At 63.3% G+C, this 110794-nt stretch carries 114 protein-coding genes, 1 tRNA gene and 1 riboswitch (2 of these 116 only partly in view); of the genes, 36 read left to right on the forward strand and 79 right to left on the reverse strand.

Going from position 1 to position 110794, the window contains the following annotated elements; all coding sequences use genetic code 11:
• The 5 genes from WJ542_RS07325 to WJ542_RS07345 all read right to left on the reverse strand — a co-directional run.
• Nucleotides 1-782 carry the 5' portion of a tyrosine-type recombinase/integrase gene (locus WJ542_RS07325; protein WP_411188632.1) on the reverse strand. It extends 286 nt beyond the left edge of the window, so only the first 782 of its 1068 coding nucleotides appear in the window; its start codon is at nt 780-782; its stop codon lies off the left edge, out of view.
• The gene (locus WJ542_RS07330; RefSeq protein WP_411188633.1) at nt 745-1074 is read right to left on the reverse strand and encodes a DUF4224 domain-containing protein; all 330 of its coding nucleotides are present in this window, start codon (nt 1072-1074) and stop codon (nt 745-747) included. The genes WJ542_RS07325 and WJ542_RS07330 overlap by 38 nt, the downstream gene beginning before the upstream one ends.
• A gap of 90 nt (nt 1075-1164) precedes the next feature.
• Entirely contained in the window at nt 1165-3828 is a 2664-nt protein-coding gene (locus tag WJ542_RS07335; RefSeq protein ID WP_411188634.1) for a toprim domain-containing protein, read from the reverse strand.
• 89 nt (nt 3829-3917) lie between these two features.
• Complete coding sequence (locus tag WJ542_RS07340; protein WP_411188635.1) at nt 3918-4334, reverse strand: hypothetical protein; 417 nt, start codon at nt 4332-4334, stop codon at nt 3918-3920.
• 22 nt (nt 4335-4356) lie between these two features.
• Nucleotides 4357-4605 carry an Ogr/Delta-like zinc finger protein gene (locus WJ542_RS07345; RefSeq protein WP_411188636.1) on the reverse strand — a complete coding sequence of 83 codons (249 nt, stop codon included), beginning with the start codon at nt 4603-4605 and terminating at the stop codon, nt 4357-4359.
• A 200-nt stretch (nt 4606-4805) separates the two neighbouring features.
• Between WJ542_RS07345 and WJ542_RS07350 the strand changes: the two genes are divergently transcribed.
• The gene (locus WJ542_RS07350; protein WP_411188637.1) at nt 4806-5117 is read left to right on the forward strand and encodes a helix-turn-helix domain-containing protein; all 312 of its coding nucleotides are present in this window, start codon (nt 4806-4808) and stop codon (nt 5115-5117) included.
• A 7-nt stretch (nt 5118-5124) separates the two neighbouring features.
• Here the strand turns inward: WJ542_RS07350 and WJ542_RS07355 are convergent, their stop codons facing one another.
• The 25 genes from WJ542_RS07355 to WJ542_RS07475 form a co-directional block, all read right to left on the reverse strand.
• Entirely contained in the window at nt 5125-6162 is a 1038-nt protein-coding gene (locus WJ542_RS07355; RefSeq protein ID WP_411188638.1) for a phage late control D family protein, read from the reverse strand.
• A complete protein-coding gene (locus WJ542_RS07360) occupies nt 6159-6584 on the reverse strand; it encodes a phage tail protein (protein WP_411188639.1) in 426 nt (141 codons plus the stop codon). Before WJ542_RS07360 ends, WJ542_RS07355 begins: the two co-directional genes overlap by 4 nt.
• A 15-nt stretch (nt 6585-6599) precedes the next feature.
• Entirely contained in the window at nt 6600-9254 is a 2655-nt protein-coding gene (locus WJ542_RS07365; protein ID WP_411188640.1) for a phage tail tape measure protein, read from the reverse strand.
• 2 nt (nt 9255-9256) lie between these two features.
• Nucleotides 9257-9370 (reverse strand): GpE family phage tail protein, encoded by a 114-nt coding sequence (locus tag WJ542_RS07370; protein ID WP_411188641.1) that lies wholly within the window; start codon nt 9368-9370, stop codon nt 9257-9259.
• Between the two features lie 32 nt (nt 9371-9402).
• Complete coding sequence (locus tag WJ542_RS07375; RefSeq protein WP_411188642.1) at nt 9403-9759, reverse strand: phage tail assembly protein; 357 nt, start codon at nt 9757-9759, stop codon at nt 9403-9405.
• A gap of 60 nt (nt 9760-9819) precedes the next feature.
• Complete coding sequence (locus WJ542_RS07380) at nt 9820-10329, reverse strand: phage major tail tube protein (protein WP_411188643.1); 510 nt, start codon at nt 10327-10329, stop codon at nt 9820-9822.
• Between the two features lie 16 nt (nt 10330-10345).
• Nucleotides 10346-11518 (reverse strand): phage tail sheath protein, encoded by a 1173-nt coding sequence (locus WJ542_RS07385; protein WP_411188644.1) that lies wholly within the window; start codon nt 11516-11518, stop codon nt 10346-10348.
• A 61-nt stretch (nt 11519-11579) separates the two neighbouring features.
• Nucleotides 11580-12443, reverse strand: a complete 864-nt coding sequence (locus WJ542_RS07390; RefSeq protein WP_411188645.1) for a tail fiber assembly protein — start codon at nt 12441-12443, stop codon at nt 11580-11582.
• Between the two features lie 11 nt (nt 12444-12454).
• Nucleotides 12455-14008, reverse strand: a complete 1554-nt coding sequence (locus WJ542_RS07395) for a phage tail protein (RefSeq protein ID WP_411188646.1) — start codon at nt 14006-14008, stop codon at nt 12455-12457.
• Nucleotides 14009-14010: 2 nt separating this feature from the next.
• On the reverse strand, nt 14011-14553 hold the full coding sequence (locus tag WJ542_RS07400) for a phage tail protein I (protein WP_411188647.1): 543 nt from the start codon (nt 14551-14553) through the stop codon (nt 14011-14013).
• Complete coding sequence (locus tag WJ542_RS07405; protein ID WP_411188648.1) at nt 14546-15460, reverse strand: baseplate J/gp47 family protein; 915 nt, start codon at nt 15458-15460, stop codon at nt 14546-14548. The genes WJ542_RS07400 and WJ542_RS07405 overlap by 8 nt, the downstream gene beginning before the upstream one ends.
• A complete protein-coding gene (locus WJ542_RS07410; protein WP_411188649.1) occupies nt 15457-15819 on the reverse strand; it encodes a GPW/gp25 family protein in 363 nt (120 codons plus the stop codon). The genes WJ542_RS07405 and WJ542_RS07410 overlap by 4 nt, the downstream gene beginning before the upstream one ends.
• Complete coding sequence (locus WJ542_RS07415; protein ID WP_411188650.1) at nt 15816-16475, reverse strand: phage baseplate assembly protein V; 660 nt, start codon at nt 16473-16475, stop codon at nt 15816-15818. Before WJ542_RS07415 ends, WJ542_RS07410 begins: the two co-directional genes overlap by 4 nt.
• 84 nt (nt 16476-16559) lie before the next feature.
• Complete coding sequence (locus WJ542_RS07420) at nt 16560-17021, reverse strand: phage virion morphogenesis protein (RefSeq protein WP_411188651.1); 462 nt, start codon at nt 17019-17021, stop codon at nt 16560-16562.
• Entirely contained in the window at nt 17009-17455 is a 447-nt protein-coding gene (locus WJ542_RS07425; protein ID WP_411188652.1) for a phage tail protein, read from the reverse strand. The genes WJ542_RS07420 and WJ542_RS07425 overlap by 13 nt, the downstream gene beginning before the upstream one ends.
• Nucleotides 17448-17681, reverse strand: a complete 234-nt coding sequence (gene lysC, locus WJ542_RS07430) for an Rz1-like lysis system protein LysC (protein ID WP_411188653.1) — start codon at nt 17679-17681, stop codon at nt 17448-17450. Before lysC ends, WJ542_RS07425 begins: the two co-directional genes overlap by 8 nt.
• Complete coding sequence (lysB, locus tag WJ542_RS07435) at nt 17575-17994, reverse strand: Rz-like lysis system protein LysB (protein WP_411188654.1); 420 nt, start codon at nt 17992-17994, stop codon at nt 17575-17577. The genes lysC and lysB overlap by 107 nt, the downstream gene beginning before the upstream one ends.
• An 11-nt stretch (nt 17995-18005) precedes the next feature.
• Nucleotides 18006-18806, reverse strand: a complete 801-nt coding sequence (locus WJ542_RS07440; RefSeq protein ID WP_411188655.1) for an N-acetylmuramidase domain-containing protein — start codon at nt 18804-18806, stop codon at nt 18006-18008.
• 1 nt (nt 18807) lies between these two features.
• The gene (locus tag WJ542_RS07445; protein ID WP_411188656.1) at nt 18808-19074 is read right to left on the reverse strand and encodes a phage holin family protein; all 267 of its coding nucleotides are present in this window, start codon (nt 19072-19074) and stop codon (nt 18808-18810) included.
• 3 nt (nt 19075-19077) lie between these two features.
• Nucleotides 19078-19419, reverse strand: a complete 342-nt coding sequence (locus tag WJ542_RS07450; protein WP_411188657.1) for a putative holin — start codon at nt 19417-19419, stop codon at nt 19078-19080.
• 15 nt (nt 19420-19434) lie between these two features.
• A complete protein-coding gene (locus tag WJ542_RS07455) occupies nt 19435-19641 on the reverse strand; it encodes a tail protein X (protein ID WP_411188658.1) in 207 nt (68 codons plus the stop codon).
• A complete protein-coding gene (locus WJ542_RS07460) occupies nt 19641-20132 on the reverse strand; it encodes a head completion/stabilization protein (protein ID WP_411188659.1) in 492 nt (163 codons plus the stop codon). The genes WJ542_RS07455 and WJ542_RS07460 overlap by 1 nt, the downstream gene beginning before the upstream one ends.
• A 98-nt stretch (nt 20133-20230) precedes the next feature.
• Nucleotides 20231-20920, reverse strand: coding sequence for a phage terminase small subunit (gene gpM, locus WJ542_RS07465; protein WP_411188660.1), 690 nt, complete (start codon nt 20918-20920; stop codon nt 20231-20233).
• Between the two features lie 6 nt (nt 20921-20926).
• A complete protein-coding gene (locus WJ542_RS07470) occupies nt 20927-21940 on the reverse strand; it encodes a phage major capsid protein, P2 family (RefSeq protein WP_411188661.1) in 1014 nt (337 codons plus the stop codon).
• A 44-nt stretch (nt 21941-21984) separates the two neighbouring features.
• Nucleotides 21985-23052 (reverse strand): GPO family capsid scaffolding protein, encoded by a 1068-nt coding sequence (locus WJ542_RS07475; RefSeq protein ID WP_411188662.1) that lies wholly within the window; start codon nt 23050-23052, stop codon nt 21985-21987.
• Between the two features lie 162 nt (nt 23053-23214).
• Between WJ542_RS07475 and WJ542_RS07480 the strand changes: the two genes are divergently transcribed.
• Nucleotides 23215-24993, forward strand: a complete 1779-nt coding sequence (locus WJ542_RS07480) for a terminase ATPase subunit family protein (RefSeq protein ID WP_411188663.1) — start codon at nt 23215-23217, stop codon at nt 24991-24993.
• The gene (locus tag WJ542_RS07485; protein WP_411188664.1) at nt 24990-26027 is read left to right on the forward strand and encodes a phage portal protein; all 1038 of its coding nucleotides are present in this window, start codon (nt 24990-24992) and stop codon (nt 26025-26027) included. The genes WJ542_RS07480 and WJ542_RS07485 overlap by 4 nt, the downstream gene beginning before the upstream one ends.
• A gap of 195 nt (nt 26028-26222) precedes the next feature.
• Here WJ542_RS07485 and WJ542_RS07490 read toward each other — a convergent pair whose 3' ends face one another.
• From WJ542_RS07490 to ydfG, 11 genes are all read right to left on the reverse strand, one after another.
• Nucleotides 26223-27104, reverse strand: coding sequence for a glycosyltransferase (locus tag WJ542_RS07490; protein WP_411188665.1), 882 nt, complete (start codon nt 27102-27104; stop codon nt 26223-26225).
• Nucleotides 27105-27285: 181 nt separating this feature from the next.
• On the reverse strand, nt 27286-30591 hold the full coding sequence (locus WJ542_RS07495) for a rhamnan synthesis F family protein (RefSeq protein WP_411188666.1): 3306 nt from the start codon (nt 30589-30591) through the stop codon (nt 27286-27288).
• Nucleotides 30592-31511: 920 nt separating this feature from the next.
• A tRNA-Lys gene (locus WJ542_RS07500) sits at nt 31512-31587 on the reverse strand.
• Nucleotides 31588-31756: 169 nt separating this feature from the next.
• The gene (ybgF, locus tag WJ542_RS07505; protein ID WP_411188667.1) at nt 31757-32506 is read right to left on the reverse strand and encodes a tol-pal system protein YbgF; all 750 of its coding nucleotides are present in this window, start codon (nt 32504-32506) and stop codon (nt 31757-31759) included.
• Nucleotides 32507-32527: 21 nt separating this feature from the next.
• Entirely contained in the window at nt 32528-33037 is a 510-nt protein-coding gene (gene pal, locus WJ542_RS07510; protein WP_027794205.1) for a peptidoglycan-associated lipoprotein Pal, read from the reverse strand.
• A gap of 18 nt (nt 33038-33055) precedes the next feature.
• Entirely contained in the window at nt 33056-34348 is a 1293-nt protein-coding gene (gene tolB, locus WJ542_RS07515) for a Tol-Pal system beta propeller repeat protein TolB (protein WP_411188668.1), read from the reverse strand.
• A 124-nt stretch (nt 34349-34472) separates the two neighbouring features.
• Nucleotides 34473-35459 carry a cell envelope integrity protein TolA gene (tolA, locus tag WJ542_RS07520; protein WP_411188669.1) on the reverse strand — a complete coding sequence of 329 codons (987 nt, stop codon included), beginning with the start codon at nt 35457-35459 and terminating at the stop codon, nt 34473-34475.
• Complete coding sequence (gene tolR / locus WJ542_RS07525; protein WP_411188670.1) at nt 35456-35902, reverse strand: protein TolR; 447 nt, start codon at nt 35900-35902, stop codon at nt 35456-35458. Before tolR ends, tolA begins: the two co-directional genes overlap by 4 nt.
• Nucleotides 35903-35919: 17 nt before the next feature.
• The gene (gene tolQ / locus WJ542_RS07530; protein WP_411188671.1) at nt 35920-36597 is read right to left on the reverse strand and encodes a protein TolQ; all 678 of its coding nucleotides are present in this window, start codon (nt 36595-36597) and stop codon (nt 35920-35922) included.
• A 154-nt stretch (nt 36598-36751) separates the two neighbouring features.
• Nucleotides 36752-37249 carry a tol-pal system-associated acyl-CoA thioesterase gene (gene ybgC, locus WJ542_RS07535; RefSeq protein WP_411188672.1) on the reverse strand — a complete coding sequence of 166 codons (498 nt, stop codon included), beginning with the start codon at nt 37247-37249 and terminating at the stop codon, nt 36752-36754.
• 73 nt (nt 37250-37322) lie between these two features.
• Nucleotides 37323-38069: a bifunctional NADP-dependent 3-hydroxy acid dehydrogenase/3-hydroxypropionate dehydrogenase YdfG gene (gene ydfG, locus WJ542_RS07540; RefSeq protein WP_411188673.1), complete on the reverse strand. Its 747-nt coding sequence runs from the start codon at nt 38067-38069 to the stop codon at nt 37323-37325.
• Nucleotides 38070-38251: 182 nt separating this feature from the next.
• Nucleotides 38252-38401, forward strand: a riboswitch (ZMP/ZTP riboswitch).
• A gap of 160 nt (nt 38402-38561) precedes the next feature.
• Here ydfG and glyA point away from each other — a divergent pair.
• From glyA to WJ542_RS07575, 7 genes are all read left to right on the forward strand, one after another.
• Nucleotides 38562-39809, forward strand: coding sequence for a serine hydroxymethyltransferase (gene glyA, locus WJ542_RS07545; RefSeq protein WP_411188674.1), 1248 nt, complete (start codon nt 38562-38564; stop codon nt 39807-39809).
• 18 nt (nt 39810-39827) lie between these two features.
• Nucleotides 39828-40310, forward strand: coding sequence for a transcriptional regulator NrdR (nrdR, locus tag WJ542_RS07550; protein ID WP_411188675.1), 483 nt, complete (start codon nt 39828-39830; stop codon nt 40308-40310).
• A gap of 156 nt (nt 40311-40466) precedes the next feature.
• Entirely contained in the window at nt 40467-41003 is a 537-nt protein-coding gene (locus tag WJ542_RS07555; protein WP_411188676.1) for a GspH/FimT family pseudopilin, read from the forward strand.
• A 56-nt stretch (nt 41004-41059) separates the two neighbouring features.
• Nucleotides 41060-41416, forward strand: coding sequence for a hypothetical protein (locus WJ542_RS07560; RefSeq protein WP_411188677.1), 357 nt, complete (start codon nt 41060-41062; stop codon nt 41414-41416).
• Nucleotides 41389-42213, forward strand: a complete 825-nt coding sequence (locus tag WJ542_RS07565; protein ID WP_411188678.1) for a PilW family protein — start codon at nt 41389-41391, stop codon at nt 42211-42213. The genes WJ542_RS07560 and WJ542_RS07565 overlap by 28 nt, the downstream gene beginning before the upstream one ends.
• On the forward strand, nt 42210-42734 hold the full coding sequence (locus WJ542_RS07570; protein ID WP_411188679.1) for a pilus assembly PilX family protein: 525 nt from the start codon (nt 42210-42212) through the stop codon (nt 42732-42734). The genes WJ542_RS07565 and WJ542_RS07570 overlap by 4 nt, the downstream gene beginning before the upstream one ends.
• A gap of 24 nt (nt 42735-42758) precedes the next feature.
• Nucleotides 42759-43187 carry a type IV pilin protein gene (locus WJ542_RS07575; protein ID WP_411188680.1) on the forward strand — a complete coding sequence of 143 codons (429 nt, stop codon included), beginning with the start codon at nt 42759-42761 and terminating at the stop codon, nt 43185-43187.
• A gap of 22 nt (nt 43188-43209) precedes the next feature.
• On the opposite strand, the gene WJ542_RS07580 is transcribed toward WJ542_RS07575, so the two are convergent.
• The 3 genes from WJ542_RS07580 to WJ542_RS07590 all read right to left on the reverse strand — a co-directional run bounded on the left by WJ542_RS07580 (nt 43210) and on the right by WJ542_RS07590 (nt 44558).
• Nucleotides 43210-43677 carry a DUF3318 domain-containing protein gene (locus WJ542_RS07580; RefSeq protein WP_411188681.1) on the reverse strand — a complete coding sequence of 156 codons (468 nt, stop codon included), beginning with the start codon at nt 43675-43677 and terminating at the stop codon, nt 43210-43212.
• 34 nt (nt 43678-43711) lie between these two features.
• Nucleotides 43712-44098: a phage holin family protein gene (locus tag WJ542_RS07585; protein ID WP_411190501.1), complete on the reverse strand. Its 387-nt coding sequence runs from the start codon at nt 44096-44098 to the stop codon at nt 43712-43714.
• A gap of 157 nt (nt 44099-44255) precedes the next feature.
• Nucleotides 44256-44558 (reverse strand): ElaB/YgaM/YqjD family protein, encoded by a 303-nt coding sequence (locus WJ542_RS07590; RefSeq protein ID WP_411188682.1) that lies wholly within the window; start codon nt 44556-44558, stop codon nt 44256-44258.
• Nucleotides 44559-44892: 334 nt separating this feature from the next.
• Between WJ542_RS07590 and WJ542_RS07595 the strand changes: the two genes are divergently transcribed.
• A complete protein-coding gene (locus WJ542_RS07595; protein WP_411188683.1) occupies nt 44893-45531 on the forward strand; it encodes a peroxiredoxin in 639 nt (212 codons plus the stop codon).
• Between the two features lie 111 nt (nt 45532-45642).
• On the opposite strand, the gene WJ542_RS07600 is transcribed toward WJ542_RS07595, so the two are convergent.
• Nucleotides 45643-46833: an acyl-CoA dehydrogenase gene (locus WJ542_RS07600; RefSeq protein ID WP_411188684.1), complete on the reverse strand. Its 1191-nt coding sequence runs from the start codon at nt 46831-46833 to the stop codon at nt 45643-45645.
• Between the two features lie 98 nt (nt 46834-46931).
• Between WJ542_RS07600 and WJ542_RS07605 the strand changes: the two genes are divergently transcribed.
• Nucleotides 46932-47750, forward strand: a complete 819-nt coding sequence (locus WJ542_RS07605; RefSeq protein ID WP_411188685.1) for an IclR family transcriptional regulator — start codon at nt 46932-46934, stop codon at nt 47748-47750.
• A gap of 114 nt (nt 47751-47864) precedes the next feature.
• On the opposite strand, the gene argF is transcribed toward WJ542_RS07605, so the two are convergent.
• The gene (gene argF / locus WJ542_RS07610; protein WP_411188686.1) at nt 47865-48794 is read right to left on the reverse strand and encodes an ornithine carbamoyltransferase; all 930 of its coding nucleotides are present in this window, start codon (nt 48792-48794) and stop codon (nt 47865-47867) included.
• A 357-nt stretch (nt 48795-49151) separates the two neighbouring features.
• Here argF and WJ542_RS07615 point away from each other — a divergent pair, with 357 nt between their 5' ends.
• On the forward strand, nt 49152-49499 hold the full coding sequence (locus WJ542_RS07615; protein ID WP_411188687.1) for a DUF3579 domain-containing protein: 348 nt from the start codon (nt 49152-49154) through the stop codon (nt 49497-49499).
• 170 nt (nt 49500-49669) lie between these two features.
• Here WJ542_RS07615 and rpsT read toward each other — a convergent pair whose 3' ends face one another.
• Nucleotides 49670-49933, reverse strand: a complete 264-nt coding sequence (gene rpsT / locus WJ542_RS07620) for a 30S ribosomal protein S20 (protein WP_411188688.1) — start codon at nt 49931-49933, stop codon at nt 49670-49672.
• 582 nt (nt 49934-50515) lie between these two features.
• Here rpsT and murJ point away from each other — a divergent pair.
• Together murJ and WJ542_RS07630 are read left to right on the forward strand one after the other, a co-directional pair.
• Nucleotides 50516-52066 (forward strand): murein biosynthesis integral membrane protein MurJ, encoded by a 1551-nt coding sequence (gene murJ / locus WJ542_RS07625; RefSeq protein WP_411188689.1) that lies wholly within the window; start codon nt 50516-50518, stop codon nt 52064-52066.
• A 5-nt stretch (nt 52067-52071) separates the two neighbouring features.
• Nucleotides 52072-52917 carry a SirB1 family protein gene (locus WJ542_RS07630; protein ID WP_411188690.1) on the forward strand — a complete coding sequence of 282 codons (846 nt, stop codon included), beginning with the start codon at nt 52072-52074 and terminating at the stop codon, nt 52915-52917.
• An 84-nt stretch (nt 52918-53001) separates the two neighbouring features.
• Here the strand turns inward: WJ542_RS07630 and WJ542_RS07635 are convergent, their stop codons facing one another.
• The 5 genes from WJ542_RS07635 to lpxK form a co-directional block, all read right to left on the reverse strand.
• Nucleotides 53002-53760 carry a 3-hydroxyacyl-CoA dehydrogenase gene (locus WJ542_RS07635; protein ID WP_411188691.1) on the reverse strand — a complete coding sequence of 253 codons (759 nt, stop codon included), beginning with the start codon at nt 53758-53760 and terminating at the stop codon, nt 53002-53004.
• 208 nt (nt 53761-53968) lie between these two features.
• The gene (gene adk / locus WJ542_RS07640; protein WP_411188692.1) at nt 53969-54631 is read right to left on the reverse strand and encodes an adenylate kinase; all 663 of its coding nucleotides are present in this window, start codon (nt 54629-54631) and stop codon (nt 53969-53971) included.
• Nucleotides 54632-54913: 282 nt separating this feature from the next.
• A complete protein-coding gene (gene kdsB, locus WJ542_RS07645; protein WP_411188693.1) occupies nt 54914-55717 on the reverse strand; it encodes a 3-deoxy-manno-octulosonate cytidylyltransferase in 804 nt (267 codons plus the stop codon).
• A gap of 7 nt (nt 55718-55724) precedes the next feature.
• On the reverse strand, nt 55725-55928 hold the full coding sequence (locus tag WJ542_RS07650) for a Trm112 family protein (RefSeq protein WP_027794177.1): 204 nt from the start codon (nt 55926-55928) through the stop codon (nt 55725-55727).
• The gene (lpxK, locus tag WJ542_RS07655; protein WP_411188694.1) at nt 55909-56925 is read right to left on the reverse strand and encodes a tetraacyldisaccharide 4'-kinase; all 1017 of its coding nucleotides are present in this window, start codon (nt 56923-56925) and stop codon (nt 55909-55911) included. Before lpxK ends, WJ542_RS07650 begins: the two co-directional genes overlap by 20 nt.
• 575 nt (nt 56926-57500) lie before the next feature.
• Here lpxK and xseA point away from each other — a divergent pair.
• The 3 genes from xseA to WJ542_RS07670 all read left to right on the forward strand — a co-directional run bounded on the left by xseA (nt 57501) and on the right by WJ542_RS07670 (nt 61822).
• The gene (xseA, locus tag WJ542_RS07660; RefSeq protein WP_411188695.1) at nt 57501-58880 is read left to right on the forward strand and encodes an exodeoxyribonuclease VII large subunit; all 1380 of its coding nucleotides are present in this window, start codon (nt 57501-57503) and stop codon (nt 58878-58880) included.
• 347 nt (nt 58881-59227) lie between these two features.
• On the forward strand, nt 59228-59806 hold the full coding sequence (sodB, locus tag WJ542_RS07665; protein ID WP_411188696.1) for a superoxide dismutase [Fe]: 579 nt from the start codon (nt 59228-59230) through the stop codon (nt 59804-59806).
• Nucleotides 59807-60352: 546 nt separating this feature from the next.
• Nucleotides 60353-61822, forward strand: coding sequence for a hypothetical protein (locus WJ542_RS07670; protein WP_411188697.1), 1470 nt, complete (start codon nt 60353-60355; stop codon nt 61820-61822).
• Here WJ542_RS07670 and WJ542_RS07675 read toward each other — a convergent pair.
• The 6 genes from WJ542_RS07675 to WJ542_RS07700 form a co-directional block, all read right to left on the reverse strand.
• On the reverse strand, nt 61797-62312 hold the full coding sequence (locus tag WJ542_RS07675; RefSeq protein WP_411190446.1) for an IS5 family transposase: 516 nt from the start codon (nt 62310-62312) through the stop codon (nt 61797-61799). The genes WJ542_RS07670 and WJ542_RS07675 overlap by 26 nt on opposite strands.
• Nucleotides 62204-62614: a transposase gene (locus tag WJ542_RS07680; RefSeq protein ID WP_411187075.1), complete on the reverse strand. Its 411-nt coding sequence runs from the start codon at nt 62612-62614 to the stop codon at nt 62204-62206. The genes WJ542_RS07675 and WJ542_RS07680 overlap by 109 nt, the downstream gene beginning before the upstream one ends.
• Nucleotides 62592-64394 carry a group II intron reverse transcriptase/maturase gene (gene ltrA, locus WJ542_RS07685; protein ID WP_411188699.1) on the reverse strand — a complete coding sequence of 601 codons (1803 nt, stop codon included), beginning with the start codon at nt 64392-64394 and terminating at the stop codon, nt 62592-62594. Before ltrA ends, WJ542_RS07680 begins: the two co-directional genes overlap by 23 nt.
• Before the next feature lie 1140 nt (nt 64395-65534).
• Nucleotides 65535-65930 (reverse strand): hypothetical protein, encoded by a 396-nt coding sequence (locus WJ542_RS07690; RefSeq protein ID WP_411188700.1) that lies wholly within the window; start codon nt 65928-65930, stop codon nt 65535-65537.
• Between the two features lie 77 nt (nt 65931-66007).
• A complete protein-coding gene (locus WJ542_RS07695; RefSeq protein WP_411188701.1) occupies nt 66008-66265 on the reverse strand; it encodes a hypothetical protein in 258 nt (85 codons plus the stop codon).
• Nucleotides 66266-66794: 529 nt separating this feature from the next.
• Nucleotides 66795-67370: an isochorismatase family protein gene (locus WJ542_RS07700; RefSeq protein WP_411188702.1), complete on the reverse strand. Its 576-nt coding sequence runs from the start codon at nt 67368-67370 to the stop codon at nt 66795-66797.
• A 64-nt stretch (nt 67371-67434) separates the two neighbouring features.
• Here WJ542_RS07700 and WJ542_RS07705 point away from each other — a divergent pair, with 64 nt between their 5' ends.
• The gene (locus WJ542_RS07705; protein WP_411188703.1) at nt 67435-68064 is read left to right on the forward strand and encodes a TetR family transcriptional regulator; all 630 of its coding nucleotides are present in this window, start codon (nt 67435-67437) and stop codon (nt 68062-68064) included.
• Between the two features lie 28 nt (nt 68065-68092).
• Here WJ542_RS07705 and clpP read toward each other — a convergent pair whose 3' ends face one another.
• On the reverse strand, nt 68093-68737 hold the full coding sequence (gene clpP, locus WJ542_RS07710) for an ATP-dependent Clp endopeptidase proteolytic subunit ClpP (RefSeq protein WP_411188704.1): 645 nt from the start codon (nt 68735-68737) through the stop codon (nt 68093-68095).
• Between the two features lie 176 nt (nt 68738-68913).
• Between clpP and WJ542_RS07715 the strand changes: the two genes are divergently transcribed.
• Nucleotides 68914-69918, forward strand: coding sequence for a sigma-70 family RNA polymerase sigma factor (locus WJ542_RS07715; protein ID WP_411188705.1), 1005 nt, complete (start codon nt 68914-68916; stop codon nt 69916-69918).
• 33 nt (nt 69919-69951) lie between these two features.
• Here the strand turns inward: WJ542_RS07715 and WJ542_RS07720 are convergent, their stop codons facing one another.
• The 3 genes from WJ542_RS07720 to WJ542_RS07730 all read right to left on the reverse strand — a co-directional run bounded on the left by WJ542_RS07720 (nt 69952) and on the right by WJ542_RS07730 (nt 74467).
• Nucleotides 69952-71229: an EAL domain-containing protein gene (locus WJ542_RS07720; protein WP_411188706.1), complete on the reverse strand. Its 1278-nt coding sequence runs from the start codon at nt 71227-71229 to the stop codon at nt 69952-69954.
• A gap of 246 nt (nt 71230-71475) precedes the next feature.
• Nucleotides 71476-72921, reverse strand: a complete 1446-nt coding sequence (gene mdtD, locus WJ542_RS07725) for a multidrug transporter subunit MdtD (protein ID WP_411188707.1) — start codon at nt 72919-72921, stop codon at nt 71476-71478.
• Between the two features lie 115 nt (nt 72922-73036).
• Nucleotides 73037-74467 carry an aminotransferase-like domain-containing protein gene (locus WJ542_RS07730; RefSeq protein WP_411188708.1) on the reverse strand — a complete coding sequence of 477 codons (1431 nt, stop codon included), beginning with the start codon at nt 74465-74467 and terminating at the stop codon, nt 73037-73039.
• 150 nt (nt 74468-74617) lie between these two features.
• Here WJ542_RS07730 and WJ542_RS07735 point away from each other — a divergent pair, with 150 nt between their 5' ends.
• On the forward strand, nt 74618-74959 hold the full coding sequence (locus WJ542_RS07735) for a DUF2917 domain-containing protein (RefSeq protein WP_411188709.1): 342 nt from the start codon (nt 74618-74620) through the stop codon (nt 74957-74959).
• A 60-nt stretch (nt 74960-75019) separates the two neighbouring features.
• Here the strand turns inward: WJ542_RS07735 and WJ542_RS07740 are convergent, their stop codons facing one another.
• Nucleotides 75020-76246: a citrate synthase family protein gene (locus WJ542_RS07740; RefSeq protein WP_411188710.1), complete on the reverse strand. Its 1227-nt coding sequence runs from the start codon at nt 76244-76246 to the stop codon at nt 75020-75022.
• Between the two features lie 124 nt (nt 76247-76370).
• On the opposite strand from WJ542_RS07740, the gene WJ542_RS07745 reads away from it, so the two are divergent.
• A complete protein-coding gene (locus WJ542_RS07745; RefSeq protein ID WP_411188711.1) occupies nt 76371-77816 on the forward strand; it encodes a CoA transferase in 1446 nt (481 codons plus the stop codon).
• Between the two features lie 3 nt (nt 77817-77819).
• Here the strand turns inward: WJ542_RS07745 and WJ542_RS07750 are convergent, their stop codons facing one another.
• Complete coding sequence (locus WJ542_RS07750) at nt 77820-78566, reverse strand: GntR family transcriptional regulator (RefSeq protein WP_411188712.1); 747 nt, start codon at nt 78564-78566, stop codon at nt 77820-77822.
• A gap of 206 nt (nt 78567-78772) precedes the next feature.
• Between WJ542_RS07750 and WJ542_RS07755 the strand changes: the two genes are divergently transcribed.
• On the forward strand, nt 78773-79618 hold the full coding sequence (locus WJ542_RS07755; protein ID WP_411188713.1) for an aldo/keto reductase: 846 nt from the start codon (nt 78773-78775) through the stop codon (nt 79616-79618).
• 188 nt (nt 79619-79806) lie between these two features.
• On the opposite strand, the gene WJ542_RS07760 is transcribed toward WJ542_RS07755, so the two are convergent.
• The 10 genes from WJ542_RS07760 to WJ542_RS07805 form a co-directional block, all read right to left on the reverse strand.
• Nucleotides 79807-80610, reverse strand: coding sequence for a hypothetical protein (locus WJ542_RS07760; protein WP_411188715.1), 804 nt, complete (start codon nt 80608-80610; stop codon nt 79807-79809).
• 499 nt (nt 80611-81109) lie between these two features.
• On the reverse strand, nt 81110-83134 hold the full coding sequence (locus tag WJ542_RS07765; protein WP_411188716.1) for a dipeptide ABC transporter ATP-binding protein: 2025 nt from the start codon (nt 83132-83134) through the stop codon (nt 81110-81112).
• Nucleotides 83131-84006: an ABC transporter permease gene (locus tag WJ542_RS07770; protein WP_411188717.1), complete on the reverse strand. Its 876-nt coding sequence runs from the start codon at nt 84004-84006 to the stop codon at nt 83131-83133. The genes WJ542_RS07765 and WJ542_RS07770 overlap by 4 nt, the downstream gene beginning before the upstream one ends.
• Nucleotides 84003-85034, reverse strand: coding sequence for an ABC transporter permease (locus WJ542_RS07775; protein WP_411188718.1), 1032 nt, complete (start codon nt 85032-85034; stop codon nt 84003-84005). The genes WJ542_RS07770 and WJ542_RS07775 overlap by 4 nt, the downstream gene beginning before the upstream one ends.
• A 40-nt stretch (nt 85035-85074) precedes the next feature.
• On the reverse strand, nt 85075-86739 hold the full coding sequence (locus WJ542_RS07780) for an ABC transporter substrate-binding protein (RefSeq protein WP_411188720.1): 1665 nt from the start codon (nt 86737-86739) through the stop codon (nt 85075-85077).
• A gap of 139 nt (nt 86740-86878) precedes the next feature.
• Entirely contained in the window at nt 86879-87415 is a 537-nt protein-coding gene (locus WJ542_RS07785) for a cupin domain-containing protein (protein WP_411188721.1), read from the reverse strand.
• Nucleotides 87416-87510: 95 nt separating this feature from the next.
• The gene (fusA, locus tag WJ542_RS07790; RefSeq protein WP_411188722.1) at nt 87511-89619 is read right to left on the reverse strand and encodes an elongation factor G; all 2109 of its coding nucleotides are present in this window, start codon (nt 89617-89619) and stop codon (nt 87511-87513) included.
• A gap of 375 nt (nt 89620-89994) precedes the next feature.
• Nucleotides 89995-90537, reverse strand: coding sequence for a DUF192 domain-containing protein (locus WJ542_RS07795; RefSeq protein ID WP_411188723.1), 543 nt, complete (start codon nt 90535-90537; stop codon nt 89995-89997).
• A 223-nt stretch (nt 90538-90760) separates the two neighbouring features.
• Nucleotides 90761-90958 (reverse strand): hypothetical protein, encoded by a 198-nt coding sequence (locus WJ542_RS07800; RefSeq protein ID WP_411188724.1) that lies wholly within the window; start codon nt 90956-90958, stop codon nt 90761-90763.
• Nucleotides 90959-91301: 343 nt separating this feature from the next.
• A complete protein-coding gene (locus WJ542_RS07805; RefSeq protein WP_411188725.1) occupies nt 91302-91889 on the reverse strand; it encodes a pseudouridine synthase in 588 nt (195 codons plus the stop codon).
• Nucleotides 91890-92187: 298 nt separating this feature from the next.
• On the opposite strand from WJ542_RS07805, the gene icd reads away from it, so the two are divergent.
• The 7 genes from icd (at nt 92188) to WJ542_RS07840 (ending at nt 100601) form a co-directional block, all read left to right on the forward strand.
• Nucleotides 92188-93444: an NADP-dependent isocitrate dehydrogenase gene (gene icd, locus WJ542_RS07810; RefSeq protein WP_411188726.1), complete on the forward strand. Its 1257-nt coding sequence runs from the start codon at nt 92188-92190 to the stop codon at nt 93442-93444.
• Nucleotides 93445-93617: 173 nt separating this feature from the next.
• Nucleotides 93618-94874, forward strand: a complete 1257-nt coding sequence (locus WJ542_RS07815; protein ID WP_411188727.1) for a tyrosine-type recombinase/integrase — start codon at nt 93618-93620, stop codon at nt 94872-94874.
• A gap of 57 nt (nt 94875-94931) precedes the next feature.
• Nucleotides 94932-95630, forward strand: coding sequence for a hypothetical protein (locus WJ542_RS07820; protein WP_411188728.1), 699 nt, complete (start codon nt 94932-94934; stop codon nt 95628-95630).
• A gap of 309 nt (nt 95631-95939) precedes the next feature.
• Complete coding sequence (locus WJ542_RS07825; protein ID WP_411188729.1) at nt 95940-96317, forward strand: hypothetical protein; 378 nt, start codon at nt 95940-95942, stop codon at nt 96315-96317.
• On the forward strand, nt 96314-98698 hold the full coding sequence (locus WJ542_RS07830) for a phage/plasmid primase, P4 family (protein ID WP_411188730.1): 2385 nt from the start codon (nt 96314-96316) through the stop codon (nt 98696-98698). Before WJ542_RS07825 ends, WJ542_RS07830 begins: the two co-directional genes overlap by 4 nt.
• A 242-nt stretch (nt 98699-98940) precedes the next feature.
• A complete protein-coding gene (locus WJ542_RS07835; protein WP_411188333.1) occupies nt 98941-100221 on the forward strand; it encodes an IS256 family transposase in 1281 nt (426 codons plus the stop codon).
• Nucleotides 100222-100304: 83 nt separating this feature from the next.
• Nucleotides 100305-100601, forward strand: a complete 297-nt coding sequence (locus tag WJ542_RS07840; RefSeq protein WP_411188731.1) for a hypothetical protein — start codon at nt 100305-100307, stop codon at nt 100599-100601.
• A gap of 65 nt (nt 100602-100666) precedes the next feature.
• Here the strand turns inward: WJ542_RS07840 and WJ542_RS07845 are convergent, their stop codons facing one another.
• Nucleotides 100667-101227, reverse strand: a complete 561-nt coding sequence (locus WJ542_RS07845) for a zinc ribbon domain-containing protein (RefSeq protein WP_411188732.1) — start codon at nt 101225-101227, stop codon at nt 100667-100669.
• Nucleotides 101228-101456: 229 nt separating this feature from the next.
• On the opposite strand from WJ542_RS07845, the gene WJ542_RS07850 reads away from it, so the two are divergent.
• The 3 genes from WJ542_RS07850 to WJ542_RS07860 all read left to right on the forward strand — a co-directional run bounded on the left by WJ542_RS07850 (nt 101457) and on the right by WJ542_RS07860 (nt 104155).
• Complete coding sequence (locus WJ542_RS07850; protein ID WP_411188733.1) at nt 101457-101651, forward strand: helix-turn-helix domain-containing protein; 195 nt, start codon at nt 101457-101459, stop codon at nt 101649-101651.
• Between the two features lie 404 nt (nt 101652-102055).
• Entirely contained in the window at nt 102056-102385 is a 330-nt protein-coding gene (locus tag WJ542_RS07855) for a hypothetical protein (RefSeq protein ID WP_411188734.1), read from the forward strand.
• A gap of 138 nt (nt 102386-102523) precedes the next feature.
• Nucleotides 102524-104155 (forward strand): multicopper oxidase family protein, encoded by a 1632-nt coding sequence (locus tag WJ542_RS07860; RefSeq protein WP_411188735.1) that lies wholly within the window; start codon nt 102524-102526, stop codon nt 104153-104155.
• Nucleotides 104156-104247: 92 nt separating this feature from the next.
• Here WJ542_RS07860 and cspD read toward each other — a convergent pair whose 3' ends face one another.
• Entirely contained in the window at nt 104248-104454 is a 207-nt protein-coding gene (gene cspD, locus WJ542_RS07865) for a cold shock domain-containing protein CspD (RefSeq protein ID WP_017776809.1), read from the reverse strand.
• A 595-nt stretch (nt 104455-105049) separates the two neighbouring features.
• Between cspD and clpS the strand changes: the two genes are divergently transcribed.
• From clpS to WJ542_RS07880, 3 genes are all read left to right on the forward strand, one after another.
• Nucleotides 105050-105364 carry an ATP-dependent Clp protease adapter ClpS gene (gene clpS / locus WJ542_RS07870; protein ID WP_027794151.1) on the forward strand — a complete coding sequence of 105 codons (315 nt, stop codon included), beginning with the start codon at nt 105050-105052 and terminating at the stop codon, nt 105362-105364.
• On the forward strand, nt 105361-107661 hold the full coding sequence (gene clpA / locus WJ542_RS07875) for an ATP-dependent Clp protease ATP-binding subunit ClpA (protein WP_411188736.1): 2301 nt from the start codon (nt 105361-105363) through the stop codon (nt 107659-107661). Before clpS ends, clpA begins: the two co-directional genes overlap by 4 nt.
• An 87-nt stretch (nt 107662-107748) precedes the next feature.
• Complete coding sequence (locus WJ542_RS07880) at nt 107749-107877, forward strand: hypothetical protein (protein ID WP_411190599.1); 129 nt, start codon at nt 107749-107751, stop codon at nt 107875-107877.
• 182 nt (nt 107878-108059) lie between these two features.
• Here WJ542_RS07880 and dut read toward each other — a convergent pair whose 3' ends face one another.
• The 3 genes from dut to coaBC all read right to left on the reverse strand — a co-directional run.
• On the reverse strand, nt 108060-108506 hold the full coding sequence (dut, locus tag WJ542_RS07885) for a dUTP diphosphatase (protein ID WP_411188737.1): 447 nt from the start codon (nt 108504-108506) through the stop codon (nt 108060-108062).
• 43 nt (nt 108507-108549) lie between these two features.
• Nucleotides 108550-109557 (reverse strand): LLM class flavin-dependent oxidoreductase, encoded by a 1008-nt coding sequence (locus WJ542_RS07890; RefSeq protein WP_411188738.1) that lies wholly within the window; start codon nt 109555-109557, stop codon nt 108550-108552.
• A gap of 80 nt (nt 109558-109637) precedes the next feature.
• On the reverse strand, nt 109638-110794 hold the 3' portion of the coding sequence (gene coaBC, locus WJ542_RS07895) for a bifunctional phosphopantothenoylcysteine decarboxylase/phosphopantothenate--cysteine ligase CoaBC (RefSeq protein ID WP_411188739.1). The gene runs 73 nt beyond the window's last position; 1157 of the gene's 1230 nt are visible here — the last part of the coding sequence; the start codon falls outside the window, past its right edge; it ends in the stop codon at nt 109638-109640.

The following is a 110794-nucleotide window of genomic DNA, read 5'->3' on the forward strand; positions in this document are numbered from 1 at the left end:
ATACTCGGCACTGAATCGTTTAGCGCCGACTGCAACACGGCATCGAGCGTCGGAGTGATCTCAATGTCGACGATTGCGCCGGTCTTGCCCTGCCTGTTGCGCAGGACGCGCCGCGTGCTGTCACCTTCGCGCTTGGTCACGATGTTGGCCCGCGTCCAGAGAATGATGTCCTCCGGACGCTGCAATGTCCGGTAGATCAGTTCCATGAGGATCTGCACAGGCTTGGCCGCCATCCGGTGGACCGTGCCGTATTCGTCGTGCTCGACATAGCGCTCGCGCTTCTTTTCCTTGTTGCGTCGCACGCCGCTGCACGGGTTCGTCTTGACGCCGGCGTCGCCGCCGCGCACGAGCCACGTAAAGCATACGGAAAGACACGCCTTTTCACGATTGGCCCGCACGGGGCGGCCCAGTTCCGCGCCGGCATCGAGATACCGTGCGACATGTTTCGGCTCGACGCTGGCCGGCGTCATGCGGCCGAAGAAGTCCTTCAGCGGCTCCACATCCCGCTTGTAATCCACGTAGGTACGCGGGGCCAATTCGCCTCGCGTGACTCGCTGCTCGCAGTGCACGACGAACAAGTCAAGATAGTGCTTCATCGAGCCGTAGGACGATTCAGGATCGTTGTACAGCGCCGCCTTGCGCTTCGCTTCGGCCAGATCGGTGCCGAGCCGCTCCCAGCGGCCGCCGCGATGGAAATAGTAGAACGCGCCGTGTTTGGCATACAGGCGCGCGTGCTTCTTCGGGTCAAGTCCGAGTGGATTGTGTGTTCTTGTTCGGCCCATTGTCGGATTTGCTGGTTCGTTTGTATTTATTGAGGAAGGCGGCCACATCTGGCTCGCAGGATCGACGACGCGTCGCATGCACCGTATCACCGCCTCGCCCGGCCATCACATCATCAAAGTGAGTGCGTGACAAGAGCGGCATTCCATTGGGCTTGATCCGCACATCGAAGCCTTGCCGCCGAAACCAGCGGATGATGGCCGCAGGCTGGCGAAGAGGGGCCGCGATGATTCGAAGCTCGGCGTCGGTGAGAAACGGCAGTGTGTATTCATCTGGTATCTTTTTCTGGTGCATGAACAGGGCGTGGCGCGAACTTCGTGGCGATATCTGTTGCTGGGCAGTGCAGCGATTTCATTCTGGTCGGACGTCCAAAGGTGGCAGGCACTATGCTCGCTCGAACACCCAGCATTTGACGGTGGCCGGCAAGGCGCGGTTGGCCGGGTCCCGTCCGCGCAGCGCGCTTTTGACGGTCTTGACCTCAATGAAGCGGCGCGAGCGGCTGGTGCGCAGATAACGTTTCAGGTCGGCCAGCGGCGGCGTGGTCTGCCGCCGGTCGGCGGCCACCGTCGCGAAGTGGTTCAGGTTCACCGCGATCAGCTTTTCATCAAACGAGTGATTCAGGCGCGGCTCGTCGACGTCGCCGTCCAGATACTCAAACATGTCCCAGAATTCCTGCACGACCGGGTGATCCGCGTTGATCGCGCGCTGTCGGCTGATTGCCATGTCGATCAGCGTCGTGCGCACGGCGTCAATGCGCTCGTCGGCCAGTGGCACGACATGGGCCAGCGCGTCGACCAGCGACATCAACTGCGCATGATTCTTGGCGATACGCATGCTGCGAATTTCGCCGAGCGCCTGGAGCTGCTGTTCGTATCGGGGCGTCGCCTCCGTGACGGTCTTCATTACGTCGGCCTCGCGGCGGATCGAAGCCAGCAGAAAGCCGCTTACCGCGTCAACCGGCATGCGCTCCAGTTCTTCCGCATGGCGTTTGGTCTGCGGGGTCTGCGTGGAGCGGTCGAAGTGCAGATGCAGCAGACGCTGCAACACGGCTTCACTGGCCGACACCTGCGCATTCTGGCTAATGACGATTGCGCCCCGGAACGGTGGCTCGCGTGTCTCGTTGCCGCCATTCTTGACGCCGATCGCGCGCACACTGCGGCCGTTGTATGCGGTCTTTAGTTCATCCCAGTCGAACGAGCGGGCCTTGGCCGTGTCTTCGCCGCCGCTACGGTCGGCCTCGATCAGCACGACCGGCATGCCCGACACCTGCGCAAAATTCCGAGCACGTGCGGCGAGCGACGATTTCGACGGGTCGAAGCCTTCGTAGTCACGCCGGCCGAAGAGCTTCCACATGAATTCGATCAGCGTCGACTTGCCCGCGCCCGGCTCGCCGACAATTTCCAGAAATGGATAGCTCTTGTGTTCGGCGCGGATCTGCTCGGCGAACAGCGACCCGAACCAGAACGCGAGCGCCACGACGCCCTTCGCGCCGAAGCAGTGCCACAGTCGGTCCAGCCATTCATACTGCTCGTCGGTGGCCTTCCTGTTGACGTTCAGGGATACCGACTGGTTCAGCGTCTTGACGCTCAGCTTGCCGATATCGAAAAAGTCCTCTTCGTTCAGCTCATAGACCTGCCCGCCCTTTACTGCAAGGTCGTTAAAGATGTATGCGCCGTGTTCCTTGCTGTAGCCCACGAAATCAACGGTCTGCACAGAACGGATGCCGGCCATCTGCGATTTCAGGTAGCGGTCGAGCTGCGTGCCGTTACCGGTATAGAACGCGCCAGGCGCGATTGCCAGTAGCCGCTTCTTGAAATCGCCCGACGAGGCGATCTGACCGCCTGTAAAGGTGTTCTTGACAGCGTGGCCGCCGTGCGGGAAGTCGATACGAAAGTAATACCAGGCTTCGTCGGTGAGGGTATTGGCCTGGTAATAGAGCGCGGTGGGCAGGCAATTGGCGATCTCGCTCACCGTGCCCGATTCGTTCAGCGCGTAGTCGCGCCGGCTCTTTTCAGTGAGTCCCGACTGCTGTTCGGCCGCTTCGCGCGCCCGGTCGAAGCGCTCCATGTCCAGCTTGAACCAGTACAGGCGCTGCTCATGGTCGAACGGGAATTCTCGCAGACCGCGCTTCTCGTACAGGAGTATGGCCTTGTCGAACGCAGTCTCGGCAAGCAGCAGCGCGCCATAGTGGCGGTATTCGGCCACATTGTCGCCGCCGAGCTGGTCGCGTTGATGAAGGTCGTTCCAGTCGATCTTGACCTTGCTTTGCGGAATCAGCGCCGCCTCACACGTCCAGCCGGCCTCTTTCGCACGACGCACCCATTTCTTTGTATAGCTGCGCCCGGCGCGATCGCCGTCGAGCGCCCACACGAGTCGCGGCCGGGGCTTGTCGCCGGGCGTGTCGCGCAACGCGGCCAGCGCGTATTCGGGATAGTTGTTGCACGACATGAGCGCGACGGCCGCGATCCCGTGATGCTCGAGCGCGATCGCGTCGAAAATGCCTTCGACCAGCCACACCTCGTCGATGGTGGACAGATCGAGCGTCGGTGGTTGCCACCAGCGACCGGCATAGCTGCCGCCGTATTTGAAGTTGGCCTTCTTGCCACCGAACCGGCCGGGTTCGTCAATGAGCCGTTCCCAGTACGTATCGGCTACCGCAAAACGCACGGTTGCCGAACCGGCTTTCAGCTTCGCGTCGTAATACTGTTCCTGCGTGTACCAGCCGCGCACGCGTGCAGGGTCGAAGCCGCGTGCAAACTGCATGTACGCGTCGGCCGCCGCGTTCGGGTTCGCCGGCATCGGCGGATAGCGCTCGGACCACTTTTCAAAGAGGTCGGGATAGAGCGCTTTCACATGCTCTTCGTAACCGCATTTGTTTGCGCGTCCGCAGCGCACGAACCACGGACTGTCGGCGCGCGCAAACAGTTCCTTCTTGCCGCATGAGGGGCACAAGCCCTGCTGTAGCCAGTTGCTGTTTTCCCGGCTTTCCCTGAAACCGAAGTCAGCCAGAAGGCGGCGCAGGATGTCGTGATGAAGGGTTGGTGTCATGCTCAACGTTTTTTCAGGCGTAAAGAATTCCGCCCGTCGATCCACAATGGATCGGCGGGAATACACGGCGAAAGGGGACAGGGGGCTGTTTAGCCGGTGTGCGTGCGCTGGCCGTGTTCGCTAGTCAGCTCGGGCATGGGCATGCCGTGATGAGACAGGGTGCGTGTGCTAGGTACGGGCTGACTGGCCAGCGCCGGGGTCCGTACGAGACCCATCAGATCGGCGACCGTGAAAACGCGCTTGCGGCCGTTTACGGGATCATGCACAAAGACGGCGTAGGCCGTCGCGCGTGCTAGGTCGATGTACTCGCGCCGGCAACCCGATTCGATCTCACCAACTGCCTGCAACGCCGCATCTTCGGCCGTGCTGGCAGAGACGCCGGCGGCGTCGATCAGGTGAGCGATGCACCGTTCAACCAACAGGTGCCGGTCGTGTTCAAGGTGCTGCGCCTGATGCTGTGCGATGAAAGTCATCGCCAGCGGATACAGCTCAGGTGTGGTTGTCATGGTGGCCTCGCTGGCAGGGTGGTTACAGAGTCAGTTCAAGCTGCTTCATGATGCGTTCGCGCACATGTGGCGAGAACGGAATCCGGATAGCCGGGTTGGGTTTCGCTGACGGCGACAGCGTGCGTACAATTTCAAGGTTGGCGACATACGTATGCCCGCATTCAGGGTCCTGACACATATAGGTCAGTTCGCGCAGCGTGCCCGACATTTCGCGGCTGGTACGGGCAATCGGTCGTGTTCCACAATGCGGACAGCGGATTGTGATTCTCATGGGCTCAGGCTCCTGGGACAAAGACACGCCCCCCGGCGTGCGCCCGACCTCGTGGCAGCGCAATGATTTGGCGTACGTTCGACAGGCTCATCCAGATCTAACGAACTCAGGCAATGAAACCTTTCAAACGCATACAAATAATTACAATACGTAAGAATATAATGGCACGATTGTGTATTTGTCAATAAATTGCTATCCAAATGACTACTTCAGCGAAACGGCTCAAGGAAGAACGACTACGCGTGGGCATGAGCCAGGAGCAACTCGCTCAGGCCGTTGGCATGTCCAAGGGTACGCAGACCCACTACGAAACGGGCAAACGCATGCCCGACGCGGCCTATCTCGCTGCTGTCCACGCACTGGGCCTGGACGCAGCCTATATCGTTACCGGCCGGTTCGCGGAAGCCGGTATCCCGGAAGACGAACAGCAGTTTCTGAGCGTATTTCGCAAACTCGATCAGCGTGGCCGCATGGGTGTCATGGGCGCCATGCTCGGGTATCTCAAAGGTTGACCGCGATTCATGAGCCACCTTTGCGAAAGTGCGAGCGGTGTCGACCGCTTGTCGGATCGTCGCGCGTTTCCAGTTCGAGCGCGGTCGTATATCCACCATCGGCGATCGAGTGCCTTACCTTCTTCGCAAGCCATGACTCGTTGTCGATATCGGGCTTGAACCCGTTCAGATAGACTGGAACCTCGGGGTATAGGTCGGGCCGGCCGAGCGCGAGCGTATAGCTCATGGTCGCCTGGCTGCGCTGCGTGCGGTTGAGTTCGGCCGTTGCGGCCGCGCGTGCCTCGGCTTCGGTCGGATACGTCTCGGGCAATACCTTGATGCTGTGATTGTTCTCGCCTCCGACGACGACAGACTTGCGCTTTGCGCGACCGGTCGCGTGATAGAACGCGCGCACGCCGGCATAGTTCTCGCGCTCGGATACGTGGTAATAGTGTTGATCGCCGCTCTTGCGCGTCAGTTCGATCGAGGCGAGCGGCTTGCCGCTTACGCTCGTGCCGTGTCCGATCGGCATGAACAGCAAGTGCGAATCCTTCACGTTCATCACGGCATCGTATCGCTTCGCGAGGCGCGTGAGAAACGACATATCCGACTCGTGCGTTTGATCGATGTGCGAGATCGCGATTTTCGCAAGGGCTTCGGCGATCGCCGGTTTCAGGCCGTGCGTGCCAGCGATCTTGCGCACGATCGCGCCGATCGTTTCGCCGTGCCAGCTCTTTTCCCTTCGTTCGCTTATGTCCTTCGTCATCGAGGCCGATCGCGCCTGAATGGTGAGCGTATCCGGTGAGCCGGCGTGTTCGATTTCGTTGATCGTGAAAGACCCTTTGTCGACGAGGCCAGTGTCGGCCCATCCGAACGACACGCGTACGACTTCGCCGCGTTTCGGAATCGCGAGCTTGCCGTCTGAGTCGTCGAGCACGAGCGTAAGCGTATCGGCATCGTCCGATCGAGACTCGTCGAGCGACAGGCTCACAAGGCGCGGCTCGATCTTGCCAGTCAGATCCTTCCCGTTGAGGGTGATTTGATAAATGGGCGTTGGTTGCTTCATTGCGCCTGGTCCTTCTTCGGCTCGGTTTTCGTCCTCACAAGACCGTCGTCGACGCGCGTGAGGCTCAATGTGAATTCGATGCGCCTCGGCATACCGTCTTTCTGGTGAAGCGTTTGCCCTTCGTCGAGGCCTTCGATAACGAACGCACCGTACACCGTGCCCGTGCCGTCGACGAGCGCATAGGCGTCGCCGTCGCTTCCCATCGATCGCAGATTGGCCAGCGACGAGAGCTTGCCGATACCCTGGTCGGGGGCAAACCATCCGGTCATGGTGATCGTGTCGTCGCCGTCGCCGAGGAATTGCCGCGCGTTGCGTGCGCCGACGCGCGACGTACTCGCATGCTTCCAGCTCGTGCGCCGTTGCAGCTCTTGATAGGCGAGGGTCGACAGACTGAAAACGAACTGCCCTAGAGCCATCATCATTGTTCTCTCTCCCGGTTAATCGGACAGGCGCGAGCCGGCGCGCGCACGCTTCTCGCGCTCGATCTTCTGCAACACGGCTTCGACTTCGGCGCGGATCGCCTTCGTGTCGTTGCCGGTGATGTTGAAAATGTATTGATCGCCGCCGGCCGACGATGCTCCGCCTGCAGAATTTCCGGCCGCCTGGCGGGCTTGCAGGGCGGGGCGGGCGTCAATGGGTACACCGAGGCCGCCGGCGGCCTGTGCGGCACCAGGCGCCGCGAACGTGGTCGCCGCGAGCGTCGCCAGGCCGACCGCCGCTTTCGCGATGCGGCCTTGCTCGCTTTCCATACCGATCGCCGCGCCCTGGGTGATGAACCCGCCCAGCTCGCCGAACACGCGCGACGGGCTATGAATGCCGAGCTTTTCCTTGAACCAGTCGACCGTATTGCTTGCGACGTTGGTGATCGCATCTTTCACCGCTCCGAGGCCGCTTGTGATGCCGTTGACAAGACCCGCGAGCAGGTTGCCGCCGAATTCCGAAAACTTCGTCGGCATGTCGATGCCGAACCATTGCATCACGGCCGCAAAGGCCTGATAGAACAGGCCGAGCGGGGACCAGTTGACAATGAGGGCGCCGATACCTGAAAGGCCGCCGGCGAACGCCTGTTGAACCTGTGCCCATAGGCCGCCGAAAAAGGCCTTGATCGGCTCCCAATACTGAAAGATCAGGTAAGCGCCGACCGCGATCGTGGTGATCGCCAAGCCGATCGGGTTCGCAAGCATCGCGCGGCCGGCGAACATGATGCCGCGCCCCAGAAATCTCCACGCGGCCGCCTGCAAGCCGAGCACGCGCGACAGGATGCCGCCTTGCAGGCCTAGCGTCGTGATGCTGAAACGCACGAGCGCGAGCGGGCCGAGCACGCCGGCAAGTGCGATCGTGAACATACCGCCGCCGACGAGCATCGCGGCGAGCGCGGCAAGTGTCACGAGCACGACTTGCGCGGCCTTGCTGTGCTCTTTCATGAATCCCGTGACGCGATCGAGCAAGCCGGCCGTGAGCGACAGGCCGGCGTTATAGATCGGCGAAACCTTCTCGCCGATTTCGAGTTTGAGGTTGCGGATTTTCGCGAGGGCTTCGAGTTCGCGCCCTTGGGTCATCGCCTCCGCCTTTTTCGCCCCGTCGTCGATGCCGTCAGCGCCCGCGTTCAATCGCTCGTTCTTGTGGATTTGATCGCGCTGCATGTACATCGTCGTAAACAGGTTTGCAGCAGTGCGATTGGTGAAAATCGTTGCGATCGTGTCCTTGACCTTGTCGGGGTCGGTCACGCCCTTCGCGGCCAGCTTGGGCAGCAATACCTTTTCCATCCATTCGAGCGGCGAGGCCTTCAGAATGTCGCTACCCATCAGCGCGCCGGTTTTGAAGTGGTTGACCTGTCCCATCTTGTTGTACTCAACGCCGTCTTTACGAATCAGGCCGAGGCCTACCAGCTCGCGCGCGGCCTTCACGGTGGTCTTGCCCTGATAGACGTTGTTGTATGCTGACATGAGGCCGGTGCCGACAGCGTGCCCGCCCATTTCCTGAATCAGCGGCTCCATCTGATAGAAAAACGCGTCCTTACGCATCTGTTTCGCCGCGACGCCGCCGGTCTGAATGAACTGCATCCACTGGTCGCCGCCGACACGGCCGCCGGTCGCCGTGATGACTTTTTGCACCATGTTCGCTTCGTCTTTGAACGTTGCTTCGTTTTTCGTGCCGCCGCGCAGCTCGATCACCTTCAGCATGTTCATAAACTTTTCTTCGTTCGCGTGCCCGTCCTCGGCGCCGAACAGTGATTCGTTTACGAATTTCATCTTGGCGAGCGTCGGCATCACCATTTGCGCATGGTGCTCGTCGGCGAAGATGGTCAGCGCGTCGCGCATGAGCGTCATATTGTCCGTTGTGCTCGTGCCCATCTGTTTCATAGCTTTCGCGTACTTGATCGCGTCGGCCGTGGCGTGATCGCCGAGGCCGAGCGCCTTGATGCGCACGGCTTCGCTTTCGAATGCCTTGGACTGGTCGAGCGTTTCGGCGAGGTCGCCCATGATGTGCGAGCCGGTTGCCTTCGCGGCATAGCCGGCGACGGCCATATTCGCCGCGGTGCCTTGCAGCCTGTTCATTTTCATGCGCGCAGCGGCGACAGCCTTCTCGCGCTGCGTGAGCTGTTCGAGCTTTTCCATCTGCCCGCCCATAGTGCCGGTGGTCGCCGCGATGCTGGCGCGCAGCTCGCGCTCATGCTGCGACAGGTTGCGCGTGCTGATACCCGCGCCGGCGAGGCGCGTGCGCAGCTCGTCAACCTTCGTCGCCTGTTGGCCGTGCGAGGCCGTGAGCTGAACGACAGAGCGTTTCGCCTTTTCAAAGTCGGCGATCGTTTGCCGGCTCGGCGGGCCGAACGCGCGCAGGCCGCCGGCCAGTTCTTTAACGCGGGTCTGCGCGCTGCTAAGTTCGCGCGCCGTGCCGGCGAGGCCCGTGCGCATTTCGCGGAACGCGGCAACGTCCTTTTGTGCCTTCTGTAGCTTGCCGAGTTCTTCACGAGACTCTTTAAGCGACTTCACAAGGCCCTTATTGCCGTTCATGATGTTGCGTAGGGGCTTTGTTGCGCCGTCGATCATGTCGAACAGCACGCGCAATTTAAGGTCGTTACCGTTTGCCATTGTTATTCCGTTCCACTGCGCGAGCGCGCCCGCTCGCGCCATTCAGCCAATTCGACGAGGGTGAAGTCGCACATATCGCGCGGGGTCCAGTGAAAGACCGTCGCGATATCGGCCATCGCTTCTTCAACCCGGTCAGGTATGCCGTGCTCTACTGAGCACGCTTCGGCAGCAAAAAACCAGCGAACACGACCCCCAATTGCACGAGGTCAGCGGGGTCGAGCTGCTGCACGTCGAATTCGGTGAGCGCCGGCGACGAGATGCGCGGCAACACCTTGCCGAGCGCGTCGACGTCCAGATTCACGAGGGCATTGAGCGACGTGCCGCGCAGCTCGCCGGATGCCGGCTTGCGCAGCGTGATTTCGGTGATGGTCTGCCCGCCGTTGCGCTCGATCGGCGCGTCGAGCGTGACGGTGTTCGGCTTGGGTTGCGCCGCCGGCGTGATGCTGTGCGAGTGGCCGGGGTCGGTGATGTGGTGCGCGTGCATGGGCGTGTCGAGGTTGGACATGGTTATCTCTCAGATAGGGGATTCGGTGAGGCCCGCGCGGTCTACGCGGGCCGGTGTGCGTTACAGGCCGATCGCCTTGCGCAGATCGGCGAGCAGATCGTCGCCATTGACGTTCTCGATCATGTTCATCAGGTCGATTTCGATGACGGTCTCGCCGTTGATCGTCAGCTTGTAATAGCTGCAAGTCGTCGAGACTTTGAAAGCGGTATCGTCGCCCGGCTTCGCGTTGCCGAAATCGACTTCCTTGTGACGGCCGCGCACGACGATTTCAACGGCGTCGGGCTTGCCCGAATCGTCGGCACGGTAGGCGCCCGCGAAGCGCAGTTGCACGCCGTCATGCTTCGTGATGCCGTATTGCGTCAGCACGGAACGCATGAGGCCGCCGCACGTCCATTCGAGCACGATGCCCTCTTGCCCCTGGTCGATATCGACGGGGCCATTCATGCCGCCGCCGCGATAGGCCTCCATCTTTCGCGTCAGTTTCGGGGGCGTGACTTCGGCAACCTGGCCGACGAAGTTTTCGCCGTTCTGGAAAAGGTTGAATGCCTTGAGTTTCTTCGGCAATGCCATGTTCTATTGCTCCTTGTTAGGCCGACACGCGCGAAGCGAAGTCAGCGAGGTAACGGTCGGTGATGCGCTGGCGCAGCATCAGGTTTTCGATCGGCGGAACCGGCGTGTAGTCGTAATCGATCGCGAGCTTGCCGGCCTTGAGCGAATCCCTGTCGTTCGCGCTTTCGTCGAACCATGCTTCTCCGCCGATCAGATAGCCATTGCGGATCAGCTCGCGGAATTTCGCATTGATGCTTTCGATCAGGTCGCGCACGAGCGACGGGTGCAAATCCTTGTCGACATACAGCATGTGCGCCTCGGCCATCGTGTCGGCGAGCACTTGCGCGGTGCGCGTGTAGTTCTCGAACGCGAACAGCGGATCATCCGAGCAGGTATGCGAACCCCAGAAGCGATACCCCTTCGAGTTAATCAGGGTCGTCACATCGTGCTCGTTCAGATAACCCGCGTCCGTCGTCGGGTCTTGCAAGTCCCAGAAAACATCGCGGCTGATACCCGTGACGCCATTGACGCCGATATTCGAAAGCGTCTTGTGCCAGCCGGTTTCTTCGTCGATCTTCGCGCGCAGGCCGAGCGCGATCGCCGTTGCGTCGACCGTGCCATATGCGTTCGTGCTTGTGTTCCAGCCGACGAAATCCGGCCACAAAACCATCAGCTCGCGTTGGCTGAATTGCTTGCGGTACGTGGTCGCCGCTTCCTTGGTTTCGCAACCATTCGCCGACACGTAGCCGAACCCGCGCAGTTTCTGCGCGAGCGTGGCGAGGGCGATCGCGACCGGTTGCGTATCGAGGCCAGGGGCGCCCAGGATGCGCGGCTTGACGCCGAGCCGTGCTTGCGCGGCGAGTAGCGCTTGCATGCCGGTGTAACGGCCGCTGATATCGGTTTTGCCGACAACGTTGCTTGTCGTCGCGGCGTCGTCGGTTCCTTCTGCGACTCGCACGACGATCGTGACGGGCTTCGTTTGTGCCGAAATGGCTTCGAGCGAGCGGGCAAGCGTGCCCTTGTCGCCGGCCTTGCCGAGCGCCGATTGAATGTTCGTCAGCAGCACGGGCGTATCGAGCGGGAACAGGTCTTTATCCGCATCGAGGCCGGTCGCCACGAGGCCGACAACGGCCGTCGATACGGTGCGAATCGGGCGCGTGCCTTCGTTGATTTCGATAACGCGCACGCCGTGGTGGTAGTCAGTTGCCATGTGTATTCCAGGTTAAAAAGGGCAGTGAAAGGGCGGATTGCAGCTCGCGACGCTTGCGGCGTTACGCGGGGTCGGCCGGGGTTTCCGGCGCGGTGTCAGCCGACGACGGGGCCGGCGTTGCCGGCGTCGTCGGTGACGGATACGGTTGCGGTTCATCCGGCCAGCGAACGGCCGGCAGCGGGTCGCGCTCGAGCGCGAGCGAAAGGGCGGTCTGATAGGCGATCCATACCCTGAATTCGTAAGCCTCCTGGTCTGAGAGAGTGCCGGCTGCATAGGCGTCGGCCTTGCCATCCGTGAAGGCCTTCGCCTTCGTCATGCGCACGTCGAATTCAGCCTTTACCGGGGCCATCACCTCTTCGAACGAAATCGGCTCGGCCGGCCATGTCACGGCATCGGGGAACCCTTCGTGCTGTATCGCCCGCACAAGGGCGAGCTGATAGGTCGACCAGGCGCGGAAGTAATAGGCCTCCTCGGGCGTCAGCAGGCCGACCGCGATCGCATCGGCCTTGCCGTTGTTCATCGTTCGGGCGTACGTCATGCGCTTTTCAAACTCCGCCATTGCCGCCGCGCGCGCCTTCTCGGCGACGACAGCCGGATCGATCGCCCAGGCCCCTTCGCACCAGGTGTATTCGTCGGAGGGGCGCGGCGTTTCCGTCAAGCCGTTCTCGGCGGGCGTGGTGCCGGCGACGAGGATTTCAGCCGCCTGGCCGTTGTCCTGTCTGTGCAGCATCCGGCCGCGATAGTCGGGCAGCAGCTTCCATGCGCCGTTGATGTAGAACGGCCATGTAAGCGGCGTGCGTGCCGGCAGCTCGGCGGCCGTGCTGAATGCAGGCACAAGCCAGCGATCGAGATTGAGCGGGTCGGAATCAGCCAGGCGGCTTGACGTGTATTGGCCGGTCTCGGCGTCGTATTGATGAATGAGCATGGTTAGTTACCTCAGTAAGCGCGGATCATTACGAGCAGGGCGATATTTCGCGGCCGTGCTTCGTTGCCGCCGTCAGCGTTAACGGTGATGCCGTGAGCGTGGCCGCCGGCGCCGCCGATACCGACGCCGTGGCCGTGGTTGCCGTCGCCGTTCAGCCAGATCCCGGTGCCTGACCCAGAGACCACCTGGTCAGCGCGTCTCCAGCCCTGATCGCCACGAACCATCGCGGCCGAGTCCCTGACATCGCCGCCGAAGCCGGGGTCTTGACCGTGTACGGTGTGGGCGTGGCCGGGGTCATTGACGCCGTGGCCGTGCCAGCCTTGCGTGTCTGTCCATGCGCTGTGAATGTGATCGCCGATCCATGCCGAGCTGGCCCCGTGGGCGTGGTAGATGTTTTGCGAGCCTTGATAGGTACCGATACCTCGGCCCGAATCAGCGCCGCGCGCGTCATCCCAGCAGCGCAGGAATTCGCCGCGCAGCTCGGGGATTCGAAAGGTCGTCGCGCCGTCGCCTGTCGAGAAGCAACCCCAGTTGTTTGCCGTCCATATCGCCTCAGCGACGATTGCGCCGCTCGCCTGTGCATAGGCCCACAAGGCCGGATAGTCAGCGCGACGGAGTATTGCGCCGTTGAGCTTGAGGAATCCGGCGCGCGCCGTTGTACGAGCTTCGAAAACGATCGTGCCGACCGTGGCCGAGGCGATCGCGGCGATCACAAACTCGGTAGTCGCCACGCGGCGCGACTGGTCGCCTGCCGGCGGCGTTTGCGCGGTAATCAGGCCGGCGACTTGCAACAGGCCCATACCATCGTTGGCGGTCGTGCCGACGATCACGTTGCCGCCCCAAGGGGCAATTGCGATCGGCTTTTTCGTCGCGGTCGGTGCGTCCGTTGCTTCAATCGACAGGCCGTCAAAATTCGCGACTGACAACACGGCTTGACGCAACGTGTTTTTGAGCGTCGCACCGCCGAGGGTCGCGGCATCGGCAGAGAGGGCGGGCGCCTTAACGGGGCCGGAAAAATCGGCGCCAATAAGGGCCGCGTATCGCTTCGCCGCCGTCTTGGGCGTGACCGCGTGCGTGTCGTCTGCGCCGGCGTCGACTTCGGCTTGCGTGGCGAGCTGGATAACGCCTTGGCGTTGCGTCGTTGCCGGCGGGTTCGTGAAAGACGCGTCGCCGAACACGAGCTGCGCCGCGTCGATCGTCGCGAACTGCATATCGGCCGACAGCATCAGCAGCGCATCAGGCGACTTTTCCATGATCGGCGTTGCCTGCCCATAGGCCGCGACCAGCACGCCGTTTTCGAGGTACAGGCCAAAGCCGTATAGCGTGAATTGATCGGCGGTGTCGTCTTTCAACGTCACATGGATCGTGTCGGGCGCAACGTTCTCGCCGGCGAATGTCTTGATGCGCTTGCGCTCGCCTGGCAGCGCCTTGATTGCCTTGTCAGCGATGAAAGGGGCGCTCGCGAGGCCGATTTCGACGATCTTGTGCGCGTTGGTGCCGTCATTGCTAGGCGCAACGAGCGCGGCGCGTCCAGCGTCAGTAACAGTGATGAGGGTTGCGGCCATGTTCAGATATCCGAGAATGAAAGACGGCGATACAGCGCGCACCGAACGGCCGCCGCGACGCGCTGCGTGCCCCGCATGGAAAAGCCTTGCGTGAAGGTGTAATGCGCGCGCACGGGCTTGGTGCGATCAATCTCTGCGATGATGTCGGCGACGAATGCAGCGGTCGGCGCTTCGCCGTTACGCGAACTGACCGTAAGCACTACGTCGAACGTGCCCGGTTTGCCGCGCGGCGTTTGCTCGAACCATTCGCGCAGCGCGACGTTTGCGCCGAACGTGGCGACGACCTGGCGCACGGCAGCGGCCGTGCCGTTCTTGCGTGCGATCGGAATGGCGGCCTTGACGCGGGCGCGCTTCGTTTGCTCGGGCCAGTAGTCTTTCCATGCGTCGACGCCGAGGTGCCACGCGAGCCAGGGCAGCAGCGGCAGCGGGATCGCGTCAGGGTCCATCAGTGCGGCGAGCGGCGACGGAATGTCGCTAATGCGTGCGCCGACATGCGCAAGGTTGCGCTCGGTGGTCGACGAGTTCGGGGCGAGCAGATCACTCATTGTTGTAAATGCCCCCGTCGATCAGCTCGATAGCTGTGCAGTAAGCCGACTCCATTTTCGAAATCGGAATATCGGCGGCCGGCTCGTCGAGAATCACCTTTTGCACGCCAGGCGCTCGCGCAGCGGCATAGATGCCGTCGAGCGTGATTTCCATGCCGAGCTTGTGCATTTCGGCCGTGTACGCCTTGACGCGCCTGTTTGCCTCGGCGAGTGCGACAGAGCGATCGGGGCCGGCGAAGAAAATGAGGGTCGCGCGAACCGCATATCGCTTGATGGTTGCGCTGCGCGTCGTTACGAAGTCCGTGAGCGGGCGCACATCATCGGCCGAGAGCGCGGCTTGCACCTTGTGGACAAGCGGCTTGTCTGCCGTGCCATCGCCTTCGCGCGACAGGACAGTAACGACGACTTCGCACGGCGCGGGGCTAACGGCCGAGGCATCGAGCACGCGACCATCGGCGTCGCGCGCATGCTTGATGTATGCCCCCTCGGGGCCGGCGACGGAAAAGCCTTGCGGCGCGAGCTGCGTGCGGGCGCGCAAGTCGGTGTCGTCCTCATAAACGCCGTCGATATCGTTGGCCGGGTCAGGCTCGGTAATCGTCAGGCGTTGCACTTCGAACAGCGCGGCAAGGTGTTCGAGGGTCGTGCCTTGCGCATAGGCCAGCATGATCGAGCGCGCGGCATCGTTGACGCGTTGACGCAACACGACTTCGCGATAGGCGTTTTCCTGCAAAAGAATGTTCATCGGCTCGGATTCGAGCGCGAGCGCCGCCGCTACTTCGTCCCGTTGGTCGGCCGGATAGAGCGACACGAGTTTCGCCTTGCGCTCGGCGAGCTGCGTTTCGAAATCGATCGTTTCGACGATATCGGGCGAGGGCAGACGCGACAGATCGATCGGGGTTGCGCTCACGCTGCACCGCCGTTCGTGAGCTGCACGCGCGTCGATACCGGATCGCCGGTTTCGGTAGTCGAGCCTTCAATGTCGACAACCTGCACGCCCGCGCCAGTGTCGGTCTGTTCCGTCGAGAGCTGCACGCGCGACAGGCGCAAGCGGGGTTCCCACTGCATCAGCGCGGTCGCGATCGCCGCATACAGGCGAACACGCGTCGCGCCATTGTTCGGCGCGTCGACCAGCTCGGGCAGCTCGGAACCGAATTCGCGGCGCGCGATGCGCGTGCCGATCGGCGTCGTCAGAATCTTCGAGATCGATTGATACAGGTGTGCGAGGCCGGCCGTCGCGCGACCGGTAAATGCGTTCATGCCTTTCATTTCGTCGGCTCACTTGTCGGGGCGTTCGCGCCTTGCGCCTGGTGCTTGTGCTTCGATGTACTGACGCCGGCTGCGATCACGTCTTGCGTGAATTCGGCCCCGCCGTCGATCTTCATGGTCGAACCGCCTGAACCGCTCTTGCCGGTCATGCCCGACTCGAACGCGAACGCACCTTTAACCAGCATCGCGCCCGTTACGGTGGTGTTTTTCGCGTCGATCGTCATTTCGTCCGCTTCGATGGTTGCGGCCTTGGTCTGCACGTTGACCGCACCAGGCGCGACGATCAGCACGGTCGCGCCGGCGGGCAATTTGGCGGTGAGAGAGTGGGCGGCCGTGTCGTATTCGACGGTTGCGCCGTCGCGATACTTGCGGACGTGCTTCGCCGGGTCAGTGCTCGGCGGGGGGAAATCTTCGGAATAGAAACCGCGCAGCGCGACGGCTTGCGCCGGGTCGCCGCTCGGGCACAACAGCATTACGCCTTCGCCGATCGAGGGCGCAAGCCACGCGATCGTTTCGCCGGCAAAAGGCACGAACCATTGAATCCAGTCGGTAGATAAATCGCCGCTTTCCACCCGACATAGCGCGCCCTGCACTTCTAATACCGTGCCTTTGCGAATGCCATTCAAAAATTGGCGTGAGGATTCGTTTGCGTTCATGCCTCCATGTTGCCGAGCACGCACGCGCGAGTCATCACGCGGCGTTTGTTAGCGTGCCGGGTACATATTTTGAGGGGCGAGCGATCAGCGCGCGATATGTTTGAGCAACAGATCGCGAATCAAATTGCGCTCGGCGTCAGTAAATCCGAGCAGCACGCGGGCCGGATATTTGTACGAGGGGCCGCCCTTGGCGACGCGATCGGTTTCGCCGTACTGGTGGACGCGTGCCACGCGTGCCACGCGGCCGGCAAAGCCGATCGTAAGGCCGGCCGAGTCCGATTCGGTGCGGAGATAGCGTGTTTGCCGCAGCTTCGCGAACATCGCCGCACGCTTGATGCGGCCGGCCTTGTCGCGCAGGTGCTTTTTCGGGCGCGGCTTGCGCTTCTCGAATCCGGTGCCGTCCGGGTTGCGTTGCTGCGCGATGCGCGTGCGTTGACTGCGTTGCAGCTCGCGCGCGATTTCGCGCGTCGCCACGCGGCGAGCGGCCGGCGCGAGCTGCGTGAGCAGCGTGCCCGCCCAGGATTCGAGCGCGCTTAACTCGTCCATTGCGGATCGACCAGGCTATTTACGTCCCATTCGGGCACAGGCTCGCCGACGTGTTCGATCGTCTGTTCGCCGGCGTCATTGGTGCCGACGACGACACTTTCGGTAAGCCGCAGCTTGATCGACAGATCGACGGTCGTTTGCGTCAGTTGATCGGCTTCGAAAGAAATGCCCAACTTTCGCAAATCGTCATTCGTGAGCAAGTCAGATTGATTGCGCCGAACCCATGCCATCACCGCGACGAACACGGTATCGGCGTCGCCGGCGAAATCCTCAATGATGACGTTGAGGGTGTACGCGTAATCGAACGATAGCGACACGGCGCCGGTGCCGACGATGTTGCCGGCGTCGATGAACACGAGCAGCTTGTCGGGATCGACCGCGAGTGACGGCACGGCCACCGTGAGGGCACGGCGCAGACTGGTCGCCTTATTCATGGTCGGCCTTGTCGGGCACGGGCAAGCCTTGCGCCTGGCACGTCGCGATCATGTCGACACGGGCCGCGCATTCGCCCCAGGCCGCCTCAGTCACGTCGAGCGCGCGGCGCAGCTCGTCGTTAGTACGCAGGGCCATCGCCGGTAGCGTGCAGCGCGCGACGGGCGCGCATTGCTGAAACGAAGTCGTCGGCTCCGGTGATCGCGGGCCGGTTGTACAGGCGCACAACAGCGTCAGGCAAAGCGCCGTCAGCCCAGGCGCGAACCGTTTCGTTTTCATGCTTCAAGGCCTCAAAGTCGGTTTCGAATTGCGCGAGGTCGGCCGCGATGCGTTGGCGCTTCGCTTCGAGCTGCGCGAGCGCTTGCGCGTCGTCGCGCGCTTTCTTCTGTAGATCGGCGATCAGTGCGTCGCGACGGCCGACCGTCTCTTTCGCGGTGCGTGCGTCGTCTTGTGCTGCGACCAGCTCGGCGCGCAGGCTTTTCACGTAAAACCAGCCGGCGACGAGCGCGAGCACGACGAGCGCGATCGCGCCGAGGCGCACGGCGATCGCGTTCATGCCACCGCCTTCTCGCGATCGGCATATTTCGCGTATGCCTGGGCGAGCCTCGCGTCATACAGGTTGCGGGCGTAATCCGGGCCGTTATAGCCTTTCGCAAAGGCCGCCCACTTCCTACCCTTCAGCGCGGAAAGCAAGGCCGTGTCGCCCGCGATAAACCTCACGAACGCGTCGAGATGATCGCCTTCGCTGCGCTGCATGCGTGCGACGAAATCGGCGATGCTCAAATACTCCAGGGCTTTCCAGTGATAGCCCATGATTTGAAACGCGCCCCAGCTCGCCGACTCGTGCGCCGCGTCCGCGTCGATACGCTCGGCTGTCGCGAGCCGGGTGTATTCGGCCGCCTTGCCCATGTAACCGCCGGCGGTGCTCGATACGATGTTCGGATACTTCGCCGCAAGTGCTTCAGCGTCGAGGTCTCGCGCTTTCAGGCGCTTGTAGAACACATGCCGCTCGAACAGGATCACGGGCCGGCCATCGGTCAAAAAGCCTTCGCCGCGTGATTCGACTTCGTTGACGGCGCGGATCGATGCGACGGACACGCCCAGCGCGTCGGCCGTCCGCACGAGGTCGGTATCGGTAAGGTGCCTCGGCAGCGCGACGCCCGGCAAGGCGATCATCGTTTTCGGGCCGGCGATGCCGTCGATCACGAGGCCGCGAGCTTTCTGCAGGGCCATCACCGCGGATTCGGTTTCATGGTCGAAAACGTGAGTCTCGGGGACCGGAAAGCCAGCGCGCGTGAGGCGCTTTTGCAATAACGACACATCGTCGCCGATATCACCTTTTCTAAGGATCATGTCATGTACTCCGCAGCAGGCGCGCGACGTTGCCGCGTGCGCCAAAAATGAGAACAGCGAAAAGAACGGCGCGGGCCGCTTCGAAATAGCCGACCGCCTTCGCGTGCAACGCCAGCTCGATCGCCGAGCCGCCGAGCACGACCAGCAGCAGCCAGGCGAACCATGAAATGTGAGTGCGATGCCGTGAGCCGTCGCGGCGATAGACGAGGATGCACAGCGCGGCGACGGTGTACGCAATCAGCGCAATCAGTGCGAGGGGGTTGTGCATGGGTCAGCCCTTTCGAAACAGCGACAACAGGTCGAAAGACTTGATGCGCTCGATCAGTTGCAGGGTCACAGTGATCGCCAGAGCGGCAGCGAAGAAAGCAGCAACGCCGGTGCTCGTGATCGGCGTATGGCTCACCACATCGGGCGCGGCGAGATAGCCGGCGATCAGCGAAATCACCAGATATGCAAGGCGCTTGCCGAGCGACAGGTCCTTCGACGTGACGACGACCAGCGCGGCGCCGGTAAATGCACCGATCAGCGCATTGCCGTCGATGCCGGGAAACAGGCTTGCAAAGCCAATGCCGGCCGAGACAGCGGCGAGCGTGGTGGTGCTAGGTTCGGCCATGTTGGCGACTCCGGGTTAATCGAAAAGGTTGACGAGCTGGATCGTTGATTGATCGTTCGGCGGGTCGGGTAGATCCACGGTGAGGCCGAGCGGCAACACGGGGCCGTGATCGGCCAGGCCGGCGTTAAGTTCTAGCGTCGCTTCGACGACGCTTTGCGTGCGGCCGAGATAGCGATAACAAAGTGAGTCGACCGTATCGCCCTGTTGTGCATAGACGCGCATCAGATCAGCTCTATCGTCGTTCGCGCGACGCCGCGCATGTCGTTGATTGCCTGGCGTGCGTTGCGGCGATCGGCGTCGATCGTCGTCTCCAGCTCGGCCGCGTCGGCCGCGCCCGATTTCGTGCTATCGAAATCGCGGTATTGCTCGGTCACGGCAGCACGCGCGAGGTAATAGACGGCGCGGCGATAGCGCGCGAGCTGCACGCTTTCACCGCCGATATCGTCGGCCGGCAGCTCGGCGAGCGTTGCGACGCCGGCGGCCTGGTGGGACAGGCGCCACGCCGACAGCTCGCGATTTACTTCGTCGATCGCGGCGATCACCGCGTCGCGCAGGCGTGCATGTGTCACGGTGCCATCGAGGCGCACCGCCTGGCGCATGTGCGCCAGGTCGATCGAGGGAAACCAGGGCGCGTTAGTCACGATCAGCTCGGCCGCCGGCGGGGTTGGCTCGGGCGTGATGGTCGGTTCTGCGATCGCGTTAAAGCTACTCATGGTTTCAGCTCTGAAATAGTGGGCGGTGGGCCGGCGTCGGATCGCGTTTCCGTCAGGTGTTGCGATCGTCAGCCGGCGCCGCCCAGCCGGGGGGCTCTTTACATGCGGTCGGCGTTGCCGTCGGCCGCATTGCTGGCTTTCTTTAGCCGGGCAATGTCCTGTTTCACGCCGACGCGCGAATCGAGTTCGAGCGCACGGCGTAGGTGATCGAGGGCGGCCGGTGTATCGCCGCCGTGTTCGGCCATATAGCCGAGGGCCTTGTTTAATTTCGCGCGCACCTGATCGTGCATGTCGGCCGACGCGGTGAGCTGCGCGACTTCGACGAGCTGCGCAGCATTCACGCGCATCACGCTCGCGCCGTGCTTGTACGCGGCCAGTGCAGCTTCGGCGAATTCTTCGGCGATCGCGGTCGCGAGCGGCCGGTCGTATTGATCGGGCAGCGTCATCCGGTGCGCGAGGGCATACCGCGCGATATCGAGCGCGCCGGCGAAGTCGCCCGCGTCGACGCGCCAGATCATCACGGTCGTTAAAACATCGTCCTGCGCCCCCCGCCCGCCCGCCAGTGCGCCCGCAACATAGTCGACGTATTCAGGCAGCAGCTCGGCACGCTTTACGGCGATCTTGCGTTCGATCGAGGCGATCGATTTGAGGCGCCGGCGATCGGTTGCCAGCTTCGCAAGCATCAGCTCGTAAGCGCTCGCGCCGGCGAGGGATTCTCCAGGCGCAGCCGAGGCCGCAGCCTTTTCAGCCGTGACGCGTTCGTAATGGCGTTGGGCGGGGCTTTTCATCGTCGCTTACTCCGCCTGTTCGATGTTTTCGACCAGGCAGCCCGCGCCGAAATCTTCGATCACGTAAGCATCGTTCGACGATTCGAAGTTCTCTATACGGTCGCGCTTGGCGTTTTCGACGATCGTGCGACGGCGTGCGCCCGATTGGTAATACAGCGACAGGTTATCGAGGCGCGTGATAAGCACGCCATTAGCCGGGAAGTAAGGAACCGTGACAGCCGGCAGACCGCCGACGCGCTTCTGCGAAATCACGAGGTCGACCGCGACTTGCTCGGTCGGCGCGTTGTTCGCGTTCACGATCGGAAAATACTTGTCTTTCATCAGCGCGTCGCCGAGGATCGCGACGAGCTGCGTGTCTTGACGGTGCCACGGGTCGATCAGCGAGGTTTTCGCGTCGTACACCAGCGCGTCGAGATTCTTGTAATCCGAACCGGCAGCAGCGCCGACGACGATCTTGCCGGCCGTCTGGCCGTGATCCATGACGCGTTCGGCCGCTTGCTCGCGGTAGTGCTGCAACCAGCCCTTGTTGACGTCTTGCAGCAGCGGATTTGCCGTGCGGTCGGACGTTGGCGAGCGCTTGACGCCGTTGAAACCGATCATGATGCGGTCGAGCGCTTGACGCGTGAGAACCAGATCGCGAATCAGCGTTTGGAAGTTCGGAAACTTCGCCCACATATCGAGCTTCGCATACGGGATATGCGAGTCGAAATTCGTCTGATAGCAGAAGTAACCGTTCGCGTCGACATCGGTTGGGTCGATCGTCTCGCGGTCTTTCACCTTGGTATCGGTCGTTCCGGCGATCGGGCCGCCGATGCCGAGGCCGAGCTTTTCGCCCATCTGTTCCGTCACAGGCGCGACGTTGATCGAGTTCAGAAACGCGCTCGAATCTTGCAAGCGCTTTTCCAGGGTCTGTTGCACGGACGGCGATACCGCGAATTTCTTCGACGGGTCAGCGATTGCGTTGAGCTTCGCGATTGCCGCCAGATAGGCGTTAAACAGCTCGCGGGTGTTGTTCTGCATGTTGTATTGCTCCGAATGGTCGAAAGAGAGCCGAGGGGGTCGGGTTAGCAGTCGGTCGTTTGCGCCGCCGCACCAGCGCCAGTTGTCACCGGCCGCGTCGGTTGACCGTTGCCGGCGGTCGAGAGCTGCGTGTGCAGCTCGTCGAACGCTTTGCGATCGGCTTCGCGCGCCTGGGTTAGTTCGGCGACCTTCGTTTCGAGGTCGGCGACGAGCTTGCCGGTTGCGACGATTGTGTCGGCCTGTTCTTTGCCGTGCGTGGCGAGCGCTTCGCATGCCTGGGTCACATCAGCGAACCGCGAATCGTCGGCCGCTTCTTTCTTCTTCGCGCCGGTCAGCAGCTCTTTAACGCGGGACAGTAGCGCCGGCAGTGCCGCCGGTTGCGGGGCTTCTTCGAACTCGATTACGGTTTCATCGGCGACCGTGAAAAGGTTGGTCGGCGATACCTTGCGGCCGGTGAATGGCGACGCGGCCGGGTTCTGAGCTGCGAAAGAAAGGATTTCCGTGCCGAGGCTTGCGGGGCTATCCGTGACAGCCAGGCCGATCAGATACGCCTGTTTCGTGTCGGCGAAAGACGGGTCGATTTCGCACGAGGTGTAAATCTTTTGCTTCGCCTTCGTCATGGCGATCAGCTCGGCAGTCGGGTCGATTTGTGCATACAGGCCGAGCTTTCCGGCGAATTCGCCAGTGAGTTCGCGCACTTCAACGGCCAGCACGTCGCCGTATGCCTTGAAAGGGCCATCGGGCATGATGCCGCGATAGTGTTCCAGGTTCACGCGTGCGCCGTACTTCGTCGCGCTGTAATTCGCGGCAATCTGTTCGAGCCATGCGCGCTCGATTGTGCGGCCGTCCGTGGTCGCACCTTCGACGGCGATGCGAAACATTTTCGACTTCGCGAGCTTCGTCGCATCGGCCGAGGCGGTCGAGCCGATCGCCATTGCGCCGAGGCCAGCAGCCGCGCCAAGGTCGACGCCGTGCGACGCGAGCGTGCCGAGCACATCAGCATGGTTGAGAACGGTGCTCACGGCGAGCGTCGCCGCGTGTGCATCCATCGTGAAAGCAAACGCGATCGCCGCGACGGCGAACGACATAAGCGACAGCTTGCGAGATTGCATCGTTAGGTCTCCAACAGGTTCCGAGGGGTTCGGGTAAGGGTTCAGCGTGAGTTGATATCTTGCGATCACGAGCGCAACGGCTCAACGTGGGCCGTTTGTTTGTGCTCCGGGTACAAATTGGCAAGCGTGCTTGCGCGCGCGCGGCGCGGGAAACTTGGGGCCATGCTTGAAACCGCCGATATCACCCCTGCACTCGAATCGAACGCCGACCCTCGCCGTATAGCCCGCGCGCTTTACTGGCAGGGTTGGCGCGTCACGTCTATCGCGAATCACATGGAGTTGAAACGCGCGACGGTCGAGGCGTGGAAGCAGCGTGACGAGTGGGACAAGGCGACGCCGATCGAGCGCATCGAGTCGTCGCTAGAAACGCGCATGGCGGTGCTCATTGCTAAGCCGGTAAAGACCGGCGGTGACTTTAAGGAAATCGACTTGCTCGGCCGACAGGTCGAGCGCTTGGCGCGCGTGCGCAAGTACGGCGAAACGGGGAAAGAGAGCGATCTAAACCCGAACATCGAGGCACGCAATAAGGCGCCGCGCAAAGAGAAAGCCGAGCGCAATGCGTTCAGCGACGAACAGGCCAAGCGACTTCGCGAGGCGTTTCTAGATTCGCTGTTCGACTATCAAAAGGTCTGGTTTCGCAACGGCCATCAGCGCACGCGCAACATTCTCAAGTCGCGGCAGATCGGCGCGACCTGGTATTTCGCACGCGAGGCCCTGGACGATGCGATCGGGACCGGCCGCAATCAAATTTTCTTGTCAGCCAGCAAGGCACAGGCGCATGTGTTCCGGCAGTACATTTGCCAGTTCGCACGCGAGGCCGCAGACGTTGAATTGACCGGCGAGCCGATCATCTTGCCGAATGGCGCGATTCTCTATTTCCTCGGCACGAACGCAAAGACCGCGCAGAGCTATCACGGCAATTTCTATTTCGACGAGTATTTTTGGGTGAGCGGCTTTCGCGAGCTGCAAAAGGTCGCCTCGGGCATGGCGATGCACAAGCAATGGCGAAAGACGTATTTTTCAACGCCGTCGAGCATCAGCCATCCGGCGTACACCTTTTGGAACGGCGAGCACTTCAATCGCGGCCGTGCGAAAGCCGATCACCTGCATCTCGATATCTCGCACAAGGCACTCGGCGGCGGCCGGCTTTGCGAGGATCGCCAATGGCGCCAGATCGTGACGGTCGAGGATGCGCTTGCCGGCGGGTGTGACCTGTTCGATATCGACGAGTTGCGCCTTGAATACAGCGCGCAGGACTACGCGAATCTGTTGATGTGCCAGTTTATCGACGACACGGCGTCGATATTCCCGCTCGCCGAGCTGCAACGCTGCATGGTCGATTCATGGGAAGCATGGGCCGACGATTTCAAGCCGCTCGCGCCCCGTCCTTTCGGCTATCGCCCGGTGTGGGTCGGTTACGATCCAGCGCATACCGGCGACACGGCCGGCCTTGTCGTCGTCGCCCCGCCGGCGGTGCCAGGCGGAAAGTTTCGCGTGCTGCACAGGGCGCAGTTTCGCGGAATGGATTTCGAGGCACAGGCCGAGGCGATTCGCACCATCACGCAGCAATACAACGTCGGCTATATGGCGATCGATACGACCGGCATCGGCCAGGGCGTCTATCAGCTCGTCAAACAGTTCTATCCGAGCGCGGTCGCGCTCAACTATTCGCCCGAGGTTAAAGGCCGCCTGGTGCTCAAAGGCTTGTCAGTGGTCGGCAAGGGCCGGCTCGAATTCGATGCCGGATGGACCGATCTAGCACAATCGTTCATGGCGATTCGAAAGACGATGACGGCGAGCGGCCGAAAGGTCACATACGAGGCGGGGCGCAACGAGGAAACGGGCCATGCTGATTTGGCCTGGGCGTGCCTGCATGCGCTCGATAACGAGCCGCTAGAGGGTGTCACGGCAAACAACACGGGCTTTATGGAGTTTTCATGAGTAAGCGCAAAAACAGCATGCACGCATCGAGCACGACGCCGGCGGACACATCGACGCCGGCCAAGGCCGAGGCCTTCACGTTCGACGATCCAGTGCCCGTGATGGATCGGGCCGAGATTCTTGATTACGTGCAGTCATGGGCGGCCGGCAAGTGGTTCGAGCCTCCGGTGTCATGGGCGGGCCTTGCGAAATCGTTTCGCGCCGGCGTGCATCATAGTTCGGCGATCTACTTCAAACGCAACGTGCTCGCGTCGACGTTCGTGCCGCACAAGTTGCTATCGCGTGACGAGTTCGGCAAGTTGGCGCTCGATTACATGGTGTTCGGAAACAGCTACGTCGAGGAACAGCGCAACAGGCTCGGCGGTTTGCTCACGCTTAAGCGCGCGCCGGCGAAATACGTGCGCCGGTCGACGGATCTGCAAGGCTTCTTTCAGATCGACGGCTTTCAGATCGAACACGAGTTCGCGGCCAGCTCACTCCATCACTTGATGGAACCGGACATTGACCAGGAGGTGTACGGCTTGCCCGAATATCTCGGCGCGCTGCACGCGGCTTGGTTGAATGAATCGTCGACGCTGTTTCGCCGGCGTTATTACGAGAATGGTTCGCACGCTGGGTTCATCCTGTACATGACGGACGCGGCGCAGAGTCAGAGCGATGTAGACAAGATGCGCGAGGCGTTGAAAAACAGCAAGGGACCGGGCAATTTCCGAAACTTGTTCATGTACGCGCCGAACGGCAAGAAAGACGGCATCCAGCTCATTCCCGTTTCAGAGGTCACGGCCAAAGACGAGTTTTTCAACATAAAGAATGTCACGCGCGACGACTTGCTCGCGGCGCATCGCATCCCGCCGCAGCTCATGGGGATCGTGCCGAGCAATACCGGAGGCTTCGGTGCAGCCAACACGGCCGCCGAGGTGTTCGGTGCGAACGAAATCGCGCCGCTGCAACGTCGCTTTGAACAACTCAACGAGTGGATTGGCGACGAGATCGTGCGATTCATGCCGTATACCATCGGCGCGGCAGCGGCGTAAGTTGCGGGCCTTCAGTGATGCAGCAACAGGTAGGCGATGAAAGTGCCAACCAGCACAGCCCCCGCGCTATAGAACACAGGTCTGTTTCGCAAGACATACAGCCTGGACGCAGGGGGCTTGTTCTCACCATCGAGGTCCCAATAGTCAATGCCTGGGTCGCAGTCCAGATTTGAGGTCGCCGCGACCTTTGCGGTATCAGTTCGATGACCCTACAAGTAGCGCGTCCAGAGCACCACGGATCGTCATAGTGGTCGCACATACATCCAAGCCCAGTTGTGCTTGTACTTCCGGTGCGACCAAGGTTGTTCTGCGCCTTACTTCGATGAGGGCAGTAACGCGCTCATATATGAGCTGACGTTCTTCGCTCAAGATTCCATTTGTCGGAACCGAGTTGCTACCATCCGTCTTGAAGTAGTAGTCGCCGATTATCTTCCCTATTGCTTGGAAGTCGGACGGATATGACGCACAAATCTTCAAAAGCAGGTCGTAGTCTTCTTCCCAAGTGAGGACAGTATCGAACGACAGGATGTCCGGTGAAACAATCGACCGATCGATCAAGTACGAATGTATTGGGCAGAAATTGGCTCGGAAGAGATCTTTCAGATCCTCACCAGCGAATGGCGCGTCAACTTGCCTTGTGATGCGAATAAATTGTTGGTGTACATCTGCATTTACCACGCGTACAGAAGCGAACGCTATTGCAGAGCGGCTAGTCTTCAACCGATCAACAAGCACTGCATATGCCTCCGGATATAGGACATCGTCATAGTCCAGGAAGGCGACGTATTGGCCGGTTGCAGACCGCAATCCCATATTCAGCAGTTCCGTCCTCGCATCGGTTGGGGTTGGACTATCCCAGTTCCTGAGTATCAGCGTCGGCGCGTTCGGCAGACGTAGCAGCGGCTCAAGCGCAGCATGCGTCGCGGCTATCTCCATCTCCGAGAAGCGTTGAACTGCGAGAATGATATTCAGGGGACGATGTGTCTGACCCACCAAAGCGAAAACGCAACGATTCAGCTCATAGAGGCGCTTCGCATCGTGAAAGCGCACGATGCAATCAATTTGGTTTTCAATCATGACTTACCAGCGCGGCTGCGCGAAACTAAAGTGGTTGGAGAAATCGGCGTAGGTGCGCCATTCATCAGGAACGATCATCGGGGACGAGTGGGGCGTCGAGAATCCTCGCGCGGTCAATTCGGTTCGAAGCCAGCGCTCAAAATCGGGCGAGCCCCATTTGCGTGCCAATGTGATGCCAGACTCAAAAATCATTCTTAGAGTCGTCGGTTTCATTTCCCGGTTTGTGACGGCGTGCAGGAACAGCGCACGTGGACACGTCTTCAGCGCGTACCCATGTGCGCGCGCGCCATGAGAGATCTACGTCTTCGCAATACATGAAGAAGTCTTCGTCGAATCCTCCGAGGTCAGCGAACGCGGACTTCGAGATTGCGAGACAAGCGCCGGAAACCCACGGGGTGTCCAGCGTGTGTTCGTCGTACGGCTTCGGATGCTCAGATGGAAACTGGAGCGCCTCAACTAACGCCTTTCCATCCGCCGCCAGTACCATCTGGACAAGCGCACGTACGGCATCAGGATGAAGCGCGCCATCCGGATTGATGGCGATATAGATGTCGAAACCCTCGTCGAACGCGGCTCGCATAAGATGATTATGGCCGCCTCCAAACCCAATGTTGCCACGACTGGGTAACCGTGTAATGAGATCCCTTGCGTCAATCGACTCGTCGGTGCTTGCACCGTTATCCAACAAGAAAAGGCTTCCCGCCGTGCTCAAATCAGCCGTCTTCAAGGAGAGTTCGGCCGCGCCGACGGCCAGCGCCAGTTCTTCGGCGCTGTTGTTGTACGTAACGAGACCGATCGCGACGCGTGTATCGGACTTGACGTCGATGTGCAGTCCAAGGGCACGGTTCCGTACGTAGTCGAACAAGTGCCCCGGAGCCTTCTCGACTGGGTTTGGCCTGACTGTACGTTGACGGACTCCTCGGGGATCGAGCAGGCGGAACACGCAGCGATTGAAGAACGTCGCCAGGTCTGATTCGCGAGGCACTCCGACGATACAAGGCGTGTTCTCATGCAGGGAGGGGCGAGCGATCTTGATCCAGTCAAAGCCCGCGTGCTCACATGTGTGCAAGAATATGCGCTCGATGGCGTGCGCGAGGGTCGCATCGGTCTGATTGGATTCAGCATCGAAGTCATCGGTCTTCAGCCGTAGGTCAAGCAACGGCTTCAACGCTGCAGTACGAGCCCAGAACATTGAGCCCGACGGGAAATCAAGCGGGTCGCGCTCGTTCAACGAGAAACCCATTCTTCTCGCAAGTTTTTCTGCGTTCGGAAAATTACCGCCCCAGTTCGCCCAATGACGCATTGGCTCAAAGTGCTGAGACGCGATGATGCCGAGCTTGGGATTCTGACCAAATGCGTGCAGCACACTTGTCACGACTTCTGGAGTCCCAAGCAGGTTCTCCAGAAGGAAGTGTCGCCATGGTGAGAGTACGGTTGCATGCTTTGACCGCTTGCCGTGTAGATGGACTACATAGGCATAGCGATCGTAAACATCGCTGAAAGTCACCAATTTGGGCGCGATGTCTCGACCCCGATTGGGCACTACCCGGACTTCAACGCTGCCCTTTGCCCAGCCCGAAAACGCCTTTTCAATAACCGACGCACGGAAGCTATCGGTGGTAGAAATATATACGTCGAGATCGACTGGCACATTGCTGAGGTACGAGCGGAATTCGCCGGCGAGTTCCTCATAATGCAGATGAACAATCGCCGCGACGCTCCCGCTATTCAGATCGGGGACCTTGGCAAAGCTGAACGGCACCGAAACGCTGTAGTCAATTTCGATTGGGCGCGCGGCTTCGGCCGGTGTTAGCGGGCTTACGATAACCGCTTCTTCCAGTGACTCAGGCGCATCGATCACCGGCGCGTGCTGGGCGTGGAGTAGAGCCAGCGCTTGTCGTCTTGCTGCTAGTCGCTTGAAGAGCTGGCCGGTCGCTGTCCAGTGAATCGCTTTGATCACGCGACGGGCGGGCGTGCGCAATATTGGCACGCTTCGCAGTGCGCGACGCACCGGCAGCGTCATCTTCCAGGACGTGCTATTGCGTATGGCGATAAGCTCATCCGAGGCGCGCGTGTATTCAACGTTCTGGTGCGAGAGATGGTTTATCGAATCACGCAGCGAAGCAATCACGGCGTCTTTCTCTACCCCCTCCCTGGCGATGTGGTCTGCCCTGTCAGATAGCGCTTGGACGTGGCGCCGCTCCTGAATCACCATTTCGGCGAGTAGGGATCTTAGATCCTCGGCGGGGCGTTTCTTTTCGGTAGATTTCGTCAGCTCGACCGCTGAGCGCAACGTTGCAGTCTCCGCTTCGCACTCGTTCAGGATTGCCTGAAGCTGGGCATTGTCTCGTTGAAGCTCCAACGCTGTCGCATTACTTGCTTCGATGTCCGCGCGCAATGATTCATTTGCCCGGCGTATTCCCTGGGTCTCCGCTTCTTCGCTGACCCGAAGGGCTCTGATCTGTGCTACTTCCTCGTTGAGGACGGCGATAGCCGCTTCAAGCTCTGAAGCTCGTGCTTGCGCGGCATGTAGTGCTGCCGGGGCGCTTGCCAGTGCATTGGCCTTATAACGCTCTATCGCAGATCGAATCACCTGTATCTGAGGATCCCAATCCGAAATGCGAGCCAGCGTTTCCGCAGCATTGGCACTCACATCTGCGCCGTCTTTCAGCATTTCGGCGATAGCCTCAGTTTTCGCCATCAGTTGTCGGCGCGGCACCAACAGGCCGCCGAGGCTGGAATACATGGAGCGGATTTGGTCGATCTCCGACCCTTTGGCCGCGAACAGTGAAGTTAATTTCTCCGGGATAGCCCCTCGCGCCAGCACGCCCAGTCCATTGCCATGGTTGAATTGGAAGGACGGGTATTTAGCCGACAGTTCCTCGAAAAATTTCCAGACACCGAAACCGCGCTCCCGGACATTCGTATCGTGGAAAAGGACGATCGCATCCTTCGTCAGCTTTGGAAGCCACGACTCGTAGTCCTCCTTGACGTCGTCATAAAAATGGCGTCCGTCGATATGGATGAGGTCGATCGATGCGTCGCTGAAATATTCGGCTGCTTCCGCAAAAGTGGCTCGGTTCAGCCGAGAGAAGCCAGCGTACCGCTGATTGGTTGCCAGCACAGCTTCGTAGACGGAGTTGTCATAGAAGCCGGCATGTTCGTCGCCCTGCCATGTGTCAACGGCATATGCCGCAGTACTGATTCCGAGGCGCTCTATTGCTTGACAAAAAGCAAAGTAGGAGTAGCCATAGTGACTTCCGAGTTCGACGAACCGTTTGGGTCGCAGAGCGTCCGTGAGCCAGAAGGCAAATGGCGCGTGCTCAATCCAGGCGGATTGACAAAAGTAATGGGGAACCCAGAAAGATGACGGAGACAGCGACTCAATTGTTTCTTTCGATAGCATTACGCACCTTTCCAAATGTTCCTTTTGTTTCGAGGCGTAATCATACTTGCTTTGGCTTGCTCCGGCGATGACGGCATTCATGCGATGCGAGCGACTGACGAGGAGCGAGTGCAGTCGTGCAATTCACTGCGCTCATATGGATAAATTTCGAGAATTTACACACTTCGTTCGGAAGTTAACAGAAGTGCCTCCATGACCGGTGCTTGTGGCGTAAGGTCGGCGGCTGCACTGGATTTATTCAACTACGCCGACCCCTGTCGATTCGCCGCTTGGTTCTGCTGGCCGCCGCGCCGTACAAATGCAGTCCCCTCCCCGCCTGCGGGTTTCTCTTGTGGGGCGGGTTTTGATGCGGTGGGCAGGTGAGGCATGCAGGCGCATGCCACAGGCCGCTCAGGGTGAATTCTGGTGCGTTGCACTGATGCGTTTTGATGCGCGAGAGGTGCTCTCTGATGCAGAAGGAGGATGCGCCGCAGCGAAAGACGGCGGAGGCAACGCTTTATGTACGGAATGGGGCTGATTCTGGGGAAGGCCACCGGAAAAAGGTAACCGGCGTAACCGGGGCAGAAAAAGCCGTCTAACGCGATGATTTCAAAGACGGATTCCGGTTACCTCAAAAAGGTAACCCGAGGTAACCCAAAAGGTAACTGGCTCGCAAGCCTTTGATTTTAAAGGAATGGAGTTTTAGGAAAGGTTACTCATATAAAAGGTAACCGGTTACGCTTCAGTTACCTTATGGTTACCTTTTTGTGGATCGCTGGGAGCCTTGCTGGACAAGGCTTTGAGGCCGGTTCTCTTTGTCCGGTTACTCCGGTTACCTTTTTCCGGAGGCCAAATTTTTGGCTGCTGCTATCTACTCGTGACTGGGCCATGCGCCATTGCGCCGGCGAATCTTGACAACGTCGGCCGAGCTTAACGCGAGAAGAATATTAGACACTGTCTAATATCGACGCCAAACGGGAAAGAAAAAGGGCCTAGCGCGAACGCTAAGCCCTTGAATCTTTTGGTAGGCCGTACGGGATTCGAACCTGTGACCAACGGATTAAAAGTCCGCTGCTCTACCAGCTGAGCTAACGACCCAAAAGAAGCGGGATTATAGCGCACTCTGAAAGCAACGTCAACCGCGCGGAGCATAGGGAAAAACAAAGGCCCGGGACACGCCGTATCCCGGGCCCTCCTTTCACATGCGAGAGGCGTGCTTTGCGGTGTGCAACCGCGGGTGCGCGACAACTACCGTGTCCTGCGGCGCTTATCTGAGCTGTGACAGCTTGCTCTGCGCCTGCTGGGCGACATCCGAACTGCCGTACTGCGCAACGATCTGCTCGAGAGTGCGTTTGGCCGCGGCCTTCTGCCCCTGCTCGATCTGATTGTTCGCAATCGCGAGCAACGCCTCGGGCGCGCGCGGATGCTGCGGGTAGTTCTTGACGACGTTCTGCCACGCTGCTGTCGAACCCTTGTAGTCCTTCAGCGCATAGAGCGCGTTGCCGAGCCAGTACTGAGCGGTCGGCTGATAAGGACTCTGCGGGTACTTGGCAATGAAGCTGCGGAACGAAGAGGCCGCGTTCTTGAAGTCGCCGTTGCGGAACTGCTCCGAAGCGGCGTTGAACGCATCCGTCTCACCCGGCTGCACGGTGCCTTGCATGCCATCCACGGTTTCCTGCTGCGGCTCGAACTTCTTCAAGCGCGTGTCCAGGTCCGTGTAGTACTCCTTCTCTTGCTTCTGCACGGTGGCCAGCTGATTCGCCATGTCCTCGTTCTGTCCACGCAGCGTCGCCACCTGTTGGTTCAACTGGTCGATCTTGTTGGACTGATCGAGAATCGTGCGCTGCGCGGCGGACAACTGGGTTGACAGACTGTCCGTCTTCGCCCGCAGGTCGAGAATCGCCTGGCGCGCCTGATCATCATCGAAGAGGCCCGCGTGAGCGGGCATCGACGCGAACGCGATGCCGGCCACGCAGGCTGCTGCGGCAACCCGCAGCGGGGAGAAACGATGCGACATACGCCCCTTCAAATACGTCGATTACTGTTGATACACGAGGTCAGCACGGCGGTTCTGTGCCCACGATTCTTCGTCGTGGCCCGTTGCGACCGGCTTTTCCTTACCGAGGCTGACAGCTTCCATCTGCGAATCCGGCACGCCCATCAGCGAGAGAGCACGGCGGACAGCTTCAGCACGCTTCTGGCCCAGCGCCAGGTTGTACTCGCTCGTGCCGCGCTCGTCGGTGTTGCCCTGGATCAGGACGTGACGTTCCGGGTGCGTTTTCAGGTATTGAGCGTGAGCTTGCAGCAGCGACTGATACTCGTCCTTGACGGCGTAGCTGTCGAAGTCGAAGTACACGCTGCGCTTGGCGAGCGGGCTGTTCGGGTTGTTCAGCTCGTCAACGTTCACCTGAGCGACCGCGTTCGGGTTCGGCTGCGTGTTCATTGCACCGGCGTTCGGGTTTTGCTCTTCTTTAACACCCGACTTGCACGCGGCCAGCGCGCCGATCATCAAGACGGCCAAGGCCAGGCGGAATTTCTTCGACATCATTTTTACTCTCCTGAAGTGTTATTGCATGAAAGGGCCCCAAGACGGCTCGCGTACGCTGCCGCCCTGAACGGACAGGATTTGCCGCGTCCGACCGTCGGTCGATACAGCAGCCAGCACGCCACGGCCGTTCACCTGAGTGGCGTAAAGAATGTACTGACCATTCGCTGCGAAGCTTGGCGATTCGTCATGTGTCGTGTCGGTGAGCGGCGTGGCTACGCCAGATTGCAGATCTTGAATGTACAGCTTAAATCCACCGCCCGTCCGCGAGATGTACGCGAGTTCCTTGCCGTCGGGGCTGATCCGCGGGCTCGTGTTGTAGCTGCCCGTGAACGTCACGCGCTGCGCTGCGCCGGCGCTTTCGCCCTGGGCCGGCATCTTGTAGATCTGGGGCTGGCCGCCGCGATCGCTCGTGAAGTAAATCGACTGGCCGTCAGGAGAGTAGGTGGGTTCGGTGTCGATCGTCGAGCCTTGCGAGAGGCGGCGCAGGCCGGAGCCGTCGGCATTGACGGCGAAGATCTGCGTGTTGCCCGTACGCGACAGCGCGACGGCGAGCGTGCGGCCGTCCGGCGACCAGGCGGGCGCCGAGTTGTTGCCCTTCTGGTCGGAAATGATCACGCGGCGGCCGGTCGGCAAGTCATGCACGTAGACGATCGGCTTTTTCTTCTCGAAAGAAACGTAGGCAACCTTGGTCCCGTCCGGCGACCATGCCGGCGAGATGATCGGTTCGGGGCTCGACAACGCGATGTGCGCATCTTGACCGTCGGAGTCCGAAATCTGCAACTGATAGCGGTTGCCGACCTTGATGACGTACGACAGGCGCGTCGCGAACACGCCGCGATCGCCAAGCAGCGTCTTGTAGATGTAGTCGGCCACTTTGTGCGCGCTCATACGCAGGCCGCTTTCGGGGCTCACGAGCACGAGACCGCCGAGACTTTGGCCCTTGACCGTGTCGTACAGCTTGAAGCGCACTTCGTACTGGCCGTTCGCGAGCTTGTTGACGCTGCCGCCGACAAATGCGTTGGCACCCTTGGCCTTCCAGGCGCCGAAATCGACGGGATCGTTTTCCGAAACGGGCGTGCTGCCCGCGTCGATGTTGCTGAACTTGCCGCTGCGCGCGAGATCCGCGCGCACGATCGCGCTGACCTGCTGCGGCGAGTTCGCCTCATTGGCGAAATTGGCCGTCGCGATCGGAAACTGGGTGGAGCCGATTCCCGTCACGAGGACGTTGAGTTGTGCATGTGCCGCACTGCCTGCCACGATGAGGCAGGACGCGACGAGGGTTCGCAGACCAAGCTTCGTCATCAAACTCATGCTGTGATGTTTCCCGAAAAAGCAATTTTGTAACATCGTGCAACAGGAGACAGACCCGAAATCGGTCGAATCGTTCCGCGAGCTGCTGCTGCACGCCTGAGTTCCTGTACCCCTGGGGCCGCCCTTAACCTGCCGGGCGCAAAGTAATTGTAAAGTTCGACGGCGTTTTGCCGTTGGTATCGAGCGGCATGGGATCCGATTGCTGGACCGCCCGAAACGCGGCGGCGTCCCACTGCGAATTGCCGCTACTGCGCGTGATGATCGCCGAGAGCAGCGTGCCCGTTGGCGCACAATGCACTGCCACGACGGTTTCGAGGCCCTCTGTCCCGCCGGCCCAGATGATCTTGGGCCGCACGAGGCGCTGAACCTTCTCCGCATAACCCGCCGACGCCGCCGTGCCGCCCGCGCCGCTGCCGTTGCCGCTCTTCGCGAGTCCGTTGCCGCTATCGCTCGATCCGCCGCCCATCGCCCCTTGCATCTGCGCAATACGCGCGCGTCGTTCGGCGTCGAGCTTCTTCGTTTGCGCTTCGGCCTGCGCCTTGGCCTTCGCGGCGTCGGCTTTCTTCTGGGCGTCGAGTTGCGCCTGCTTTTGCTGGTCTTCGAGCTGTTGCTGCTTCTTCTGCGCTTCGAGCTGCTGTTGCTTGAGCTTGTCGGCCGCGGCCTGCTGATCCTGTTGCTGCTTGAGCTTCGCGGCCTTCTGCTGGACGGCGAGCTGCGCCGCCTGTTGCGCCGCGAGTTGCTGCTGACGCTTCGCTTCGGCATCCTCTCGTTGCTGTTCGAGCAGGCGCTGCTGCTCGGCGAGCTGCGCTTGACGCGCGGCTTCTTCTTGCTTGCGCTTTTGTTGCTGTAGCGCAATGTCGGCTTCTTCCGTCGGCTGCGGCGGGGCCGGTGCGACGGGGACGGGCGGCGGTGCCGGCCGCGGCGTCGAAAGATCGGGCACCTCGGTCCACAACTCGGCTTCTTCGCCTGCCGGCGTGCTGTTTTGCCAATGGATACCGTGATACAGGAACAATCCGAGCAGCACGTGCATCAGCACGGCGAGCAGTAAAGCACGCAGCGTGCCGCGTTCGCGCGGGGGCTGAAGCGGATAGCTGAGATTCTTGCGGGTCATTGCGATTTGACGAGCAGTCCGACACGTTTGACGCCTTGCGCCTTCAGATCGGACATCACGTCCATCACGGTTTCGTACTTGACGGCCTTGTCGGCGGCGATCACGACCGGCTGGTCGGGATGATCCTGCTCTCGCCCGCCGACGAAGGTAGTCAGGTCGGCTCGCGTCATGGTTTCCTGCTGCGTGGCGCCGGAATCATCCTTGTAGCGTACGCTCAGATTGCCGTCCGCGCGAATGTTGACCACGACGGGCGGCGTTTGCTGCTGTTGTGACGCGCCGCCCACAGTGGGCAGGTTGACGATCGACGGAGCGACTAGCGGGGCCGTCACCATGAAGATCACGAGCAGCACCAGCATCACGTCGATGTACGGCACGACGTTGATATCGGCCATCGCGCGGCGCGATCGGCTGCCGCGCATGCTCGAACGAACTGAGCCAGCCATCTTCGACTCCTTGAAGATTAGTGGGCCTGACGCTGCAGGATGTTCGAGAACTCTTCGATGAAGGTTTCGAAGCGGATCGCGAGGCGGTCGATGTCGTGCGCGTAGCTGTTATAGGCGACGACAGCCGGAATCGCGGCGAAAAGACCGATTGCGGTGGCTGTCAGCGCTTCGGCGATGCCGGGCGCGACGTTCGCGAGCGTGGCTTGCTGCACGTTCGCGAGACCGCGGAATGCGTTCATGATCCCCCAGACCGTGCCGAAGAGACCGATGTACGGGCTCACCGAACCCACCGATGCGAGGAACGAGAGGTTTGCTTCGAGCGCGTCCATTTCGCGCTGGAACGCTGCTCGCATTGCACGGCGTGCGCCATCGAGGACGGCGCCTGGGTCGTTCATGCGCTTTTCCTTGGCCTTGAGAAATTCGCGCATGCCCGATTCGAAAATACGCTCGAGCGCGCCGATCGTGTGGCGGTTGTTTGCGGCGCTCTGGTAGAGCGCCTGAAGATCGCCGCCCGACCAGAAGTCGCGTTCGAAGCGTTCGGTCTGCGCGCGAGCGCGGCGGATCGCAAACCACTTGCGGAAGATGAAGGTCCAGGAAATCAGTGAGAGCAGCAGGAGCAGTCCCATGACTGCCTGCGCCAGCACGCTCGCATTAAGAACGAGGGAAAGGATTGAAAAATCTTGCGTCGTGTTCATAGAGGTTCGTTGTAGCGTCCCGAAAGGGGCGAACGGCTGCAAGGCGTTGCGAGGGTTTCCGTAGGCAAACGGAAATCCCCGGCGCCAGTGCGACCGAACCCTGCTTGGTCCTGTTTTGACCGGCGCGAGTTCACTGGCGTCGTATCAACGGAAATTACTGCGCGGCCGTTGACACGGCCGTTGCAACTTTGACCGGTCCGCCGCGCAATAATGCCTCGTGCACAGGGTCCGGAATGGCGGCGGGCCGCAGGGTGGCGCCCTCGACACAGGCGACGCGAATGCTGCCTGCGGCGAGCAGCGTCTCGCCACGCCACGCTTCCTGCACGAAATCGACCGACGCGCGGCCGAGTTTCTCGATCCTTGTCACGGTCGTGACAATATCGTCGAGGCGCGCAGGCGCACGGTAGTCGAGCGCCGTGCGGCGCACCACGAAGAGCACGCCGGCTTCCCCGGCGAGGCGGCGCTGATCGACGCCGCACGCACGTAGCCATTCGGTTCGCGCGCGCTCGAAGAACTTGAGGTAGTTCGCGTAGAACACGATGCCGCCGGCGTCGGTGTCCTCGTAGTACACGCGAACCTGCCACTCGAAGCCCCGCTCGTCCGGGCGCGGGGCGGTGCCCGTCTGGCTCGTGCGTTTTTCCATGCCGCGCATTCTACCGGAACGCGCACCCCCACTGACTTTCGTTCACCTGACGGACACAGGCGGGGTTGCGCCGGGTAGGGCCTCAGCCGCGATGGATAGTCAGGCCCGCGAAGGACTGCGCAACCGGCATCAGCTCGATCGTGTTGATGTTCACGTGCGCGGGGCGCGTGGCGATCCAGTAGATCGAATCGGCAATGTCTTCGGCCGTGAGCGGCTCCACGTCCTTGTAGACGTTGGCGGCCTTGGCGTCGTCGCCGCGGTAGCGTATGTTCGAGAATTCGGTGCCGCCGCACAGGCCCGGCTCGATATCCGTCACGCGCAGCGCGGTGCCCGCCAGATCCGCACGCAGGTTCAGACTGAACTGGCGCACGAAGGCCTTGGTGGCGCCGTACACGTTGCCGCCCGGATACGGCCAGCGGCCGGCCACGGAACCCAGGTTGAAGATGTGGCCGCGGTTGCGCTCGACCATGCCCGGCAGAAAGGCGCGCGTGACCTGCACGAGGCCCGTGCAGTTGGTCTCGATCATGGTTTCCCATTCGTCGAGATCGGCCCTCTGGGCAGGCTCCACGCCGAGTGCGAGGCCGGCATTGTTCACGAGCACGTCCACGGCGGCGAATTCCGCCGGCAGGGCGGCCGGCGCGGCTTCCACGGCGGCGCGATCGCGCACGTCGAGTTCGAGCGGCAGCAGGGCGTCGCCGAGTTCGGCGGCGAGGGCATCGAGGCGGTCCTTGCGGCGGGCGGTTGCAACGACGCGGTGGCCGCCCTTCACGAAAGCCCGGGCGATGGCGGTGCCGAAGCCTGCGGAGGCGCCGGTGACGAAGACGATCATGGTTGCTCCCTGGTCGGTGGGTGGCAGAGAAAGGGTCAAGCCTACTTCCATTGCGGCGCTGCGGCAAGGAAGCCCCCAGAAACCTGGGGCCAGAACCGCCGCGGCCCGGCTGGACGGGCTTTGCGGCCGGCGGCTGCCCTGTCGGTTGCCTATTCCCGGCGCTTCCAATACACTAACGCGCTCAATCCCTGCGTGACTGGCGATAGGGTTCCTGAATCGTAATAGCCGTGGCGGCAACAACTGTGCCTGCCATGGCTGGATCGGGAACTCAAGGTGGAACGACCCACCGTGAAGCGCGGGGCGCCGTTTTGCCGTTCGCCTGGGCAGCCGAAATCCGCGCGCTTCTTTCAGCGCTGCACGGGCTGTCCTGCCTTGCGTGTGCGGCACCTCCTTCCGCCACGTCAAGGCTCGTCTTCCTGCCAGCAGCGCCGCGTACCAGCTACGCGTTCCGCGCGAGACCCGGTCAACCTGAACACACTTAACGGAATCCGTATGTTTGACAGAGCCGAAAGCACCATCGCCAAAGTCGATCCCGAACTCTTCAAGGCCATTGAACTCGAGAACCGCCGTCAGGAAGAGCACATCGAGCTGATCGCCTCGGAAAACTACACCAGCCCGGCCGTGATGGCCGCGCAGGGCTCGCAGCTCACCAACAAGTACGCCGAAGGCTATCCCGGTAAGCGCTATTACGGCGGCTGCGAATACGTGGATATCGTCGAGCAGCTCGCGATCGACCGCGTGAAGGCACTGTTTGGCGCCGAAGCCGCGAACGTTCAGCCGAACTCGGGTTCGCAGGCGAACCAGGGCGTGTTCTTCGCCATGCTCAAGCCCGGCGACACGATCATGGGCATGAGCCTTGCCGAAGGCGGTCACCTCACGCACGGCATGGCGCTCAACATGAGCGGCAAGTGGTTCAACGTCGTGAGCTACGGCCTCGATGCCCAGGAAGACATCGATTACGACGCGCTCGAAAAGCGCGCGCACGAGAGCAAGCCGAAGCTGATCATCGCGGGTGCGTCGGCATTCGCGCTGCGTATCGACTTCGAGCGCATCGCCAAGGTTGCCAGGGCAGTGGGCGCATACTTCATGGTCGACATGGCGCACTACGCAGGCCTGATCGCCGCGGGCCTCTACCCGAACCCGGTGCCGCATGCGGACTTTGTCACCACGACCACGCACAAGAGCCTGCGCGGCCCGCGCGGCGGCGTGATCCTGATGAAGGCGGAGTTCGAGAAGCCGATCAACTCGGCCATCTTCCCGGGCATCCAGGGCGGTCCGCTCATGCACGTGATCGCGGGCAAGGCGGTGGCGTTCAAGGAAGCGCTTTCGCCGGAATTCAAGACCTACCAGCAGCACGTGGTGGAGAACGCACGCGTGCTGGCGGAGACGCTGGTCAAGCGTGGTCTTCGTATCGTTTCGGGCCGCACGGAAAGCCACGTGATGCTGGTGGACCTGCGCGCGAAGCACATCACGGGCAAGGAAGCCGAGCGGGTGCTGGGAGAAGCGCATATCACCGTGAACAAGAACGCCATTCCTAACGACCCGGAAAAGCCGTTCGTGACGAGCGGCATCCGCCTCGGCTCGCCGGCCATGACGACGCGCGGCTTTGGCGTGAAGGAAGCCGAGCAGGTGGGTAACCTGATTGCCGACGTGCTCGACAACCCGGCAGATGCGGCAACGATCGAGCGCGTGCGCGCGCAGGTCGCCGAGCTGACGAAGCGCTTCCCGGTTTACCGCTAAGCCGCGCGCCGACCCAGCATGCGCTGCCCTTTCTGTCGGCACGAAGACACACAGGTGGTTGACTCGCGCGTGTCCGAAGACGGCGCCGCGATCCGCCGGCGCCGCCGCTGCCCGGCCTGCGACAAGCGTTTTACGACGTACGAGCGGGTCGAGCTGGCGATGCCGGCTGTCGTGAAGAAGGACGGCAGCCGCACGGAATTCGACCGCCGCAAGATCGTGGCCAGCATGCAACTGGCGCTGCGCAAGCGTCCGGTTGCGGCCGACGCGATCGATGCGGCGGTGGCGCGCATCGAATATCAACTGCTTGGCAGCGGCGAGCGCGAGGTGCGCAGCGAGCGCCTTGGCGAGCTCGTCATGGCCGAGTTGCGCGAACTCGACAAGGTCGCGTTCGTGCGTTTCGCATCCGTATACCGGCGCTTCGAGGATGTCTCCGAATTCGAGGACGTGATCGAGGAATTCCGCCGTAGCAGCAGCGCCGGCACGCCGCCGCGCAAACGCTGAGTCCTTCCGCATTTCTCTTCTCCTCTTTCGCAGCCGTTCGTGACGCATGGATTGTCGCGAACGGGCGCGTCCTGTGCCACCTGGCCGTTCGGCCGATTGTTCCGCTCCCGCTTTCTCGCTAGATTGACGGCAATACCTTAAAAATAAGGATTGCTGATGAAATACAACGGCTTCTCGCTGATCGAGACCATGGTCGTCGTGGTCCTGCTTGCGATTGGCGCGGCTGCGGCGACGCCTTCGTTTGTCGCCTGGCGCATACGCGACGAGGTGAACGCACGTGCGAACGCGTTGCTCGGAACATTCGCCTATGCGCGCAACGAAGCGATCCGGCGCAAGGCGCGTATCACCGTATGCCGTATCGACGTGGCTCGTCATTGCCTTGCGGCCAACAAGGCCTGTCCGTCGGGGGCAGCCGACTGGTCGTGCGGGTGGGCGGTGATGGCCGAAGGCCCAGGGTCGATGCGTCCCCTGCGGGTGCAGCCAGCGCACGATAACGTAGCAATCGCGTCGCAATTGACTGCGATCACGTTTACCCCGCCGGCGGGGCAGGCCATCGGCGTGCTTCGCAGCTTCGATATCGCACCGCGCGCTGCCGGTGGGGCCGTGCGCGGTGCGCCATGGCGCCGCTGCATTCGCGTCGCGGCGGCAGGACGCGCACGCATCAACGAGGGCGCGTGCGGAGGGGCGTCGTGAGGCGGGGGCGCGGCACGACCAGGCGTGGTGCGACGCTGCTGGAGGTCGCATTGGCGATGGCCATCATGGCAATTTGCGTGCTCGGTCAGCTCGGTACGCAGATCGCCATGGCGCGGCACGCACGGGCCGCGAGCGAGCGCGAACGCGCCGCGTTTGCCGCCGATGCGATCGCGGAGGCGTTGCTCGGAGCTTCCGCGAGGGCCGCAGACGAGTGGAAGGCGAGAGTGCCGGCTATCGTGCCGCTGGGCACCGTCGCGCTGACAAGTGCGGGCGGCGAGGGCGTTGTCGCGACCGTGACGTGGGTTGCGTCGCGCTACGCAATGGCGCCCGCCGTTTCAGTGCCGCCGGACATGTGCAACGGCGTGGCGGCTGCCGAGGGTCACGCATGCGTCTCGCTGGCGTTCGCAAAATGACGGGCAGCGGGTTCAGCACGAGGCGGAGCAGCCGCGGGCATACGCTGCTGGAATTGACGATTGCCGTCGCGCTCGGCCTCGTCGTGGGGGCGGGGGCGATCACGGCATATCGTTCGCAGCACCAGGCATTCGTCGCGGCGACCGACGCCGCGCGCATTCACGAGGCGGGCATGAATGCATTGCTGCTGATCGGCGAGCAGATCCAGATGGCGGGCTTTACGCCGGCCGATACACCGCAAGGACCTGCCGCGAGTGCCATCTTCGGCTGCACCGCCGGGCGACCAGTGGGAGCCGATGCCGGTCTGACCTGCGAGACGCTGTCCAGCCGCTCGGATGGCATTGCGATTCGCTATGTCGGCGACACCGTCTCGACCTCGCGTTCGTCGTCGGGAGAGGTGACCGACTGCCTCGGTCAGGCGGCAGGCGGGGAGGGCGTGACGGTGGTCAACCGCTACCACGCGAAACCGAGCAGTTCCACCGGCGAGCCGGAGTTGTACTGCGAAGGTTCGGGCAAGGTCGGGACCGCGCAGCCGCTCGTGGAGGGCGTCGAAAAGCTGCGCCTGCGCTACTGGCTGGCGGACGCGAGCCAGCCTGTGGATGCCTCGTCGCTCGCGCGCGACCAGTGGCCCCAGGTCATCGCCGTCGATCTGTGCGTACAGGTGCGCGGTGCGCCGTCTACGCGCCGGGTGAGCTACGTCGATTGCAATGGCGCGACGATCCTCGCCACCGACGGACGCGCGCGCCAGATCTTCTGGCGCCATATCGCGCTACGCAATGCGGCGGGCGGTGCGGCATGAGCGCGGCACGCAGCCATTCGCCGCGCGGGCGGCGGCAACGTCGAGGCATCGCGCTGCCGGTCGTACTGGTGATGGCGTCGATGATGCTCGTCACGTCGTCGGCCTGGTTCGAAGCTGCGTTGCTCGAAGCGCGCAATGCCAGCTTTATTGCCGACACGCTGCAGGCGTTTCATGCCGCCGATGCCGCGCTCTTGCTCTGCACGCGCGCGCTGGCCAACGGCTCCATGATCGCACCGGCGGCACCCGTCTTGACAGGGGAGCCGGCGGGCTGGCGCCAGCAAGCCGGCTTCGATGCACGGGCCATTGCTGTGACCGGCGCGTGGCCGGGCTCGGTCAGGCCGCCGCAATGTTTCGTCGAGGCATGGCGCATCGGCAGCCGGCCGGCGGCGCGCGCCTTTGTCTTGACGGCACGCGGCTTTGGCGCGTCCGAAGAGACGCAGAGCTGGCTGCAGGTACAGCTCGTTCTCGACGGTACGCATATCGAACGGCATTGGCGCCGCATTGCAGCGCGGCCTTTCTGACGAGGCGCCAGGGAGGGAAAGACGATGAAAGCCGGGAAGCACGCGTTCACACTGCTGGAGCTCGCGATGGCGCTTGCGGCGATGGCGATCGTTGCGGTTTTCGCGTTGCCGTCGTGGAGCGGTCAGATCGCACGTAGCCATCGGATCGAGACCGTGACCGTGCTCTATCGTGCGGCGCAATTCATCGATACCCAGGTGTCGGTGCCGGCAGTGCTGCCTGCGGGCATGGATCAATCGCCGCCGACAGGGCCGCCAGTCTACCGCCTGCGTCTGTTGCCCGCGGACGAGTCGAACGGCGGTTACGGACTGGAGGCTTCTCCGGTTGCCACGGGACCGATGCACGGCGACCCCTGCGGAATCTTCACGCTCGACGCGACAGGGGCACGCGGCAACCGGACTGCGATAGCGGGCACGGTCGCGCCGGTTGCGGAGGAATGCTGGCGAGGGCGCTGAGCGAACCGGGTAGCCCGGAGCGTCAGTAGCCCGCGTCGGGGGACTCGTCAGACGAATTGGCGCGCGCGGGGCGGCCATTCTGGCGCCGCATCTGCTGCCACACGCGATATGCCTCCCACGCGGTGAACGCGAGGCCGCCCCACTTGATGATCGGACGTGCCGCCGAAACGAGCCTGCTGCGCAACGGCTTGGCGACGACCAGCGAGACGAGCGAGCTCAGAAGCGGATATTGCTTGAGCAGGTTGCCGATTCCGGCGCCCGCCGAGACAGCCCCGCCCGCGCGGCTGAAACCGGGCACGAGAAAGCGCAGCCAACTGAAATGGGTGGCCCGCTCGCGCAACTCGACAATCGTTTCGGCCATTTCGGCGCGCTCCACGCTCGCGCGGACGATCAGCAGTTCCTTGCGCAACGCGCGCAACTGCGGCGTGGAAAGGTCGTGGGAGCGCGGCCGGGCGGGGCGAAAGGCGTTATCCGGTTTCGATTGGTTCATGGCGTCGGCTGGATTGAGTAGCGGTTCCTGGCGATCAATGCTTGCGAAGGATTTCGCGGTCCTTCTCGAACTCTTCCAACGTTGCCTGGAAAACCAGCGGGGCATTGCGCAGCCCGCTGCGCGCCTTGAGCGCACAGACGAGCGCGGCCAGCGCGTAGACGGCGGTGATAACGGCCAGTGCCTGCCAGCGCCAGGTGTCCCAGAAGGCGATCGCAATCAGCGCGGTCAACGCGATCAACGCCATGGTGGCAAGCATCATCGCCGCGAGGCCGAGGAACAGGACGGCGAGCAGACGTTCCTTCTCCTCCGCCAGTTCGATGCCGATGAGCTCGAGCCGGGTTTGCAGCATCGCGAACGCCGAACCGAGCAGCCGCCGCAGCGGTCCGTGGTCGTGTCGTGGCGATTGGGTATCTGTCGTCATGGCGGGAGCAGGTTGCGCATGCGATTGCGCGAGGAAGGACGGGCCGGTGCGGCGCACCGGCCCGCGGTAGGGCATGGCGCCCGGCACGGCGTGGCCCGGGCAAGCGTGGCGGTATGGACCGCCAGGCCAGTCGCCGGTTGCCGGGCGCGGCGCTCGCTTACTTGCGGTTGATCAGCAGACCGATCAGCACGCCCACGCCTGCCGCGATACCGATCGACGTCCACGGATGCTCGTGAACGTAGTCGTCGGTGGCGCGAGCCGCCTTCTTGCCCTTCTCGATCACCACGACCTGAACGTCGGCCGCTTTCTCCTTCGCCTGTTTCAGGCGGGAGAGCGCCGTTTCGCGCAGTTCGGACGCCCGTTCGCCGGTGGCGCTCGCTGCCTGCTTGAGCAGGTCCTCTGCATCCGCGAGGACGGTCTTGATATCCGACATCAGCCTCTCCTTGTTGACTTCTGACATTGACTGGCTCCCTTCGTGTTACGCCACGCGTGAATCGTAACAAAGAAACGGACGCTGGCGAGTGCGGCGCGCACTCGAAGCGCCTGTGGCGCACTTACTGTTCCCGTGCTGCAACGGCTCGTGTCACGCGGCACACCAGGTTGGATGGAGTTGATCTGGCCCGAGAAGTTTCCATGATCCGGTCCGAAATTACCAAAACTCATAATGGTGTGAGGCAATGTTCGTTCGCGGCGCGGGCGGACTCCCGTATGCTTGGGTGTCCGAGGTCTTTCACGGTTCGAAGCCCGGCCGGTGCCGGGAGATTCCACCCACACTCCATTCAAGGAAACGCACCATGAGTCTACGTCTTGGCGATATCGCACCCGACTTCGAGCAGGATTCGAGCCTCGGCCGCATCAGCTTCCACGAGTGGCTCGGCGACAGTTGGGGCGTGCTGTTCTCCCATCCCGCCGACTTCACGCCCGTTTGCACGACCGAACTCGGCCTCACGGCCAAGCTCAAGGACGAGTTCGAGAAGCGCGGCGTGAAGACGATTGCGCTGTCGGTGGACAGCGCCGAGTCGCACAACGAGTGGATCAAGGATATCAACGAGACGCAGGCGGCGAGCGTCGGTTTTCCGATTCTCGCGGACGGCGATCGCAAGGTGTCCACGCTGTACGACATGATCCACCCGAACGCGAACGAGACGCTGACCGTGCGTTCGCTCTTCGTGATCGATCCGAAGAAGAAGGTGCGGCTCATCATCACCTATCCGGCGAGCACGGGCCGCAACTTCGACGAAGTGCTGCGCGTGATCGACTCGCTGCAGCTCACGGACAACTATCAGGTCGCGACGCCCGGCAACTGGAAGCAGGGCGACGACGTCGTGATCGTGCCTTCGCTGAAGGACGAAGAGCTGATCAAGCAGAAGTTCCCGAAGGGATACAAGGCGTTGCGTCCGTACCTGCGTCTTACGCCGCAGCCGAACAAGTAAGCGGCGGTCGAGACAGCGCCCGGACGGGTTCCCCGGAACGCCCGCTCAAGCAAAAAGCGCCGCACATCGTGCGGCGCTTTTTTCATGCTTTCCTGCCTGCGCAGGCGCCGTTCAGAAGAACGCCTGAATGCCCGTTTGCGCACGACCGAGGATCAGCGCGTGGATGTCGTGCGTGCCCTCGTAGGTGTTGACTACTTCGAGATTCACGAGGTGGCGCGCTACGCCGAATTCGTCGGAGATGCCGTTGCCACCCATCATGTCGCGGGCGAGACGGGCGATGTCGAGCGACTTGCCGCACGAGTTGCGCTTCATGATGGAAGTGATCTCCACCGCGGCCGTGCCTTCGTCCTTCATGCGGCCAAGGCGCAGGCAGCCTTGCAGGCCGAGCGTGATTTCGGTCTGCATGTCGGCGAGCTTTTTCTGGATCAACTGGTTCGCCGCGAGCGGGCGGCCAAACTGCTTGCGATCCAGCACGTATTGGCGCGCGGTGTGCCAGCAGGATTCGGCGGCGCCGAGCGCGCCCCAGGCGATGCCGTAGCGCGCCGAGTTCAGGCAGGTGAACGGTCCGCGCAGGCCCTTCACGCCCGGCATGATGTTCTCCTCCGGCACGAACACTTCGTCGAGCACGATTTCGCCCGTGATCGACGCGCGCAGGCCCACCTTGCCGTGAATCGCCGGTGCGGACAGACCCTTCCAGCCCTTTTCGAGGATGAAGCCGCGGATATCGTCCTTGCCGTTTTCTTCGAGCTTCGCCCAGACGACGAACACGTCCGCGATCGGCGAATTCGTGATCCACATTTTCGCGCCCGTGAGCGAGTAGCCGCCGTTCACCTTTTTCGCGCGCGTGATCATGCTGCCCGGGTCGGAGCCATGGTTCGGCTCGGTGAGGCCGAAGCAGCCGATCCATTCGCCGGACGCGAGCTTCGGCAGGTACTTCTGCTTTTGTTCCTCCGAACCGAACTCGTAGATCGGCACCATGACGAGCGACGACTGCACGGACATCATCGAGCGATAGCCGGAGTCGATGCGCTCCACTTCGCGCGCGATCAGCCCGTAGCTCACGTAGTTCAGGCCCGGACCGCCGTACTGTTCGGGGATCGTCGGTCCGAGCAGGCCCACTTCGCCCATTTCGCGGAAGATCGAGGCATCGGTCTTTTCGTGGCGGAACGCCTCCAGCACGCGCGGCGCGAGCTTGTCCTGCGCGTAAGCGGCAGCGGCGTCGCTCACCATGCGTTCGTCTTCGGTGAGCTGCTGGCTCAGCAGCAACGGATCTTCCCAATGAAACTGGGCGTGTTCGGCCATGGTGTCTCTCCTCCAAAAGGGGAATTTGTACTTGACGGAAGTTCCGCAATGCGGAACAATGTTTTGCATATTGACTCCAGTGTATCACTTACGCGCCCATGTCTGCATCTGGATTCCCCTTATCCGCTTCGCTGCCCGGCGGCGAGCTCGACGAGCGCAAGTTCGTCGTCGCGCTCGCGCGCGGCCTCGAACTGCTGCGGGCGTTCCGCCCCGGCGAAACGCTGCTCGGCAACCGCGATTTCGTCGCGCGCACCGGCCTGCCGAAGGCCACCGTGAACCGGCTCGCGTACACACTCACCGTGCTTGGCTACCTGCGCTTCGACGAAGCCCTCGGCAAGTACGCGCTCGATGCGGGCGTGCTCTCGCTTGGGTTCACGATGCTCTCGAACACCGACGTCCTCGAACTCGCGCGGCCGCATCTGCGGGCCTTCGCGCGCGAGGTGGGGGCGGCGGTATCGCTAGGCTGCCGCGACGGGCTGGAGATGATCTATCTGGAGACGATTCGCAGCGAGACCGCGCTCACGCTCGGGCTGGCTTCGGGCTCGCGTCTGTCGATGCTGACAAGTTCGATGGGTCGCGCGTATCTCGCGGTTCAGCCGCCTGACGTGCGCGCGGCGCTCATGGCCGAACTGGAGAAAGCCGCGGGCGCGGAGGGACCGGCGCAGGTGGCGGCCACGCAGCATGAGATCGAGATATTCGCGAAAGAGGGCTGTTGCTACTCGTTTCGCGACTGGCATGACGACGTGAACGCTGTCGCGGTGCCGTTTCGCGAGCCGCGCGAGCGCCGTTGGCTCGTGCTGAGCTGCAGCGGGCCGGCCTCGTCGATGGGACCGGACGTGTTTCGCCAGCGTGTGGCGCCGCTGCTCAAGTCGCTGGCGCGGCGGCTCGGGGAGACGGCTCCAGGCGCGGCAGCCTGAGCCGCGCGCAGAAATGAACAATGCCGGGAAGATGTCCCGGCATTGCGACGAGAAGGGGGCTTGACGCCTCCGTAGACGGTCTGCGGATCCGCTCGCGGTTGCGGTCGGCCCGGCTCAGTGGTTCAGCCGGCCGAGCAGCAGGAATTCCATCAGCGCCTTCTGGACGTGCAGGCGGTTTTCCGCCTCGTCCCACACCACGCTTTGCGGCCCGTCGATCACGTCCGCGCTCACTTCCTCGCCGCGGTGGGCGGGCAGGCAATGCATGAAGAGGGCGTCGGGCTGGGCGCGCGCCATCATCTCGGCGTCCACGCACCAGTCGGCGAACGCCTTCTTGCGCGCTTCGTTTTCGGCTTCGAAGCCCATGCTCGTCCAGACGTCGGTGGTGACGAGGTCGGCGCCTTCGCAGGCGGCGTTCGGATCCTCGAACACTTCGAAGAACGGCTTGCTTTCCTCCGCAACGAGCGCTGCGTCGAGCGGGTAGCCCGGCGGCGTCGAGATGGTCAGCTTGAATTCGAGAATCTGCGCCGCTTCGATCCACGTGTAGAGCATGTTGTTCGCGTCGCCGACCCAGGCGACCGTCTTGCCGCGGATCGGGCCGCGATGCTCGTAATACGTGAAGATGTCGGCCAGCACCTGGCAGGGGTGGTACTCGTTCGTCAGGCCATTGATGACCGGCACGCGCGAGTTTTCGGCGAAGCGCGTGAGGATGTCCTGGCCGAACGTGCGGATCATGATGATGTCGACCATGCGCGAGATCACCTGGGCCGCGTCTTCGATCGGTTCGCCGCGGCCCAACTGCGTGTCGCGCGTGTTCATGAACACGGCATGGCCGCCGAGCTGGAAGATACCGGCTTCGAACGAGAGCCGCGTACGCGTGGAGTTCTTCTCGAAGATCATCGCGAGCGTACGGTCGTGCAGCGGATGATACGTCTCGTAGTTCTTGAATTTGCGCTTGAGGATGCGGGCACGCTCAAGCACATATTCATAGTCTTCAAGAGAGAAATCCTTGAACTGCAGGTAATGGCGTAGGGTCCGGGAGGTCATGAAACGAAAGCGGCGCCCGATCCGGCCTCGAAACTGCAGGATGGGGCCGGCGACGCCGCTGCGGTTGGTGGTAAGTCAATGCAGCATAAAGGATTTTGCAGGATTTGACGAGTCGCCCGGAAGCCGTACGGGGCGCGCGGCAGGGGTAAGCGCCTCGCGATCGGGGCGTTACTGCCGGGGGCACGGACACCCGCCGGAGCGGCTTGTGTGCAGTGCGGAAAGACCCCTGCCAGGCTATAATCGCGGGGTTTTCTCTCAGGCACGATAGCGGGCCTGTGCGCTGGCCGGAAGCCCGTGACCCCTATCCCGCCGGCAACTCGTGGGTGACGCGAGCGTGCCGCCACACAGGTACCGTACATGGCCGACGAAGCCCCAACCGAATACTTCATTCAAGGTATCACCTCGAACGGGAAGACGTTTCGTCCGAGCGACTGGTCGGAACGCCTGGCGGGCGTGATGTCGAGCTTCGGTCCGAAGGCGTCGGCGAACGCGCGGGGCCCGAATGCCTATCTGCGGTACTCGTTGTATGTCCGGCCGACGATGATCGGCGACCTGAAGTGCGTGGTCCTCGATTCGCGGCTGAAAGACATCGAGCCGATGGCGTTCAACTTCGTGATGAATTTCGCCAAGGACAACGACCTCCTCGTGACCGAGGCATGCGAACTGCCGCACGATCACCCGACCCAGCAGGTCGGGGCAAGCTGATTCTTTCGGCACGATGAAGCGACCCGCTACGGCGGGTTTTTTTACGTCCGGTTCAATGTCTTCTTCGCAAGAGATGATTCACGCGCGCCCACAAAAAAACCCGCCGAAGCGGGTTTTTCGTGCTGCAGTGGAAACAGGAAGCGGCCGTCGTGGCGCGCTTTCCGTATCGCTTACTGCATTGCCTTGACGGCGGCCGTGAGGCGGCTCTTGTTGCGAGCGGCCTTGTTCTTGTGAACGATCTTCTTGTCGGCGATGATGTCGAGCGTCTTTGCCGAAGCCTTCAGAATTTCTGCGGCCGCTGCCTTGTCGCCGGCGTCGATCGCCTTGCGAACAGCCTTGATAGCGGTGCGGAACTTCGAGCGCAGCGCCGAGTTGTGCGAGTTTGCCTTCGAGGCTTGACGGGCACGCTTGCGTGCTTGTGCGGAGTTTGCCATTACGATTCCTTGAGTTTTCAGAGCGCAAGCCCGCCGACATCGAGTCGGACTGGAGAACGCGCCTTGCCTGGATTTGAGCTTCCGGGACCCATGCCCGAAAGCGCAAAACGGTATTTGCCGGTTGTGTGCCTCGAATGCCTCGAATACTTTGAGGCTGCATCGAGTGCGCATTTGCCGACTGCGCCTTTTGTGCCAAAGTCGAAAAGTGCCGCCTGCCTCCTACCCCTGCCTTCTACCCAGAAGGCGCTGACAGCTGGTTTTCGCTTTCTTTCCAAGACGCGGATTCAAGGTCCACGGGAGACCAAGAATCGGCAATTATAGCAACAAAATCATGGGAGTGGCAATCGTGCCGCATCGGGCGCGTAGGCTCGCGCGGGGCATCGCCGCGCGAAAAAGGGCTTGATCGCCGTGTTTCGCCGGCGTGCAGTCCGATCGGATTTATGCGCTCTCGACCGAACGCTGTCTTCTGCGCGTGGTCAGATTCGCGGATCGCCGCAGATCACATCGCAGATCACAAAGAGGCGAAGTATGGCCGGCGCATAGCATCGGCCGGCTTCGCGGCACCCGTATAATAAGCGCCCCATGAATCTATTCCGAGCCCTGCTGACGGTCAGCGGCTTCACGCTGCTGTCGCGCGTGACCGGTCTGGCCCGTGAAACACTGATTGCCCGCGCGTTCGGCGCGAGTCAGTTCACCGACGCCTTCTACGTTGCGTTCCGCATTCCCAACCTCCTGCGCCGGATCTCGGCGGAGGGGGCGTTTTCCCAGGCGTTCGTGCCGATCCTCGCTGAGTTCAAGAACCAGAAAGGGCACGATGCCACGCGCGACCTCGTCGACGCCACCTCCACGGTGCTCGCTTGGGTGCTCGCCATTCTTTCGGTACTCGGCATCGTCGGCGCCTCGCTTGTCGTGACGGTCGTGGCCTCGGGCCTCAAGAGCGACGGGCAGGCGTATCCGCTCGCCGTCACGATGACGCGCATCATGTTCCCCTATATCGTGTTCATCTCGCTGACGTCGCTCGCGTCGGGCGTGCTGAACACGTACAAGCAGTTCTCGTTGCCGGCGTTCGCGCCGGTCCTGCTCAACGTTTCGTTCATCGTCGCGGCCGTCTTCTTCGCGCCGCACATGAAGCAGCCGGTCTATGCGCTCGCGTGGGCCGTGATCGTCGGCGGCGTGCTGCAGTTTCTCGTTCAACTGCCGGCCTTGAAGCGTATCGACATGATGCCGCGCATCGGCTGGCGCCCGCTGAAAGCGCTCGCCCATCGCGGCGTGAAGCGCGTGCTCGCGAAGATGGTGCCGGCGATGTTCGCCGTCTCGGTCGCGCAGATCAGCCTCATCATCAATACGAACATCGCATCGCGTCTCGGTGCGGGCGCGGTTTCGTGGATCAACTACGCCGACCGCCTCATGGAGTTTCCGACCGCGCTGCTCGGCGTGGCGCTCGGCACGATCCTGCTGCCCAGCCTCTCGAAGGCACACGTCGATGCCGATCCGCACGAGTATTCGGCGCTGCTCGACTGGGGGCTGCGCGTGACGTTCCTGCTCGCCGCGCCTTCGGCGATCGCGCTGTTCTTCTTCGCCGAGCCGCTCACCGCGACGCTGTTCCACTACGGCAAATTCGACGCGAATTCGGTCGTCATGACGGGCCGCGCGCTCGCCGCCTATGGCGTGGGCCTCATCGGCCTCATTCTCATCAAGATCCTCGCGCCGGGTTTCTATGCGCGCCAGGACATCAAGACGCCCGTGAAGATCGGCGTGGGCGTGCTCATTGCCACCCAGGTCAGCAACTACATCTTCGTGCCGGTCTTCGCGCACGCGGGCCTCACGCTCTCGGTCGGGCTCGGCGCCTGCATGAACGCGCTACTCCTCTTCATCGGCCTGCGCCGGCGCGGGATCTACATGCCGTCGTCGGGCTGGGCGACGTTCTTCGTGCAACTGATCGGGGCATGCCTCGTGCTGGCGGGGGTGATGCACTGGTGCGCGACCAGCTACGACTGGATCGGCCTGCGCCACGAGCCCTTCGCGCGCATCGCGCTGCTCGGCGCCTGCCTCGTCCTGTTCGCAGCGTTATATTTCGGTATGCTGTGGCTGATGGGCTTCAAGTACGCTTACTTCAAGAGGCGGGCGAAGTGATCACGATGAACACGCGGGTACTGGATTATTTCAGCGCGCTCGTGGCCGACGACGACAGCCTGCCGCTTACCGAAGCGGCACTCGCGATTGCGCAGGATGCGTACCCCGATCTCGATCTGCAAGGCACGCTCGCGGAAATCGACGAGCTGGCGCTGCGCGCGCGCCGCCGCGTGCCCGAGGGCGCCGCCCTGCGCGAGCGCGTCGCCGCCCTGAATCAGTGTTTCTTCCGTGAATTCGGCTTCGCCGCCAATCTCAACGACTACTACGATCCCGACAACAGCCACCTGAACGCCGTGCTGCGCCGCCGCCGCGGCATTCCCATTTCGCTGGCGGTGCTCTATCTGGAGATTGCGGGTCAACTGGGGCTGCCGGTGCGGGGCGTGTCGTTTCCGGGTCATTTCCTGCTGCGCGCATCGCTGCCGGGCGGGGATGCGATGTTCGACCCCACCACGGGCCGCGGGCTGACCGAATCCGATATGGTGGAGTTGCTGGAGCCTTACGTGGCGAAGGCCGGCGATTCGGTCGTGCGCACGCTGCGCGTGCTCCTTGAGCCGGCTACGCGCCGCGAGATCGTCGCGCGCATGCTGCGCAACCTCAAGGCGATTTATCTGCAGACGGAACGCTGGGAGCGCCTGCTCGGCATCCAGCAGCGGCTCGTGATCCTGCTGCCGCACAGTATCGAGGAAGTGCGCGACCGCGGTTTCGCGTATGCGCGGCTCGATTACCTGCGTCCCGCGCTCGAAGACCTCGAGCATTATCTCGACGAGCGCCCCGATGCCGAAGACGCCATGGTCGTCGAGTCGCAGTTGCAGGAGCTGCGCCAGCGCACGCTCGATAACGAGCAGGGCTGAGCACATCTGGCCGTTCGCGCAGAAAAAAGCCCACGCTTCGCTGCGTGGGCTTTTTCGCTTCTGGCGCTGCCGTACTTGCGGTGCTTATTTCGGCTGCATGCGGATTGCGCCGTCGAGGCGGATCACCTCGCCGTTGAGCATCGGGTTCTCGAAAATCTGCTTGACGAGCATCGCGTACTCCGCGGGCTTGCCGAGGCGCGACGGGAACGGGACCATGGCGCCGAGCGCGTCCTGGACTTCCTTGGGCATGCCGAGCAGCATCGGCGTTTCGAAGATGCCCGGGGCGATCGTCATCACGCGGATGCCGCTGCGCGAGAGGTCGCGCGCGATCGGCAAGGTCATGCCGACCACGCCGCCCTTCGAAGCCGCATAGGCCGCCTGGCCGATCTGGCCGTCGTAGGCCGCGACCGACGCCGTGTTGACGATCACGCCGCGCTCGCCGCCTTCGTTGGGCGCGGTCTGTGCCATGGCGGCGGCCGCGAGGCGGATCATGTTGAACGTGCCGATCAGGTTGACCGAAATGGTCTTCGCGAACACGTCGAGCGGATGCGGGCCGTCCTTGCCGACCGTCTTCACGGCGGGCGCGATGCCCGCGCAATTGACGAGGCCGTGCAGCGCGCCGAGCGCGGTCGCTGCGGCAACCACGCTCGCGCCGTCCTCCTCGCTTGCGACGTTGCACTTCACGAACGTGCCGCCCAGTTCCTTCGCGAGCGCGTTGCCGGCTTCCTCGTTCAGGTCGGCGATGACGGCCTTGCCGCCTTCGGCGGCGATCAGGCGCGCCGTGGCGGCACCGAGGCCCGAAGCCCCGCCGGTGATGATGAATACGTTGTCGCGGATCTGCATGCTGTGTCTCGGCTCCATTTGTTATGGTCGTCGTGCGGGCGGCGTGCACGAAAAAACGGGCCGCCCGGCGGCGCGCTCATGGCGCGGCGCCAGCCGGCCCGCAGACATACCAGCATGATCCGAGGCCGGCAGTGGGGTAGCCGGTCTTGCCGGTTTCTCCCCGGCTGGCCGGCCCAAGTGCTACTTGAGGCGTTACGCGAGAACGGTCTTACTTGAGTGCGTCGAACACGCGCGTGCGAATTTCGTCGACGGTGCCGAGGCCCGAGATCGCGCGATATTCCGGCGCCTTCAGACCGTTTTCCGCGCCACGCTTCGCCCAGTCGCTGTAGTAGGCGATGAGCGGCTTCGTTTGCGCGACGTAGACGTCGAGACGCTTGCGCACGGTCTCTTCCTTGTCGTCGTCGCGCTGGACGAGCGGCTCGCCCGTCACGTCGTCCGTCATGTCCACTTTGGGCGGATTGAACTTGAGGTGGTAGGTGCGGCCCGATGCCGGATGCATGCGGCGGCCGCTCATGCGCGTAATGATCTCGTCGAACGGCACGTCGATCTCGAGCACGTAGTCGATCGGCACGCCGGCCTGCTTCATGGCTTCGGCCTGCGGCAGCGTGCGCGGGAAGCCGTCGAACAGATAGCCGTTCTTGCAGTCCGATTCCTGAAGGCGCTCCTTCACGAGATTGATGATCAGTTCGTCGGTCACGAGCTCGCCCGCGTCCATGAAGCGCTTCGCCTCGAGGCCCAGCGGCGTGCCGGCCTTCACGGCCGCGCGCAGCATGTCGCCGGTCGAGATCTGCGGAATGCCGAACTTTTCCTTGATGAAGCTGGCCTGGGTTCCCTTGCCCGCGCCCGGGGCGCCCAACAGGATCAAACGCATGTCAACAATCTCCGATCTATGTGAATTCTTGCGGCGCGGCTTGCCTTTCTTCGGCAGGCGTTAGCGGCGTCGTGCGTCTCTCCCCGTTCGCAACAGCGACCGCTTCGGCACGTGCCGGCGGGGGCAGCGATACGCCCCGCGCAGCAGCGTCGCGTGTCAGGCACAGCGACGGCGCAGCAGGGCGAAATCGGCGAAATATGGGGAAACCCCGACGCACCAAGGCTTTATACGGCTCGCGCAAACAATTGATTATGCCATGGGTTTTTTACGCCATTACCGGAATTAAGTCCGGTATAACGCCTGCACGCGAGCGAGGTCGGCCGGCGTATCGACGCCTGGCGCGGGGGCTTCTTTCGTCACCAGCACCGCGATGCGCTCGCCGTGCCACATCGCCCGCAACTGCTCGAGCGCCTCGACCTGTTCGATCGGCGAGTGGGCGAGCGACGGGTAGCTGCGCAGGAATTTCGCGCGATAGGCGTACAGGCCGATGTGCCGGTAAACCGTCGCCGGGGCAGGCGGGGCGGGCATTGCAGCCAGATCGAGACGCTCGGGCGACCAGTGCGGCTGCCATGCGTCGCGGGCCCACGGAATGGGCGCGCGGGAGAAGTAGAGCGCCACGCCGCGCGAATCGAGCACGACCTTCACGACGTTCGGATTGAGGATTTCGTCCGGGGCCGTGATCGGGTGGGCGGCCGTCGCGATCGCGCATTCCGGATGCGCGGCGAGGTGCGACGCAACGTCGCATATGAGGGCAGGGTCGATCAGCGGCTCGTCGCCCTGCACGTTGACGACGATCGTGTCGTCGCTCCAGCCATAGTGCGTCGCGACTTCGGCGAGCCGGTCGGTGCCCGACGGATGGTCGGCGCGCGTGAGCATCGCCTCGAAGCCGTGCTCGCGCGCGGCGTCGAGTACGCCCGGCGCGTCCGTCGCGATCAGCACCTGCTGCGCGCCCGACGCCTGCGCGCGTTCGGCCACGCGTACCACCATGGGTTTGCCGCCGATGTCGGCGAGCGGCTTGTTCGGCAGCCGCGTGGAAGCAAGACGCGCGGGTACGACGGCAATGAAGGGTTGCACGAGGCCGTTCATATCCGGGTCAGGCCGCGCCGGGGCCGGCCGGATCGACCGGCGTGCCTTCCACGGTCTGACGCGCTTCGTCCACCAGCATGACGGGAATGCCGTCGCGGATCGGATAAGCGAGCTTGTCGGCGTTGCAGATGAGCTCCTGCGCGGCGCGATCGTAGCTGAGCGGGCCCTTGCAGATCGGGCAGACCAGGATTTCAAGCAGACGGGCGTCCACGGAGTTTCTCCACAACCAGAGTGATAAGGCGATGATCGAGCGCGGCAACCACGGGGACGACCCAGATGCGCGCATCGTTCCAGGCCCCCAATTTTACTGCATCCTTTTCGGTGACCAGGATCGCGTCGGCTTTCACCTCGGCAAACGGGTTGGTCGCGTAGGCGTAGTGGTCGGGCAGGGGCAGCGTCTGCGGCGCGAGCCCCGCGCCGCGCACGGTCGCGAAGAAGCGCTCCGGCGAGCCGATGCCGGCCGCCGCCACGAGGCGCTGTCCCGCGAACTGCGAGAGCGGGCGGCGCAGCGCCGGGTTGGCCAGATGCCAGGCGTCGCCGGGTTCGAGCGTCAGCAGAAAGGTGTCGGGCCAGGGCGGCAGCGTCCGCTCGAACGGATTGTTGACGAGCGTGGCGTCGCGGTGGCGCGAGAGCGGCTCGCGCAGCGGCCCGGCGGGCAGCAGGAAGCCGTTGCCGTCCAGGCGGTGGTCGAATACGACGAGTTCGAAGTCGCGCGCGAGGCGATAGTGCTGCAGGCCGTCGTCGCTGACGATCACGTCGACGTCCTCGTGGGCGGCGCGCAGCGCCTGCGCGGCGGCGACGCGGTCCGGCGAAACCCACACGGGCGCGCCGGTGCGGCGCGCGATGAGAAGGGGTTCGTCGCCGGCAAGCCGTGCCGCGGTGGCGCTCGTGACGGGCGTAGGGCGTTCGACCTTGGCGCCGTAACCGCGCGAGACCACGCCCGGCGTGAAGCCCGCCGTGCGCAGCGCTTCGACGAGCGCGATCACGGTAGGCGTCTTCCCCGTCCCGCCCACCGTCACGTTGCCGACCACGACGACCGGCACGCCCACGTGTACGCTTTTGAGCCAGCCTGCCGCAAAGGCGGCGCGGCGCGCGCCGCTGACGGCCGCGAAAACCGCGGCGAGCGGCGTCAGCGCCCAGGCAAGCGGGCCGCGCCGCTGCCATTCCTGCGCGAGCCGGTTTTCGATGCGCGAGGCGAGGCCGCTCATCGGCATGCGCTCCGCGTTCGCGCGCGCCCGGCGCCGCGTACGGGCGTCGCGCGGGAAGGCAGGACGGGCTGGGCTGGCATCGGGCGATTCTCCGGATCGTGGGACGGCATGGCGTGACGGAATACTTGCACTCGCGGCCCCGCCTTGCCGGACAGGGCAAGGGGCGTTCGCGTCCCGAACCGGCACGCGGATGCCGCCGGGAACCTGGCACTCTAGCGCGGGAGGCGGGCGCGCCGCAAGCTGCCCGTCCGGACGGTTTTTGCTGACCCCCGACCGGGGCGATTGCCAGCCTGCCTGTGGATAACTTTGTGGAGAAGTGGCACCCGCGATGGCTGGAAAGCCCGCATGCGGGGGCTTCCGTCGGCGAAAGGTCATGGTATATCGATAAAAAACGTAATCAAATCAATCATGTAGTGAAAATTTTGTGGGTCTGCGACTCGTTGTCGCCGCGCATGGCCTCTGACCTGCGCGGTGTGGAAACCTCGCAGCGCTTGCCATAAGCCCGAAGGTCGTGCTGGACGCCGGGCACCCGGACGGTCTATCGTCTGTCCGGCCTGGTTTTTCGCACGCTCCGCATGAATTCCGATCGATTCCCTGCTTCCCCCCCTGCCCCCGGCGGCGACGTCGTCGTGCCGGTTTCGGCGCTCAACCGCGCGATCGCTTCGATGCTCGAACGCACGTTTCCGCTCGCGTGGATCTCGGGCGAAGTGTCCAATTTCACGCGCGCCGCGAGCGGGCACTGGTACTTCTCGATCAAGGACGCGCAGGCGCAGATCCGCTGCGTGATGTTCCGCGGCCGCGCGCAGTACGCCGAGTTCACGCCGCGCGAGGGCGACCGCATCGAGGTGCGCGCGCTCGTCACGATGTACGAGCCGCGCGGCGAGCTGCAACTGAACGTGGAGGCGGTCCGGCGCACGGGCCAGGGCCGGCTCTACGAAGCTTTCCTGCGGCTGAAGGCGCAACTGGAGTCCGAGGGGCTGTTCGATCCCGAGCGCAAGCGCACGTTGCCGACGCATCCGCGCGCCATCGGCGTGATCACCTCGATGCAGGCCGCCGCGCTGCGCGACGTGCTCACGACCTTGTCCCGCCGCGCACCGCACGTGCCGGTGATCGTCTACCCGGCGCCCGTGCAGGGCGCGGGCTCGGCCGAAAAGCTCACGGCCATGCTCGAAACGGCGAATGCCCGTGCCGAAGTGGACGTCCTCGTGCTGTGCCGCGGCGGCGGCTCGATCGAGGATCTCTGGTCGTTCAACGACGAGGCGCTCGCTCGCGCGATTGCGGCGAGCGGGATTCCCGTGGTGAGCGGCGTGGGCCACGAGACCGATTTCACCATTGCCGACTTCGCCGCCGACGTGCGCGCGCCCACGCCGACCGGCGCCGCCGAGCTCGTGAGCCCGCAGCGCGTGCTGCTGCTGCGCGAGCTGGACCAGCGCCATGCGGCGCTCGCGCGCGGCTTCGGCCGGCTCATGGAGCGGCGCGCGCAGCAGCTCGACTGGCTTGCACGGCGGCTCGTTTCGCCCGCCGAGCGGCTCGCGCAGCAGCGTGCCCATTTGCGGCAACTGGCGCTCCGGCTCGCTTCGGCCGGCTCGCGCGCGGCGGCCGACGCCCGTGCACGCTTTGCCGTCGTGCAGATGCGCTGGCAGCGTGCGCGCCCCGACGCGACGGCGCAGCTCGCGCATGTCGAGGCGCTGGCGCGGCGCCTGAACGGTGCCTTTGACCGGCAGCGCGAACGCGAAACCGCACGGGTTTCCGGGCTTGCCGCGCGCCTCGAAGTGCTGAGCCCGCAGCGCACGTTCGAACGCGGCTATGCGGCGCTGCTCGACGCGCAAAGCGGCGCAGCGGTGCGCGCGCCCGCGGCGCTCAAGCCAGGCAAGCGGCTGACCGTGCATCTTGCCGAGGGCAGTGCCGACGTGGCCCTCGCCGACGTGCAGCCGCGATTCGCCGACGGGTTCTGATGCGGCTACCGGTTCCGCATGTGACCGGACCCGCACGGCACGCCGCATGCGCAGCGTAGCGGCATGTGCTGCCACGCTCGCGTTCACGCTGCTGACACAGCGTTGCGCGAGGGTGGAGCGGCGCATCCTTGCATGCAGCGCTCGTGCCTCGGACCCGCCGCGAACCGGCTCCGGTGCGAGGTCGGGAGAGGTCCGGAAACCCCGGAAACCCTTGTACGGCCGATATCCGGCATAAAGTCCGCGCGTTTGCGGGGTTATTCCAAGTCGCCTACAATCGAGCGCTCAATGCCGGCGAATTTGTAGAACTTCACGCAGAACTCCCCATAACACGACGAAGGAACCGCATCATGTCATTTACGCTCCCGCCGCTGCCGTTCGCGAAGAACGCCCTCGTTCCGAACATGTCGGAAGAGACGCTCGAATACCACTATGGCAAGCATCACCAGGCCTACGTCACGAACCTCAACAACCTGATCCCGGGCACCGAGTTCGAAAAGCTCTCGCTCGAAGAGATCATCAAGAAGTCGTCGGGTGGCGTGTTCAACAACGCGGCCCAGATCTGGAATCACACCTTCTTCTGGAACAGCCTCTCGCCGCAGGGCGGCGGTGCGCCGGCAGGTGCGCTCGGCGACGCGATCAATGCGAAGTGGGGTTCGTTCGACGCGTTCAAGGAAGCGTTCTCGAAGGCTGCGGTCGGCAACTTCGGCTCGGGCTGGACGTGGCTCGTGAAGAAGGCGGACGGCTCGCTCGACATCGTCTCGACCAGCAACGCCGCCACCCCGCTCACGACCGATGCGAAGCCGCTCATCACGATCGACGTGTGGGAACACGCTTACTACATCGACTATCGCAACGCGCGTCCGAAGTTCGTCGAAGCGTTCTGGAACATCGTGAACTGGGACTTCGCAGCGAAGAACTTCGCGTAAAGCGTCTGTGACGTGACAAAATAGTTCGGAAAGTGCAATAAAGATTGGAAAATCCGAGCGTAGTACCGCAATAAAGTTTGGAAGTAGTAATAGAAATGAAAGCCCTCAAGTTCGAGGGCTTTCTGCTTTCTAGGACCCGAGAGCTCCAGCCGCTCTTTTTCAGTTCATGTTTAGTGCATGCTGCAGAGTGGCCATTTGACAACGACTCCGCGGATCCGGCGCAGGGGCAAAATTACTTGAAAAATTCAAGTCCGCTATCTGTACTTCAGTACAGATAGGGCGGGAATGGATCTCAAATTTTGAGGGTTGATACACCACCCGCTGAGCAACCTGTTGCTCCAACGAGCGTCGGGAAAAGTCAGCGTCGCAACGGTACCGAGAGCGCGTTCGGCTTTGCGGCCGTTTTGCTGCGAAGGAACTTGGCGAGTCGAGAATGTGGTAGCAACGACCACTAGTTTGATTCGCATTTCCCAAGTTTTCGCGGAGTTCGCCACCGCGTTATGGTCATATCTTCCGGTCTATAATCGCCGCTCGGGGGCGAGGCCTATGTTGAGCAAGATTGATGGTTCTTACCAGTTCGTAGCGTCGAGGCTCAGGAAACGGCCCTCATCTGATGGTCAGCTTTGGTTCTTTCTCGCCATGATCTTCGGTGCCATCCAGATGGCGCATATGGCAGGACATCTACAATCAGGATCCGGAGCACTCTTTTGGGTGACGTGTGCAGTGGCCGGCTTGATCTGGTTGTTCGTCGGGGTTGCGTTGAGTCTGCGGCCTAGTCATCCATCCATCATCAGACTGCAAGGTCGCGCTCGTTACGCCTTTGGTTTCACGGCGATTCTGTCTGCTGGGTTGACCATGCAGGCTGCGATGCGCAATTTGACACATCATGCTATCGCAGTCGATTTAAATATACTTTACTTCGTGTCACTGTTGATCACGCTTATTGCCATGATGACAAATCCGAACTGGCTATGCTTGCCTGTAAAGATTTATTACGAAGGGCTAAGACGAAAATTTGGACGTGGGATGGATCGGGCGATTCACGAGGTTCGCGGTCCGGATCGAGACCCCATCCACCTGATTAACTGCTTCTCGCAGTCGCCTATCGCACGTGACGACGAAAGAAAGGAGCAACGAGGTGGAGAAAATTTCTGCGTCAGCCGTCACTATTGTGGGACGAGATCCAGTGGGTATTTCCCGACAGAGGAATGGTATGTTGGGAAGAAGCGAAAAAGCTGGAGGCATCAGTGGATTTGGCGGCTGGTAGCGACATCAGGGGCGGCGGTTGACATCCACCCGGTCAAGCAGAGTCCGCTCTGGAATTCGCTTCTTACCGTCTTCAACATGGGGCTCGGGGTGTGGGTGATTAACCCGACGTTCGATCTGAAGCGTCGGACGTGGTGGCCATCCTTCTTTCTAAATTCAATGGCGGCGCTAAACCTGCACAACAACCGTACGAAGTGGATGCGTTTGAGTGACGGCGGGCATTTTGAGAACCTGGGGATTTACGAACTGGTTGCCCGCGAATGCATGGACATCGTAGTGGTCGATGCAGGGCATGATCCGAACTACGAATTTTCAGACCTAGCGTGTGCGATCGCGAGATGCTGGGAGGACTTTGAAGCGCTGATCGACGTTCCCGAGCTCTTTCCGGATGAGACGCGGAATAGCGTTCAGGAGGTGGTCCTGACGGGAACAATTCGTTATAAGGACAAGCCTGAGCTGGGCAAGATCACATATATCAAGTTGGGGGTGGAGAGCTGGCATTCGCTTCCGCTACGGCTGCGGTCTTCGATCGACCGGCATTTCCCCCACGAGCCAACCACAAATCAATTTCCGACGCGGGATTTTATCAACGCCTATTACCGGCTCGGCGAGGAGACGGCGCCGGGTAGCAGCGGCGCATTGCTGCGCCGCCGCCCCCTCAGAACGGAGCGTGCAAGTTTCCCCGCACTCCGCTCAAGCCTTTCAAAGCCTATAAAAGGCCAGTTCAAAATGGCCGCTCAGCTCGGCTGAAGATGTTCCAGCAGACGAGAGAGCAGCCGAGTTTGAGGAACGCTTCGTGAATGTCAGATCGGCGTTCGAAGCGGATGCGAAGACGACGGAAACCATGGAGCCACGAATGAGTCCGTTCGACGACCCAACGGAATTTGCCGAGGCCGCTGCCGTGTTCGGTGCGGCGTCTGGCGATGACCGGTCTGATACCGCGTTCGCGAAGTCGGTGGCGATGCGAGTCGGAATCGTAGCCACGGTCGGCGTAGAGGACCTTGGGCTTGCGAAGCGGTCGGCCGCGAGTGCCGCGAATCGGCGGGATAGCGTCGACCAGCGGCAGCAGTTGCGTGACATCGTTGCGGTTCGCGCCGGTCAGGATCACGCTGACAGGAACGCCATTCGCGTCTACGAGGACGTGATGTTTGGACCCTGGTCGTGCGCGATCGGTGGGGTTTGGCCCAGTTTTTGGCCTGCCCCAACGGCGCGCACGGACGATGAATCGACAGCCGCATATGAGAAGTCGAGCTGGCCGGATTCGCGCAGCTTGTCGAGCAGCAGCCCGTGCAGTTTGTCCCACACTCCGGCTTGCTGCCAGTCGTGCAACCGACGCCAGCAAGTCGCTCCAGAGCCGAAGCCCAACCGGGTCGGCAGATGATTCCATCGCATCCCTGTCTTGAGCACGAGCAGGATGCCATTGAGTGCCGCACGGTCCGAGACCGGCAGGCGCCCAGGGTATCGCCTGTGTCGCGGCTTGGGCGGCGGAAGTAGTGGTTCGATCAGTGCCCACAGCGCGTCATCGATGATAGGTGCCGGCATTCCTTGATCCGTTGTTCAGGCATCCAAGGTTAACCGTTTCACGGGAAAGTAAACAGCCCTTCCGGGCTCTTTTTGAACTGGCCTTTAAGGAATAAGCCGGTTCCACAACTGAGTGTCTGAGAGCACGCGCGTTCCGGTGGCAGTCCGGATGTAGCATCTTCAGGTTACCGACCGCATCCGTGCCACCGTCGATTTTACGAATCTCGTGGAACAGACGCCACCCACTGGATTTCGTAATCATCTGACAGCAAACTGGACAGGCCCGGTCCTGTGCGAGCCACAACCGGATCAGCCGCGTCCGGCCTTTGAGGGAGTCCGCCATCATGTTGCCAAGTCGAGCTTCAAAATAGCTTTCCCACTGCGGGTCGAACGGGTTAGCGACCGCCTGGATTTTCCGGTGCCGCCGGATCGGCGTGCTGGCAATATCGTATAGCGTCAGGAGTTCAGGCTTTCCCGTGCTGAGCGTTTTGCCGGTGGTCGTTCCAAAAACCCAGCGCTGTGCACCAACGGTCCAGAAATATTTCCGTTGTACCCAGCGTGCGCCTTTGTTCGGATGCCGACGCCGCGCCCAGCGCCATAGACACTGCCAGATCGCGTGACCAACTGCGCTGAAGATCTGTTTCGCCACAACTTGACGATGATAGTTCGCCCATCCGCGAATCAGTGGATTGAGCACACGGATCAGTAGATCCTGTCGTAGCGCCGCGCTGCCTTTCACGACTCCCCGCAGCTTGCGCAGGAAGCGCTGAATGCTCTTTCGGGCAGGCTTGATCAACAGCTTGCCACCATACTTGCGAACATTCATGCCGAGGAAGTTGAATCCCTCGTCGATATGCGTGATCCGGGTCTTCTCCGGCGATAGTGACAAGCCACGTTGCGCCAGAAACTGCTCGACCATCGGACGAACTTCATTGACCAGCACGTCTTTCGTTGCACCGGTGATGATAAAGTCGTCTGCATACCGAATGAGATTGACCTTGGACGCATCGCGAACGTGCTTGCGGAACTTCGATAGCAGCATCCGTTCTAGTCCATCCAAAGTCATATTCATTAACGTCGGCGAGATAATGCCCCCTTGTGGGGTACCCGCTTCCGTTGCGTGAAAGACATGGTTGTGAAGGTAGCCAGCCTTCAACCACCTCAGCAGAATCGCTTTGTCCATGGGGATGTGGGCGACCAGCCAGTCGTGCGAAATTTCGTCAAAGCAGCTACGGATATCGGCCTCCAGAATCCACCGCGCGCACTCGGGGCGGCCCAGCGCAATGAAGCACTGCTCGATTGCATCGGCGGCGGATCGGCTGACGCGGAATCCATAGGAATTCGGGTCAGCCTCGGTCTCCGCAACGGGCTCCAGGGCAAGCAGATATAGCGCCTGCTGCGCCCTGTCGACCATGCATGGAATTCCTAGCGGCCGCATTTTTGTCCCATCGGCCTTGGGGATATATATCCGTCTCAGCGGACGCGGCCGGTAGCCACGCCGTTTGAGTGACGACACTGCTTCGAGTCTGGACTTCGGTGTGGACCATGTGATGCCGTCCACGCCCGGCGTCCGTTTTCCCTGATTCTCAGTCACCCGTCTGACGGCGAGTGCCTTGCCGCTGAACGAGTGGGTCAGCAACCACTGTAAGGCTTTCACCTTCCCGCGCTTGCCGTCCTGTGTAGCCTTCACAATACGCGCCTGCAGCCGTCGGACCTCGCGATAACATCTGGCCCAATCAATGCCGTGCCAGTGAATGGCTAGATCGGAGGACGCACCTGTGCGGAACTTCTGCCCAGTCATCTGCATCTCCTCCTTTGACGGTTACTCAAGCTCTCTCGTGACGAAAGACCATGCAGAAGTCTGCCCGCTTTCGCGTGGGATGATGTTGCCTCGCGACTCAATCCCTATCCGTCCGGTTACAGGACAGCGTTCGCTTTCTCTGCACTCCCATGCCCGCATCACCAACAGTTTTCCTTACGGTTAACCTGCCCAATGGGCGGCGATACGGGGTTTCCTTGTTCCGCGTGGTTCGCACGAATGGTTTAGGTTCTGTCTGTCCGCCGGTAGTGCTGGTGTCCGTGCTGCCCCATTCAAGAGAGAGCAGTCCCACTACTTCCCATGTTGGGCGGGGCCTATCAGTACCTTTGGCCCTTCAAAGTGACGACGTTTAGCGACAGTTCACGTGTGTTAACCATGCCATCCAGCCTTGCACCCCATCCGCATTGGCACTAGCAGACGCGCATCAGCCTCACGACTCAAGCGTGGCTTTCGCCGGGTTACTTTGTCCCGGTGGCTTCACACCAGATCGTTACCAATCTCGCATGCACCGGTAGGCTACGGGCAACGGAATGCCCGGTTTTCTGTCGCCAGACTTCGGCGATAAAACAACGAACTACGCGACCTCAAGTCGCAACTCGAAGGCCTTGCCAGTGGTGATTCGTGGACCTGCTCCGGTTGATCTCGTCGTCGCCTGAGCGCTGTCGGCCAATTGGTTCGTTCGCGCGTTTGTCCGATAAGGGGGGCAGACGTGTGAGCGCATCGGGGCTTAAGCGCGACAAGCACACAGACGGTCGCTTGTTGATCTTGCCTTCTGCACGTACGGTCTGAGCTGCCTGTCGCTCGATGACAGACTTCCAGATGCTCATACGTCCATCATTTGACATGCGGGTTTATGACGAGGGTGATTACCGTGGATTCACTGAGTCTGGCTGATTAAGGCGATCACGGTTTGCCGAAAAGCCTGGCTTATGGGGCGCTTAACTGATTCAGGCGATGATTGGGCATAATCTTTTCGCCAGTTGCAGAGGCGATATCCCTTTTCACACCAATCAGCCAGAAAGACGTGGCCGCATCGCACTCGGCCGTGTGGGGTATCTCTACGAGATGCCGTGGGGATTGGGATGTCAGCATATTCCGTGTCGAGAAACAGCAGCATCGAGCTTACTCACTGCGCCGGCCGGCAGTGTCGAGCACGATCGCCGTTTCGTCGGCCACGAACGGGCCATCGACCAGTGCATCGGCCCCTTCGTGAGCGGCATCGGCCATTGACGCGCGAGCCGCACGCCGGATCGGCTCGGCGTACACGGACGCCAGATCGGAAAACCCGCCGTAGAAGTGCGGTACGACCACCCGCGCATCGGGTGAGAACCGGCCCAGCTCGGCAATCAGTTCGGCCACGGTCATCGGCTTGCCCTCGAGGCTGTAAGGCGTGGTTTGTTCAGCCGTCGATTCGGCACGGCCCTGCAGCGTGTCGGCCACAAACGCAGACGGCAATTCTGGGTTGTCGCGAGCAGCCCGCGCGAGCGGGGCCTCGTCAGGTTTGCGTGCTTTCGTCATGGTCGAGTCTCGCTGACATGAACGTTTGAGAAAAGGTGCCCCGAAGCGGCCCGGATTCCAACAGAAGTCGACACGACTCAGGCTGAGTGATCCGCAAGCGAAAGCCACGAGGGCCGCGTGATCCGCAGCCACGGGCCGAGCGTTTCCTTCACGCACTGCTGGCACAGATCGATTGCGACCGGACAACCATCGCCAAAGATCGACCCATAGCCGCCCTGGAACGCGATCGACAGCTTTTCATGCCAGTCCGGATCGTCGGGCGTGATGCGGCGCTGGCAGCGATCGCAGGTGCAGGCCGCGACTTCCTGCACGACCCTATCCTGATATTCGAGCATGGCAGATATCCTCCTGAAAGGGTCGACCCTATCCAAACACGTAGTGTACGGCCCCGCGACGTGCAAGGTTTATTGCTGATTTTTCTTCTCGACATGCACCCGGGTAGTGAGAGAGACACGTACGCAGTTCGCAATTTTGGAACCTCGCGCATTCGTGGTTGTGTCAGAAGTTAGCGAGAACGTGGTGCCGCACCGGTCACGTCAGAACGCAGCGCGTGTCTTTAATGTTAGGAAAATTGCTTTCAAAAGGCCTTCGCCTGGACGAGATTCGAGCGGCAGTCTCAGGACATACTTAAATTGTTATATGTACGTCGCCTAAGTATGCGCCCGGCCATATGTTGAAGTGCCAACTGATGGTCGCGGCAGCGAAGTAGGCATTGTGTTCGTCACAAACATTAGCGCGCTGCATTCCAAACTTTTTTGTCACTAGACAGTCGCCCTTTCCGCGGTCCGTGCCGCCTTGCGCGGCACTCGCAAAAAAGCCCTCGATTTTCAGGTCGAGGGCTTTTTCATTTGCACGTTCAGATCTTCAGCCGAGTGCGTCGATCACCTGCTGCGTCGAGCGCACATGTCCCATGTACGGGAACAGCTTCTCGAACGTGAAGCGATGCATGTCCTCGGCGAGGCTCGACGTGGCGTCTTCGACGAACACGAGCCGGAAGCCGCGATCGTAGGCCGCGCGCGCCGTCGATTCGACGCCGAAGTTCGTCGCGATGCCGCCCAGCACGATCGTGTCGATGCCGCGCCGGCGCAGTTGCAGTTCGAGATCCGTGCCGTAGAACGCACCCCACTGGCGTTTCGAAACGACGAGGTCGCCAGCTTGCACGCCGGTTTCCGGCACGAGCTCCGAAGCCTCGGCGGGCGCGGGCGGCGCGTCGGGCGCGCGCATGGAAACGTCGGCCTGGGGGAAGTGCAGTTCATTGAGCAGCACGCGTACCCATACGATGGCCGCGCCCTTGGCGCGCATCGCGTCGGCAAGCTGCTTCGCGTGCGCCACCACCTGCTGGCCGCCATACGGCGCGAGCGGGCGGCCCACGATGCCGTGCTGGAGATCGATCATCACGAGCGCCGTGCGGCTCGGGTCCAAAGAGAGGGCTTGCGTCATGGGGCACCTGTATGTGAGGATGGGCTCAGATAATGATACACCAGATGTGAGGGAGGCTTCAGATATGGCGGCAGGTCCGGCGGACGATCCCACCGCTTCGCGGCGCGTGCCGCGCCAGGAACGCGCGGCGCGCACGGTCGAGGCGCTGCTCGACGCGGCGGGGGACGCGTTTGCGCAACGCGGCTTCGAAAGCGCGACGATGACGCAGATCGCGCAGCAGGCCGGTGTGTCGATCGGCGCGGCGTATCAGTACTTTCCGAACAAGGAGGCGCTGGCGTTCGCGCTGCGCAAGCGCTACGGCGACGAGATCGACGCGCGCTGGAGCGCGCTAATCGATGCCGAAGGCACGCATCCTGGGCGACTGCCGCTCGCCGAGCTCGTCGAGCGGCTCTTCGACATGATGGTCGAGCTGATGGCCGACTATCCCGCGTATCTGCCGCTGCTTTCGGTCCCGCTGGGCTTCCGGCGCGACGCGGCGGCGCGCAACCGCCTGCGCGAGCGCTTCGCGGCGCTGTTCGCGCGCTACGACGAAACACTCGCCGCCGACGAGGCCTTCCGCGTCGCCGAGGTGATGCTGCAGATCATCAAGAGCCTCAATCCGCTCTACGCGGCGGCGAAGCCGAAGGAGCGCAAACTGCTCGTTGCCGAGTACAAGGGCGTGCTTTCGGCGTGGCTCGCCGCCAGGCTCGGTTGAGCCGCGTGAGCCGGTCGAGCCCTGGGCGCTAGCGCGCAAGCTGCTCGTCGCGCGAGCCGATCACGCGGTCGATCAGCCCATATTGGGCGGCTGCCTCGGCGGACATGTAGTTGTCGCGGTCCGTGTCCTTCACGATCTGCTCGATGCTCCTGCCCGTGCGTTCGGCCAGCATGGCGTTCAGGCGCTCGCGCTGGTACAGCACCTCGCGCGCCTGGATTTCGATGTCGGCGGCCGTGCCCTGGCTGCCGCCCGAAGGCTGATGAATCATGATGCGTGCATTTGGCAGTGCGTAGCGTTTGCCGGGTGCGCCCGCGGCAAGCAGAGAAGTGCCCATGCTCGCGGCGAACCCGGTGCATAGCGTCGAAACGTCGGGCTTGATGAACGCCATCGTGTCGTAGATCGCGAGACCGTCGTACACCGAGCCGCCCGGCGAATTGATGTACAGGCTGATGTCCTTTTCCGGGTTCTCGGCTTCGAGAAAGAGCAGTTGCGCGACGACGAGGCTGGCCGTCTGCTCGTTCACGGGCCCCACGAGAAACACGATGCGCTCGCGCAGCAGGCGCGAATAGATGTCGTAGGCGCGCTCGCCGCGCCCGGACGTTTCGATGACGGTGGGCACGAGATTGAGCGCGCTCGGGCGCATTGAAGCATGATGCGTGTTATGGGGGGGCATGGATATCCTCGCGGTGGAAGGGAGCGGCGTGATGTTTTGCGTCGCCGCTGCCATGACGCGTGGCTAGTGCGCTTCGTGACGAGAATATTTTTCCGGCCGCCTGTCACATCCGGGCGTCGCCAGACGTCTCATGCGTGGAACATCGGCAATCCTCTTGAGGCGAAGGAGCAATGCGAATGACGCAGAGTGCAGACGAAACCCGCGAATCGGGCGCCGGGCGCGCGGCCGCCACCTTTGACGCCCTGCGTGCCCGGCTGCTCGCGCTGGCGGCGCGGGTGCTGGGCAGCCGCGCGGAGGCCGAGGACGTCGTGCAGGACGCCTGGCTGCGCTGGCGGGAAGCCGACGCCGAAAGCGTGCGCGCGCCGCAGGCCTGGCTCACGACGGTGACGGTGCGCCTCGCGATCGACCGGTTGCGGCGCCTGCGCCGCGAGCGCGAAGGCGAGGCGCTCGCGCGGCTCACGCAGCCGTGGCTCGACGACGTCGCACCCTCGGCCGAGGAGGCGGGGCTGCGTGCCGCGCGCCTCGCCGAAGCGTGGCTCACGCTGCTGGCGCGGCTTGGCCCCGTCGAGCGGGCCGCGTTCGTGCTGCGCGAGGCGTTCGAGTGCGATTACGCCGAGATTGCGGCGCTGGTGGGCTGCACGAGCGCGCATTGCCGCCAGATCGTGCATCGGGCGAGGGCGCGGCTCGCGCGGGCTCCGGAGGTGCGCCGGGCGTCCGAGGCGCCGGCCGACCCCGCACAGCAGGCGCGCGTGGTGGAGCGGCTACGCGAGGTACTCGAAGCCCAGGACCGGGCGGGGCTGATGGAATTGCTCGGGTTGGCGGTTGCGGGGCCGCAGCGCGTGGAAAAGGCGGCGGTGCTCGACGTGTCGATGACGGCCATGGAGCAAGGCGCGCTGCATGCCGAGGCGCTGACGCTCGAAGGCGAGCCGGGCATCGCGCTCGTCGCCGAAAACGGCGAGCTGACGGCGTGGCTGCGCGTGCGTGTCGCGACCGCTGGCTCTGCCGAACCGATGCTGTGCATTGAAATGAGCGTGAATACAACCGCGCTGCAGGAAGCCAATCGCGTCTTCGGGGGCGCGGCGGTGCGCCGGTTGCTGGCGGAGGTGGCGTCGGGCAGCGGTGCGGCGCCGCTGGTGGCGCAGCCGCCGGCGCTGGGCGTCGGCGGCGTGCTCGTCGGCTAGCGGTACCTTGGGGCGCGCATTGTTGGACGCGTCTTAACCGCGCTGGGCGGTCACTTCCCAGTTGATGTCCACGCACAGTACCTGCAGGCCGTGCGGCGTCTGCGCCGCGATCGACGCGGTCACGCACAGGTGCGCTTCGTTGATCGACAAATAGGGCGGCGTGAGATGCACGCTGCCCGGCGCGCGCATCGCGCCGATGAAGTAGGGGCGCCGCTCCCAGCTCGCGCCTTCCGAATGCAGCAGCGGGCGAAAGCGCTTGGTCCGCTGCGTCGTGCGGCCTTCGGGCACCACGTTGTCGCCGATCTGGCGGCCCGACGCGTCCAGCAGGAAGCAGCGCGCCGTTTCCTGGAGTTCGAGCAGCCCCGGTGTGGCGTCGTTCATGGATGCTCCCGCGTCGAGCTTTGCGGCAGCCGCTTCCATGGCGCTCACATAAGGCGCGAGGCGCAGCGACTGCGCCCGTTCGCGCTGGGTCACGCGCTCGCGCAGCGCTGCCGAGAGCTCGTCCATCAGCCGCGCGGCCGTGGTCGGCGGCACCGGCTCGACTTCGGGGCGCGCGAAATACGCGCCCTGCACGAAGTCGGCATTGCTTTCCAGCGCGATCAGCGCGTCGCGCTCCGTCGAGAGCCCGCCCACCAGCACGAGCTGGCCGGACTCGTGCAGCATCGAGACGAGGCCGGGCAGCACGCGTTCGATGTGCGCGTGGCGGCTTGCCTGCATGAGCAGGCTGCGGTCGAGCGTGACGATGTCGGGGCGTAGCTGCCAGACGCGGTCGATGTTCGAGTGCTTCGCGCCGAAGCCGTCCAGCGCGATCACGAAACCGCTCTTGCGCAGCCCGTCGATGATTTCCGCAAAGCGCGAGTTTTCGCCGCCCGCCTGCTCCGACACTTCGAGCACCACGCGCTGCGGCTGCAGCCCGAGCGTCTTGAGGCCGGCGAGCAGGGCGTCGCCATAGCTCGTATCCATGAGCGCGGCGGGGTGCAGGCTCAGGAAGAGCCATTCGTCATGCGAATCGAACGCATTGAAGTTGCCGAGGTGCAGCGATTCGGCGAGACGGCCGAGCTCCAGCAGGTCGCCGCGGCGCGCGGCCTGCGTGAACACTTCCTGCGACGGCACCTGCATGCCGTGCTCGTCGTGCGCGCGCAGCGTGGCGTGATAGCCGATCGCGCGGCGGTGGGCAACCGAGAACACCGGCTGGAACACGCTGAACACGGTGTAGCTGCTGTACAGCACGGTGCGGCGGGCGCCTTCCACGCCCGCGACAGGGCGCGACTGGAAGCCGGGGGGATCGAGGTCGATCATGCTCGTCGTCATATCGAGGGAAGGCGTGCGCTCGGGACGCTACGCCGAAGCGTCAAGTTTACAGGATAGGTCAGCAAAAAGTATGCGCGTTCGGGAACAGGCGCGCCGGGCGGCATGCTGCGGTACCGCACGGCGTGGCGCCTGGCCCGCGCGTCGAGCATCCACGCACCGCGCAGTCGCTGCATGCACTGCAGCGGTGCGCGGCGGCTGTGCGCACAACGATGTTCTTACGCCTCTCCTGCGCGTCTTCCATGCCCGCTAGGTCCGCTCGGACGGATCGGTTTTCTTCGCCGTGTGCCGCAGGTCGGGCGCGAGCTGCCCGAAGATCCACGACGAAGCGGCCGTGATGATGCCCACACAGATGAACGTGGCGTGGAAGGCGGGAACCACGCTTGAGCCCGTGGCGTGGCGGACGAGCCCGGTGAAGGTCGTGAGAAGCGCGCCGGCGACGGTCACGCCGAGGCTCATCGAAAGCATCTGCACGAGCGAGAACAGGCTGTTGCCGCTGCTCGCGCCGCCCGTGCCGAGATCCTTGAGCGTGAGCGTGTTCATCGCGGTGAATTGCATCGAGTTCACGCTGCCGAAGATCGCGAGCTGCACGATGCGCAGCCACAGCGGTTCGCCGGGCGTGGAGAGCGCGAAGCTCGCCATCGCGAGTCCCACGAGCACGGTATTCGCCACGAGCACCTGACGGTAGCCGTAGCGCATGATGAGGCGCGTCACGAGCCGCTTGGAGAACATGCCGGCGGCGGCCGTGGGCAGCATCATGAGGCCCGCTTCGAACGGCGTGTAGCCAAGCGCGACCTGCAGCAGGAGCGGAATCAGATACGGCATCGCGCCGCTGCCGATGCGCGCGAACATGTTGCCGAGCAGCCCCACGCTGAACGTGTGGATCTTGAAGAGGTCGAGCGAGAAGATGGGGCGCGGCGTGCGCACGGCGTGCAGCCCGTAGGCGACGAACGCGGCCAGCGAGAGGATCAGCAGCACGAGCACGGCGGCTTCCTGGATGCCGAGCTCGGCGCGGCCGTCGAGCGCGAACGAGATCGTCACCATGCCCGTCACGAGCAGCAGGTAGCCGGGCAGGTCGAAGCGCGGCGTGTCGGGGTTGCGGCTGTCGGGCATGAAGATGAACGTGGCGATGCAGCCCACCACGCCCACGGGCACGTTGATGAGAAAGATCCAGTGCCACGAAGCGATCTGCACGAGCCAGCCGCCCAGCGTCGGGCCGATCAGCGGGCCGATCAGGCCGGGAATCGCGACGAACGAGAGCGCGGGCAGATAGCGTTCGGCGGGAAAGGTGCGCAGCACGGCGAGCCGTCCGACCGGCAGCAGCATCGCGCCGCCCACGCCTTGCGCGATGCGCGAGAGCACGAGCTGCATGAGCGTGTGCGAGCCCGCGCACAGCAGCGAGCCCACCGTGAACACGAGGATCGCGCCGAGGAACACGCGGCGCGTGCCGAGCTTGTCGGCGAGCCAGCCGGAGACCGGGATCATCACGGCCATCGTCAGCGAATACGCGATCACGACCGACTGCATGCTGAGCGGGCGCTCGCCGAGGCTCGTCGCCATGGCGGGCAGCGCCGTGTTGACGATGGTCGAGTCGAGGGTCTGCATGAAGAAGCCGGTGGCGACGAGCCACAGCATGACGGACAGCGAACGGGGCGAGGGCGTGGCGGCGGGCGTCTGGCTGGCGGGGGCGGACATGGGGCGGCGGGGGCGCTCAGGCGGTTGGCTGGCAGCCGCCATTGTAGGGAAAACGGCGTACGGCCGCAGTCGGGCGGGACGCCATGGGGGCTCGGGGAACGGTCGCAGCCTGGAGTCAGGCGTCCAGCCTCGCCGCCGCCGTGAAGAACGCCTGGGCGCGCGGATCGAGCACGAGCGCCGCATTGATGCGGATCCACGGGCTTGTCTCGCCGTGCGGCCGGAAGTGGCTACCCGGCGACACGGTGACGCCGAAGGCCTCGGCGCATGCCGCGAGCTTCGCCGAATCCTCGATGTGCGGGACGCGCGCACAGACGAACTTGCCGCCGAACTTGCCGGTGAAGACGCCGCCCGCCGGCCGGGCGAAGAGTTCCCAGCCGTGATCGTCCAGCGTGCGCGTGGCGTTGCCGAGCGCCTCCGCCATGCGCCGCCGCAATCGTTCGAGGTACTTGCGATAGGCGCCGCGCTCGAGCAGCGTGGCGGCCACGGCCTGGGTGAAGCGCGAGCCGCTGATGGTGGTGAGCGCCTTGATGGACGCGAGATCGCGCGTCACCTCGGGGCGGGCGACGACATAACCCACGCGCAGCGAAGACGACAGCGTTTTCGACAGCCCCGCCACGTACACCACGTGCTCGAACTGGTCGAGTGCGGCGAGGCGGTCGGTGGGATCGGCCTGGAAGTCGGCGTAGATGTCGTCCTCGACGATCGTGAAGCGGTGCTCGCGTGCGAGCTGCAGCAAGCGGAAGGCGACGGGCGGCGTGATCGTCGTGCCGGTCGGGTTATGGAACACGGTGTTGACGAAGTACGCGCGCGGCCGGTGTTCGGCCAGCATCGCATGCAGGTGGTCGAGGTCCGGACCGATGGCCGTGCGCCGGATGCCGACGAGCTTGACGCCGTGCAGCTTCAGGAGGCCGTAGAGGTTGTAGTAGCCGGGGTCTTCCACGAACACCGTGTCGCCGGGCTTGAGCATGTAGCGGATCAGCAGATCGAGGCCCTCGCTCGCGCCTTCGGTAATGAGGATCTGCTGCGTATCGGCGACGATGCCGAGCGGTGCGAGCCGGTTGCGCAGATGCTCGCGCAGCGTCGCTTCGCCGAGCGGCGAACCGTAGTCGACGAGACTCGTCGGGTCGGTGCGCGAGACATGGCGGATCGCCTGGCCGATCGCATCGAGGTCGCGCCAGGCCTGCGGGATCGAGCCGCTGTCGAGCTGCAGCACTTCGCCGGGCCGGTTGAGCGCGGAGAGCAGGTGGCCCGATTCGTCGGCGGCGTTCGCGGGGTCGCAGGTGCCCATGCCGGCCATGCCCGCCTGGGCGTGTTCGCTCACGTAGAAGCCCGAGCCGTGCCGCGAGTCGAGATAGCCGAGCGAGACGAGACGGTCGTAGGCCTCGATCACGGGAAAGCGGCTGATGCGGTAGTCGGTGGCGAACTGGCGGATCGACGGCAGGCGTGCGCCGGGATGCGCCGAGCGCGAGCGGATCCAGTCCTGCACGCCGGCGACGATCTGGTCGGTGAGCGGAACCTGGCTTGCGCGGTCGAGTTCGAGTTTCATGCGGGCCTCGCGGCTTCAGCCGGCAGCGGGATAACTGTCCGGTTTTTTGACTGCACAGTTCCGAACGAACTGTTCGGAACTGTGCATGGGTTACGGTGGCGCTGACCGCAATAATGCTTCAACCGGGAAGGGCATTCAAGGAGCGAAGCGATGCGCGAAATCCGTGTTTTCGAGCTGGAACATCAGGAGCCCGTGCAGACCTGGCGGCTGGCGCAGCCGCTGCAACTGCATGTGACCGAAGGCGAGCTTTGGCTGACGATGGACGGCGATGCGAGCGACTACTGGCTGCGCAAGGGCGAATCGCTGGAGCTTGCGGGCGGGATCGCCGTGCGCCTCAGCGCAGGGAGCGCGGGGGCGCGCTTCATGATGGCGTTGGGCGGTGCGTCGGGGGCAACGCGCCCGGTCGAGGTGCCCGGCTTCGCGGCCACGCTTGCCGGGGCGTTGCGCGGCTGGGCCTCGCGTAGCGGCTGGCGCACGCGGGCAGCGGGCTAGCCTGTGGGCCAGGTAGCCAGGTAGCCACGTAAGCGCCTGGCTCGCCGCCTGGGCTCCGCTTCAGCCCGCTTCGGCAAACTCCCCCACATAGCGCGCGCGAGGACGGATCAACCGTCCATCGGCAATCTGCTCCAGCGCGTGCGCGATCCAGCCCGTTACGCGGCCCGCGGCGAACAGCGTGAAGGCCGCGCCGCGCGGCAGTTCGAGCACGCGTTCGATAGCTGCCAGCGCGAAATCGAGGGTCGGGCGAGCGCTCGTGGTTTCGGCCACGGCTTGTGCAAGCGCATCGATCTCGCCCATCGCCGAACGCGCCGGCGCGCGCTGCGCAAGCTGGTCGAGCAGCAGCCGCGCGCGCGGATCGCCCTCCGGATAAAGCGGATGGCCGAAGCCGGCGAGCCGCGCGGCCATGCCGTGCTCGTCGGGCACGAGGCGCTCCGCGAGAAAGCGATGCAGGTCGCCGGCGCGCGCGGCGTCGTCGAAGAGCGCGGCCACGCGCACCGTCTCGCCGCCGTGGCGCGGGCCCGCCAGCGCCGCCAGGCCGCCTGCCGCGGCGCCGAACAGATGCATGCCGGTCGAGACGATGCAGCGGACCGAGAACGTCGAGGCATTCAATTCATGATCGGCGCACAGCACCAGCGCCGCGCGCAGCAGCTCGGCCTGCGCGCGCGATCTCAGGCCCCAGGCCGACGCAAGCTGGCGGTGCAGCGGCTCGTTCGACGGCGCCGCGGAAATTAGCGCGGCGGCCAGCAGGCGCATCAATATCGAACCCGTATCGATCTGCGCGTCCCGGCCTTGCGCCCAGACGCGCGGCATCTGCGCGGCGGCGGCCGGCAGCAGCACGAGCGCGCGTTCGACCGGCGTATGCGCGCTCCAGAGCTTGAGCCACGCGGCCCATTGCGCCGCCGTGATGGGTGTGGGCGGTGCCTCCATGATCCGGCGCGGAGAGCATTCCCAGAGCAGCGCGGCGACTTCCTCTAGCGTGGCGTGCCGGGCGAGTTCGACGGCGTCCTGGCCGCGATAGCGCAGCTTGCCGTCGGCGATGAGCGTGATCGACGATTCGAGCACGGGCACGCCCCAGTCCAGCACTTTCTGCGCGACCTTGCCGGCGCGCTTGCCGTCGGCCTTGCGGCGCGCGAGGCGGCGCACTTCGGCGGCGGAGTAGCGGTTCTGGCGGCCAACGGCCGCGGGCGCGGAGGAGAGCAGCCCGCGGCTCACGTAGGCGTAGAGCGTGGCCCGGCTGATGCCGAGCGTGTCGGCGGCTTCGGCTGCGGTCATATAGCTGGACATGGTGGCTCGCGTGGGAAAACCCGAAAAATCAATCTATATTGATTATATTAATCAAGATTGATTGCTTGTCCACCATGAAACTAGACTCGGTGGCACTTCCCACGAATTCGAAGGAGTGGCCGCCATGACGCCCCGCGACGCGCTCGAACACCTCTGGATGCTGGCCGATTGCGATCCTGCCGCGCTCGACATGCTGCAGATCGAGGGTGAAGACCCGGGACTGCCATCGGTATTTCGCGTCGGCACGCTGGCGGCGGCGACGATCGGCGCGGCGGGGCTCGCGGCGGCGCAGCTTCACCGCATGCGCAGCGGCGAGGCGCAGCGCGTGGACGTCGACGTGCGCCGCGCGCTCGCGGCGTTTCGCAGCGAGCGCTATCTGAGCGTGGAGGGCGGGCCGCCGATCGAACTGAGTCATCCGGTGACGGGCTACTTCGCGACGCGCGACGGCCGCTGGATTCAGCTTCATGCGAACTTTGCCCACCACCTCGAAGGGATTCTGCGCGTGCTCGGCTGCACGGGCGAGCGCGAGACCGTGGCCGCGGCCATCCGCGGCTGGGACGGCGCCGAGCTCGACAGCGCGCTCGCGCAGGCCGGCCTCTGCGCGGCGCTCATTCGTTCGCCGCGCGAGTGGGCCGCGCTCGAGCAGGCCAAGGCCATTGCGAACCTGCCGCTGTTCGAGATCGAGCGTATTGGCGATGCGCCGCGCGAGATGCCCAGGGCACCGTTCGAGCGCGCAGGCCATGCGGACCGCTTGCGTCCGCTCGAAGGCGTGCGCGTGCTGGACCTCACGCGCATCATCGCGGGGCCGGTGGCAGGCCGCACGCTCGCCTCGCATGGCGCCGACGTGCTGCTCGTGAACGGCGCGCATCTGCCCAATATCGCGCCGCTCGTGATCGACAACGGCCGCGGCAAACGCTCCACCACGCTCGATCTGCGCGAGCGCGCGGGATGTGAGGCGCTGCGCGAGCTCGCGCGCGACGCCGACGTTTTCCTGCAGTCGTACCGCCCCGGCGCGCTCGCCGCGCGCGGCTTCGCGCCCGAGGAGCTGGCGCGTTTGCGGCCCGGCATCGTGTGCGTTTCGGTCAGCGCCTATGGCCATCGCGGGCCGTGGCGCGAGCGGCGTGGCTTCGACAGTCTCGTGCAGTCCGCGAGCGGCATCGTCTGGGCAGAGAGCGTGGAGGCTTCGCGCGGCAGCGGTGTCGAGCCGTTCGAGGCGCCGCGGCCGCTGCCTTGCCAGGCGCTCGATCATGCAACGGGCTATCTGGCGGCGTTCGGTGCGATGGTTGCGCTCGCGCGTCGTGCCACGGAAGGCGGCAGTTGGCACGTGCGCGTCTCGCTCGCGCAGACGGGGCGCTGGCTGCAAACGATGGGCAGGGTGGAGGAGGGCCAGCGCGTGCCCGACCCGCAGGCGCAGGACGTGGCCGATTGCCTCGAAACCATGGACTCGCCGTTCGGGCGGCTGCGGGTGGCGGCCAGCGCCGAGCGGCTCTCGCTCACGCCGGCGCATTTCGCCCGACCGCCCGTGCCAATCGGCACCGATGCGCCCGCGTGGCCCGGCTGCTCCGCCTGAAGCCTACTTGCGCAGCTCCGCAACGAAATCGTAATAGTCGTTGCGGCAGTAGGTGTCGGTGAGCTCGATGGCGCGCTGGTCGGCCGTGTAGCCCACGCGCGTGATGAGCAGGAGCGCTTCGTTGCGCGCGATGCTCATCTGCTGCGCGATTTCCTCGCTCGCATTGACGGCGCGAAAGTGCTGCAACGCGCGCACGATCGCAAGGCCGCGCTGTTCCAGAAAGCTGTAGAGCGAATCGCCGATCGCGCCCGGATCGGGAATCAGCGCGGCCGGAAAGGTGGAATTTTCCACGGCCATGACGATGCCGTCCGCGAGCCGCAGACGTTTCAGCCGTGTGACAGCGGCCGCGGGCGAGAGGCCGAGCTGGATCACTTCGTCGCGGCTGGCCGGCTGGATTTCGCGCGAGAGCCAGCGCGAGCTGGGCGTGAAGCCGCGCTGGCGCAGCATCTCGCTGAAGCTCGTGAGGCGCGAGAGCGGATCTTCGTAGCGCGGCGTGATGAAACTGCCTGCGCCCTGCGTGCGGCGGATCAACCCCTGCTCGACGAGGAGCGCAATCGCCTTGCGCGCCGTGATGCGCGAGACGCCGAGCGCGTCGGCCAGCACGCGCTCGGACGGCAGCGCCTCGCCGGCGTTCCAGCGGTTCTCGTGAATGGCGGTGCTCAGCTTGCGTGCGAGCTGCAGATAGAGCGGCGTATCGTTGTCCGGGTCCGGGCGCAGATCGCGCCAGCGGTCTTCCGTGAGTGCGTTCATGGGAAACGGGCATGAAAGGCGAACGGCAATTTTATGACATAGGCGCATCAGTTCGCTAATGGGCGAGTTACGGAGGCGCGCATGATCCGGTGCTGTGCGAGGCGCTACACTGGTTCCTTACGCGATACTTCGCGTGTCTTCGCGCTCGACCGTTGCCGCTTTTCGCCGCGCAGGCGGTTCGGGCGCGGTGCAAGGAGCCAGCCAACATGACTACCGAACTGCCCAGCGTCGCACTGCCCGATGGCGAACGCATTCCGAAGCTCGGCCAGGGCACGTGGGAGATGGGCGAGCGCGCCGCGCGACGCGGCGAAGAGATCGCCGCGCTGCGCGAGGGCATTGCGCTCGGCATGACGCTCATCGACACCGCCGAGATGTACGGTGACGGCGCAACCGAACTGCTGGTCGGCGAGGCCTTGCGGGGCCTGCGCGACGAAGCGTTTCTCGTGAGCAAGGTGTATCCGCACAACGCGAGCCGGCGCGGCGTGCAGACGGCCTGCGAGGCCAGCCTCAAGCGCCTCGGCACCGACCGGCTCGACCTCTATCTGCTGCACTGGCCCGGCGGCGTGCCGCTCGAGGAAACGGTCGAGGGCTTCGCGGCGCTCGCGCGCGCGGGCAAGATCCGCCACTGGGGCGTGAGTAATTTCGATACCGGCGACATGGAAGCGCTCTTCGACGTGTCAGGCGGAGAGGCTTGCGCAACGAACCAGATTCTCTACAACGTCGCGCGGCGCGGCGCGGAATTCGATCTGCTGCCCTGGAGCGCGGAGCATCGCATGCCGGTGATGGCGTATAGCCCCGTCGATCATGCGCGGCTGCCGAAGCGTTCGCCGCTCGACGACATCGCTCAGGCGCACGGCGTGTCGGTGTATCAGGTCGCAATGGCCTGGGTGCTGCGTCAGCCGGGCGTGTGTGCGATTCCCAAGGCGGCGCGCATCGAACACGTGCGCGACAATCGCGCGGCGCTCGATCTCGTCCTGAGCCCGCAGGACTACGCTGCGCTCGACACGTACTTCAAACCGCCACGCGGCAAGCGGCCGCTCGAAATGCTCTGAGAATGCTTTAAAGGCGATTCAGACGAAAGCGCGTTGCGAGCAGACAGCAGGGGAAGCCGGCATCCGGTCCCCGGCGGCGGTTCCCGGCCGGGGGACCGGGAGACCGCCGCCGTTGCCTGGAAAGGCGCGATCGGCCATCGCGCCCATTCGGGGGAGCTGAGGTGGTGCGTGCGCACCGCCGTGCGAGGTCAATGACCACCGCCGCCGCCGTGACCGCCGCCGTGGCCACTGCCGCCGCCATGGCCACTGCCGCTGTTGCCGTGGCCGCTGCCGAAACCACCACCAAAGCCACCGCCGAAACCGCCACCGAAGCCACCGCCAGCGCTGCCGCCAAACCCGCCGCCGGCTGCGCCAGCCCCTCCTGCCGCGCCACCGCAACCGCAGCCGCCGGAACTGCCGGAGCTACCGCCTCCACCTGAGTTGCCGCCGCCGCCGGAGTTACCACCACCACCGGAGCTACCGCCGCCGCCGGAACTGCCGCCCCCACCACCGGAGCTACCGCCGCCGCCAGAACTGCCGCTCCCACCGCCGGAGCTGCCTCCGCCGCTCGACCCTCCGTGCCCTGCGCTGCCGCTGCTGCCGGCCGCGCCTGCCGAGCCGCTGGAACCTGCGCCGGCCGCACCCGCGCCCGCGCCGCCACCGCTGTTGCCCGATCCACCCGATCCGCCCGATCCGCCGCAGCCGCCTCGCTTGCCGGCGCAGGTGTCGTCTAGCGCGAATACCGCGGCGACGTCTGCGGCCAGCGCGCCGGAACCGGACGCCCCATCGGCGCCGGAAGCGTCGGTCTGGGCGATTTGCACCACGGGGGACGTAGCTTGCGCGCCGCTCGCCGTCAGCGCGGGAGCGGCGCCGATGATCAGTTGCGCGTCGACGTCTTCGCTATCCCCGGCGTGCGCCGCGAGCGCGGGCAGCAACAGGCTCGCACCGACCACGCACGCCGCGGCTCCCCGGGTTATCCGATAGTAGTACTGATGAATGGTCGTATTGTTCATTGCTTTCTCCCGGGAGGCAGCGGCATGTTGCAGCCGTTGCCTCTCGTGCGCCTTATGTCTGGCAGCGTGCGGTTGCGCACACACGCCGACCCCCGTCAGGTCGTGATCGCACGGCGCCAGCATGCGCAGCATAGCCGGCGGGAGCGGTCTGCAGGACATCCGGCCGACGAATCGGCGGGCGGCCGGATAGGCAGGACTCCTTGCTGGTTGTCGTAGCCCGCGGGGGCGGGGCGGCAGAAAACAAGTGCATCGTGCTACCGGCCATCCGCTGGCCTGACCTGACGACCCGCGGTATCACGTCAAGGGCAGCGGCCGGATGCCTGAAAACGATATAGCGAGTTCCATGCCATCGGCCGCAGACCCGCCCCGCAGCGCCACTTAACAATGTTTGTAGCGCTTGTGTGCAGGAAAAATCGCTGAAAACGTTTCGACGATGAAACGCGGGCGCGTGGCGCGAGTGTTTTCGTTGCAGACGAGCACGACGCCGCCCGCTTCGGCGCTACTTTTGCGCGGCGTTCGCGTCGTCCTGCAGCACGCGCAGTTCGGCGACGGGAATATGGCAGCGTATGAGATGTCCATCGCTCGCTGGCGCGAACGGCGGCGCCTCTTCATCGCAGATCGTGCCGATGCGGCGCGGGCATTGCGCACAGAAGACACAGCCGGTCGCCGGCGCCCGTGCATCGAACGCCTCGCGTTCGCGCAAAGCTCGCGCGGCGAGCAGCGTTTCTGTATACGGATGGCTCGGTGCGCCGAACAGCGCGCCGGTCGGGCCTATCTCGACCACCTGGCCCGCGTAGAGGACCATCACGCGATCGGCGAGGTAGCGCACGACGTCGAGGTCGTGCGAAATGAAGAGATAGCTCACGCGGCGTTCGCGCTGCAGGCGCGCAAGCAAATTCAGGATCGCGGCCTGCACCGAAACGTCGAGTGCCGAAGTCGGTTCGTCGCAGATCACCACGCGCGGCTCGCCCGCGAAAGCCTGGGCGATCGCCACGCGCTGCCTGAGGCCGCCCGAAAGCTGGCGCGAGCGCGCCGTGAGATAGCGCAGGGGCACGCGGACCGCGTCGAGCAGGGCGGCGAGCCGCGTTTCGTCGGGAGCGTCGGTTCCGGTGGTGCGGGCGAGTGCCCGGCCGATCAGGCGTTCGACCGGCAGCGCGCGATTGAGCGAGGCATCCGGATGCTGGAACACGAGCCGCAGCGCTTCGAGCTGCTTCTTGCTGCGCCGCCCGACGCGGGCCGGCAAGGTCTCGCCCGCGAGTTCGATGCGCCCGCCCGAGTCGGGCGCGTAGAGGCCTAGCAGCAGCTTCGCGAGCGTGGTCTTGCCGCTGCCCGACTCGCCGACGAGGCCGAGCGTCTCGCCCGAGCGCAAGTCGATCGAGACGCCGTCGAGCGCGCGCACGGCCTCGCTGCCCTGGCCGAACGTATGCGATACGTCGACTGCGCGCAGGACCACCTCGGGTTCGGCAGGGGCAGCCGGCGCGTGCGTGCTCGCCGGTTCGGCGGGCGGCAGCTCCATGGCGCGCTCGTGATAGTGGCAGCGCGCCATCTGCGCGCCATGCGGCGCGTCCAGGCGATGTGGGGGCGGCGCCTGCTCGACGCAGCGCGCGTCGGCAAGGCGGCAGCGCGGCGCATACACGCAGCCGTGCGCCAGCGTGCCGGGCGCAGGGGGCTCGCCCGCAATCGTGTCGAGCGGCCCTTCGTCCTTGCTGCGTCCGCGTGTGGGCAGGCAGCGCAGCAGGCCCACCGTGTAGGGATGGCGTGCGCGCGCGAAGACGTCGCGCGTGTCGCCTTCCTCGACGAGACGTCCCGCATACAGCACGCCGACGCGCTCGCACATCTTGCCGATCACGGCCAGATCGTGGCTGATGAGCAGCACCGCCATGCCGATCTCGGCGCGCAATTGCGCGATCAATGCCAGCACTTCGGCTTCGACGGTGGCGTCGAGTCCGGTGGTGGGTTCGTCGAGAATCAGGAGCGACGGGTTCGACGCGAGCGCCATCGCGATCACCACGCGCTGCTGCATTCCGCCGGAAAGCTGATGCGGGTAGCTCGCCATCACGCGTGCCGGATCGGCAATACGCACGCGTCCGAGCATCTCGGGCGAACGCGCGAGTGCGTCCGCCGGGCTCGCGCCCGCTGCCTCGAAAGCCTCGCTCAGTTGGCGCGCGATCGTGAGCGAGGGATTGAGCGCACTCGCGGGGTCCTGATAAACCATCGATACGGCACCGGCGCGCAAGCGGCGCAGGCCGTCGGCGTCGAGCGCGAGCACGTCGGCGCCGGCGATCGCGATGCGCCCGGCCTTCACGCGGCCATTGCGCGGCAGATAGCGCAGCGCGGCGAGCGCGACCGTCGACTTGCCGCAGCCCGATTCGCCGACGAGCCCATAGGCTTCGCCCTGGCGGATGCGCAGCGAGACGTCGGTGAGCACGTCGCGCTCGCGGCCTTTCACGCGATAGGCCACCGTGAGGCCGACCAGCACGAGGGCATCGTCTTTGGCGCCCCCGCTGTTGTGCCGCGCGTTCATGATTCGAGCGCCTCGCGCAGGCTGTCGGCGATCAGGTTCACGGCCACCACGAGCGAGGCGATGGCCAGCGCGTCGAAGGCGACGGTCCACCACGCGCCGCCCGCGAGCAGCGCATACGATTCGGCGAGCGCGAGGCCCCAGTCGGCTGAGGGCGGCTGGATGCCGAAGCCGAGGAACGAGAGCGTCGCGACGGCAAAGATCGCGTAGCTCAGCCGTACCGTCGCCTCCACGACGATGGGCGGCCACACGTTAGGCAGGATCTCCGCGAACATCACATAGGGAGCGCGCTCGCCGCGCAGACGCGCCGCGGCGACGTAGTCCAGGTGACGCTCGGCCAGCACCGCGGCGCGCACCGTGCGTGCGATCAGCGGCGCGAAGGTAAGGCCGATCACGAGAATCACCGCGAGATTCGAGGCGCCCACGGCGGCGAGCACCATCAGCGCGACGATCACGAGCGGCAGCGCGAGCACCGCGTCGAGCATGCGCGCAATGAGGCTGCCCGCGAAACCTTCGAAGTAGCCTGTAACGAGACCGAGCGCGGTGCCTGTCAGGGTGCCCGCGAGCGTGGCGAGCGGTGCGATCGTAAGGATGTCGCGCGCGCCCGCGATCACGCGCGAGCAGATGTCGCGGCCCAACTGATCGGTGCCGCACCAGTGCGTATGATCGGGCGGCATGAGCGAGCCGAGCGGGTCGGACGCATAGGGGTCGAACGGCGCGAGCCATTGCCCCGCGAGCGCGCACACGATCCACCCCAGCACGATCAGCGTGCCTGCGACGAATGCGGGGGAGCGCAACAGCTCGCGCAGGAGACCGAAGCGTTCGGCGGCGTGGTCGGGCGGAGCAATCGAGGAGTCGGTGACGGTGTCGTTCATGCGTGTCCTGTCGTGCGCAGCCGCGGATCGAGCAGTGCGTGCAGCGCATCGGCGCCGAGGTTGGCCAGCGTATAGACTGCGCCGATGGCCAGCACGCCGGCTTCCAGCAGCGGAAAATCCTTCGCTCGCGCGGCGTTGTAGATCAGCGAGCCGATGCCGGGATAGCGGAACAGCGTTTCCACGACGACGAGCCCGCCGATCAGATAGCCGAGCTGCGTCGCCGCGACGGTGACGGTGGGCAGGAGCGCGTTGCGCAGCACATGCCGCATGATCACGACGCGGCGGGGCAGGCCTTTGAGGATCGCGGTGCGCGTGTAGTCGGCATCGAGTGCGCCCAGCATGCCCGCGCGCGTCATGCGCGCGAGATAGCCGAAGAAGACGAAGACCAGTGGCAGCACGGGCAGCAGCAGATGCCGCAGCGTTTCGAGCACACCGGCGCCGGGCGGCGCGACGGCTTCGATGGGCAGCCAGCGCAGCCATACGCCGAACACGAGGATCAGCACGATCGCCGAGACGAACTCGGGCACGGCGCTCGCGCACAGGCCGAGCGTGCTGATCGCGCGGTCGAGCCAGCGGCCCGCGTGCAGCGCGGCCCAGACCCCGCCGCCGATGCCGAGCGGCACGACCACGACGAACGCGCAGAGGCCGAGCCTGGCCGACTGCAGCAGCGCCGCGCCGACGAATGGGGCGACCGGCTGGCGGTAGCTCCACGACATGCCGAAGTCGCCGCGCAGCGCGTGGGCCATCCAGACGAGGTACTGCCCGATCGCGGGGCGATCCGCGCCGAGCTGATGATCGAGGGCCGCGACGGCGCGCGCGTCGGCGAGCGGTCCCAGCACCGCTCGGCCAATGTCGCCGGGCAGTAGCTGGCCGCCCGCGAACACGAGCACGGAGAGGAGCCAGAGCGTAAAGAGCGCCCAGCCTGCGCGGCGCGCGAAAAAGCACAATGCGCCCGCGGCGCGTCTCGTACGGGTCGCCGTCCGTGGCGAATGAGGCGATCGGGGCGGACTCGTCAACTGCGTAGCCATCGGACTCCAGGAGCGGTCGGCGCGGGGCGCCGTGGGCGGATCATGCAGCGAGCGTGGCGCGGTCGAAGTAGAGCTGCGCGAGCGCCGTGAAGCGCATGCCTTGCAGCGCGGTGCGCTGCGCGATCAACTGGTCGTAGAAGTATGGAATGATCACAGGCGTCTCCTCGAGCAGCAGCGTTTCGATCTGTGCCGCGACCTTTTTCTGCGCCGCGACGTCGAGCGTCGCGACGAAGTCGGCCACGAGCTTGTCGTACTGCGCGTTGCGAAAGTGCGCAGCATTCCACGTGCCGCCGCTCGTGAGCGGCGCGTTGAGGAACACATTCGGCACGCCGCGATGGCCGTAGTCGGTCATGCCGAGCGGCGAGTCCAGCCAGTCCGATTTGCCGTACGTGCCTGCACCGTAGTACTGCCCCTGGCTCTCGACCTTCAGCGCGATGCGCACGCCGATCGCTTTCGCCGCGTTCTGCACAACCACGGCCAGGTCGGGAATCTCCATGTACTTCTCGGTCGTCAGCGTCACGTCGAAGCCGTTTGCCACGCCGGCCTGAGCGAGCAATTCGCGTGCCTTCGCGACATTCAGCGCGCGCTGCGGCACGGTGGTCGCCGTCGACGGGAACACCGGTGCGAACGGGCTGTCGTTGCCGACCACCGCGCGGCCCTTGAAGAGCCCGCGCACCATCACGTCGCGATCGAGCGCGAGAGCCAGCGCCTGGCGCACGCGTTTGTCGCGAAAGGTGGGCACGTCGTTGCGCATGTGGATCTGGCGGTGCGCGCTGGAGCGCACGCCGATCACCTTGAAGTCGGGATTGTTCAGGATGCCGAAACCACCCTGTACGGTGAACGTGCCCATGACGTCGGCCTGCTGGCCCTGCAGGGCGAGGATCTGGGCCGGCTCGTCGGCGTAGAACGCGAACTGCACGCGCGCGGGCAGCGCCTTTTCGCCCCAGTAGTCGGGATTGCGCACGAAGCTCGCGCCTTGCCGCGGCTGGTAGTGCTCGAGCTTGAACGGCCCCGTGCCGACGAAGCTCTTCTCGTAGTTGCCCGCGTAATTCGCCGGCAGGATCACGGCGTTGTAATTGTCGGAGGAGACGTAGTAGGGGAAGTTGCCGTTCGGTGCGTCGAGATGGAACTGGACCGTGTGGTCGTCGAGCACTTTCGCGGCTCCCTTCGAGAGCACGCCCTTTAGCACCGATAGTGCCGCCGAGCCGCTCGCCGGGTCGGCGAGACGGTCGAACGTCGCCACCACGTCTTTGGCGCCGAACGGTTGACCGTCATGAAATTTCACGTTCGGGCGCAGCTTGAAGGTCCAGACGTCCGCCTTGTCGTTCGGCTGCCATGAGAGCGCGAGGGCGGGCTGGAGCCGGTCGTTGGCGTCGTCGTTCAGCAGGAACTCGCCGGTCTGGTTGAGCAGGCAGAGACCGCCCGCGTCGGTGACGGTGAGCGGATCGACGGCGCCCGCCGGCATCAGGTGCGCCACGCGGATGGTCTGGTTGGTCGGCTGTTGCGCGGCGCGCGCCGTGCGAGGTGCGAGCGTGGCCACGAGGCCCGTCAGGCCCAGCACGCCTGCGTAGCGCAGCAGTTCGCGGCGCGTGAGGCGGCCGGCGAGGTATTCGTCGATAGCGTGGTTGCCGTAATCGCCGGCATTGCGCCGTGACGTGCCGAAGGAGTCAAAGGGGGCGAAGGCGGCAGACGGCGGTCGTTTCATCGATGCGGGTTCCCGTGCGGTTCCGTGAGTGGGCGCGCCCAGGCCCTCTGGACTGGCGCGACGGCGGCATGCGGTGCGGCAGACGACGAATTCGGGTCCAGTTTAAGCGATCCGGCGGGGCCTGCGCCAGGCGGCGCGCTTAGTGATCGTCCTGGTGATCGTGCGGATGGCGGTGGATGGGATCGACCCAGTAGACCGTTTCCGGCGCTTCGACGGCATCGATGTTCAGATTGACGACGACGGCTTCGTTGTCGCTGCGCACGAGCACGCATTCGAGCGGGTCGTCGGTACTCGCATTGATTTCCTGGTGCGGCACGTACGGCGGCACGAAGATGAAGTCGCCGGGTCCGGCTTCGGCCGTGAATTCGAGGTGTTCGCCCCAGCGCATGCGCGCGTGCCCGCGCACCACGTAGATCACGCTTTCGAGCGCGCCGTGATGGTGTGCGCCCGTCTTCGCATTCGGGTGAATCGTGACGGTGCCGGCCCAGATCTTCTGCGCGCCCACGCGAGCCGCATTGATGGCGGCCGCGCGGTTCATGCCGGGTGTCTGCGCCGTATTGGCGTCGAGCTGGTCGCCGCGGATGACCTTGACGCCGTGCTCGCGCCAGTCCACCGGGCCGGTGGGCGCCGCGTCGTCGCGATGGTGGGTGTGATGGTGGGGGTGATCGTGGCTCATCGTCCTGTCTCCTGTCCGCTCTCGATCGGCGGTTTATCCATTGAAAAAGCCCGTCCCGCGAGGGACGGGCTTGCGGTGAGGAAAAGCCGGAGTGCTTAGGTCTTCTTTGCGTTGATGACCGCTTCGGCCACGTTCTGCGGCGTTTCGGCGTAGTGCTTGAACTCCATCGTGTACGTGGCGCGGCCCTGCGTGAGCGAGCGCAGCGACGTGGAGTAGCCGAACATTTCGGAGAGCGGCACTTCGGCGCGCACGATCTTGCCGCCGCCGCCCGCGATGTCCTCCATGCCCTGCACGATGCCGCGGCGGCTGGAGAGGTCGCCCATCACGTTGCCCATGAAGTCCTCGGGCGTTTCCACTTCCACGGCCATCATCGGTTCGAGCAGGATGGGCTTCGCCTTGCGCATCGCTTCCTTGAAGGCCATCGAACCGGCCATGCGGAAAGCGTTTTCGTTCGAATCGACGTCGTGGTACGAACCGAACGTGAGCGTGACTTTCGTGTCGACCACCGGATAGCCCGCGAGCACGCCTGCCTTGAGCGTCTCCGCGATACCCTTTTCCACGGCCGGGATGAACTCGCGCGGAATCACGCCGCCCTTGATGGCGTCGACGAACTCATGGCCCTTGCCCGGCGGCTGCGGTTCGAGCGTGATGACCGCGTGGCCGTACTGGCCGCGCCCGCCCGACTGCTTGACGAACTTGCCTTCCACGCCCTCTACCTTGTTGCGCACGGTCTCGCGATAGGCCACCTGCGGCTTGCCGACGGTCGCTTCCACGCCGAACTCGCGCTTCATGCGGTCGACCAGAATTTCGAGGTGCAGCTCGCCCATGCCGGAGATGATGGTCTGGCCGGATTCCTCGTCGGTCTGCACGCGGAACGATGGGTCTTCCTGCGCGAGGCGATTGAGCGCGATGCCCATCTTCTCCTGGTCGGCCTTGGTCTTCGGCTCGACGGCCTGCGAGATCACGGGCTCCGGGAAGATCATCTTTTCGAGTACGATGGCGTGGGCCGGATCGCAGAGCGTGTCGCCCGTGGTCGCTTCCTTCAGGCCGACCGCCGCCGCGATGTCGCCCGCGCGCACTTCCTTGATTTCCTTGCGCTCGTTCGCATGCATCTGCAGGATCCGGCCGAGACGCTCCTTCTTGTCCTTCGTCGCGTTGAGCACGGTGTCGCCCGATTCGACCACGCCCGAGTAGACGCGGAAGAAGATCAGTTGTCCGACGAAGGGGTCGGTCATGATCTTGAACGCAAGCGCGGAGAACGGCTCGTCGTCGCTTGGATGGCGCTCGATTTCCTTGTCGTGAAGGTCGTGGCCGAGAATCGCGGGGATGTCCACGGGCGAGGGCAGGTAGTCGATTACCGCGTCGAGCATCGCCTGCACGCCCTTGTTTTTGAACGCGCTGCCGCACAGCATCGGCACGATCTCGTTCGCGATCGTGCGTTTGCGCAGCGCGCCCTTGATTTCCTCTTCGGTCAGGCTCTCGTGATCTTCGAGGTACTTTTCGAGCAGCACTTCGTCCGCCTCGGCGGCGGCCTCGACCATCTTCTCGCGCCATTCGTGCGCCAGTTCGACGAGATTGGCCGGGATGTCCTCGTACTCGAACTTCACGCCCTGGCTCTCGTCGTCCCAGACGATCGCCTTCATCTTCACGAGATCGACCACGCCCTGGAAGTGATCCTCGGCGCCCACCGGAATCTGGATCGGCACGGCCACGCCCTTCAGGCGCTCGCCGATCTGCCGCTGCACGCGAAAGAAGTCCGCGCCCACGCGGTCCATCTTGTTGACGAACGCGATGCGCGGCACCTTGTACTTGTTCGCCTGGCGCCACACCGTTTCCGACTGCGGCTGCACGCCGCCCACGGAGTCGTACACCATGCACGCGCCGTCGAGCACGCGCATGGAGCGCTCGACTTCGATGGTGAAGTCGACGTGCCCCGGGGTGTCGATGATGTTGATGCGGTGCTCGGGGTAGTTGCCGGCCATGCCCTTCCAGAACGCGGTGGTCGCGGCCGAGGTGATCGTGATGCCGCGCTCCTGTTCCTGTTCCATCCAGTCCATGGTCGCCGCGCCGTCGTGAACCTCGCCGAGCTTGTGATTCACGCCGGTGTAGAACAGGATCCGTTCGGTCGTGGTGGTTTTGCCGGCATCGATGTGAGCGCTGATCCCGATGTTGCGATAGCGCTCGATGGGAGTCTTGCGAGGCACGGTGATCTCCTTGGAATACGCGCCGTGGAAGGTGCCGGACGCCGCGCGGCGCGAGCTGCGCGCGCACCCGGCGCAACGCGCGGCGCCCAGGGCGCCGCGCAAGCCAGAATACTAGGATAGCGCCTCGGCGGCGCTTTTGCTGGAAGCGCGTCAGGTACGCCGGGTTGCGCCGCAGGGGCCGCGGGCCTACGCCGGCCTGGTGCGGACAGGCGCGTTGGGCGGGGAGCCCGCGAGCGTTCCGAAACGGCAAGAAAAAACCGGCGCCGCGGGAAGCGGGGCCGGCCGGCAGGATGGGGAGCGGCGGCGCGCCCGGGCAGTTCCGCTGCGAGCGCCGCAGCGTTCGCCGAACAAGCGCTGGCGTGCGTCAGGCGGATCTCACTGCACGGGCGGCAGACCTTCGATCTTCATGCCCGGCTTGATGCCCTTCGACGTGAACCATCCCTGGCTCATTTCGAGCGCGTAGTAGCCGTTGTTACGCGGACAGTGGTTGTTGGTCGTTTCGGCCTGCATCTCGTCGATGTCGGTGACCGTGCCGTCCTGGCGGATGAACGCGATCGACAGCGGGATCAGCGTGTTCTTCATCCAGAAGCAGTGCACGGCGTTTTCGCCGAACACGAACAGCATGCCTTCGTTCGGCGCGAGCTGGGTGCGATACATGAGGCCCTGTTCGCGGTCCGCGTCGTTGGCAGCCACGGCGGCATCGATCACGAACATGCCGGCAGTCAGCTTCACGCGCGGGAAGTCGCCGGGCTGCTTCGCGCCGGGAGGCATCTGCTGGGCGTGGGCGACGCTGGGCATGGCGAATGTGGCCGCGGCCAGGCTCGCGGCGGCGGCGAACGGCAAGGCAATGGCGAACGCGTAGCGCGCAAATAGCGGCACGAGAAGCGACCCGACAAGCGGGCGCAGGGAAAATCGCACGACAGGACTCCTTGCTTGAGATTAACTCGCGCATGTTACGCGAGTAAGTCGAAGCGGGTCAAAGCGTGTCGGCTACGAACGATGACACGCCATGCGCGGCACGGAAAAACGCGCGGATTGCAGCGCCCAAAAACAAAAAGGCAGAACGCCTTGCGACGCTCTGCCTTTCAACGCGATGAAGAGCGGCAACGAATGCCGATCGTCGATGCGCCTTACAAAAAGCTTACTCCGAAGCGCCCGAAGCGGCTTCAGCAGCAGCGGCCTTCTTGTGCGACTTCTTGTGCGACTTCTTCTTCATTGCCTTGTGAGCCGACGAAGCAGCAGCAGCCGGAGCAGCCGAAGCAGCTTCCGGAGCCGAAGCTTGTGCGAATGCAGCCGTTGCGAAGAGGCCAGCGATCAGAGCAGCGATCAGTTTGTTCATGTTGTGAATCCTCAGCTTGAGTTAATTAACCAAGTGACCCGGTTATTGGATCAGGTCGGTAAACGTGCCATCCACCTTTCGGTTGACAGGCGCGGTCGAGAAAATCGAATGAATTCGCGAACGCATCTGCCAGCGGTCCGGACCACGTCATGACGGCTTGCGCGCGCAAGGCGGGTACCTGAAGGCTGAATGCCGGATAGCTTCGGAGGGCATCTGCGTCGAATAACGCGCGGTCTCGCGAGGCGGTTGACGCGAAATTTCTATTTCGCTTGCAAATCACTGCAACGACAGCGAGCACGACGTCGCGCTATTTGCGTCGAATCAAAAAGTGCTTACGCAACAGTCATTTGGACGAGGGCGTGCGGCGTGCAGACTGCCATGGCGCGTCGGTGGGAACCTCGATGCTTGCGCCGGGGGCGAGGTCGAGCGAAAAAATATCGAGCGCACCGATCGCGACGCGCACGAGCCGCAGCGTGGGAAATCCGACGGCCGCTGTCATGCGACGGACCTGTCGGTTCTTGCCTTCGCTGATCGCGAGTTCGACCCATGTCGTGGGAATCGACGCACGGTAGCGAATGGGCGGGTTGCGCGGCCAGAGAGGTTCGGGGGAGGCAATCACCGTTGCGCGACAGGGCTGCGTCACGAAGTCGCCGAGATCCACGCCGCGTTCGAGCGTGGCAAGCGCCGCGGCATCGGGCTCGCCTTCGACCTGTGCCCAGTAGCGCTTCACGAGCTTGCGCCGCGGTTCGGCAATGCGTGCCTGGAGTGCGCCGTCGTCGGTGAGCAGCAGGAGCCCCTCGCTGTCCGCATCGAGCCGGCCGGCCGGATAGACGCCCGGTGTCCTGACCCAGTTGGCCAACGTCAGACGGGTTTCGTGCGGCGAAAACTGGCAAATCGTACCGAACGGTTTATTGAGGGCGATTAAGCGCATGGAAAGCGGGCGAGTCGTGAGTGATGGCTGTGGGGCGCGGCGGAATCTTAATGCATAACCCGCCCGATCGTATCGCGTGTCTTCTATAAGACATAAGACATCGACGTCTGCGCGGGAGTCCTGCCGGGTGGCACGCCATTGCAGGGCGTGGGCTAGAATAACGCCCAGACCGTCACGCGGACGGGCGGTGCGCAGCATGCGACGCTACATCTTCTCGCCGCGAGCATCGACCGCGCCGGCCGCGCAGCGCACGATTCGCTACTGCTACTACCAGCCAGGTCCCTAACTGGAGTCGATCATGCCGTATCAGCACATCAAGGTTCCGACGGACGGTGACAAGATCACCGTCAACGCGGATTTCTCGCTCAACGTCTCCGATCAGCCGATCATCCCGTATATCGAAGGCGACGGCACGGGCGTCGACATCACGCCGGTGATGATCAAGGTTGTCGACGCGGCGGTGGCGAAGGCCTACGGCGGCCAGCGCAAGCTGCACTGGATGGAGATCTACGCGGGCGAGAAAGCCACGCGTCTCTACGGCCCCGACGTGTGGCTGCCCGAGGAGACGCTCGACGCCGTGAAGGAGTATGTCGTCTCCATCAAGGGGCCGCTCACGACGCCGGTGGGCGGCGGCATCCGCTCGCTGAACGTGGCGCTGCGCCAGCAACTGGATCTCTACGTATGCCTGCGCCCCGTGCAGTACTTCAAGGGCGTGCCCTCGCCGGTGCGTGCGCCGGAGAAGGTCAACATGGTGATCTTCCGCGAGAACTCGGAAGACATCTACGCGGGCATCGAATGGCCGGCCGAATCGGAAGGCGCGAAGAAGATCATCAAGTTCCTGCGCGACGAGATGGGCGTGTCGAAGATCCGCTTTCCCGAGTCGTCGGGCCTCGGCATCAAGCCGGTCTCGCGCGAGGGCACCGACCGCCTCGTGCGCAAGGCGATCCAGTACGCGCTCGACAACGAGCGCCGCTCGGTGACGCTCGTGCACAAAGGCAACATCATGAAATTCACCGAAGGCGCATTCCGCGACTACGGCTATGCGCTCGCGCAGCGCGAGTTCGGCGCGGAACTGATCGACGACGGTCCGTGGATGAAAGTGAAGAACCCGAAGACGGGCGGCGACGTCGTCATCAAAGACGTGATTGCCGACGCGTTCCTGCAGCAGATCCTGTTGCGCCCCGCCGAATACGACGTGATCGCGACGCTGAACCTGAACGGCGACTATATCTCCGACGCGCTGGCGGCCCAGGTGGGTGGCATCGGCATTGCGCCGGGCGCCAACCTCTCGGACTCGGTGGCGATGTTCGAGGCCACGCACGGCACCGCGCCGAAGTATGCCGGCAAGGACTACGTCAATCCGGGCTCGGAGATTCTCTCGGCCGAAATGATGCTGCGCCACCTCGGCTGGACCGAGGCCGCCGATCTCATCATCGCTTCGATGGAGAAATCGATTCTCCAGAAGCGCGTGACCTATGACTTCGCACGCCTGATGGAAGGCGCGACGCAGGTGTCGTGCTCGGGATTCGGCCAGGTGATGATCGAAAATATGTAAATGAAATCGATGTGATCCGAAGAAGTCCGGTAAACCCCGATGTACACTATGTGTCGTCGGGGTTTTTGTTTTTCTTAGTCCGATAGCGTGTAGGGGAATCCATGTTTTTTGGAGGGGAAGTTGGCGGGGATTTACGCGCTAATCCACCTCCATTCACTCCATTGGGAGGGGGTATGAGCCGGGGCAGGCACTTCAATTATGTCTTGACGCCAACGCGCCTGAACAACGCGAAACCGAAAGAGAAGGCGTACAAGCTGGCTGATGGGGGCGGGTTGTTTGTGATGGTCCAGCCCGGTGGATCCAAGACGTGGGCATATCAATATCGGATGGACGGCAAACGGCGGGAGGTAACGATAGGCCGTTATCCTGAAATTGCCGTTGCCGACGCGCGTGACCGCCATGCGGAATATCGGGCAATGCTGGAGCAGGGGCAGGATCCGGCCGCGCACAAGCGAACCGACGAGGCTGAGAGGAAGGCTCGGGCGATCCTGACGGCCGGCGAAGGGCAGTTTAAGGCGTTCTCGCTCAAATGGCTGGACGAACGATTAGGTGGCAAATCCGACGGTTACCGTGCGCAAATGCGCTCGCTATTGGATCGGTTCGTATGGCCTGACATTGGCAGCAAGGCACTGGAGGATGTGAAGCCCGCCCATGTACTTGCAATTATTGAACAGAGGCGTGAGACCCCGAACACGGCGGAGAACGTGCGGGTGCTCATTCAACAGGTCTACAACTACGCGATCCAGAAACTGTTGGTTGAATCGAATCCGGCATTGCCGCTGTGCGGTGTCATCCGGGTTCCGAAGGCCGAGCACCATCGGCATCTGAACGAATCGGAACTGGGGGCCTTCTGGCGGGCGTTGGGCAAGCAGGGAGCGTATCCGTCCACAACGGCGGCGGCAAGATTGCTGATGTATAGCATGTGTCGCAAGGTTGAAGTGTTGCGCGCGAAGTGGCGGGAGTTCGACATCGACAAAGCGCAGTGGGATATCCCGGCCGAACGCATGAAGTCAAGACGCCCGCATCGCGTGTATTTGTCTGGTCAAGCGCTGGAGCTACTTGCTGTGCAACGGGCATTGACCGGTGACGGCGAGTATGTGTTTCCGTCCGCGTTCCGGGCGGTCGTGCCGATGGCTGATGCGACTCTCAATCACTTGTTCAAGCGTTTGGACTTTGGCGTTCCGGAGTTTTCCCCGCACGGCACGCGCGGTACCGCAGCGACGCTGTTGCGCGAACATGGCTTCGGTCGCGATGTAGTCGAGTTACTGTTGGCACACGCCGAGCGCAGCCTGACGGCCGCGAGCTATCACCATCACGAGTTGGAGATGGAACGGCGGCGTGCGTTGCAGTATCTGGCGGACGAGATTGACCGCCAAACGGCGATTTCTATGGCGGGTAACGTGGTGAGCATTACGGCGAGAAGCGCTTGAGGTCGATGAGCCGAAGGCGAGAAGTATTTGGCACGTGCATCGATCGAGGAGGCGTGAATGCCCGGATATGTAAAGTATGCACCGGACACATTGATCAAGCGTTACGACACAAAAGTCATAGGGAGGGGACGAGACATTCTTGAGCGCCTGATTACCCGTGCGGAAATGGATGGCGCATGGCGCACGCTCGGTAAACACGCGAGACACGCCGACCACGCCTGGTTGTTGTTTAGGGAAATAGTCGTCATTGAGGATGCAAGCCGCAAGCCGCCGACCAAACTGCGCTCGGCCGAGCGTGACGATTATTTGAAGATCGCAGGGCAAGCACAGGAGTTGTCGCTCGCCATAGCTGATGGTGCATTGGATCGGCGTGTATATGAGTTCTTCTCTTCTGAGGCAATGGATATCAATGGAATCGCCGGCTGGGAAAACTTGGACGGAATGACTCGCGTTACGTGTGCACACTCCCTGCTGCGCGAATGGCCTCCCATAATTGACATCTTGGACGCGCTCGCTCGTCAAGCTGAAAATCTCGCGAGCGAAGCGATGTTGAAATCCCGCGTTGTGGAGCGAGTGTCTGGGCAGTCAGATGACTTCCGCAAGCTGTATTTTGTGCGTGAACTCGCGAAATATATTGCGTCGGAGTATGCCAAATCGCTGCATAGCACCGTAGCGGATATTACCAATGTCGTTCTCGATACGAGTCTGATCGGGGTTGAAATATCGAAGATTGTCAAGCCCCCTAAGAAGGGCTAACTATGTGGTCTTGGGCGGATAGAGTGCCGAAGTCCGCCCCAATACGATGGTGCCTGTCTTCAGCCAACAACGGACGGCATCTATGTACCAACTACCTGAAACTGGCTATCTGCGCCTACGTCAGATCATCGGCGACTCGCGCGCTATTCCTCCAGTCCCAGCAATTATTCCCGTCAGCAAATCCACTTGGTGGGAGGGAGTTCGAACGGGGCGTTACCCGCCCGCAGTCAAGACGCTTGGCGTTCGGATCACGGCGTGGCGCGTCGAAGACATTCGAAAACTCATTCGTCAAACGGAAGGGGGCGGAGAATGAAGCATTCGAAACGTCTTCGCTCGGGCTACACCGCACAAAACTACGCGGATGATGTCGTGGCGGTGCTGCCGTTCGCTTTCACCGATTTGCATGAGTCAGGACGTATGACCACGTGCGCACATTGCGGGGACGTGCACGACGGATTCTGTTTTGCGATCCACAAAAGCGTAGACCAAGGGGTTATTACGGCAATCGAGATCGTTGCCGTGTGCGATATGTGCGCAGTAGATCCGCTGATTTCACCGCCAGAGCGGTGGCGCCACGTCGGGGAGACAAGCGGGTTATTCGTGGCTGAGGAGAACTGGCAGCTGTTCGCTGAACTGCTCAACGCCCTTTATGCTCCCGCGCAAGACAGAACGTGGAGGCTCGTATGACTACGGCCTCGGGTCGTCAGCGCGATGAACGCAAACTGGCCGTTATGCGTTACGCCGGTGAGACGGATATCACGGGCAAGCAGAACCATGGAACGTGGCTCCAAGTTTCGACGCTGTTGGCGAAGCGCGATATCCGTGTGAGGAAATCAGGTGCCGCGTTTGCACCAGTGAAGATGATGCCGGGGGCGACCAGAGCTAAAGACAACGTTGGGGCAATTTCGATGGCCGTCGCCGACATTGACACCGAGGGGCAGAAGGATAAGACGACGGGGCTAATTGTGTCTGTGACGAAGCGTGCGCCTATGCTGGAACTGCTTCGCCCCAACATCGACGGCTACACTTGGATCGCGCATTCGTCTCATGGGCACGAACCCAGGCGGCTCAACGGTATCGTCAAGTATCGGATCGTATTCCCCCTTTCCCGCGATTGCACCAAGGAGGAGTGGCCGGAGGTTTGGCAGGGGCTTAACGCCCTTCTCGATGGACACTGTGATCGCCAGTGTCGAGACCCTTCGCGCTTGTACTACTTGCCGAGTTGCCCGCCAGAAACGGCGTCCGACGCGTTCTGCGAAAGCAACACGGGGGCATGGCTCGATCCTGATTATTTGATCGCGCTTGGCCGCTCGATGGCCCCGCCGGCCCATGTGTCGTTTCCCGCGAATAACTTGACGGCGGGAGCAGGCGTTTCGGCTCCATTGGAAACGCCGGAGGAGATCGGGCGGGTCGAGTCGATGGTGGCGAGAATACCGGCAAATTGCGATCGTGAGCAGTGGCGCAATATTGTCTGGGCAATCGCCGCGACTGGCTGGAGCTGCGCCGAGAGCATCGCTCGCGAATGGAGCAGAACCGTGCCGGAGGTTTTTGACGAGGCCGAATTCGCGAAGATTTGGAAGTCTTTTAGACCGAATCGGGGCATCGGATTTGGCTCGTTGGTTCACTATGCGAAGCTTGCCGGTTGGCAAGCGGAGGGGACGCCGCAACGCGTTGCCGAGATTGATGATGGTGCCACTGGCGACATCCGAAACGGAAAGATTTACGCGCATCTGAATGTGAACAGATTGTTGTTTGTCCACGAAACCGATGACGTTCTGAGCTTTGAAGACGGCGTTGGCTGGGTGCATGCGTCGCCGGGTGAGGATGTACGAGCAGCTAAGTCGGCAATTGCTGAACTTCGTTCCTATGCCGCCCAACGATGGCAGGCGGCCCCCGATGACGTTAAGACCAAGCGCCTTATGGCGCATGTTGAGCGAAGCAGCACCGAGCAACGAATTAATTCGATGGTCAAGCTGGCGCAGTCTGAACCGGGCATGACCGTTCGACTGAACGAGTTGGATGCTGATCCTATGTTGCTCGGCGTGGCGAACGGCGTGCTTGATCTCCGATCCGGCCAGCTTTTGGCGGTTGTCCCATCGTTGAAAGTGACCAAGCGTTGTGCCGTTGCGTTTGATTCAAATGCTGTGGCACCAACCCTTGACGCCTTCATCGAGCGTATCACGAGGGGGAAGCCGGATCTTGCGCCGTTTCTCCGGCGGCTCGCAGGATATTCCTTGACTGGCGACGTGCGTGAGCAGTGTTTTGCGTTTCTGTACGGTCTGGGCCGTAACGGAAAGACGACATACGCCGAGCTACTTCGTTGGCTGCTGGGTGACTATGCCGTTGTGCTTCCGACGACGACTTTGATGCTTGCGAAGCGTGATCCCGGTGCCGCCAGCCCGGATCTCATGTTGCTCAAGGGGCGTCGTCTCGCGCTCGCATCGGAACTGGAGGAAAGTGCTCGCTTTGCTGAGGCCACGATCAAGGGTATGACCGGCGGCGATACGATGCAGGCGAGAAATCCGTATGGATCGTATGTTGAGTGGGCACCGACGCACAAGCTGATGATTGTCGGCAACCACCGGCCGGTTATTTCGGGCGGTGATCATGGGATATGGCGTCGAGTCCGATTGGTTCCGTTTGAAGAAACTATCAGCGACGCCGAGTGCGACGAGAAATTATCGGAGAAGCTGCGCGGAGAGGGTGCGGGCGTTTTGAACTGGGCGCTAGCCGGGTTGCGGGACTGGCAGCGGCAGGGGTTGAATCCACCAGCGGAGGTGAGAGCCGCTGGGGCCGCCTATCAGACTGACATGGACATGCTCGGGCAGTGGGTTGATGAGCACGTGGATTTCGTTGCGGGGGCGATCACGCCGACGGCTGAACTCTACAGGGCATATTCGGTATGGGCGCGCGAGTCGGGCTACAAGCATCCGATGACACGGCAAGCCTTCGGTCGGCGGCTGGTGGAGCGGAATATTCCGATAGTTAAGGCAGGCAGCGGCAACAAATGCGCCAGCGGGATTGCGTTGAACAGCGCGGGCAAACAGGCGGCCATGCGAAACCTCTGACTCGCCGCCGGATGATCCGGATGATTTTCTCGTGTTTCAGGATCTTTTCTCTATGTCTTTCTCATAGGGGAGTTACTGAAAATGGCATGAAATCGTCCGGATCATCCGGAGGAGGGGCGTCATTGAAGAGTTATCGTCGGAAGTGGTGTATGCGGCGTAGGGAGGAGGCAGGAGAAGGCGGTGGCGATTGATGGAGAATGTTGCTTTCCACGGTAACACTTCCTCAATCGAACTCCACCACCATGGCGAAACATACGCAGGAAACGAGCAGCAGTCAAACAGCAGAACCGCAATTTGAGGGCGCACCCGGCCTGGACGATCTGATCCAGCAAGGGGCGCGGCGGATCATCCAGCAGGCAATCGAGGCGGAACTGGCGGCGATGCTCGAGCAATATTCGAATGTGAAGACGATGGACGGCCGGCGCGCGGTCGTGCGCAACGGCTACCTGCCAGAGCGCGAGATCGTCACGGCGGTAGGCCCGGTGCCGGTCAAGGTACCGAAGGTTCGCGACCGCTCGAGCTCCGGCATCAAGTTCAATTCGACGATCGTGCCGCCCTATGTGCGCAAGTCGCCGCGCGTGTCATCGTCGCTGCCGTGGCTGTACCTGCGAGGCGTCTCAACCGGCGACATGGGCGACGCACTGTCCGAGCTGCTCGGCGAGCAGGCTAAAGGGCTGTCAGCGAGCGTCGTGAGCCGCCTGAAGGCCGCATGGTCAGAAGAGTACGAGAAGTGGAACAAGCGCGACCTGTCCGCCTCGCGCTGGGTCTACTGGTGGGCCGACGGCATCCATACTCAAGCCCGCACAGAGGATTCGGACGGGCAGTGCCTGCTCGTGATCATCGGCGTGAAACCGGACGGCGGCAAGGAGCGCGTTGCGCTCAGCGACGGTTACCGCGAGTCGAAACAGTCGTGGATTGAACTGCTGCTCGATCTGAAAGCGCGCGGCCTGCAGGCGCCGCCACTGCTCGCGGTTGGTGACGGCGCGATGGGACTATGGGCGGCACTCGATGAGGTGTTCCCGCAAACGCGACATCAGCGCTGCTGGTTTCATAAGGTCGGAAATATCCTCAACGCGATGCCCAAATCGCAGCACGGCAAGGCCAAGGCGGCGCTCGCAGAGATCTGGAATGCCGCGACGCGCGCCGATGCGATTGTTGCGTTCAATCAGTTCGTCGACGTGTACGCGGCCAAGTACCCGAAGGCTGTCGAGAAGCTCACGAAGGATCGAGACGCACTGCTCACGTTCTACGATGTCCCTGCGGAGCACTGGCAGCATGTGCGGACCACGAATCCGATCGAATCGACGTTTGCGACGGTACGCCATCGCACGAGCCGCACGCGCAACTGTCTGTCGCGCGCGACCTTCCTGGCGATGGCGTTCAAGCTGATTGAAGCGGCCGGGCAGACCTGGAGGAAGATTCGCAGCGCCGAGAAAATTGATCAGCTTCTGAAGGGCGTTCCGTTCAAAGACGGAAACCCGGTGATTGAAAGCACACCGGCTCCTCAAGCGCTGGCCGCCTGATCATGCCGTCCCGCCCGTACACCACTATTGACGATTGCTCGTCATTGAATGTGTAACGACCTAACCACCACCGAAAAAACAGCATGAGCGCCTACATCAAGCGGCTAACTAGCCTCGTGGCAGACTGCGAGCCGGTCAAATCGTCGCTGCGGCAGCAGTTCGCAGAGTGGTTTGCCGCCTTGCCGGAAATTACACGGAATCGTCCGTTTTCGATGGTTGAATTCGAGGCCGCGCTCAACACTCAGGGGAAATACATTAGCCCCGTGCTGTTGGAGCTTGGCTGGCAGCGCAAGCGCCGATGGAGTTCACGGGGACAGTATCACCGCTTCTGGGTACCCCCGCGTACTGCCCCAGAATCTTCTGTGCTCCTCCATCCGTAAGCATTCGGACAGGTGGCGCATCGTAGTATGCGGATCGATTCCGTTTGCCGGGGATCGTACCTATCTCAGCCAGCAACGTTTCCCGGCTCGATCTCGAAACTCGTGGAGCATTTCGCACACGTTACCTCCAAGCGAACGCCGCTCGGGATTCTCAGACGCTGTTGGCAGGACGGGCAATTGACTATGATTTTGGTCGTCTCGGTCGGTGCTGCCTGAGTGTTTGTCTCTGCCGTATTGGCAGGGCCGCTCTCAATGTCTGGCGTTGACAGGTCGGCGACTCCGGATCGTAAGGCAATCTCCTGACTTAGATTCTCGATGATCCAATCCCGCCGAATCAAGCCCCGTGCTTGTTGATTTTTTGCTTGTTGCAGCAAAAAATTTAAGGAGGCTTTCACTTCTGGGGCGTTAGGGACCGCAGAAAAGCTCTTGATGTAGTCGGTTATGTAGTAAACGGCCAACTCGTCTGCGCTTAGTTCCCCTTCCCATTGGAGTCCGATGAGCCGGACCTTCTCACTATTTTCGTGATCGAGGGCGAGCCCATACGTCTTGGCCAAGATCATGACCGCTTTGCCGCTCGTCAGCCCGGTCCCGAATGCGCGAAACCCGCGTTGCATTTTTGTAAGCATGATCAGTCGCCTCCGTGCAGTCGATTTCCAGCTCAGGGGAAGTCGAGCAATTACTGCGTTGATATGCGGGTGCCGGGAATTGCTTCGTCATAGATTCGACACAGTCCAGCGGCGGGTGGATCTTCAATCCTATTTTGGGATTATCCCGATACGGGTTTAATTAATCAAGGCTCCCCAGTCCACATGGTCAGCCTTGGTGAAGTCCACCCACACACCACAATATCGGCTCATGCTCGATCGCCTGATTGCTGCTCGAAAGGAGCGCGGTATCAGCCAAGCGGAGTTAGCTGCACGCCTTGGCCGTCCTCAGTCGTTCATCGCCAAGATTGAGGGCGGTGAGCGTCGTATCGACGTTATAGAGTTTTTGGAGCTTGCTCGTCTGCTGGGTGTTCGTCCCGGAAGCATTTTGGAAGAGTTGGGCTAGAGGACAGTCGGCAAGCTAGGGATGTATGCCTGATACTTGTATTTGCAACAATTTCGGATTCCCCGCAAATTTTCTATGGGCGCACCTGCAAATTACCCCCTGTGCCCCTTATGTATTCCCCCCCCGGGGGGGATGGGGGCCGGGCAAAGAATTCTTTCCCGCCAAAGGTGGCTGAGAGCCACAGCGGAAGTTCGTGCTGTTGGACTCATTGTTCGCCGGGGATCGAGCACGATGGGAGGGGAATTGGGAGGGGATTTCGAAGTGCGTATGTTACCGATGCAGGGCCGACAACACTTCGCTGGCTATTTGCACAGAATGATCGAATGTGAGCCCGCTCCGGGCCCGAACGCGAAGTTTGGGCCCGGGTGCATCGATACCCCCGTCGCGCGCCGCCGGCTTTCCGAATGAACCTTGTTTTCCGCTTCCTGCTTGTGTGCGCCTTCGCGCTGCTGGGCATGCGCACAGCTACGGCGTGCGGGCACGAAGCGCCGGTGTCGGATGGCGAGCGCGTCGTCGCCGGTGCCCACGCGCTCGTCAAGGCCGCGTGCCATGAAGCGCATGGCGCCTGCGACGCGGATTGCTGTGTCGTCAGTTGTGCCATGCATTGCGTTTTGCCGACCACCGGTTTGTGCTTCGACACCGAACCAGGCGCCGGCGCGCAAGTTGTCTCGTTGTCCGAACCTTTGCGTGCCGGCATCACGCACGCGCCGCCGCTGCCTCCTCCGATCGTCTGATAGGTGATTCCCGTGCTCTTCACGAGCGCGGCTCAACGCCGGTTTCGCGCCTGCCACGTTCAGGCGCGACCCACGATCACGCGCGCGGCACGCGCTTCAGCTCGCGCCGCGCAAGACGCTTGAAGGAGGATTTCAACGATGCGAAGACGCGCATTCCTGTCCGGCGCCCTGGGCGCCGCGATTGCTTCCCTGTACGCACGCACCCCCTACGCGCAGGACGATAGTCATGCGATACCCATGCAACCTGACGCATCCGGCATGGCCGGCATGCAGGGCATGCAGGGCATGCCGCACGGCGCGATGCCGGCGCACACGCCGCTTGCCGCCGCCGATGCGTTGCAGGCCGGTGCGCCGCTCCCCGCGTTGCGCAGGCTTGCCAACGAAAGCCGCGAGCCGGGGCATTTCCGCTCGACCCTCGTCGCGCATCCTTTTGCGCGGCCCCTGCTGCCGGGACAGCCCGATACGCTGTTCTGGCAATACGATGCCGGAGCCGGCGCTGCCGATTCCGGCGGGCCGGTAGTCGGTCCGCTCATCGACGTGCACGAAGGCGACACGGTCGAAATCCGCTTCGTGAACAATCTGTCGCAGCCTTCTACCATCCATTGGCACGGCCTGCCCGTACCGCCGGACCAGGACGGCAACCCGTCCGATCCGGTCGCGCCGGGCGCCGAACGGACCTATCGATTTACGCTGCCGGCGGGCAGTGCCGGCACGTACTGGTATCACCCGCATCCCCACATGATGACGGCGGAGCAGGTGTTCCGCGGGCTGGCGGGTCCGATTGTCGTGCGTGCCGCCGACGATCCGCTCGCCTCGTGGCCCGAGCGCCACCTCTTCGTGTCCGACCTGAAGCTCGCCGCCGACGGCACGATTGCGCCGAACAGCATGATGGACTGGATGAACGGACGCGAAGGGCAGTTCGCGCTCGTCAATGGCGCACGGCGTCCGCGGATCGACGTGATGCAGGACGAACGCTGGCGTGTCTGGAACGGCTGCAGCGCGCGCTATCTGTTGCTGGCGTTCGACGACGGGCGTCCGTTCGCGCAGGTCGGCACCGACGGCGGCCTGCTCGGCGCGCCCAGGGAAGGGGTGACCTCGCTGCTGCTTGCGCCGGGCGAACGCGCGGAACTGATCGTGCGTGCCGGTGCGCGGGCTTCGGGCGCCCGGCTGGTGGCCGCGCAATACGACCGCCGCAAGATGGCGATGATGGGCGGCAGTCTGCCGCCCGATGCGGCGCTCGTGCTGGCCGACGTGCGCTTTGTGCCGGGCGTCGCTACGCCGGGAGCCGCTGCCGCATCGCCCGAACTGCCCGCGCGGCTTCGGTCGATCGCGCCGCTCGGGCCGGCTCGGACGCGCAAATCGGTCGTGTTCAGCGAAGCCATGGATATGGCAGCAATGCACCAGCCGGGTGCATCCGCACGTCCGATGCCCCGCGGCATGCATTTTCTGGTGAATGGGGCGACGTATGACCCGGACCGCGTGACGCTAACGAGCCGCCGCGGCGAAGTCGAGGAATGGTCTATCGAGAATCGCGCGGACATGGATCATCCGTTCCACCTGCACGGAACGCAGTTTCAGATCGTGGCGCGGGAGCGGGCGGGGACGCGCGCCGAGGAGCCCTTGCTGGCGTGGCGCGATACCGTGAACGTCGAGCCGGGCGAAACGGTATGGATCGCTACGGTTCAGCGCGATGCGGGCGACCGCATGTTCCACTGCCACATCCTCGAGCACGAGGACCTCGGCATGATGGGGACGCTGCGCGTAACCTGATTTCTTGCAGGATCGCAGCAGGACCACAAAGAAATGTCACAAAAAGGAAACCCGGCCGGAGCCGGGTTTCCAAGGTACGGGTACCGAACAGATCAGGCTGCTGCCTGAATGTTCGATGCCTGTTTGCCCTTCGGGCCTTGCACGACCTCGAAGCTCACCTTCTGACCTTCTTTGAGGGTCTTGAAGCCATTCATCTGGATGGCCGAGAAGTGAGCGAACAGATCCTCGCCGCCTTCATCCGGCGTGATGAATCCGAAACCCTTCGCGTCGTTGAACCACTTGACCGTACCGGTTGCCATACCTACTTCCCCTGTAACTCATGTCACTACCACGAGCAGTTCGAAAAGCTTAACGATCGTTTGTTGCGATCGCCCCCTCCTCACAAGCTCACCAACGGCATTTTTTCGAGTTTGAGACGGTTGAAAAAAGTGCCAGCTTGATTGTTGGGGCTCTTTATTCTGTTGTCAAGAGCAATTTGAGATGCACTGCGACGCGTTGTAAAGAGCGCATTTCCAGGGTTTTTCCCGCTTTTCTTGCGCGTTGGACAGAGGCGAGCGATGCGTCTTGAAAAGTCGCATAATCGACGCACATGAGATGCGTTGCAGTGCGGAAATTTTGTGTTTGCGTGCGGACGCCGACAGTGGGCGCCAACGGCGCGGCGCAGGTTGTGCGATACTGATTTCGAGGTTGGCGCGAAAGCTGCTGGACGAGCCGCAACAGGCAAAGAACGCAGCAATCGATTCAGTATCGAGGTTAAAAAAAGGGGCCGGCCCGCAGCCGGTCGTGGCCAGATGGGAGCTTCGCATGCGCAGGTATTGCGGCAGTGGATTCACCGGCTGGCCGGTCGGGTTTCGGCAGGATTGCGGGCCTGTCCGAGTTGTTTAGAATGGGTGTATGGCGATTATCCCGGACAAGCAGGACTCAACCATACTGGAGCGGCAGGAACAGCAGGTCAAACCGCCCTCCATGTACAAGGTCGTGCTGATGAATGACGACTACACGCCGATGGAATTCGTCGTGATGGTCGTGCAGGAATACTTCAACAAGGACCGCGAGACCGCAACACAGATCATGTTGAAGGTTCACCGCGAAGGCAGGGGCATTTGTGGGGTCTATACGCGAGATATCGCGTCGACCAAAGTTGAGCAAGTCGTTACCCACGCACGGCAAGCGGGGCACCCGCTGCAGTGTGTGATGGAGGAAGCATGATTGCCCAGGAACTGGAAGTCAGCCTGCACATGGCGTTCATGGAAGCACGTCAGGCGCGGCATGAGTTCATTACGGTGGAGCATTTGCTGCTGGCGCTGTTGGATAACCCAACAGCGGCGGAAGTGCTGCGTGCGTGTGCCGCCAATATCGAAGACTTGCGGCAGAACCTGCGCAACTTCATTCACGACAACACGCCCACGGTTCCCGGCACGGACGACGTCGACACGCAACCCACGCTTGGTTTCCAGCGTGTGATCCAGCGCGCGATCATGCACGTCCAGTCCACTTCGAACGGCAAGAAGGAAGTCACGGGCGCGAACGTGCTCGTCGCGATCTTCGGCGAAAAGGATTCGCACGCGGTGTACTACCTGCAGCAGCAAGGTGTCACGCGTCTGGACGTGGTGAATTTCATTTCGCACGGCATAGCGAAGACGAGCAGCGGCGAAGCCGCCAAGGCGAGCGACGCCAACGCGGAAGCCGAAGACGCCGCTGGCCAGAAGGAAACGCCGCTCGCCCAGTTCACGCAGAACCTGAACCAGATGGCGAAGGACGGCCGCATCGATCCGCTGATCGGGCGCGAGCTGGAAGTCGAGCGCGTGGTGCAGGTGCTGTGCCGCCGCCGCAAGAACAATCCGCTGCTCGTGGGCGAGGCCGGTGTCGGCAAGACCGCAATCGCGGAAGGTCTCGCCTGGCGCATTACGCGCGGCGAAGTGCCGGACATCCTCGCCGACGCGCAGGTGTACTCGCTCGACATGGGCGCGCTGCTCGCGGGCACCAAGTATCGCGGCGACTTCGAGCAGCGTCTGAAGACGGTGCTGAAGGAACTCAAGGAGCGTCCGCACGCGATTCTCTTCATCGACGAAATTCACACGCTGATCGGCGCGGGCGCCGCTTCGGGCGGCACGCTCGACGCGTCGAATCTTTTGAAGCCGGCGCTTTCGTCGGGCACGCTCAAGTGCATCGGCGCGACGACGTTCACCGAATACCGCGGCATCTTCGAAAAGGACGCGGCGCTTTCGCGGCGCTTCCAGAAGGTGGATGTGGTCGAGCCGACCGTCGAACAGACCGTCGCGATCCTGCGCGGGCTGAAGTCGCGTTTCGAGGAGCACCACGGCGTGAAGTATTCGTCGGGCGCCTTGAACGCAGCCGCTGAACTGTCGGCGCGCTTCATCACCGACCGTCATCTGCCCGACAAGGCGATCGACGTGATCGACGAAGCGGGCGCGGCGCAGCGCATCCTGCCGAAGTCGAAACAGAAGAAGACCATCGGCAAGAGCGAGATCGAAGAGATCATCTCGAAGATCGCGCGCGTGCCGGCGCAGAGCGTGTCGCAGGACGACCGCAGCAAGCTGCAGACGCTCGACCGCGATCTGAAGTCGGTGGTGTTCGGCCAGGATCCGGCCATCGATGCGCTTTCGGCTTCGATCAAGATGGCGCGCGCGGGCCTCGGCAAGACCGACAAGCCTATTGGCTCGTTCCTGTTCTCGGGTCCGACCGGCGTCGGCAAGACCGAAGTGGCGCGGCAGCTCGCGTTCACGCTCGGTATCGAGCTGATCCGCTTCGACATGTCCGAATACATGGAGCGCCATGCGGTGAGCCGCCTGATTGGCGCGCCTCCGGGCTACGTCGGGTTCGATCAAGGCGGTCTCCTTACCGAAGCCGTCACGAAGAAGCCGCACTGCGTGCTGTTGCTCGACGAAATCGAGAAGGCGCACCCCGACATCTTCAACGTGCTGCTGCAGGTGATGGACCACGGCACGCTGACCGACAACAACGGCCGCAAGGCGGACTTCCGCAACGTCATCATCATCATGACGACGAACGCGGGCGCCGAGTCGATGAACAAGGCAACGATCGGCTTCACGACCCGGCGCGAGCAGGGCGACGAGATGGCCGACATCAAGCGCCTGTTCACGCCCGAGTTCCGCAACCGGCTCGATCAGACGATCAGCTTCCGTTCGCTCGATGAGGAAATCATCATGCGCGTGGTCGACAAGTTCCTCATGCAGCTCGAAGATCAACTGCACGAGAAGAAGGTCGATGCGCTCTTCACCGACGCGCTGCGCAAGCATCTCGCGAAGCACGGCTTCGATCCGCTGATGGGCGCGCGCCCGATGCAGCGCCTGATTCAGGATACGATCCGCCGCGCGCTGGCCGACGAACTGCTGTTCGGCAAGCTCATGAACGGCGGCCGCGTGACCGTGGACGTGGATGCGGAGGACAAGGTTCAGCTCACGTTCGACGAGCAGCCGCCTGCCCCGCGCAATCCGAACCCGGAAGCGGTCGAAGTAGAATAAGCGGTTCGTTTCGGCTTCACTCGAAGAGAAACGGCGCGGACGTTATGGTCCACGCCGTTTTGTTTTTTGCGCACGCCGCTCGCGGAGATGACGGTCGCTCATCTCACCTCCGGCTCGTTCGGTGCCTACGCCGAGCACTATATCGGGCCGCTGGCGGGCTTCGTCGTGCGCTATGCGTACTGGTCGGTACGGCCTTCACGCGCGAATTCCGCATGACGCTTGCCTATGGCCTTGCGTTTCTCGCGGTGCTCGTGATCGTCTATGCGCTGTGGTATCGGCATCGCGCGGTGCCCGCGGGCGCAACGCGGCCGGACGCCTCGGCTTGATCCTGGCGCAACGCCCAGGAAGCAAAAAAGCGCGCCATGGCGCGCTTTTTCGTTGGAGCCTGAAGCCGCAGCTTAGTGCTTGCCCGTGCTGCCAAAGCCACCGGTGCCGCGCTCGCTCGCATCGAAATCGTCGACGATATTGAAGTGCGCCTGCACGACCGGCACGATCACGAGCTGCGCGAGGCGTTCGAGCGGATTGAGCGTAAACGTGGTGTGGCCGCGGTTCCAGGTCGAGATCATCAGTTCGCCCTGGTAATCCGAGTCGATCAGGCCGACGAGGTTGCCCAGCACGATGCCGTGCTTGTGGCCGAGGCCCGAGCGCGGCAGGATTAGTGCAGCAAAACCCGGATCGGCGACGTGGATGGCGAGGCCCGTCGGCACGAGCTTCGTTTCGCCCGGTTCGAGCGTAAGCGGCGCTTCGATGCAGGCGCGCAGGTCGAGCCCTGCGCTGCCCGTCGTTGCGTATTGGGGTAGCTGGTCGCGCATGCGCTCGTTCAGGATCTTGATGTCGATTTTCATGGGCTAGAGAGTGTCCGGCCGGGTCGGCCTTGCAGGTCAGAGGTCAGGGTTGTCGGGAAAGCTGAAACGCTTGCGCCAGCAATTCATAGGAGCGCAGCCGTGCCGCGTAGCTGCCGGCAACGGTCAGCACGATCAGTTCGTCGGCCGCGAAGCGCTCCTGCACGCCGATCAGGCGCTCCGTGACGCTTTCGGGCGTGCCGATGATGCTGCGCGGCTTCTCGCGGTCGATCACGAGTTGCTCGCGTTCGCCGTATTCCTGCGCGAGCCCTTGCTCGACGCTCGGAATCGGCGCGTTCAGTCCGAGCGCCATCTGCACGCGACGCAGGTCGACCGCCTTTTCGAGGTCGGCGGCTTCCTGTTCGGTGTCGGCGCAGATCACAAAGACCGCGCAGGCCAGATAGGGTTTCGCCTCGTGCCCCGGCTGGAAGCGCTCGCGGTAGGCGCTCGCCACCAGATGCCCGAAGTGCGCGTTGATGAAGTGCGCGAACGAGAAGCGCAAGCCCAGCTGCGCGGCCAGCATGCCGCCGAAGTCGCTCGAACCGAGCACCCAGAGCTGCGGCCGTGTCTCCACGCGTGGTTGCAGGATCACGCCGCTCGCGACGTCGTCCTTCGGCAGCGTGCCGTCCATCAGCCCGACGAGGGTCTGTACTTGCTGCGGGAAGTGCTCGCCGCGGTCGTACTCGCCGGCGGCGACGGCCTGCGCCGTGCGCATGTCGCCGCCCGGCGCTCGCCCGACGCCCAGATCGATGCGGTTCGGAAACAGCGCTTCGAGCATCATGAACTGCTCGGCCACCTTGAACGGGCTGTAGTAGGGCAGCATGATGCCGCCCGAGCCGATGCGGATGCGCTTCGTCACGCTGCCAAGGCGCGCGAGCATCACTTCGGGACAGGGATTGCAGACGCCGAGCAGGCCGTGATGCTCGGCGCACCAGTAGCGCGTGTAGCCGAGGTCGTCGGCGAGCTGCGCGAGTTCGACGGTGGCGGCGATCGCGTCGGCCGCCGTGTGCCCGGCGATCACGGGCGACTGGTCGAGTACGGAAAGTAGCGTCATGACAGCTCACCTTGCTCCGTTTGCGACGCGCGCCGCCTTGGCCCTGACCGTTGCCGGAGGCCGATGGCGCGGCGCGCGTGTCACGAGATGATGCTCTGGTCCGGCAAACGCCGCGCGATTTCGGCGACCAGCGTTTGCGCGAGTGCCGGCTTGGCCGCGCGCGGCAGCTTCGTGCTGCCCTTTGCCTCGAAGAGGACGACTTCGTTGTCGTCGAGGCCGAAGGTCAGCGGGCCGAGGTTGCCGATCAAAAGCGGCACTTTCTTGCGCCGGCGCTTTTCCCCGCCGTGCACGTCGAGGTCGTCGCTTTCGGCCGCGAAGCCGACGCAGTAGGGCGGATGTTCGAGCGCCGCAACCGAGGCGAGGATGTCCGGGTTCTCGACGAAACTGAAGGTCGGCATGCGCTGCTCGGCCGTCTTCTTGATCTTGTGCCCGGAGACGTGATCGGCGCGCCAGTCGGCCACGGCCGCTACGCCAATGAAGATGTCGTAGTCGGGCACCGCGCGCATGACCGCGTCGTACATCTGCTGCGCGGTCTGCACGTCCTCGCGATACACGCCCCAAGGCGTTTGAAGCGCGACGGGACCGGCCACCAGATGCACCTCGGCGCCGGCCTGTTGCGCCGCGCGCGCGAGCGCGAAGCCCATTTTTCCGCTCGAACGGTTCGTGATGCCACGCACCGGGTCGATCGGTTCGAAGGTCGGGCCGGCCGTGATCAGCACGCGGCGGTGTACGAGCACCTTGGGCGCGAAGAACGAGACGATCGCTTCGTAGATTGCTTCCGGCTCCAGCATGCGCCCGTCGCCGACTTCACCGCACGCCTGCGCGCCCGAATCGGGGCCGAGCGTCGTCACACCGTCCGCGCGCAACTGCGCGACGTTGCGTTGCGTCGCCGGGTTGCCCCACATCTGCCGGTTCATCGCGGGCACGACGAGGAGCGGGCAGTCGCGCGCGACGCACAGCGTGGAGAGCAGGTCATCGGCGAATCCGTTGGCGAGCTTCGCGAGGAAGTCGGTGGAGGCGGGCGCGATCACGATCGCGTCCGCGTCGCGCGAGAGGTCGATGTGCGCCATGTTGTTCGGCACGCGCCCGTCCCACTGGCTCGTGTAGACGGGGCGGCCCGAGAGCGCCTGCATCGTGACGGGGGTGATGAACTGCGTCGCCGCTTCGGTCATCACGACCTGCACGGTCGCGCCGGCCTTGGTCAGAAGACGCGTGAGCTCGGCGATCTTGTAGCAGG

It is taken from the genome of Paraburkholderia yinzeri, from assembly GCF_046581065.1.
In the GTDB taxonomy this organism is placed as follows: Bacteria; Pseudomonadota; Gammaproteobacteria; order Burkholderiales; family Burkholderiaceae; genus Paraburkholderia.

Bases quoted from the DNA above. Each gene is read 5' to 3' on its own strand.
- WJ542_RS07330 (WP_411188633.1), bottom strand. From the start codon at position 1,074: ATGCACCAGAAAAAGATACCAGATGAATACACACTGCCGTTTCTCACC.
- WJ542_RS07335 (WP_411188634.1), bottom strand. From the start codon at position 3,828: ATGACACCAACCCTTCATCACGACATCCTGCGCCGCCTTCTGGCTGAC.
- WJ542_RS07340 (WP_411188635.1), bottom strand. From the start codon at position 4,334: ATGACAACCACACCTGAGCTGTATCCGCTGGCGATGACTTTCATCGCA.
- WJ542_RS07345 (WP_411188636.1), bottom strand. From the start codon at position 4,605: ATGAGAATCACAATCCGCTGTCCGCATTGTGGAACACGACCGATTGCC.
- WJ542_RS07350 (WP_411188637.1), top strand. From the start codon at position 4,806: ATGACTACTTCAGCGAAACGGCTCAAGGAAGAACGACTACGCGTGGGC.
- WJ542_RS07355 (WP_411188638.1), bottom strand. From the start codon at position 6,162: ATGAAGCAACCAACGCCCATTTATCAAATCACCCTCAACGGGAAGGAT.
- WJ542_RS07360 (WP_411188639.1), bottom strand. From the start codon at position 6,584: ATGATGATGGCTCTAGGGCAGTTCGTTTTCAGTCTGTCGACCCTCGCC.
- WJ542_RS07365 (WP_411188640.1), bottom strand. From the start codon at position 9,254: ATGGCAAACGGTAACGACCTTAAATTGCGCGTGCTGTTCGACATGATC.
- WJ542_RS07370 (WP_411188641.1), bottom strand. From the start codon at position 9,370: ATGGCCGATATCGCGACGGTCTTTCACTGGACCCCGCGCGATATGTGC.
- WJ542_RS07375 (WP_411188642.1), bottom strand. From the start codon at position 9,759: ATGTCCAACCTCGACACGCCCATGCACGCGCACCACATCACCGACCCC.
- WJ542_RS07380 (WP_411188643.1), bottom strand. From the start codon at position 10,329: ATGGCATTGCCGAAGAAACTCAAGGCATTCAACCTTTTCCAGAACGGC.
- WJ542_RS07385 (WP_411188644.1), bottom strand. From the start codon at position 11,518: ATGGCAACTGACTACCACCACGGCGTGCGCGTTATCGAAATCAACGAA.
- WJ542_RS07390 (WP_411188645.1), bottom strand. From the start codon at position 12,443: ATGCTCATTCATCAATACGACGCCGAGACCGGCCAATACACGTCAAGC.
- WJ542_RS07395 (WP_411188646.1), bottom strand. From the start codon at position 14,008: ATGGCCGCAACCCTCATCACTGTTACTGACGCTGGACGCGCCGCGCTC.
- WJ542_RS07400 (WP_411188647.1), bottom strand. From the start codon at position 14,553: ATGAGTGATCTGCTCGCCCCGAACTCGTCGACCACCGAGCGCAACCTT.
- WJ542_RS07410 (WP_411188649.1), bottom strand. From the start codon at position 15,819: ATGAAAGGCATGAACGCATTTACCGGTCGCGCGACGGCCGGCCTCGCA.
- WJ542_RS07415 (WP_411188650.1), bottom strand. From the start codon at position 16,475: ATGAACGCAAACGAATCCTCACGCCAATTTTTGAATGGCATTCGCAAA.
- WJ542_RS07420 (WP_411188651.1), bottom strand. From the start codon at position 17,021: ATGGACGAGTTAAGCGCGCTCGAATCCTGGGCGGGCACGCTGCTCACG.
- WJ542_RS07425 (WP_411188652.1), bottom strand. From the start codon at position 17,455: ATGAATAAGGCGACCAGTCTGCGCCGTGCCCTCACGGTGGCCGTGCCG.
- WJ542_RS07440 (WP_411188655.1), bottom strand. From the start codon at position 18,806: ATGATCCTTAGAAAAGGTGATATCGGCGACGATGTGTCGTTATTGCAA.
- WJ542_RS07445 (WP_411188656.1), bottom strand. From the start codon at position 19,074: ATGCACAACCCCCTCGCACTGATTGCGCTGATTGCGTACACCGTCGCC.
- WJ542_RS07450 (WP_411188657.1), bottom strand. From the start codon at position 19,419: ATGGCCGAACCTAGCACCACCACGCTCGCCGCTGTCTCGGCCGGCATT.
- WJ542_RS07455 (WP_411188658.1), bottom strand. From the start codon at position 19,641: ATGCGCGTCTATGCACAACAGGGCGATACGGTCGACTCACTTTGTTAT.
- WJ542_RS07460 (WP_411188659.1), bottom strand. From the start codon at position 20,132: ATGAGTAGCTTTAACGCGATCGCAGAACCGACCATCACGCCCGAGCCA.
- gpM (WP_411188660.1), bottom strand. From the start codon at position 20,920: ATGAAAAGCCCCGCCCAACGCCATTACGAACGCGTCACGGCTGAAAAG.
- WJ542_RS07470 (WP_411188661.1), bottom strand. From the start codon at position 21,940: ATGCAGAACAACACCCGCGAGCTGTTTAACGCCTATCTGGCGGCAATC.
- WJ542_RS07475 (WP_411188662.1), bottom strand. From the start codon at position 23,052: ATGCAATCTCGCAAGCTGTCGCTTATGTCGTTCGCCGTCGCGGCGATC.
- WJ542_RS07480 (WP_411188663.1), top strand. From the start codon at position 23,215: ATGCTTGAAACCGCCGATATCACCCCTGCACTCGAATCGAACGCCGAC.
- WJ542_RS07485 (WP_411188664.1), top strand. From the start codon at position 24,990: ATGAGTAAGCGCAAAAACAGCATGCACGCATCGAGCACGACGCCGGCG.
- WJ542_RS07490 (WP_411188665.1), bottom strand. From the start codon at position 27,104: ATGATTGAAAACCAAATTGATTGCATCGTGCGCTTTCACGATGCGAAG.
- WJ542_RS07495 (WP_411188666.1), bottom strand. From the start codon at position 30,591: ATGAATGCCGTCATCGCCGGAGCAAGCCAAAGCAAGTATGATTACGCC.
- ybgF (WP_411188667.1), bottom strand. From the start codon at position 32,506: ATGTCGCATCGTTTCTCCCCGCTGCGGGTTGCCGCAGCAGCCTGCGTG.
- pal (WP_027794205.1), bottom strand. From the start codon at position 33,037: ATGATGTCGAAGAAATTCCGCCTGGCCTTGGCCGTCTTGATGATCGGC.
- tolB (WP_411188668.1), bottom strand. From the start codon at position 34,348: ATGAGTTTGATGACGAAGCTTGGTCTGCGAACCCTCGTCGCGTCCTGC.
- tolA (WP_411188669.1), bottom strand. From the start codon at position 35,459: ATGACCCGCAAGAATCTCAGCTATCCGCTTCAGCCCCCGCGCGAACGC.
- tolR (WP_411188670.1), bottom strand. From the start codon at position 35,902: ATGGCTGGCTCAGTTCGTTCGAGCATGCGCGGCAGCCGATCGCGCCGC.
- tolQ (WP_411188671.1), bottom strand. From the start codon at position 36,597: ATGAACACGACGCAAGATTTTTCAATCCTTTCCCTCGTTCTTAATGCG.
- ybgC (WP_411188672.1), bottom strand. From the start codon at position 37,249: ATGCGCGGCATGGAAAAACGCACGAGCCAGACGGGCACCGCCCCGCGC.
- ydfG (WP_411188673.1), bottom strand. From the start codon at position 38,069: ATGATCGTCTTCGTCACCGGCGCCTCCGCAGGCTTCGGCACCGCCATC.
- glyA (WP_411188674.1), top strand. From the start codon at position 38,562: ATGTTTGACAGAGCCGAAAGCACCATCGCCAAAGTCGATCCCGAACTC.
- nrdR (WP_411188675.1), top strand. From the start codon at position 39,828: ATGCGCTGCCCTTTCTGTCGGCACGAAGACACACAGGTGGTTGACTCG.
- WJ542_RS07555 (WP_411188676.1), top strand. From the start codon at position 40,467: ATGAAATACAACGGCTTCTCGCTGATCGAGACCATGGTCGTCGTGGTC.
- WJ542_RS07560 (WP_411188677.1), top strand. From the start codon at position 41,060: ATGGCCATCATGGCAATTTGCGTGCTCGGTCAGCTCGGTACGCAGATC.
- WJ542_RS07565 (WP_411188678.1), top strand. From the start codon at position 41,389: ATGCGTCTCGCTGGCGTTCGCAAAATGACGGGCAGCGGGTTCAGCACG.
- WJ542_RS07570 (WP_411188679.1), top strand. From the start codon at position 42,210: ATGAGCGCGGCACGCAGCCATTCGCCGCGCGGGCGGCGGCAACGTCGA.
- WJ542_RS07575 (WP_411188680.1), top strand. From the start codon at position 42,759: ATGAAAGCCGGGAAGCACGCGTTCACACTGCTGGAGCTCGCGATGGCG.
- WJ542_RS07580 (WP_411188681.1), bottom strand. From the start codon at position 43,677: ATGAACCAATCGAAACCGGATAACGCCTTTCGCCCCGCCCGGCCGCGC.
- WJ542_RS07585 (WP_411190501.1), bottom strand. From the start codon at position 44,098: ATGACGACAGATACCCAATCGCCACGACACGACCACGGACCGCTGCGG.
- WJ542_RS07590 (WP_411188682.1), bottom strand. From the start codon at position 44,558: ATGTCAGAAGTCAACAAGGAGAGGCTGATGTCGGATATCAAGACCGTC.
- WJ542_RS07595 (WP_411188683.1), top strand. From the start codon at position 44,893: ATGAGTCTACGTCTTGGCGATATCGCACCCGACTTCGAGCAGGATTCG.
- WJ542_RS07600 (WP_411188684.1), bottom strand. From the start codon at position 46,833: ATGGCCGAACACGCCCAGTTTCATTGGGAAGATCCGTTGCTGCTGAGC.
- WJ542_RS07605 (WP_411188685.1), top strand. From the start codon at position 46,932: ATGTCTGCATCTGGATTCCCCTTATCCGCTTCGCTGCCCGGCGGCGAG.
- argF (WP_411188686.1), bottom strand. From the start codon at position 48,794: ATGACCTCCCGGACCCTACGCCATTACCTGCAGTTCAAGGATTTCTCT.
- WJ542_RS07615 (WP_411188687.1), top strand. From the start codon at position 49,152: ATGGCCGACGAAGCCCCAACCGAATACTTCATTCAAGGTATCACCTCG.
- rpsT (WP_411188688.1), bottom strand. From the start codon at position 49,933: ATGGCAAACTCCGCACAAGCACGCAAGCGTGCCCGTCAAGCCTCGAAG.
- murJ (WP_411188689.1), top strand. From the start codon at position 50,516: ATGAATCTATTCCGAGCCCTGCTGACGGTCAGCGGCTTCACGCTGCTG.
- WJ542_RS07630 (WP_411188690.1), top strand. From the start codon at position 52,072: ATGAACACGCGGGTACTGGATTATTTCAGCGCGCTCGTGGCCGACGAC.
- WJ542_RS07635 (WP_411188691.1), bottom strand. From the start codon at position 53,760: ATGCAGATCCGCGACAACGTATTCATCATCACCGGCGGGGCTTCGGGC.
- adk (WP_411188692.1), bottom strand. From the start codon at position 54,631: ATGCGTTTGATCCTGTTGGGCGCCCCGGGCGCGGGCAAGGGAACCCAG.
- kdsB (WP_411188693.1), bottom strand. From the start codon at position 55,717: ATGAACGGCCTCGTGCAACCCTTCATTGCCGTCGTACCCGCGCGTCTT.
- lpxK (WP_411188694.1), bottom strand. From the start codon at position 56,925: ATGAGCGGCCTCGCCTCGCGCATCGAAAACCGGCTCGCGCAGGAATGG.
- xseA (WP_411188695.1), top strand. From the start codon at position 57,501: ATGAATTCCGATCGATTCCCTGCTTCCCCCCCTGCCCCCGGCGGCGAC.
- sodB (WP_411188696.1), top strand. From the start codon at position 59,228: ATGTCATTTACGCTCCCGCCGCTGCCGTTCGCGAAGAACGCCCTCGTT.
- WJ542_RS07670 (WP_411188697.1), top strand. From the start codon at position 60,353: ATGTTGAGCAAGATTGATGGTTCTTACCAGTTCGTAGCGTCGAGGCTC.
- WJ542_RS07680 (WP_411187075.1), bottom strand. From the start codon at position 62,614: ATGCCGGCACCTATCATCGATGACGCGCTGTGGGCACTGATCGAACCA.
- ltrA (WP_411188699.1), bottom strand. From the start codon at position 64,394: ATGACTGGGCAGAAGTTCCGCACAGGTGCGTCCTCCGATCTAGCCATT.
- WJ542_RS07690 (WP_411188700.1), bottom strand. From the start codon at position 65,930: ATGACGAAAGCACGCAAACCTGACGAGGCCCCGCTCGCGCGGGCTGCT.
- WJ542_RS07695 (WP_411188701.1), bottom strand. From the start codon at position 66,265: ATGCTCGAATATCAGGATAGGGTCGTGCAGGAAGTCGCGGCCTGCACC.
- WJ542_RS07700 (WP_411188702.1), bottom strand. From the start codon at position 67,370: ATGACGCAAGCCCTCTCTTTGGACCCGAGCCGCACGGCGCTCGTGATG.
- WJ542_RS07705 (WP_411188703.1), top strand. From the start codon at position 67,435: ATGGCGGCAGGTCCGGCGGACGATCCCACCGCTTCGCGGCGCGTGCCG.
- clpP (WP_411188704.1), bottom strand. From the start codon at position 68,737: ATGCCCCCCCATAACACGCATCATGCTTCAATGCGCCCGAGCGCGCTC.
- WJ542_RS07715 (WP_411188705.1), top strand. From the start codon at position 68,914: ATGACGCAGAGTGCAGACGAAACCCGCGAATCGGGCGCCGGGCGCGCG.
- WJ542_RS07720 (WP_411188706.1), bottom strand. From the start codon at position 71,229: ATGACGACGAGCATGATCGACCTCGATCCCCCCGGCTTCCAGTCGCGC.
- mdtD (WP_411188707.1), bottom strand. From the start codon at position 72,921: ATGTCCGCCCCCGCCAGCCAGACGCCCGCCGCCACGCCCTCGCCCCGT.
- WJ542_RS07730 (WP_411188708.1), bottom strand. From the start codon at position 74,467: ATGAAACTCGAACTCGACCGCGCAAGCCAGGTTCCGCTCACCGACCAG.
- WJ542_RS07735 (WP_411188709.1), top strand. From the start codon at position 74,618: ATGCGCGAAATCCGTGTTTTCGAGCTGGAACATCAGGAGCCCGTGCAG.
- WJ542_RS07740 (WP_411188710.1), bottom strand. From the start codon at position 76,246: ATGTCCAGCTATATGACCGCAGCCGAAGCCGCCGACACGCTCGGCATC.
- WJ542_RS07745 (WP_411188711.1), top strand. From the start codon at position 76,371: ATGACGCCCCGCGACGCGCTCGAACACCTCTGGATGCTGGCCGATTGC.
- WJ542_RS07750 (WP_411188712.1), bottom strand. From the start codon at position 78,566: ATGAACGCACTCACGGAAGACCGCTGGCGCGATCTGCGCCCGGACCCG.
- WJ542_RS07755 (WP_411188713.1), top strand. From the start codon at position 78,773: ATGACTACCGAACTGCCCAGCGTCGCACTGCCCGATGGCGAACGCATT.
- WJ542_RS07760 (WP_411188715.1), bottom strand. From the start codon at position 80,610: ATGAACAATACGACCATTCATCAGTACTACTATCGGATAACCCGGGGA.
- WJ542_RS07765 (WP_411188716.1), bottom strand. From the start codon at position 83,134: ATGAACGCGCGGCACAACAGCGGGGGCGCCAAAGACGATGCCCTCGTG.
- WJ542_RS07770 (WP_411188717.1), bottom strand. From the start codon at position 84,006: ATGAACGACACCGTCACCGACTCCTCGATTGCTCCGCCCGACCACGCC.
- WJ542_RS07775 (WP_411188718.1), bottom strand. From the start codon at position 85,034: ATGGCTACGCAGTTGACGAGTCCGCCCCGATCGCCTCATTCGCCACGG.
- WJ542_RS07780 (WP_411188720.1), bottom strand. From the start codon at position 86,739: ATGAAACGACCGCCGTCTGCCGCCTTCGCCCCCTTTGACTCCTTCGGC.
- WJ542_RS07785 (WP_411188721.1), bottom strand. From the start codon at position 87,415: ATGAGCCACGATCACCCCCACCATCACACCCACCATCGCGACGACGCG.
- WJ542_RS07800 (WP_411188724.1), bottom strand. From the start codon at position 90,958: ATGAACAAACTGATCGCTGCTCTGATCGCTGGCCTCTTCGCAACGGCT.
- WJ542_RS07805 (WP_411188725.1), bottom strand. From the start codon at position 91,889: ATGCGCTTAATCGCCCTCAATAAACCGTTCGGTACGATTTGCCAGTTT.
- icd (WP_411188726.1), top strand. From the start codon at position 92,188: ATGCCGTATCAGCACATCAAGGTTCCGACGGACGGTGACAAGATCACC.
- WJ542_RS07815 (WP_411188727.1), top strand. From the start codon at position 93,618: ATGAGCCGGGGCAGGCACTTCAATTATGTCTTGACGCCAACGCGCCTG.
- WJ542_RS07820 (WP_411188728.1), top strand. From the start codon at position 94,932: ATGCCCGGATATGTAAAGTATGCACCGGACACATTGATCAAGCGTTAC.
- WJ542_RS07825 (WP_411188729.1), top strand. From the start codon at position 95,940: ATGAAGCATTCGAAACGTCTTCGCTCGGGCTACACCGCACAAAACTAC.
- WJ542_RS07830 (WP_411188730.1), top strand. From the start codon at position 96,314: ATGACTACGGCCTCGGGTCGTCAGCGCGATGAACGCAAACTGGCCGTT.
- WJ542_RS07835 (WP_411188333.1), top strand. From the start codon at position 98,941: ATGGCGAAACATACGCAGGAAACGAGCAGCAGTCAAACAGCAGAACCG.
- WJ542_RS07840 (WP_411188731.1), top strand. From the start codon at position 100,305: ATGAGCGCCTACATCAAGCGGCTAACTAGCCTCGTGGCAGACTGCGAG.
- WJ542_RS07845 (WP_411188732.1), bottom strand. From the start codon at position 101,227: ATGCTTACAAAAATGCAACGCGGGTTTCGCGCATTCGGGACCGGGCTG.
- WJ542_RS07850 (WP_411188733.1), top strand. From the start codon at position 101,457: ATGCTCGATCGCCTGATTGCTGCTCGAAAGGAGCGCGGTATCAGCCAA.
- WJ542_RS07855 (WP_411188734.1), top strand. From the start codon at position 102,056: ATGAACCTTGTTTTCCGCTTCCTGCTTGTGTGCGCCTTCGCGCTGCTG.
- WJ542_RS07860 (WP_411188735.1), top strand. From the start codon at position 102,524: ATGCGAAGACGCGCATTCCTGTCCGGCGCCCTGGGCGCCGCGATTGCT.
- cspD (WP_017776809.1), bottom strand. From the start codon at position 104,454: ATGGCAACCGGTACGGTCAAGTGGTTCAACGACGCGAAGGGTTTCGGA.
- clpS (WP_027794151.1), top strand. From the start codon at position 105,050: ATGGCGATTATCCCGGACAAGCAGGACTCAACCATACTGGAGCGGCAG.
- clpA (WP_411188736.1), top strand. From the start codon at position 105,361: ATGATTGCCCAGGAACTGGAAGTCAGCCTGCACATGGCGTTCATGGAA.
- WJ542_RS07880 (WP_411190599.1), top strand. From the start codon at position 107,749: ATGACGGTCGCTCATCTCACCTCCGGCTCGTTCGGTGCCTACGCCGAG.
- dut (WP_411188737.1), bottom strand. From the start codon at position 108,506: ATGAAAATCGACATCAAGATCCTGAACGAGCGCATGCGCGACCAGCTA.
- WJ542_RS07890 (WP_411188738.1), bottom strand. From the start codon at position 109,557: ATGACGCTACTTTCCGTACTCGACCAGTCGCCCGTGATCGCCGGGCAC.